This is a genomic window from Phenylobacterium sp. (assembly GCF_041919955.1).
In the GTDB taxonomy this organism is placed as follows: Bacteria; Pseudomonadota; Alphaproteobacteria; order Caulobacterales; family Caulobacteraceae; genus Phenylobacterium.
In genome coordinates, this window is the sequence record NZ_JAYRSU010000019.1 from 1 (window position 1) to 97,623 (window position 97,623).

Genomic DNA, 97,623 nt, shown 5'->3' on the forward strand with positions numbered 1-97,623 from the left:
AGAAGTACGGCAAGGCCAAGGCCCGCCGCAGCTTCCAGTTCTCGAAGCGCTAACCGCGCGCGAGCACTCGCGTTTGGGAAGGGCGCTTCGGGCAACCGAGGCGCCCTTTCTTTTTGTCCGATCCGCCCCGCGGAGGGAGTTCAGCAGATGGCCCATACAGTCTTCATCGACGGCGAAGCCGGTACGACCGGACTTCAGATCCGCCAGCGGCTGGAAGGCCGCCGCGACCTCGAGATCGTCTCCATCGATCCCGCGCGCCGCAAGGACGCCGACGCCCGCGCCGAACTGCTGAACGGCGTGGACGCGGTGATCCTGTGCCTGCCCGACGATGCGGCCAAGGAAGCGGTGAGCATGGTCACCTCGAACAGCGTCAAGGTGATCGACGCCTCGACCGCATACCGGACCGCCCCGGGCTGGATCTACGGCTTCGCCGAGATGGACCAGCTCCAACGGGCGGCCATCGCCGGCTCGACCAGGGTCAGCAATCCCGGTTGCTATCCGACCGGCTTCATCGGCCTTGTGCGCCCCTTGACCGCCGCCGGCGTGCTGCCGCGGGACTTTCCGGTCACCGTCAACGCCATCTCGGGCTATTCCGGCGGCGGCAAGGGATTGATCGCCGAGTTCGAGGCGCCGGCCCCCGAAGGAACCAACGACGCCTTCCGCACCTACGGCCTGACGCTTGCGCACAAGCATCTCGGCGAGATGCAGACCTATGGCGGCCTCGACCATCCGCCGCTCTTCGCGCCGGCGGTTGGCCGTTACGCGCAGGGCATGATCGTCGAGGTGCCGCTGCAGCTCTGGGCCCTGCCGGGCAAGCCCGAGCCTGAGGACCTGCGCGCGACCCTGGCGGCCGCGTACCAGAGCGAGACCTTCGTCGAGGTCGCCTCGGCCGAGGAGTGCGCCGAGTTTCAGAAGGCCCGGGCCGGGGCGGGCGGCTACAACGCCTCGCTCGATCCCGAGGCCCTGAACGGCAGCAACCGCATGCGGCTTTTCGTGTTCGGCAACGCCGAGCGCGGCCAGGCCCGGCTGGTGGCCCTGCTGGACAATCTGGGCAAGGGCGCCTCGGGCGCGGCGGTGCAGAACCTGAACATCATGCTGGGCCTGCCGGAAGGCGAGGGGCTGTGATCCTGCGGCGGGCGAATCTGGCCGACGCCGGGGAAATCGCCCGCCTGCATCGGCAGGTTATGCGCCTGTCCTTGCACTATCTTCCCGAACTGCACACCGCCGAGGAGGACCGCTGGTTCTTCCGCGAGCGGCTACTGCCCGAGAACGAGACCTGGGTCGCCGAAGCCGGCGGCGCGATCGTCGGCTACGTCGCCTTCAAGCCCGGCTGGATCAGCCACCTCTACATCCACCCCGATCACCAAGGGCGGGGATTGGGAGACCGCCTGCTGACCCAGGCCATGGAGGACGGGACGCCGCGCGAGCTCTGGACCTTCCAGCGTAATGCGCGGGCGCGAGCCTTTTATGAGGCGCGCGGGTTCGTCGCGGTCCGCCTGACGAACGGCGAGGACAACGAAGAGAAGGAACCCGACGTCCTCTACGCCTGGGCCGGCCGGTAGGCTTGCATCCGGACTGCGACAGGAATCGTATCTCGCATATGAGCAAGATCGACCGACGCGCCTTCCTCCTCGGCACCGCCATCGTCGCGCTTCCCGGCGCGACCTTCGCCGCCGCCGATCCATACGCCAACTCGCCATGGCGAAAGCTCAGCGATGCTGACTGGCGCAAGCGGCTGGACATCGCCAGCTACAACGTCCTGCGTAAGGAAGCGACCGAGATGGCGGGCACCAGTCCGCTGAACAAGGAAAAGCGGCGCGGGACCTATGTGTGCCTGGGCTGCGGCCTGCCCCTGTTCAAGTCCGATTGGAAGTATGACAGCGGCACCGGCTGGCCCAGCTTCTACACCGCCATCAAGGGCGCGCTGGGCAAGAAGACCGACTACCTGATCGGCGTCCCCCGCACCGAGTATCACTGCGCCCAGTGCCTGGGGCATCAGGGGCACGTCTTCCCCGACGGGCCGCGTCCGACGGGCCTGCGCTACTGCAACAACGGTGATGCGCTGAAGTTCGTGCCGGCCTAACCTTGGCCGATGGCCACCATCTATTTCCTGACCCACCCGGAGGTCGTGATCGACCCTGCGGTCCCGATCCCGCGATGGCCATTGTCGGAACTCGGCCGCCGCCGGATGGCGCGCTTCCTCGAAGCGCCGGCGCTGGCCGACCTCGTGGCCGTCTATTCGAGCGACGAGCAGAAGGCGCTGGATGGAGCGGAGATGGCGGCCGATGTCCTGGGCGTAACTTATGGCGTCGATCCGGAGTTGGGCGAGAACGACCGGTCAGCGACGGGATACCTGCCGCCAGTCGAGTTCTGGCCGCTGGTCGAGCTCTTCTTCGCCCGGCCGGATGAGAATGTGCGGGGCTGGGAGAGCGCACGCGCGGCCCAGGCCCGGATCGTGCGCGCCTTCAACCGTGCGGCGGAGCAGGCGCCGCCGGGCGACCTGTTGATCGTCTCGCACGGCGGCGTAGGGCGTCTGCTCGCCGCGCATCTTGCCGGAGTCGAGATCGGCCAGGAGGACCGTCCGGCCCATCCGGGCGGGGGGTGCTGGCTGGAGATCGACCGGGAACGGCGGGCGATCACGCGGACCTGGCAGGCGATCGCCGACGACTAGGGGTTCCTCAGGGCCGCCAGCACGTGATCTACGCCGCGCAGGACGGCGTCGGAGTGAGCGAGGCCCAACAAGGTGGTGTGCGTCGCCGCCGGATCGTTCTCATAATAGCCGGCGCGCGAATTGCGTTCGGGGGCGCGGCGAGCCTCGTCCCAGCCGGGAAAACGGCGTGGATCACCAGCGGTGATGACCGCCACCGGCCATTTCGGGTCAAGGGCGACGGCACGGGCCTGGAGCGCGCCCTCCGGCCAAACCAGGACCTCGGCCGCCGCAGTGCGCGCATGGCGGCCAGAAACGAAGGCATGGCGCTTTTCAGCCCGCCCTTGTGGGGGCAGTCCGATGCGGTCGCCCACGTAGTAAGCGACCTTGGTAAGCCCGAGCGTCCCTGCGACCGCGGTGGCGCGGGCGACGTTGCGCACCCGCTGCAGAAAGGTCTGCGCCGCCGGCGCGTCGGCCATTTCCGGCGTCGTGGCGTCCAGCAGCACGAGACCGGCGACCTGTCCCGGATGGTCGCCCGCGTAAAGGCGAACATGCTGGCCGGCCATGGAATGCCCCATGAAGACGAACGGCCCGCGCTCGCCCGACGCCGCGATCAGCTTCTCCAGGTCGGCGGCGATGGCGGCGCTGTCGCGCGGAGCCGGCCCCGGATCGGAAAAGCCCATCCCCGCGCGATCATAAGCGCACGAGCGCAAGCCCCGTTCGGCCAGGCGCTGCTGGAGGGCGGCGAAGTCGGCGGCGAGCCCCCAGGCGCCGGCCTCCATCCAGATCACCGGCTGGTCGGACCGCGGGCCATGGCAGACGAGCCGCAGGTCGCGGCCGCCGATATCGACGAAGCGGCCGCTGGGCTCGAACTGTCCGGCTAGCGCGACCAGTGCGAGGCCGCCGCCGATCCAGGCGGCGAGCAGGACGGCGAGACTGAGCGCGATAATCTTCAGCATGTTTCCCCGACGCCCCCGCTTAGGAGAGGCGGGCGCGTCGGGGACCACGCTAGCGCTTGGCGCGGCGACGGCCTAGGCCGGCCGGCGGAAAACGAAGCGGGAGCTAGGCGGCTAGGATTTCACCTTCACGTAGGAGCCAGGTGCGTCCTCGATGGGCGGATACTTGCCCTTGGCCGGATCGCGGGCGGGAACCAGCTTGCCGGACTTTTCCCGCAGCCATTCGGCCCAGTGCGGCCACCAGGAGCCGGGCGCCTCGGTCGCCCCGGCCGCCCACTCCTCAAGGCTGCCGGGCAGGGCGGGGTTGGTCCAATGCTGGTACTTCTTGGCCACCGGAGCGTTGATCACGCCGGCGATATGACCTGAGCCCGCCATGGTGAAGGTGACCGGCCCGCCGAACAACTGCGCGCCGCGATAGACCGACCTGGCCGGGGCGATGTGATCCTCCTTCGAGGACTGCACATAGACCGGGGTCTTCACGTTCTTGAGGTCGAGCTTGACGTTGTCGAGCACGAGCTCGCCCTTGGAGAGCGCGTTGTCGCCATAGAACTTGCGCAGATAGAACAGGTGCAGCGCCTTGGGCATACGCGTCTGGTCGGAATTCCAGAACAGCAGGTCGAAGGGCTTGGGTTCCTTGCCCATCAGGTAGTTGTTGACGAAGAACGACCAGATCAGGTCGTTGGCGCGAAGCGAATTGAACGTCTCGGCCATGGCCTGGCCCGAGAGCACGCCGCCGGCGGCGTCCATCTGCTTTTCGAGATCGTTCAGCCAGTCCTCGTTGGTGAACAGCAGCAGGTCGCCGGCCTCGGCGAAGTCCTGCTGGGCCGCGAAGAACGTCGCCGAGGAGATGCGCTGGTCGTTCTTGGCGGCCATGTGCGCCAGTGTCGACGAGAGCAGGGTGCCGCCGATGCAGTAGCCGACCGTGTTGATCCGATCGACCCCGGCCTGGGCCATGGCGACGTCCGTCGCCTCGTAGATGCCCTGGCGCATGTAGTCTTCGAAGGTCTTCGCCGCGAGTTCGGTGCTGGGATTGACCCACGAGGCGACGAAGACCGTGAAGCCCTGGCCGGTCAACCAGCGGATCATCGAATTCTCAGGCCGCAGATCGAGGATGTAGAACTTGTTGATCCAGGGCGGGAAGATCAGCAGCGGGATCTCGTGCACCTGCTCGGTCGTCGGATCGAACTGCAGCAGCTGCAGTATCTCGTTCTGGAAGATCACCTTGCCCGGCGCGGTGGCGACGTTCTCGCCGATCTTGAACATCTGATAGTCGGTCTGGCTGATCGCCAGTTGACCGCCGCCACGGGCCAGGTCCTCGGCGAAGTTCTCCATACCCTTGACGATGGATTCGCCGCGGCTTTGCATCGCCTCGCGCAGGGCCGCCGGGTTGGAAGCCAGGAAGTTCGACGGCGAGAAGGCGTCGGTGAGCATCTTCATGAAGAACTCGACCCGGCGCTTGGTCATCGGGTCGACGCCCTCGACGTCGGACACCAGACCGTTCAGCCAGTTCGAGGTCAGCAGGTAGGACTGCTTGATGACGTCGAAAACCGGATTCTCGACCCAATCGGGATCGTTAAACCGCTTGTCGCCGCGCTCGGGCGTGACGACCGGCTCGACGGCTTCGCCCCCGGCGCGACGCGCCGAACGCTGCCACAGGTCCAGATAACGCTGGAAGAGGTCGGCCTGGGCGCGGACCAGCCGGTCCGGCTGCGAGACCAGGCGCCCCATCACGTCGGTGAGCGCGGGAGCGACATGGAAGGGGTCGGCCTGCAGCCCGGCTGGGCGCTCCGCCTGGCGCAAGGCGGCCTCGGCGATCGCGCCCTGGGCGGTCAGCGCCGCGCGCGCAAGATTCGACGAGAGCTTCTCGATCATGTCGCGCTGATCCGAGGTGAGCTGTTCCAGCGGCTCGGGCCTGGCCGCGGCGGGCGGCGGTTCAGCGGGCGTTTCGGGAGGCGGGACGGTCTTTTCGACCTTGGCGGCGACCTTCTCGGCCTTTTCCGCCGCCTTGGACTTCTTCTTCCCCTTGGGCTTGGTCGGCGCCGCTGCCTGGTCGCTCATGCCCATTTTCCTCCCGCACTTAAAGTTGCTTGGGGCTCGGAGCGCCGACGCTCTTTCGCCCGAAGCGATCATGGCATAAGACCGGCAAGGAAATGAACGCGTCGCTTCGACTTTTCGCAAAACTGTCAGCCGGCCGCGCCCGCGGGGGCGTCGCGGCCTGTGTCGCGCTGGGCGCGCTGCTGGGCGGATGCGCCGGCAACCCGTTCGCCGAGGCGCCGATCGATCCGGCCTCGCCGGTGGCCGAGGACGTCTCGCGCATGGTCAAGGCTTCGCGCCAGGATCCGACCTTCGCGTCGATCCCGCCCGTCCCGAAGGAAGAGCGCAAGCTCGCCGACTGGGGCAAGGCGGCCGACCAGCTCGAGATCGCGGGCGCCAAGCTCGATCGCGAAACCGCGCCGAACACCTGGACCCTGACCGGCACTGAGGGCTTTGCCGCGCGCGCTCGCTCGCAGGCCGGTCCGGACCTCGACACCAGCACGTCGACGACGACGGCCAGCGAGGCGTTCGCCAAGGAGCTGCGGGAGCGAGCTACACCGCCTCCGTCGCCCAGGTAATGCGGCAGGCGGGGGCAGAAATCACCTTGAACCTGCTTGGCTGACCCCGTCGCGGGGGCTATCCATGCGCGACTTCAGCTCCCCATCGCCGCGGCGTCGCGGCCAGAGCTCAACATGACTCCCGAATTCCACCGTATCCGCCGGCTGCCGCCCTACGTCTTCGAAGAAGTCAATCGCATCAAGGCGCGGCTGCGCGCGGAAGGCGTCGACATCATCGACTTCGGCATGGGCAATCCCGACATGCCGACGCCCAAGCACATCGTCGACAAGATGATCGAGACGGCCCGAGACCCCAAGGCGGGCCGCTATTCCGCCTCCAAGGGCATTCCTGGCCTGCGCAAGGCCATGGCCGGCTACTACAAGAAGCGCTTCGGCGTCGACCTGAACCCGGACACCGAGGTCATCGCGACGCTGGGCTCCAAGGAAGGCTTCGCCAATCTGGCCCAGGCGCTGACCGCGCCGGGCGACGTGGTCATCTGCCCGAACCCGGCCTACCCGATCCACGCCTACGGCTTCATCATGGCCGGCGGGGTGATCCGCCACGTGCCGGCGCCTTCGCCAGAAGAGTACCTGGCCGGCATCAGCCGGGCCGTGAAGCACTCGGCCCCGCCGCCCAGCGTGCTGATCCTGTCCTACCCGTCGAACCCGACGGCGCAATGGGTCGATCTCGACTTCTACAAGGAGGCGGTCGCCCTGGCGAAGAAGCACGAGATGCTCGTGCTGTCCGACATCGCCTATTCGGAGATCTACTTCGAGGACAACCCGCCGCCGTCGATCCTGCAGGTCGAGGGCGCAAAGGATATCGCGGTCGAGGTCAACTCGCTGTCCAAGACCTACGCCATGGCGGGCTGGCGCGTCGGGATGGTGGTGGGCAATGCGCGGATGTGCGCGGCGCTGGCGCGGGTTAAGTCGTATCTCGACTATGGCGCCTACACCCCCATCCAGGTCGCCGCGGCTGCGGCGCTGAACGGGCCGCAGGACTGCGTCGACGAGATCCGCGCGATCTATAAGAGTCGCCGCGACACCCTGGTTTCGTCCATGCAGCGCGCCGGCTGGGACATTCCAGCGCCGCCGGCCTCGATGTTCGCCTGGGCGCCGCTGCCGGAACAGTTCAAGGAAGCCGGCTCGATGCTGTTCGCCAAGCTGCTGATCGAGGAGGCCGGAGTCGCGGTCGCCCCGGGCGTGGCGTTCGGCGAGTACGGAGAAGGCTACGTGCGCATCGGCCTGGTGGAGAACGAGCACCGGATCCGGCAGGCGGCGCGCAACATGAAGAAGTTTCTGGCCAACGCCGAGGACATCCTCGGCCGGGCCCACAACACCATGGCGGCGCAATGAGTAAGACTGAGTGGCGCGTCGGCGTCGCGGGCCTGGGCACGGTCGGCGGCGGCCTGCTGAATTTCCTGTCGGACCGGGCGGGCTTCGCGCCCGCCGGAGGGCAGGCCGTCGTGACGGGCGTCTCGGCCCGCTCGCGCTCCCGGCCGCGTCCGTTCGATATCTCGAATCTGCCCTGGTATGACGACCCGGTCGAACTGGCCAAGTCGCCCGACGTCGACATCTTCGTCGAGCTGATAGGCGGCTCCGACGGCCCCGCCAAGGCGGCCGTCGAGGCGGCGCTGAACGCCGGCAAGCCGGTCGTGACCGCCAACAAGGCGCTGATCGCCGAGCACGGGGCCGAACTCGCCGCCCTGGCCGAATCCAAGGGCGTGCCGCTGCTGTTCGAGGCCGCGGTCATGGGCGGCACCCCGGCGGTGAAGATGCTGCGCGAGGCGATGGTCGGCGACGACGTGAAGTCGGTGGCCGGCATCCTCAACGGCACCTGCAACTACATCCTGTCGGAAATGGACGCCGGCGGCCGCTCGTTCGCCGACGTGCTGTCGGAAGCCCAGCGGCTGGGCTACGCCGAGGCCGACCCCACCATGGATGTCGGCGGCTTCGACGCCGCCCACAAGATCTCGATCCTGGCGGCGCTGGCCTTCGGCTGCGCGCCGAACTACGCCGCCGCCGAGATCGAGGGCATCGACCAGGTCGCCCTGCTGGACATCCAGCTGGCCAAGGACCTCGGCTACAAGATCAAGCTGATCGCCTCGGCCAACCGCTCGGACGAGGGTGTGCTGGTGCGCGTGCATCCGACCCTGGTCGCCCAGAAGCATCCGCTGGCCCAGGCAGGCGGCGCGCTCAACGCGCTCTATATCGAGGGCACCCGGATCGGGACGATCTTCATCCAGGGGCCGGGCGCCGGCTCGGGGCCGACCGCTGCGGCGGTCGCCGCCGACATCGCCGACGTGATGACCAACGCCAAGCGGCCGGTGTTCCAGGCCCCGGCCGGCACGCTGAAGCCCTTCACGCCGGTCGATCCGGCCAAGAGCGTCAGCCGCGCCTACCTGCGTTTCATGGTCAAGGACGAGCCGGGGGTCATCGCCGCCGTGTCGGAGACCCTGGCCGAGGCCGGCGTCTCCATCGAGAGCTTCCTGCAGAAGCCGGTCGAGAACGCCGACGGCGTGCCGATCGTGCTGACCACCCATGCCGTGTCCGAGGCCGTGCTGACGGCGGCGATCGACCGCATCGCCAACCTTTCGGCGGTGCTGGAAAGACCGCGCCTCTTGCGGATCGCCCGCATATAAGAATCCAACGATAATCTGCGCCCTTCACGGCGCTGGGAGAGACAGATGAGTTCGGAAGTTCTGGATCGCGGGCTGGTCCTCGACTCGGTCCGTGTGACGGAGATCGCCGCCATCGCTGCTTGGAAGCTGGTGGGACGCGGCGACGAGAAGGCCGCCGACCAGGCGGCGGTCGACGCCATGCGCACCGCGCTGAACGACCTCGACATCGACGGCGAGATCGTCATCGGCGAGGGCGAGCGCGACGAGGCGCCGATGCTCTACATCGGGGAGAAGGTCGGCACCGGGAAGGGCCCGGCGATCGACATCGCCCTCGATCCGCTGGAAGGCACGACGCTGACCGCCAAGGCCATGGCCAACGCCCTGGCCGTGATGGCCTGGGCGCCCAAGGGCAGCCTGCTGAACGCGCCCGACACCTACATGGACAAGATCGCCTGCGGGCCGGGCTATCCGGCCGGCGTGATCGACCTCGACAAGTCGCCGGCCGACAACGTCAAGGCCCTGGCCGAAGCCAAGGGCGTCGATCCGGAAGAGATCACCGTCTGCGTGCTGGACCGTCCGCGCCATGCCGAGATCATCGCCTCGGTGCGCTCGGTCGGCGCGCGGGTCTATCTGATCACCGACGGCGACGTGGCCGGGGTGATCAACACCTCTGACCCGACGACCGGCGTCGACCTCTATATCGGCCAGGGCGGCGCGCCCGAGGGCGTGCTGGCCTGCGCGGCCCTGAAGTGCGTCGGCGGCCAGTTCCAGGGCCGTCTGGTGTTCCGCAACGCTGACGAAAAGGCGCGGGCGGCCCGGGTGGGGATCACCGACTTCGACAAGAAATACGACCTGCATGAAATGGTGCGCGCCGACGCGATCTTCGCAGCCACAGGCGTCACCAACGGCGCCCTGCTGGACGGCGTGGCCTATGAGGACGGCTTCGTCCACACCCACACGCTGGTCATGAACTCCTCGACCCGCACCGTGCGCGAAGTGCGGATGAAGCGGCCGGTCTAGAGCGTGACAGCTTCAAGTGGAAGCCGGTTGAAGCGTCCGTCACGCTCTATGCGTAAGAAGGTAGACCCTTTTTGCCCGGTTCAGGTGAAGCCACCTGAACCGGAAAGGGTCTAGGATCGTGCCCGACAGGGCGGCCGCCGCCGGCTACCTGGGAGTCGCCCGATCGCTGACCGGACGCGCCTGGCGCGAGCGGCCGGCCGATCCCGAGACCGTGCGCCGCCATCAGCTCGCGCTGGGGCTCTCGGAGCCGCTGGCGCGGGCGCTGGCCTCGCGCGGCGTCGCGGCCGACGGCGGCGAGACCTATCTCAATCCGACGCTGAAGGCGCAGTTTCCCGATCCGTCGAGCTTCCTCGACATGGACCTGGCCGCGCGGGTGCTGATCGACGCCCTGTTGGCCGACCGGCCGATGACGGTCTTCGCCGACTACGACGTCGACGGGGCGTCCAGCGCCGCCCAGCTGGTGCGCTGGTTCCGACTGATGGGCAAGGAACTGCCCATCTACGTTCCGGACCGGATGACCGAGGGCTATGGCCCGTCGCCGGCCGCCTTCCGCAAGATCCGCGACTCCGGCGTCGAACTGGTGGTCACGGTCGACTGCGGCGCGGCGGCCTACGAGGCCCTGGCCTGCGCCAAGGAAATCGGCCTGGAGGTCGTGGTCATCGACCACCACCTGATGCGCGACCAGATCCCGGACGTCGCGGCCCTGGTGAACCCGAACCGGCCCGGCTGCACGTCGGGGCAGGGCGTGCTGGCGGCTGCAGGGGTCGCCTTCGTGCTGCTGGCGGCCCTGAATCGCGAGGCGCGGGGCAGGGGACTGTTCGAAGGTCGCGCCGAGCCCGACCTGCGCCAGTGGCTGGATCTGGCCGCCCTGGGGGCGATCTGCGACGTCACCCAGCTGGTGGGCTTCAATCGAGCCCTGACCGCTCAGGGCCTGAAAGTGATGTCGGCCTGGCGCAATCCGGGCCTGAAGGCTCTGCTGGAGGTCGCCAAGGGCTCGGGACCGGCCAGTGTGTTCCACGCCGGCTTCATCCTGGGGCCGCGGATCAACGCCGGAGGGCGGATCGGCAGGTCCGACCTCGGCGCGCGCCTGCTGTCGACCGACGATCCCGAGGAGGCCGCGGTCCTGGCCGCCGAACTCGACGCGCTCAACGCCTCGCGCAAGGAGGTCGAGAAGGAGATCCTCGAAGAGGCGATCCGGATCATCGACCGCGAGAGCAACCAGGCCGACGCGCCGCTGGCCCTGGTCGCCGCCGACGATTGGCACCCCGGGGTGATCGGCATCGTCGCCAGCCGCCTGCGCGAGCGCTATCGCAAGCCGACCCTGGTCATCGGGATCGACCGGGCGGCCAATGTCGGCAAGGGCTCGGGCCGCTCGCAACCGGGCGTAAACCTGGGCCGGGCAGTGCAGGCGGCCTTCGAGGAAGGGCTGCTGCTGGCCGGGGGCGGCCACGCCATGGCTGCGGGCCTCTCCGTGCGGCCCGAAATGATTCCAGACCTGCGGGCCTTCCTGAACGAACGCATCGCCGCGGAGGCCGAGGCGGCCGCCGCTGAGGATGCGCTGGACATCGATGCGCTGGTCACCGCGGGCGGGGCCGACAGGGGGCTCTACAGCGCCTTCCAGAGGCTCGCTCCGTTCGGCCCGGGCAATCCCGAGCCGATGTTCGCCGCGGCCAACGTGCGGATCGAGCGACCGATGGCCCTGCGCGGCGGGCATGTTCGCGTCACCTTGACAGACGGCTCGGGGGGACGCCTGAAGGCCGTCGCCTGGCGTGCGGAGGACACTGAGCTGGGCAAGGCGTTGCTCGGCGGCGCATCAGCGCTGCACGTGGCCGGCAAGCTCAAGCCCGACGACTGGCAGGGGCGCGAAAGCGTCGAACTGGAGATCGAGGACGTCGCCGATCCCCGCCGGGTTGGCTGAGCGCGGCTTGACCGCCCCGCCGCGAGGTCTGCAACCTGCGGTCATGACAACGGCGCAGAGCGATGGGGCCGAAAGATGGGCCAGGGGGCATGTCGTGCCCATCCGCCACGTCCAGGACGGCGTGGTGCGCTTCTGCGAGGCCGTCGGGCGGGCGGCGGAATCGTCACCTTCGATCGCTCGCTCGATATCGTGATCGACCCAGACCGCCGCTGGCGCTGGAAGGACGAGGACCACTTCGAACACATCCAACGGTTCGGCTGGATCAGCGCGCAGCACGCCGCCGAATTGCGCTCCGTCGGGCTGGAGGTGATCGCGGACGTCGAGGCCGGACGCCCGCCGTTCGACGACGCCTGGATCGACTTTGCGCCGGACCTGGCTTGGCCCAGCCCCGAACTGCCCGATGATTGGAGCCGCGCGCCGGACTGAAATCCAAGCGCCACCACGGTTTTTCGGGCTCGCATAACGACGTGCTGAAAAAGGTTCGTGCAAGGCGCTTGCGCACCCCCGGAATCGCCTTTATAGACCCCGCTCTCGCCGACGCGGTCCCTTCGTCTATCGGTTAGGACGCCAGGTTTTCAACCTGGAGAGAGGGGTTCGACTCCCCTAGGGACTGCCATCGCGAGCCTCTCCAAAACAATGCAAACGCGTGAAACACGACCCTCGCGTGCGCGGGTTGCAAAATGCCCCATTGACGGCACTGGCAAGACAAGAACAGTGTTATAGTTGGCCATTATCCGAAAGGATCGGGGGGAGACCGGGCCAGAGGGGCAGATGTCTGGTTACGAATACGAGGGAGTAGGTCCACACGAAGAATCCGTGCGGATCAGCGGGCGTGTGAAGTGGTTCGACGCCGGCAAAGGGTATGGTTTCGTCGTTCCTGACGACCCCAATCAAACGGGGCTCAAGGACGTTTTGCTTCACGTGACAAGTTTACGGAACTCCGGGCGCGAAAGCGCGCTGGAAGGCGCCGTGATCGTCTGTGACGTGATCCGGCGTCCGAAGGGGTGGCAGGTGTCCGAGGTGCTGGAGGTGGACGAAAGCGCCGCTCCGCCGCCCTCCGATCGCCGACGCCACGACGACCATGGGCGACGCGATGGTTTCGACCGCGGCGGAGGCGGATTCCGCCAGGCCGCGCGCCGACCGCTCGCGCCCCGCGGACCTTTGGAACGCGCCAAGGTGAAGTGGTTCAATCGCGCCAAGGGCTACGGTTTCGTGGTCCGCGACGGCGAGAGCGGCGACATCTTCGTGCACATCGAGACGCTGAGACGGTCGGGGATCGAGGATCTCCAGCCCGGCGACGACGTCATGGTGCGGTTCGCAGAAGGGCCCAAGGGTCTGGTGGTCGCAGAGATCGAGTCCGTGGGTCTGGCCTGAGCCGATGGCCGCGGGCGGATAAGCCCGCGATTTCGAAAAGAGCTCTCGTCAAACGGCGGAGCGCGATATGCATCGCGCTCTGTGACCCACAGCCTCGGAGCGTTCCGGTGCAATCCAAACTGTGGCCGCGTCGCGGCCTGAGCGTGCTCGCAGGCGCACTGGCCTTGCTGGCCGCCTGCGCGCAGCAGCCTTCGGCCCAACCTGCGCGGGAGCCGCCCCCGCCTGCCGTCGCTCAGCCTGGCCCCAAAAGCGCCAGTGGCGCGGTAGGGGAGGCGCCTGCGGGCTTCGAGGCGCTGGAAGCGGTGACCCAACAGGGCCGCACCCGATTCTTCGTCGAGATCGCCGACAACGACGCCGAGCGGGAAAAGGGCCTGATGTTCCGCAAGGTTGTCCCGCCGGATCGCGGCATGCTGTTCGACTTCAAGACGCCGCGCGAGGTGGCGTTCTGGATGAAGAACACCCTGATCCCGCTGGACATCATCTATATCCAGGCCGACGGCACCGTGCTGTCGATCGCACGCAACACCACGCCGCTCTCCGAAGCTCCGATCCCGTCGGGCGGTCCGGTCGTCGGCGTGCTGGAGCTGGCGGGCGGCCGGGCGGCCGAGATCGGCCTGCTGCCCGGCGACAAGATCGAGCATCGGATCTTCAAGCGTGGCTGACCCCGACGCCGTTCCCGAACCGCCGCCCGGCTTCGTGCCCTCCGGCAGCCGCGGCCCGTTCTCAAGTCACAACGGCCCCTATTTCCACAGAGCCGAGATGGGCGAGACGACGGAGCAGGCCTTCTTCGCCCTGCCGCGGCACGCCAACGGCCTGGGCCTGGTCCATGGCGGCATGCTGACCGCGTTCCTGGACGGGCTGATGGGCGCGGCCGTCTATCGCTCAGTGCGACAGACGGCGGTGACGATCCACCTCTCAGTCGATTTCCTGCACATGGCGCGGGTCGGCGAGTGGGTAATGGGCGAGGCGAAGGTCACCCGGGCGACGCGCGACGTCGCCTTCGTGGAGGCCCGGGCTCACGTAGCGGGGACCGACGTCGTGCGTGGCTCGGGCGTCTTCAAGCTGATGCGTCGGCACGGCTAAGCCGGGCCGCGAGGCTTTGTGCAATTGCGGGAAAGGCCAAAGCCTTATATCCCCCCCGCGCACCGGCGCCTTTCGGGGTGTAGCGCAGTCTGGTAGCGCATCTGCTTTGGGAGCAGAGGGTCGCAGGTTCAAATCCTGCCGCCCCGACCAGCGCCGGTTAGAATCTATTGAGGGTCCGCATGCTCGCGCGCATCTATCGTCCGGCCAAGAACGCCATGCAGTCCGGCAAGGCCAAGACCAAGGATTGGGTGCTCGAGTTCGAGCCCGCCTCCGCCCGCCGTTCGGATCCGCTGATGGGCTGGACGCTGACCAACGACATGAACGGCCAGATCCGCCTGTCCTTCGAGACCAGCGACGAGGCGGTCGCCTACGCCCAGGCCCACGGCATCGCGTTCCAGATCACCGAGCCGAAGACCCCCAAGCGCATCATCAAGGCCTATGCGGACAACTTCGCCTATGGCCGCAAACAGCCCTGGACCCACTAGAGGCCCATCGCGGGCGCCCATAGCTCAACCGGACCGCCTTCTGAGCGGACGTTGCGCCGAGCCGCTCGCCGTGTCCGCATTAGACTTTCTAGAGACTGCGCCGCTAGACTCCGGTCACCGTGTGGTCACCAAGCGCCCATAGCTCAACCGGATAGAGCATCCGCCTTCTAAGCGGACGGTTGCAGGTTCGAGTCCTGCTGGGCGCGCCAATTTGGGAGCAGTACGTAGAGGTCTAGCGCCCGGAGCACGCCATGGCCGGGCTGGCCCCTTGAGTTCCCCAGGACGAGGCCCGAAGGTTGCGGCTCAGTATCCGTGCAGGGGGAACCGCCCAATGAACCGCTTAAAGACCTCCGCCGCCGTCCTGGCGGCGTTTTCCGTCCTGGCCGCCGGGCCGGCCAGCGCCGCCGGGCTCTCGACGCAGGAGAAGAAGCTGGTCGCAGCGGCTGGGGCCGAGGAGGCGCGCTCCCTGGCGCTGCTGGAGACGCTGGTCAACATCAACAGCGGCACACTCAACGTCGCGGGCGTGCAGGACGTCGGCAAGCGACTGCAGACCGAGTTCAGGGGCCTCGGATTCGACGTCCGCTGGGTCCCGATGAACGAGATCGGCCGCGCCGGCCACCTGGTCGCCGTTCACAAGGGCTCGGGCAAGGGCAAGCGGATGCTGTTGATCGGACACATGGACACGGTGTTCGAGCCCTCGAGCCCGTTCCAGAAGTATGTTGTCCGCGGCGACATCGCCGAGGGGCCGGGCGTCAACGACATGAAAGGCGGCCTGGTCATCATGATCGGCGCGCTACGGGCGATGAAGGCCGCCGGAACCCTGAAGGACGCCGACATTACCGTCGTGCTGACCGGCGACGAGGAGCGGGCCGGGCGACCATTGACCACGTCTCGCGCGGACCTGATCAACGCCGCCAAGGCCAGCGATCTGGCGCTGGAGTTCGAGGGCCTGGCGCAGGAGAACGGCAAGGACATGGCCTCGATCGCCCGGCGCTCCTCGACCGACTGGACGCTCAAGGTCACAGCCAAGTCGGGCCATTCGTCGGGGATCTTCAGCGATGCGGCCGGCTATGGCGCGGCCTACGAACTGGCCCGCATCGTCGACGCCTTCCGCCGCGAGGCGCGCGAGGTCAACGCGACCTTCAATGTCGGCTACATGGCCGCCGGAACGACCGCCGCGGCGAACGAGACCGACACCGGCGCGGCCGCGACCGGGAAGACCAACATCATTCCGGCGCAGGCCGTGGCGCGAGGCGACCTGCGGACGCTCTCCAACGCCCAGACCGAGAGCATCCGCGCCAAGATGGCGGCGATCGTCAGCCAGCCCCTGGGCGGGGCCAAGGCCGAGATCAGTTTCCAGGACGGCTATCCGGCCATGGCGCCCAGCGCCGGCTCGCGCGCGCTGCTCGCCAAGCTGAACGAGGTGAACCGCGACCTTGGTCTGGCGACCATGCCGGAACTGGATCCGCTGAAGCGCGGCGCCGGCGACATCGGCTTCGTCGGCGACCTGCTGCCGGGCCTCATCGGCTTTGGCGCCGCGGGCGAGGGCGCCCATGCGCCGGGCGAGACCATGGAGCTGAAGAGCCTGGACCGCCAGACCAAGCGGGCGGCTTTGTTCATGAGCCGGATGGCGCGGCCCTAAGCCAGGGCCGCGGCGTACGCGTCGAGGCCCTTTCGCAGGTCGGCCACCAGGTCGGCCTCCGCCTCGAGCCCGATGTGCAGGCGCATGAGCGGGCCTCCATAGGCCGGCGCGAACTTGCGTTTGCCGAGTTGTGGGTCGCTGACGATCGCCAGGCTTTCGAAGCCGCCCCAAGAGAAGCCGAGCCCGAACAGCGTAAGGGCGTCGAGGAAGGCGTCGGCGGCCTGGGCGGATCCGGGACGCAGGACGAACCCGAAGAGGCCGCAGGCGCCGCTATAGTCGCGCTTCCAGAGCTCGTGGTCCTGCGAGCCGGGCAGGGCAGGGTGGATGACCTGCGCCACCTCGGGCTGCCGCTGCAGCCAGGCGGCGATGCGCAAGGCCGCCTCGCCCTGCTGCTTGAGGCGAGCTGGCAGCGTGCGCAGGCCGCGAAGCATCTGGTAGGCGTCCTCGGCCGAGACCGCCCAGCCGAGATTGTGGACGCCGTCGGCAAGCGCGTGCACGAGCGCCGGATCGCGCGCGGCGGCTGAACCCATGAAGACGTCGGAATGGCCGCCGACATACTTGGTCAGGGCCTGGACGCTGATGTCCACGCCATGCTCCAGCGGCTTGAAGAGGTAGCCGGCGCCCCAGGTGTTGTCGGTTAGGGTCAGGACGCCCCGCGGGCGGGCCAACGCCGCCACGGCGGCGACGTCCTGCATCTCGAAGGTCAGAGAGCCCGGGGATTCCATCGCGATGAGCCGCGTGGCTGGCGTCGCCTGGGCCAGCAGATCTTCCGGCGACAGGCGTGGATCGAAGTAGGTCACGCCGACGCCGTAGCGCTTCAGGACGTTGTCGCAGAACCGGCGGGTCGGCTTGTAGGCGTTGTCGGCGACCAGCACCTCGTCCCCGGCCTTGAGTACGGCCAGCATCGCGCCGGTCACCGCGGCCAGACCTGAGGGATAGAGGCTGACGCCTTGCGCGCCCTCCATCTCGGCGAGAGCGCACTTCAGCGCCTCGTGCGCCGCCAGGCCGGCGCGGCCGTAGGTCAGGTAGGCGTCATCGTCGTATAGCGCGGCCGCATTGGGCAGCAGGACGGTCGAGCCCTTTTGGATCGGCGGGCCGACCGTCTTGACGAGATCGCAGGGCTTGGAGCCGGCGCGAATGAGACGGGTTTCTTCTGCCATGCGGGTTGACGGGCCGGAGCGAACTTGAACCATGATCGGCCCGCACTTAGAGCCTCGCCAGCTACGCAATCAAGGAGGGCGGCCAAATCTCCGGGCCCAGTATTTCTACGCGAACGATCAGCGGTCTGGCCGCAGCGCTGGCTCTGGCCGCCTGCAGCAAGCCCGAGCCGCCGCCAGCGCCGCCGCCGCCCAAGGTCGAGGCGCCCGCCGCCGCGACGACCTACACGCCCAAACCGAGCCCCACCCTCGCGGCTGTCCGCAAGCGCGGCTGGCTGGCCTGCGGGGTGAATCCCGGCTTGGCGGGCTTCGCCTTCGCAGACGATCGCGGCGCCTGGCGCGGCTTCGACGTCGACATCTGCAGGGCCGTCGCGGCCGCCACGCTGGGCGACGCGAACGCGGTGCGCTTCACCCCGCTGACCGCTACAGACCGCTTCACCGCCCTGCGGGCCGGCAAGATCGATGTGTTGTCGCGCAACACGTCCTGGACCCTGGCGCGGGACGCGGGCGAGGGGATCGACTTCACGGCCATCACTTATTTCGACGGCGAAGGCTTCCTGGCGCCCAAGGCCCTCGCACTGACCAGCGCCGACGAGCTGAACGGGGCGCGAATCTGCGTCCAGGGCGGCACCGCGAGCGAGACCAACCTGGCCGACTACTTCAAGGCGCGGGGCCTGAAGTATCAGCCCGTCGTGGTCAAGACCGAGGCCGAGGCCCGGGCGCTCTACCAGAACGACGGTTGCGACGCCTTCACGGCCGACGTCTCGGCGCTGGCGTCCTCACGCTCGGTGATGAACACGCCCAACGCCCACGTGATCCTGCCGACGGTGATCTCCAAGGAGCCGCAGTCGCCCGCCGTGCGCCAGGACGATCCGGTCTGGACCGACATCGTGCGATGGACGATCTATTCGCTGATCCTGGCCGAGGAGCTCGGCGTCAGCTCGAAGACGGCGGCGGACCTCCAGAAGAACTCACCAGATCCGCGCGTGCGACGGCTGCTGGGAGCGGACGGCGATTTCGGTGCGCCGCTGGGGTTGAAGGCCGACTTCGGCTATCAGGCCATCGCCCAGGTCGGCGCCTATGACGAGATCTTCGATCGCAACGTCGGCAAGGGTTCGGCCCTGAAGCTTGAGCGCGGTCACAACGCGTTGTGGAACGCTGCTCAGCCGGGCCTGCTCTACGCTCCGCCGATCCGCTAGGGCCCAGTGACGATGGGCGTGTCCGGCAGGCCGCCCCATTCGGTCCAGGAGCCGTCATAGACCGCCGTGCGGTCCAGGCCGAGCCGCGCCAGGGCGAGCGCCAGGACCGAGGCGGTGACGCCCGACCCGCAGGTCGTGACGATCGGCGTGCCGAGATCGACGCCGGCCCCCTTGAACACCGCCTTCAGTTCGTCGGCCGGACGCAGCGTGCCGTCCTGCGCCACGACCTGCTCCCAGGGCAGGCTGGCGGCGCCGGGCATATGCCCGGACCGCAGCCCGGCCCGAGGCTCGGGCGCCTCGCCGGTGAAGCGGGCGGCCGAGCGGGCGTCGACCATCCGCGCCGAACCGTCGTCAAGGATGGCGCGCACCTCGGCGGCGTTGCGCACCAGGCCGGGATCGAAGGCCGGGGCGACCTCGACCGCGCGAGGATAGACTTCGCCGGCCTCGACCGGGCGGCCCTCGGCCATCCATTTGCGCAAACCCCCATCCAGGACATAGACGCGAGCGTAGCCCATGGCCCGCAGAGTCCACCACACGCGAGCGGCCGAGCGGATGCCGTGCGTGTCGTAGATCACGATGTCCACGTCGCGCGGCAGGCCCAGCTCGCCGGCAGCTTTCGCGAACGCCTCGGAGGTCGGCAGCATGTGCGGCAGGTCGCTGGCGCGGTCTGCGATAGCGTCGATGTCGAAGAACACCGCGCCCGGGATATGGACCTGCAGGTATTCCTCGCGGCCGTCGCGGGCCTCGGCCGGCATGTGCCAGCTGCCGTCGACCACACGGACGTCGGGCGTGCGCAGGCGATCGGCCAGCCAGGCTGTAGAGACGACGGGATCCATGCTCAGAGCCACTTCGGGATGGGGAAGCCACGCTCCTTCAGGAACGCAGGGTTGAAGATCTTGCTCTGGTAGCGCGAACCCTGGTCGCAGAGCACGGTCACGATGGTGTGGCCCGGGCCCATGTCCTTGGCCATGCGGATCGCGCCGGCGACGTTGATGCCGGTGGAGCCGCCCATGACCAGGCCCTCGTGCTCGACCATGTCGAAGATGACGTTCAGCATCTCGACGTCGTCGATGCGGTAGGGATGGTCGATGGTCAGGCCTTCCAGATTGGCGGTGATGCGGCCCTGGCCGATACCTTCACTGATCGACGCGCCCTCGGACTTCAGCTCGCCGTCGGCGTACCAGGAATAGAGCGCCGCGCCGTGCGGGTCGGCCAGCCCGATCCTGATGTCGGGATTGCGCGCGCGCAGGCCCTGGGCGACGCCAGCGAGCGTGCCGCCCGATCCGACCGCGCAGATGAAGCCGTCGACCTTGCCGCCGGTCTGCTCCCAGATTTCGGGGGCCGTGGTCTCGATATGAGCCTGGCGGTTGGCGACGTTGTCGAACTGGTTGGCCCAGATCGCGCCGGCCGGCTCCTTGGCGTTCAGCTCCTCGGCCAGGCGGCCGGAATAGCGGACGTAATTATCGGGATTGGAGTAGGGGACCGCATCGACTTCGACCAGCTCGGCGCCGAGCAGCCGGATGGCGTCCTTCTTCTCCTGGCTCTGGGTCCGCGGAATGACGATGGTGGTCCGGTACCCGCTGGCGGCTCCGACCATGGCCAGGCCGATGCCGGTGTTGCCAGCCGTGCCCTCGACGATACGACCGCCGGGCCGCAGCACGCCGCGCCGTTCGGCGTCGCGCACGATGTAGAGCGCCGCACGGTCCTTGACCGATGCGCCGGGGTTCATGAACTCGGCCTTGCCGTAGATGTCGCATCCCGTAGCCTCGCTGGCGCGGCGCAGGCGGATGAGGGGCGTGTTTCCGATCGCGTCCAGGACGCTGCTTGCAACGGTCATGGCCGACTACTTAAGCCGGGCGGCAGGCGCAGAACAGGGGGCAAACCCCTCAGCTTTCGTCGAACCGGCCTAAGCTGTTCTGGGGCCTAGGCCCGCGCGAGGCTGAGCTGCACCACGTTGGTCCGCTCGGTGCGGAAGCCGGCCTCGCAATAGCTGAGATAGAAGCGCCAGAGCTTGCGGAACCGCTCGTCGAAGCCGAGCTGGGCGATCTCGTCCCAGGCGCTTTCGAAGCGCTTGCCCCATTCGGCCAGTGTGTCGGCGTAGTCCTGGCCGAAGCGGACGACGCCCGTCCAGGGCAGGCCCGCAGCCTTGGTCACCGCCTGCAGCTTCGCCTCCGACGGCAGCATGCCGCCCGGGAAGATGTACTTCTGTATGAAGTCCGCCCGGCGACGATAGGCGTCGAATATCTCGTCGCGGATGGTGATGATCTGCAGCCCGGCGCGGCCGCCAGGCGCCAGCACGTCGCGGATCTTGCCGAAATAGGTTGGCCAGTAGCGCTCGCCCACGGCCTCGAACATCTCGATGGAAGCCACACGATCGAAGCGTCCTTCGACGTCGCGGTAGTCGACCATCCGGATCTCGGCCTTTTCGTTGAGGCCCTGGTCGAACAGCCGCTTGCGGGCGAAATCGAACTGCTCCTTGGAGATGGTGATGCCGGTGACCTTGGCCCCGACCTCTGTCGCCGCAAACTCGGCGAAGCCGCCCCAGCCGCAGCCGATCTCCAGCACGGACTGGCCGCGCTTCAGGTCCATGCCTTCGGCGAGGCTGCGGTATTTGGCCGTCTGGGCGCGGTCGAGCGGCTGGCCCGGCCGCTCGTAGCGGGCGGAGGAATAGGTCATGGTCCGGTCGAGCCAGCGCGAATAGAAGGCGTTGCCCAAGTCATAGTGGGCATGGATGTTCTTGCGCGAACCCTTACGAGTGTTGGCGTTGAGGCTGTGGCCGATGAAATTCACCGCCCGCATCACCGGATTTCCGAGGAACAACCTGGCGAGCCGGTCGAAGTTCAGGCTCATCGCAGAAAGCACCGCCGAAAGGTCGGGCGTATCCCACTCGCCGGCCATGTAGCCCTCGGCGAAGCCTATGTCGCCGGCGGCCAGCACCCGGCGCATGAACCGGAAGTCGTGGACGATGATCCGGGCATCGAAGCCGGGTTCGGTTCCCTTGATCCGCAGTTCGCGGCCGGATGGCGTGATGAAGGTGAGTGTTCCCTGACGCCAGTTCAGCGCCAGCAATCGGGCTGCGAACCGGAAGGCGGCCGGCGCCCCGTCGAGGGCGGGCAGCTTCCCGAACGCGCGAGGTGAAGCGGCGATCGCCGCCAACGATGGTTCATGCGCCAGGCTCATGGTCGCAACCCTCGATTTTTCACAAGCGTAACACTGCATTTGGGATTGAGGCGAATCAACACCAGTACGCGGCGGCGCGCCGATCGGTTTTGGGGGTTCACGTTTTCGCGCTTGTGAAGCTGACCAGCGCGCGCCACTTAGGCCCCAGCGGCGCAGCGCGCCGATCAGCAAAGCCGGGATTGTCATGACCGTACTGACGCTTAACCGCTGGAACCTGTCGATCGGGGACGGCCAGCCGCTGGTGGTGATCGCAGGGCTCAACGTGATCGAGGACCTCGACCTGGCCCTTGAGACCGGCCGGCGGCTGAAGGCGGTGACGGCGGAGCTAGGCCTGCCCTACGTGTTCAAGGCCAGCTTCGACAAGGCCAACCGATCCTCGGTCAAGAGCTATCGCGGGCCGGGCCTCAAGGAAGGCCTGAAGATCCTGGCCGAAGTGAAGGCGCAGTTGAACGTGCCCATCTGCACCGACCTGCATGAGGTCGAGCAGGCCGAGCCGGTGGCTGCCGTCGCCGACATCACCCAGATTCCCGCCTTCCTCTGCCGACAGACCGACCTGGTGGTCGCGACCGCCAAGGCGACGGGCGCGGCGGGGGGACTGATGCACGTGAAAAAGGCCCAGTTCCTGGCCCCCTGGGACTGCAAGAACATCCTCAATAAGATCAAGGAGGTGTCCGACGTCGGCGTCGTGCTTTGCGAACGTGGCAGCTCCTTCGGCTATAACAATCTGGTGGTCGACATGCTCGGCATCCCTGAGATGAAGAAGCTGGGGGCGCCTGTGACCATTGACGCGACCCATGCCGTGCAGTTGCCCGGCGCGGACCCGCGCACAGGCGGCGCCTCGACCGGCGGGCGCAGAGACGGCGTGGCGATGATCGCGAAGGCCGCTGTGGCGGTCGGCGCCAACGGCGTCTTCCTCGAATTCCATCCCGAGCCGGACAAGGCGCTGTGCGACGGGCCGAGCTGCTTGCCGCTCGACGGCGCGCGCGACCTGCTGGCGGGCCTCAAAGCCATCCATGCAGCCGTGCAGTAAACGGCGTAGGCTCTGACCCATGGACTTGGCCGCGCTTCAAAAGATCCTCACCGCGCTCTCCGGCGCCCGCATCGTCTGCGTCGGCGACCTGATGGTCGACCGGTTCGTTTATGGCGAGGTGACCCGCGTCTCGCCCGAGGCGCCGATCCCGGTGCTGGCGCGCAAGCGGGAACTGGTGATGTTGGGCGCGGCCGGCAACGTGGCGCGCAACGCCGCGGCCCTCGGCGGCGATGTCTGCCTGGTCGGCATGATCGGGGGCGACGCCGAGGGCCTGGAGGCCCTGCGGCTGATGAAAGCCGAGGACGGGGTCGAGGGTTTCGTCGTCACGGACCAGACCCGCCCCACGACCCTGAAGACCCGCTTCGTGTCCGGCGGCCAGCAGCTGCTGCGCGTCGACATGGAGACCAGCGGCCCGGCGACCGGCGACGTCGAACAGCGGTTGGTCCGCACCGTGCGCGACGTGGCCAAGGGCGCGGGCGTGATCCTGCTGTCAGACTACGGCAAGGGCGTCGTCACCCCGGCGGTGATCGAGGCATGCCGCGCGTCCGGTGCGCTGATGATCGTGGATTCCAAGGCCCGCAGCTTCGCACGCTACGGCGCCGTCGACATCGTCAAGCCGAACGCGGCCGAACTGGCCCATGCCACCGACATGCCGACTCAGAGCGACGCCGAGGTCGAGGCCGCCCTGGCGCACGCCCTGACGCTGTGCGAGGCCAAGGCGATCCTGGTGACTCGCGCGGCCAAAGGCATATCGCTCGCCGTGCGCGGCGAACCCGTCCGTCATTTCCCTGGAGCGCCGCGCGAGGTGTTCGACGCCTCGGGGGCGGGTGACACGACCCTGGCCGCGCTGGGCGTCGCCCTGGCTGGCAAGGTCGCCGTCGCCGACGCCATCGCGTTCGCGATGCTCGCCTCGGGCGTTGCGGTCGGAAAGGCGGGCACCGCGGTCGTGACGCCTGAAGAACTGATAGAGGCCTCGATCACCGCGCACATGGCGCCGGCGGAGGCCAAGGTCGCCACGCCCCAACGTATGGTCGACGAGATCGCCCGCTGGCGCGCCAAGGGCCTGAAGGTCGGCTTCACCAACGGCTGCTTCGATATCCTGCACCGAGGTCACGTCGCCTATCTGGCCCAGGCGCGGGCCTGGTGCGACCGGCTGATCGTCGGTGTCAATTCCGACCGTTCTGTGCGCGCGCTGAAAGGCGAGGGGCGTCCGGTCAACGACCTGGAGAGCCGCGCGATGGTGCTGGCCGGCCTGGGCTCGGTGGACCTAGTGGCGCCGTTCGACGAGGACACTCCCATGGCGCTGATCGGGGCCGCGCGCCCCGACGTGCTGATAAAGGGCGCCGACTACACGGAAAGCGAGGTCGTCGGCGGCGAGTTCGTGAAATCTTATGGGGGCGAGGTCAGGCTGGCCCAGCTCGTGGACGGCTATTCCACGACCGCGGCCATTGCTCGGATGCAGGAGAAGGCATGAGCCGTCGCATCATCTTCGTCACCGGCGGAGCCGGCTTCATCGGCTCCAACATCGTGGCCAAGCTGGCCGAGGATCCGGCGCTGGACGTCGTGGTCTGCGACCGGCTGCGGGAGGCCGAGCTCGGCAAATGGCGCAACATCGCCAAGCATCCGATCGGCGACTTCGTGGCGCCCGAAGCGATGTTCGACTGGCTGGAAAAGCGTTGGCGGGACGTCGAGCTCGTCGTGCACATGGGCGCGGTCTCATCCACGACCGAGCCGGACGCCGACAAGATCATCCATTCGAACTTCACCTTGTCACGCGACCTGTTCCGCTGGTGCGCCGATCGTCAGCGGCGCTTCGTCTATGCCTCGTCGGCCGCGACCTACGGCGACGCCACAGACTTCCAGGACCGCGACGACCTGGAGTCGCTTGCAGCTCTAAGGCCGCTGAACACGTATGGCTGGTCCAAGTCGCTGTTCGACCTTTTCGCCGCCCGCCAAGCCGCACGCGACTACGCGCCGCCGCAATGGGTCGGGCTCAAGTTCTTCAACGTTTACGGGCCGAACGAAGAACATAAGCACTCGATGAAGTCGGTCATTTCCCAGATCTGGCCGAAGGTCCGCGACGGCCACGCCGTGCAGCTTTTCAAGTCCTATCGCGAGGGCGTGCCGGATGGGGGGCAGACACGCGATTTCGTCTATGTGCGCGACGTCGCCGACGTGATCGCCTGGCTGGCCAACAACGAGCAGGTCAACGGGGTCTACAACCTCGGCTCGGGTACGGCGCGGACCTTCGAGGACCTGGCCCGGGCGGTGTTCGCCGCAGCCGGCCGGACCCCGGAGATCGAATATACGCCCATGCCCCCGGCCATCCGCGACAAGTACCAGTACTTCACCCAGGCGCACATGGAACGGCTGCAGCATGCAGGCTACAATCAGCCCATGACCAGCCTCGAGGACGGCGTGAGCGACTACGTGAAGCGCTATCTTTCTCAGCCAGACCCCTACCGCTAGGCGCGCATGGCCGAGCGTCCGCGGGGCTTCAAGCGTCTGGTCGCGGCGGTCGCGGTGATGATCGCCGCGATCCTTGTGGCCGGCGCCTATGTCTGGCGCGACGACATCCTGCGCACCCGGCTGGACCCCAAGGAGCCGTTCCAGACCTACGACCCGCCGCCCGCGCCCGACTATGCGCAGCGCGCGTCCTGGGCGCTGATGCCGGGGGCGCCGGAGGCGCCGACGGCCGCCGAACCGCCCGCCGACGTGTTCTTCGTCGGGCCGACCACCTTCGACGGCGGCCGCCACTGGAACGCTCCGATCGACGATCCCCAGGCCGACCGGCTGTTCCGCCGGGTGATGGCGCCCAACTACGCCGGGCCGTTCGTGCGTGTGGGGCGCATCTTCGCGCCACGCTACCGCCAAGCCAGCCTCTACACGATGATGACACTGCGCGAGGACGCCAAGGAGGCGCGCCGCTTTGCGTATTCCGACGTCGCCGCCGCATTCCGCTACTATCTGGCTCATTACAACCAGGGCCGGCCCGTCGTCGTAGTCGGGGTGGAGCAGGGCGGCACGCTCGCCGCCCGCTTGCTGGCCGAGGAGACGGCGCGTGACCCGGCGCTGAAGGAGCAGATCGCGGCCGCCTATCTGATCCAGACCGTAGTGCCGGCCAGCACGCCCCCGCTGCCGCCGTGCCTGGCGCCGCGGCAGAGCGGGTGCCTGGCAGCCTGGGCCCAGGTCTACGAGGGTGATCCCGAACGCGCTCAGGCGCTGCTCGACCGCTCGCTGGTCTGGGGACCGGGCGCGCAGCTCGAGAACCTGCAGGGGCGCACGCCGATCTGCTTCAACCCGTTGTTCGGCGGCGTAGTGGACGGCGAGGCGCCCGCGCGCCTGAACCAAGGCGCAACCAACGCCACCGGCCTGGAATGGGGCGCGCGGCCGGCGTTCCTGACTCGCCAGGTCGGGGCCAGATGCGAGAACGGGCTGCTGCGCGTGACCCGACCGCAATCTGCCTCGCTTAAGCCGTCGGGGTCGTGGACGGACCGGCGGCGGATGCCGCCCTATAATCTCTTCTACGCCGACCTCGAGGCCGACGCCGCCGGACGCGTCGAAGGCTTGCTGGCCAGGCCCTAGCGGCTCATCGTGGTGCAAAAGGGAGATGCGCCATGGACAACCGCCAGATCGTCCTCGAGAGCCTGCCGCAGGGCAAGCTGAGCCCCGATCATTTCCGGTTGCAGACCGCGCCCAGGCCACAGCCGGAGGACGGCCAGGTGCTGGTGCGCACCCGCTACATCTCGTTGGACGCCGCAAACCGGGCATGGATGCAGGGCGCCACCTATCGTTCGGCCCTGCAGGCGGGCGACGTCATGGCCGGCGGCGCGGTCGCCGAGGTGGTCGAGAGCCGGGCCGAAGGCCTGAAACCCGGCGACCTGGTCTTTGCCGACACCGGTTGGCAAGACTATGCGGCGGTGAAGGCCGCGGGACTGTCGAAGCTTCCCGATCTGCAGCCCCTGACCCATCTGATCAGTGTCTATGGCGTGGCGGGCCTGACAGCCTATTTCGGCCTGATCGAGTGCGGCCGCCCGCAGGCGGGAGAGACGGTCGTGGTCTCGGCCGCCGCCGGCTCGGTCGGATCCATCGCCGGCCAGATCGCCCGGCTGAAGGGCTGTCGCGTAGTCGGGATCGCCGGCGGGGCCGAGAAGTGCGACTGGCTGAAGAGCGAACTCGGCTTCGACGAGGCGGTCGACTACAAGGCCGGCGACGTCCGCCGCGCCCTGCGCGCGGCCTGCCCCCAGGGGATCGACGTCTACTTCGACAACGTGGGCGGCGAGATCTTCGAGGCGGCATTGTTCGGCATGAACAACTTCGGCCGCATCGCCTGCTGCGGCGCGGTCTCGCAGTATGACGGCGCCGCCCCGTCCCACGGCCCGCGCGGCGTGCCGGGCCTCATCGTCACCAAGCGGCTCGGCGTCCGCGGTTTCATCGTGTCGGACTTCTACGACCGCACCGACATCGCCCTGGCCGAGCTCAGGGGCTGGGTCGAAAGCGGCGCTTTGAAGGTGCAGGAGGACGTGATCGAGGGCCTTGAGAACACGCCCGCCGCCTTGGTCGGCCTTCTGGCCGGCGAGAACCGCGGCAAGCGGATGGTGAAGGTCGTCTAACCAGCGTCCTTGAGCGGCGAAGCGGGGCGCCAATCGAACAGCTCCTGCAACACACGCAGCGCCTTGCCACGCTCGGAGACGAACTCGGGATCGCGCTGCATGATCAGACGCGCGTCGTCGCCAGCCGCCGCGATCAGGTCGCGGTGGGCGATGGGATCGGCGAAGACATAAGCCGGAAAGCCCGACTGGCGCAGGCCGAGCGCGTCGCCGCCGCCGCGCAGCTCCAAGTCGGTCTCGGCGATCAGGAAGCCGTCGTCGGTCTTGCGCAGGATATCGAGCCGTTTCTGGGCGCTTTCCGACAACGGCGGATCGTAGAGCAGCAGGCAAGCGCTCTCGCGCGAGCCCCGCCCGACACGTCCGCGCAACTGATGCAGTTGGGCCAGGCCGAAGCGCTCGGCCTGTTCGATCACCATGATGGTCGCGTTGGGGACGTTGACGCCCACCTCGACCACGGTCGTGGCGACCAGCACGCCGATCTTGCCATCGGCGAAGTCGGCCATCACCGCGTCCTTCTCGGCTCCGGTCATCTTGCCGTGGACCAGACCGACACTGGGGCCGATCCGCTGGCGCAGCTCCTCGGCGCGCTTCTCGGCGGCCTTCAGGTCGACCAGCTCTGACTCCGAGACCAGCGGACAGATCCAGAAAGCCTGCGCGCCCTGAGCCACGACCTGGTGCAGGCGCGCCTCGACTTCTTCCAGCCGGTTCATCGGCACCGCCCGGGTGGCGACCGGCGTGCGGCCGGGGGGCTTCTCGTCGATACGCGAGACGTCGAGATCGCCGTAAACGGTCAGTTCCAGGGTTCGCGGGATCGGGGTCGCCGACATGGCGATCAGGTGCACGGCCTCACCCTTGGACTGCAGGCGCTGGCGCTCGGCCACGCCGAAGCGGTGCTGCTCGTCGATCACCGCCAGTTGCAGGTTCTGAAAAGCGACGTCGTCCTGGAAGAGAGCGTGGGTCCCGACCGCCACCTTGACTGCCCCCGAGGCCAGGGCCCGCAGCTTTTCGGCGCGGCCTGCGCCCTTGTCGCGCCCGGTCAGCAGGATGGCGGGCACGCCGTGTTCGGAGAGCGGGCCGGAGATGGTCTCGAAGTGCTGGCGCGCGAGGATCTCGGTTGGCGCCATCAGGGCGCTCTGCGCGCCGCCTGCCGCGACGTCGGCCATGGCCAGCATGGCCACGACCGTCTTGCCTGATCCGACGTCGCCCTGGATCAGGCGGCTCATCTTCTCGCCGGCCGCGAGGTCGCGGCGCACGTCGGTCAACGCCCTGTGTTGGGCGCCGGTGAGCTTGAAGGGCAGGTCGGCTTGGATCTTCGGCGCGATATCGCCGGCGGCGATGGCCGGGGCCGGCGCGGCCCGTCGGTCGGCCTTGCGCTGGGCCATGGCCAGTTGATGCGCCAGCAGTTCGTCGAACGCCAGCCGCCGGGCGTGGCGCGTCTGCGGCGACAGGTCGGCCTCGCCTTCGGGGGCGTGCATCTGAGCCAAGGCCTCACGCCAGCTCGGAAAGCCCTCGCGCGCCAGCCAGGCGGCGTCCTGCCATTCGGGCAGATCCGGTGTTCGCGCCAGGGCTTCGAGGGCGAACTTGCGCACTGTGCGGGGCGGCAGGCCCGCCGTCGCCGGATAGACCGCCTCGAAGGCCGGAATTTCAGCTGCGCGTTCCGGCGGCAGCAGATAGTCGGGGTGGGCGATCTGCAGGTTCAGGCCGAACCGCTCGACCTTGCCGCTGACCACTCGGCGCGATCCGACCGGATGCTTGGCCTCCAGGTCGCCCCCGAAACGGCCGAAGAAGACAAGGGTCAGTATCCCGGTGTCGTCGTGCGCCTCGATGCGCCAGGGCTGCTGGGGCGCGCGGGGGCGCTTGTAGGCGTCGATCTGCACCTCGAAGACCTGGACTGCGCCCTCAAGGGCCGCGACGACGCTGGTGCGGTCGCGGCGGATGACCGAGTGCGGGCGCAGGAACGCCACGTCGCGCACGATCGGCCCGGCCAGCTTTTCCAACAACGGCGCCACGCGCGCGCCGACCCCCTTCAGCGAGGTGATGGGCGCATAGAGCGGGAAAAGAATCTCGGGCCGCATAGGGGGAACATAGCGCGACCGTGGACAGCCTGCGGCGCCCATGATGAAGTTCGACAAACACCCTGGGGGGAATCGGGATGCGTAGTGCGCTTTTGACGGCGGCGTGCGTTGTCTGGCTGGCCGGCTGCAGCCAGTCGTCCGGAGAGGCCGAGACCGAAGCCAAGGCGCCCGTCGCGCCGCCGGCCGTCGCCGCCGATCCGACATTCACGGGGATGACGCGGCCGAAGGGCGACGCCCAGTTCGGCTATTACCTTCCGACAACCGAGGTGAAGGTCGGCAACTATCGCCTCGACAACCTGCATATCGCCGGCCAGCAGGGCTTCAACGACTGGGAGAGCGGCCAGCGGACCAAGACCTATGCGCCGGTCATGCTGGAGTTCGTCGACGTCACCAGCCCGGCGCGCAAGAACGCGCTCGGCAACGTGGTCTACTCGGTGAAGCTGAAGGTCCTGCCGACCGCCTATCTCGTGACGGACGAGCGTGTGCGCATGGTCGGCAGCCACCCGAAGCTCGGCGAGGTCCGCATCGACGCCAACATCGACGCCGCGGCCCTGCGCAAGAGCAAGGCGACCAAGGGCAAGGACGGAGCGGTCGTCGTCACCGGCCCTCTCCAGGTCGGTGACACGCCGTTCAGCTCGGTGTCCTTCAAATGGCTGGGCGGCGACTGGGGATAGACCCTGGCGCGGGCGGCCGGGGCGGCCTATATCGGCCGCTCCTCATGAGCATCGACGATACACGACTGAAGCGACTGAAGTTCCGGGCATGGCACCGGGGCTTCCGGGAAGCCGACCTCATCCTGGGGCCGTTCGCCGACACGCACGCCGCCAATCTGAGCGCCGAACAGCTCGACGCCTTCGAGGCGCTGCTGGAGCAGCCCGACCAGGACCTCTACGAGTGGATCGTCGAGCGCACGCCGACGCCGCCCGAGCTCGACGGCGAAATCATGGGCATGATCAAGCAGTTCCGCTTCGAAGCCTTCGAGGCGCGGGGAGGGCCGCATGGCGGCTGACGGTTTCCGCGCCCCCTCGGCGGCGGAGACCCGGCGTATCGCCCAGGATCCGGGCCGGTTGGACCTGGTCGGCGCTCCCGAGGGCTTCGACGCCCTGGTCATGGCCGATATCGTCAAGGCCCGCGGAGGGCTCTCGGTCTTCGTAGCGCGCGACGCCTCGCGCCTATCGGCCTTCATCGACGCCTTCGCGTTCTTCGCCTCCAGCGTCGAGATCGTTCGCTTCCCCGCCTGGGACTGTCTTCCCTATGACCGCATCGGCCCGTCGGCAGGCGCCGCGGCCGAACGGATGACCGCCTTGGCCAGGCTGGCCAAGGGCTTCGACGCCAAGAAGCCCGCCTTGCTGGTCACCACGGTCCCGGCGCTGATCCAGCGCGTGCCGCCACGATCGGCCGTCGAGGGCGCGGCCTATTCGGCCACCGTCGGCAATGTTGTCGAGATTGCTGACCTCGAACGCTACTTCGCGATCAACGGCTATCAGCGGGCCTCGACCGTGTCCGAACGGGGCGAGTTCGCGATCCGGGGCGGGGTGATCGACGTCTACCCGCCCAACGCCGACGAGCCGGTGCGGCTCGACCTGTTCGGCGACACACTGGAATCCATCCGCGCCTTCGATCCCGAAACCCAGCGTTCGACCAAGCAGCTCAAGGACATCTCCCTGCTGCCGGTCAGCGAGGCTCTGCTCGACAAGGACGCGGTCTCGCGCTTCCGCCGCGGCTATGTGGAGGCGTTCGGCGCGCCCGGGGGCGATCCGCTCTACGACACGGTCAGCGAAGGCGGTCGCCGCGCCGGGATGGAGCACTGGCTGCCGCTGTTCTATCCGGAGATGGCGAGCCTGCTCGACTATCTGCCGAATGACGCCCTGATCGCCCTGGACCATCTGGCCGACGCGGCCCGCGACGAGCGGCTCTCGATGATCGAGGACGCCTACGACGCCCGTGCGCAGGCCGATCGCAAGGTTCACTACCGCCCGCTCGAGCCGAGCCGGCTCTACATGGACGCCGACGAGTACCGCCAGGCGCTGGCTGTGCGCCCGACCCGGCGCTTCTCAGCCTTTCAGGAAGTCGAAGGCGACACCGTCATCGACATGGGCGCGCGCCAAGGGCGTACCTTCACCGCCGAGCGCCAGCAGGACTCGGTGAACCTGTTCGAGGCCACCGCCGATCACGCCCGCCGGCTGGTCGGGGAGGGCAAGCGCGTCCTCTTCGCGTCGTGGTCCGACGGTTCGTCAGACCGTTTGGGCGCTATGCTGGCCGATCACGGTCTGAAGAACATCTCGCTCGCGCCCTATTGGGACGCCGCCCGCTCGGCCGATCCTAAGATTTTCCAGCGGGTCGTCCTCCCGCTGGAGTCGGGCTTCGAGACCGAGAAGCTGGCGGTAATCTCCGAGACCGACATCCTGGGCGATCGTCTGGCCCGGCCGCGCCGCCGGCGGCGCGCGACGAACTTCCTGGCCGAAGCCTCCTCGCTGACGCCCGGCGACCTGGTCGTCCATATCGACCACGGCATCGGCCGCTACGAGGGCCTCAAGACCCTCGACGTCGCAGGCGCGCCCCACGACTGCCTGGAACTGCAGTACGGCGGCGAGGCCAAGCTCTACCTTCCGGTCGAGAACATCGACCTCCTGACCCGTTACGGCAGCGACGGCGAGGGCGTGCAACTCGACCGCCTGGGCGGCGCGGCCTGGCAGGCCCGCAAGGCCAAGGCCAAGGAACGCCTGCGTGAGATGGCCATCGGCCTCATCCGCATCGCGGCCGAGCGCGCGACCAAGGACACCGACGCCATCGTGCCGCCCAGCGGCGTGTTCGACGAGTTCTGCGCCCGCTTCCCCTACGAAGAGACCGAGGACCAGCTCAACGCCATCGGCGACGTGTTGGAGGACCTCGGCGCCGGCAAGCCGATGGACCGCCTGATCTGTGGCGACGTTGGCTTCGGCAAGACCGAGGTGGCGTTGCGCGCCGCCTTCGTCGTGGCGATGAGCGGCCAGCAGGTCGCTGTGGTGGCGCCGACCACCCTGCTGGCGCGCCAGCACTACAAGACCTTCTCCGAGCGGTTCCAGGGATGGCCGGTCAAGGTCCGCCGCCTGTCGCGTCTTGTCCCGGCCAAGGAAGCTTCCGAAACTCGCACCGCGCTCGCCAACGGCGAGGTCGAGATCATCGTCGGCACCCATGCGGTTCTGTCCAAGCAGGTCAGCTTCAAGAACCTGGGCCTCGTGATCGTCGACGAGGAGCAGCACTTCGGCGTCAAGCACAAGGAGAAGCTCAAGGAGCTTCGCGCCGATGTGCACATGCTGACCCTGACCGCCACGCCGATCCCTCGGACGCTGCAGATGTCGCTGTCGGGCATCCGCGAGATGTCGATCATCGCCACGCCGCCGGTCGACCGTCTGGCGGTGCGCACCTACATCACGCCCTTCGACCCGGTCGTCATCCGCGAGGCTCTGCTGCGCGAGAAATATCGCGGCGGCCAGGCCTACTACGTCGCCCCGCGCATCAGCGACCTGCCGGACCTCCAGAAGTTCCTGCGCGAGCAGGTGCCCGAGGTGAAGTTCGTGGTCGGCCATGGCCAAATGGCGCCGACCCAGCTCGAGGAGGTGATGAGCGCCTTCTACGAGGGGCAATACGATGTGCTGCTGTCGACCACTATCGTCGAGAGCGGCCTCGACATCCCGACCGCCAACACCATGGTCCTGCACCGCGCCGACATGTTCGGCCTGGCCCAAATGTATCAATTGCGCGGCCGCGTCGGCCGGGCCAAGGCGCGCGCCTACGCCTATCTGACCACACCCGCCGAGAAGCAGATCACGCTGTCGGCCGAGCGGCGGTTGAAGGTGCTGCAGTCGCTCGACAACCTCGGCGCTGGCTTCCAGCTCGCCAGCCACGACCTCGACCAGCGCGGCGGCGGCAACCTGCTGGGCGAGGAACAGTCGGGCCATATCCGCGAGATCGGGGTGGAGCTTTACCAGCAGATGCTGGAAGACGCCGTCAACGAGCTCAAGGAGCTGGCAGGCAAGGGCGAGGCCGCCGATCGCGGCTGGTCTCCGCAGATCAACACCGGCGCGGCCGTGCTGATCCCCGACGACTACGTGCCCGACCTCAATGTGCGCCTGTCGCTTTATCGCCGCCTGTCCGATGCCGAGAAGGCCGGCGACCGCGAAGCCCTGGCCGCCGAGATGATCGACCGCTTCGGCCCGCTGCCGCCGGAGGCCGGACAACTGCTCAAGGTCGTCGCGATCAAGGGCCTGTGCCGCGAAGCGAACGTCGCCAAGATCGACGTCGGCCCGAAGGGCGCGGTCGTCACCTTCCGGGGCGATGAGTTCAAGAACCCGATGGGCCTGGTCGGCTTCGTCCAAAAGAACCAGGTCGCCTGGAAAATCCGCCCCGACCACAAGGTCGTCGTAAAGGGCGAGTGGGAAACGCCGGAACAGCGCCTGGCCGCCGCCGAAGGCATCCTGACCGAACTGGCGAAGCTAGCAGCCTAGCCGCGGCGGGCGGCTGCAAGCATCCGCCTGGCGCGCAGCCACATCTCCAGCCGCTGGGCGCAGACCAGGCCTACAGCGAACAGCAGGAAGGCCTCGGAGATCTCGGTCGGCTGAACGTGCATCGCCCCTGCATGGGCGCCAGCGAAGTCGCGCAGGCCGTAGCGAACCGCAAACAAACCGGCCAGCAGCAGGACGCCGAGTGGAGAGACCTTGCTGGTCAGGGCGTGGGTCTGGGGATCGACGGTGATGGTCGTCGTCCGGCCTCGCCACCAACCCGCCGCGACGCCAAGCGCCAGGGCTGCGAGGCCGATCGCGATCATGCCAGGGCGTGGCGGCGGCAACCGCGAGAGCATCATGCCGAAGGCCAGCAGGACCAGCGCCGGCATGATCCACATGCGCTCGACTCGCAGCGTCCGTGTCCTCAGCCCTCTCAGCAGGATCAGTCCCAGCACGACCAGCGGGACCAAATAGGTCCAAGCGCCGCCCGGCGGGTCGGGCGGCATCAGCTCGCCTTCTGCTGCGCGCCGGCGGCGGCTTCTTCCAGGGCCTTGCCGACCTGGTCGGGGGATCCGACCTCGGCGACGCCGATATCGAAGTCGACCACGAAGGGCGGTTGTCCATCGCCAGCTTCGAAGGCGGTGCAGCCGATGACTGCGGCGATACGTTCGCCAGCGGCGCGGGCGGCGGCCTTGCCGGTGGCGGGCAGGGCGAGGGCGAAGACCTCCTGGCTCAGCCGGGCGGCGGTGTCCTCGACGCGCACCAAGCGACCGATCATCGAGCCAATCTGCGGAATAGCGCGGTCCAGCCAGCCGCCGGAGCGGGCCGCGGCGACGTCGGCGCGCTCGGCGACCTTGAGTACGCAGACCGACAAGGGGCGCCCGCGCACGCGCGACGCTTGAGCCAGCCGCCCGACATGGCGCGCAAAGAGGTCGCGGGTGAAGAGACCCGTCGCCGCGTCCATCAGACCCGAGGTCCGCGCCTTTTCCAGGGCCTTGCGGATGGCGGTCTGACGCCGATAGCTGCGCGCCAGTTCGAGCACACGCCGCGCCGTCTCGGTCTCCGGCGTCTCGGGAGAGGCCACGTCGGAAACGCCGCGGTGATAGGCCTCCGACATGGTCACATAGCTCTCCTGCCGCATGTAGAGCAGTGCAGGCGTATGATAGAGCCGGGTGTTGCGGCGCATCCCCGCGGCGATGGACAGCGCTTCCTGGCTCGTGTCGCCGGCCCACAGCACCACGGCGTCGAACGGCCGCTCGTGCAGATAGTCGAAGGCCGTATACGCGGTGAAGGCGCCCACCACTTCCGCGCCCGACCGGGTCAGGGCGTTGGAAAGGGCCAGGAACTGCGGCGCAGGTTCCCCGATCGCCAGGACATGGAACGGCGCTGAGTCCGGCTCGGGCATGTCCAGACGCCTGCCGCGATCGGCGAAAGTCTCCAGCCGCAGCTCGAACTCTTCCTCGGCTACGGCGGTTCGAACCAGGGTTTCCAGCCGCATGACCATTTGCGCCGGGTGCGCCGGCGCCGCCAGCGTGAGGTCGAAATCATAGGTATCGAGCTCAGGCCCGGGATCGCCGATGGCGATCACCGGCAGCCTCCGCGGGGCGCAGGCGTTCTTCAGCCGGCGGGACATGGTCAGCGCCTCGTGTCCTCCGCTCGCAAGGTCGACAATCGCCGCTTCGACGCCGAGATCGGCCAGGGCCGCCGTCGCCGCATAGGGGCCGCGCGCCGTCACTGTGCGCCAGCCGAGCCGGTCCAGCCCCTCGGCCAACGGGCCAGCCACCGCGTCGTCCCTCGCTACGATCAAGACTCGCGCCTGGACGCCCGCCGTCATTCGCTTAAACCCTGGCCTCTTACGCCCGTCCCGCGGGGTGAAGCGGGAATCGAAGCGCAACAGGACTATACAGCCGACAGGCGAATGACACAGCGACGGCGCGTCGCGGGACTGTGGAGGGAAACGGGAATGGAAACGGGTGTTCTGAGCGGCCAGGTCGCGGTGATTACAGGCGCTTCGGGCGGGCTGGGCGCGCATTTCGCGCGCGTCCTGGCCAAGGCTGGCGCTAGCGTCGCCCTGACCGCGCGCCGCCTGGACATGGTCGAGGCCGTCGCCGGCGAGATCGCCGGAGCCGGCGGCCGCGCGATGGCGCTCAAGCTGGACGTCGCCGACGCCCAGGCCATCGGCCCGGCCTTCGACGAGATCGAGGCCGGCCTCGGCCCGATTTCCATCCTGGTCAACAACGCCGGCGTCGGCGGCGAGGGGCTGGCGCTGGATTTGACTGTCGAGGACTGGGACCGGACCTTCGACGTGAACGTGCGCGGCGTGTTTTTCAGCGCCCAGCAGGCGGCCAAACGCATGATCGCGTCGGGCGTCGCCGAGGCTGGCGCCGCGCGCATCGTCAACATTGCGTCGATCGCCTCGCACACCGTGTTGCCGGGCCTATCGGCCTACTGCGCCTCCAAGGCCTCGGTCGCCATGCTGACCAAGAGCCTGGCGCGCGAGTGGGCTCGGCGGGGAATCGCGGTCAACGCTATCTGCCCGGGCTACATCGAGACCGACATCAATTCGGACTGGTTCAAGACCGAGGGCGGACTGAAACAGATGAAGGGCTTCCCCCGTCGTCGCCTGATGGGCGCCGAGGACCTCGACGCTTCGCTGCTGATGCTTTGCGGGCCGGCCACGCGGGCCATCACGGGCACGGTGATCACCATCGATGACGGCCAGTCTCTGCCAGGCGGCGGCTGATATTGGCTGACGGCGCGTCAGCGCTCCTAGGGTCGTTCGAACACAGAGGGAGTAGACGAATGGGCCAGGGACCGCTGAGCGGGCTGAAGGTCGTGGAGTTCGCGGGGATCGGGCCTGGCCCGTTTTGCGGCATGCTGCTGTCCGACCTGGGCGCGGACGTCGTGCGCATCGACCGCAAGGGGCAGGGCCGGGCCTCGCCGGCCGACATCACCTCGCGCGGGCGCCGGTCGGTCGGCCTGGACCTCAAGAACCCAGCCGCCATCGAGACCTGCCTGAAGCTGATGGAAGGCGCCGACGCGGTGTTTGAGGGCTTCCGTCCGGGCGTGATGGAGCGCCTTGGCCTTGGCCCCGACGTCGCACTCGCCCGTAATCCGAAGCTGGTCTACGGCCGGATGACCGGATGGGGACAGTTCGGTCCCTACGCCAACGCCGCCGGCCACGACATGAACTACATCGCCATCACCGGCGCGCTGCACGCCATCGGCACAGGCGACAAGCCCGTGCCGCCCTTGAACCTGGTCGGCGACTTCGGGGGCGGGGCGCTCTATCTGGCTTTCGGCCTGCTGGCGGGGGTGATCAACGCTCGCGAAACCGGCAAGGGGCAGGTCATCGATTGCGCCATGAGCGATGGCGCGGCCTCGCTTATGGCGATGTTCTACGGCTTCAAGGCCGGCGGCATCTGGAAGGAGCAGCGGCGCTCGAACCTGCTCGACGGCGGCGCTCACTTCTACGACACCTACCAGTGTTCCGACGGCAAGTGGGTCTCGATCGGCTCGATCGAGCCGCAGTTCTACGCCTTGCTGCTGGAAAAGACTGGCATCAACGACCCGGATTTCTCGGCCCAGATGGACCGCGGGCGCTGGGACTCGCTGCGCGAGAAGCTGGCCCACGTCATCGCGCAGAAGACGCAGGACGAGTGGACGCAGATCATGGGCGCCACCGACGTCTGTTTCGCACCCGTCCTCGACCTCGACGAAGCGCCCAAGCATCCGCACAACGCTGCGCGCCAGACCTTCTTGGACGTGGAAGGCGTGATCCAGCCTGCGCCAGCGCCCCGCTTCTCAGCGACGCCCGGCGCCATCCAGGGCCCGCCGCCGGCCATCGGCGCCCATGATCGCCAGGCGCTGGGCGACTGGGGCTTCTCGACCGCCGAGATCGACGCCCTCCAGTCGGCCGGTGCGTTGGCCGGCTAAGAAAAAGGCCCCGGGCGCGAGCCCGGGGCCGATCTCTTCGACGATCTCGCTGGCCTATTTGGCCGGAGCGGCCATGGCCGGCAGATCGGTCGCAGCCTTCTTCTGGGCTTCGTGATCTTCCGGGCCCAACGGGATCAGCCCGCGCTGCTGCAGGTAGCCGCCCTTGCCGGTGGCCGCGTCGGACACGAAGGCGCTGACGAATTCGCGCAAGCCCGGCGTCACGCCGATATTGGCCTTCTTCACATAGATGTAGAGCGAACGCGACACCGGATAGGAGCCGTTCGAGATGGTCTCGAAGGTCGGGGCGACGCCGTCGACGGTGGCGGCCTTCACGCTGTCCAGGTTGTTTTCGAGGAACGAGTAGCCGAACACGCCGATCGCGTTCGGAGTCTTGGTCAGGGTCTGGACGATGGCGTTGTCGTTCTCGCCCGCATCGACCCAGGCGCCGTCGCTGCGGATCGTGTGGGCCTTGGCCTTGAAGCCGTCCTCATCCTTACCGTGGAGGGCGTCGAGCGCGGGGATCTTGCGGGCTCCCTTTTCCATCGCCAGTTCACTGAACGCATCGCGCGTGCCCGAGGTGGGCGGCGGGCCGTAGACCAGGATCGCCTGGGCGGGCAGGGCGGCGTCGACGTCCTTCCAGCTTTTGGCGGTGTTCTTCTCGAAAGCGGCGCCCTTCGGCAGTTCGGCGGCCAGGCCGCGATAAACCTGGTCGAGCTTGAAATTGTAGGTCGGGCCAGTTTTGGCGTTAGCGATCACGATGCCGTCATAACCGATCTTGATCTCGACGATGTCGGTCACGCCCTTGGCGGCGCAGGCCTCGAACTCCGATTTCTTCATCGGGCGCGAGGCGTTAGCGATGTCGGGATAGGCCGCGCCCGTGCCGCTGCAGAACAGCTTGAAGCCGCCGCCGGTGCCCAGGCTTTCGACCTTGGCCGGGCGGCCGCCGGTCGTCTTGGCGACGTTTTCGGCCACGCGAGTCGAGAACGGGAAGACCGTGGAGGAGCCGGCGGCCCAGACCTGGTCACGCCCGCTGGCGCTCGGGCCTGCGGCCTTTTCGGCGCCGCCCTTGTTGGCTTGCTGGCCGCAGGCGCTGAGCGCGACGGCGGCGATGGCGAGATAGGCGTAGGGTTTCATGAGACGGCTCCGGAACCTTGGGGTGAGGTGCCGCTAACATCGTTGTTTGACACTTATGTGAAGGTTGGGTGACGCCTTTCGCAGGTGAACGCCGTCTACGAACAATGTTCAGCGGGGGTTCAGGCGTCCGGACCGAAAGTGCGCACAGGCCGGTCGTCGCAATCTCCCGTCCCTCGACGCGGCGGCCGGTCCGATGGCCTGACACGCCCATCGGCGGCGCGCCGGTTCGCCGGCGCGCCGTTCGCGTGCGGGGCGATCGCGGGGTTGCGCTGCCGCTTCTCCTTGATCACCTTCCGCGCCATGTCGCTTCGACAGAGAATCCAAGACCTGCGAGAGGTCGACTGGGACCCCACCCATTGGGCCCGCCTTGCCCTGGTGATCATGGGCCGCGCTCTGCGCCGCCTGTGGGGGCGCGACGTCATGCTCTATGTCGGCGGGGTCTCGTTCTTCGCCATGCTGGCGGTATTCCCGGGCCTGGCGATCGGTATCGGCGTCTACAGCCTGCTGGCCGACGCGAACGAGGTCGCCCACCAGGCGGAGGCCATGGCCAGGCTGCTGCCGGCCGGAGCGCAGAGTCTTTTCCAGGCCGAGCTCGAACGGTTGGCCCAGGCCCCGTTCCAGGCCGTCTCGACCCAGAGCGGCGTGGCTTTAGTGGTCGGCGGCTATGCGGCGCATCGCGGCTTCAAGGCTCTGCTGGCGGGACTCTCCTTCATTCACGACGAGGATGCGCCGCGCGGGTTCCTGGGCTTCAACATCATGGCGCTGGTCGTGCTGATCGCCGCGTTCGTGATGCTGGCCTTCTTCTCGGCGATCTTCTTCTATTTCCGCTTCATGGCCGCCGCGTTTGGCCTCAAGCCGCTCGCGGGCGTCTCGTGGCTCTACAGCGAGTGGACCTGGGCCAGCTTCGGGCTGACAGTGGCGATGAGCCTGATCTATCGCTTCGCAATGTCCAGCAAGCCGGTGGCCTGGATACCTTCCATATTGGGCGGGGCGTCGGCCGCGGTCCTGTGTCTGTTCGTCTCTTGGGCCAGCGCCTTCTATGTCGAGCAGATCGCCCATCTCGGCGCGACGTACGGCTCCGTGGCGACGGTCGTGGTCTTCCTGATCTGGCTCTCCTGGAGCGTCAACGCCGTCTTCTTCGGGGGCGCGTTCGCCACCGAGATCGAGTTGGTCGTCGAGGAACGCCGCGGCCACCTGCCGCTGGGGATCGACCCTAAGCTGGCTTCCCGATCAGAAAACTGAGGCCGTCGGGCGTCTCGACGCTCTCCAGCACCGCAAAGCCGCCGCCGGCTGCAAAGTGCGGCACGTCGATCCGCGCCAGGGGATCGTCGGCCAGCAGCCGCACCTTCGCGCCGGCCGGCGCGGTCTCCAGGGCCTTGCGCAGGCGCAGGGTCGGCACCGGACAGCGATGTCCGCGAGCGTCGACGAGGATTTCCGATCCGTCCATGCGCGCCGACTTACAGTCACAAGGGCTTGAACCCAAGCCCTCAGCTTTTGCAATCGGGGCCTGTTCGCCCTAGCCCAGTGAAGGATGGCGGAAACCTTCACGACGAACGTTCCGGCTAGGCTCGATCGCCTGCCCTGGAGCCGTTTTCACTGGATGGTGGTGATCGCGCTGGGCGTCACCTGGATCCTCGACGGACTTGAAGTCACCCTGGTCGGATCGCTGTCTCCTGCGATCGCCGGCGGGCTTGGCCTCTCAAGCACCCAGATCGGCCTGAGCGGCAGCGCCTACATCCTCGGCGCCGTACTGGGGGCGTTGGTCTTCGGGCGGCTCACCGACACATTTGGACGTCGGCGTCTCTTCACCGTAACCGTGGGCGTGTATCTCGCCGCCACCATCCTCACCGGCTTCTCTTGGGACTTCTGGTCGTTCCTGCTGTTCCGGTTCCTGACCGGGGCCGGGATCGGCGGCGAGTACGGAGCGGTGAACTCGGCCATCCAGGAACTCATTCCCGCCCGCCGGCGCGGCTATACGGACTTGGCCATCAACGGCAGCTTCTGGGTTGGCGCGGCGCTGGGCGCAATGGGTTCGCTGATCGTGCTCGATCCGCAGATTATCGACCAGGCATGGGGCTGGCGGCTGGCCTTCATCATCGGCGGAACCCTGGCGCTGATCGTCATCTACATCCGCCGCTACATACCCGAGAGCCCGCGCTGGCTGATGACCCATGGTCATCCACAAGAGGCCGAGGCGGTTGTCGCGGCCATCGAAGCGGACATCGAGCGGCGCGGGACCAAGCTCAGCGCCGTCGAGACTCTGCCGAGCCTGCGCCTGCGGCCGATGAGGACTTCGTGGCTCGATATCGCGCGCTCGCTGGTCGTACGCCATCCGAAGCGGACAGTGCTCGGCGTCGTGCTGATGGCGACGCAGGCGTTCTGCTACAACGCGATCTTCTTCACCTACGCCCTGGTTCTGACCAGGTTCTACGGCGTAGCCCCGGCCTCGGTCGGGTGGTTCATCCTGCCGTTTGCGGCGGGCAATTTCCTCGGCCCTCTTCTGCTTGGCCACTTCTTCGACTCGATCGGGCGTAAGCCGATGATCGCCCTGACCTATGGGTTGTCGGGGGCGCTGCTCTGCCTGACCGGCTGGGCCTTCGCCGAGAACATGCTGTCGGCGGTCTGGCAGACCGTGGCCTGGACGGTGATCTTCTTCTTCGCCTCGGCCGGCGCCAGCGCCGCCTATCTGACGGTCGGCGAGTCCTTCCCGCTGGAGACGCGGGCGGTGACCATCTCCCTGTTCTACGCCTTCGGGACGCTGCTGGGCGGGGTAGGGGGGCCGGCCTTGTTCGGCGCGCTCATCGAGACCGGCGAGCGCCACCAGATACTCTGGGGCTACCTTCTGGGCGGCGGCTTGATGCTGCTGGCCGCGGTCGTGGAGCTGTTCCTCGGCGTCGCTGCGGAGCGAAAGCCGCTGGAGGAGGTCACCCCGCCGCTGTCGATCATCGACGACGTTCCCTAGGCCCGATCCCGCCGACCTGGCGCCAAGTTCACATCGCCGCCGGGCGCGAGCGCGTCTGCACCTGGTTTACCGAGCCTAGTGCGGGGGCATTGATCTCGCAGGCCGGGCGACTGCAGGGACGGCGCCGCGACCTCGGCAACTATCTGGAATTACGCGTAAACCTCGCCGAAATACCTGACATGCAAGATGCCGAGATCATCGGATCGGGGCGCCATGCAGTCTCTCTCGCGCAGGTTTCAAGTCAGTCTGGGCGTCATGTCCACGCTCGTGACCCTGCTGGCCGCGATCGGGGCCTTCATGGTGTTTCAGCGTGAGCTGTTCAATCGCCAGATCGCCTTCCTCGGCGACTATGTGGCCGAGCGCAGCACCAATGCGGACAAGCGGTTTTCCAACCTGGAGAACCTGCACAAATCCGCCGCGGTCGAGCTTGAGCGCCGCCTGCATCACCTGCGCCCTCAGGACGTCGATCGGCTGACCGACCGCTACTACCCGTTGCGGCCCGACGGCACGCGCCGCAGCCGGCCGGAGGACTTTGATGGCCGCCTGACCCCGACAGGGGAATACACCTACGGCATGGGCGCTTTCATCTCACGGGCGGCGGCGACGCCGCCGGCCGAGAAGGCCGTGCTGGTGGCGGCCTACGAGATCGTCTCGGACTTCGGCCAGGCGGCGCACGGCGAGTATGACAACTTCTACTTCTTCACCCCCGCGACACGGCTGGTGATGTTCGGGCCCGACCGTCCCGACCGCTTGATGTTCTACCGCCACGACGCGCCGGCCGACCTCGACTTCTCCAAGGAGGAGATGGCCAGTCTCACGACGCCGCAGAACGACCCCCAGCGCGCCACCCGCTGCACCAATCTCCAGCGCCTGATCCAGGACACCAAGGGCGAGCGGCTCGCCACCGCCTGCCTGACGCCGGCCTATGTGAACGGCCGCTATGTCGGCGCCTTCGGCTCGTCCATCGAGCTGACCGGATTCTTCTTGGACGCCATCCGCAACACCCTGCCGGGCGCATCCAACCTGGTCGTCACCGCCAAGGGCGAACTGATCGCCTTTCCGGGCTTCGAGACCCCGGGGCGCGCATCGGAGAACACCGTGGCCGCGTACGAGAAGCGTCTCGGGCTCAAGGCGCTGATCAAGGCGATCCAGGCCGACGGCCGGCCGCATGGGGTGATCGAGAACCGGGCCCGCAACGAGATCGTCGCCTATGGCCGGCTGGCGGGGCCGGACTGGTACCTGCTGCTGACCTATCCGAAGGCCGCCGTCACCATGTCGGCCGTGCGTTCGGCGTCCTGGGTCCTGGCGTTGGGCCTGCTGGCTTCGACCGCGCAGTTGCTCCTGGTCGTCAGCTTGGCCCGGCGCACGATCGTCCAGCCGCTGCGCCAGCTGGCCGCCTCCTGCGAGCCCGAGGCTTTCGGCGCGGAGGATCGCGCCGACGTCAGCGTGATCGAGGCCCGCAACGACGAAATCGGCGTCCTGGCCAAGGCGCTGCGCAACGAGCGCGACAAGGTCGATCAGGTCATGTCCTCGCTCGAGGATCGGGTGCACGAGCGCACCGCCGAGCTGGAACGCGCCAATGCCGAGAAGTCGCGCTTCCTGGCCAATATGAGCCACGAACTGCGCACGCCCCTCAACGGCGTGATCGCCATTTCCGAGACCCTCTCGGCCGAGCAGACCTCGCCCAAGAGCCGCGAGCTGGCCGAGCTGATCGTCTCTTCGGGACGTCTGCTCGAGCAGGTCCTGACCGACATCCTCGACTTCTCGAAGATCGAGGCCGGCGAAATCGCTCTGACCGCCGAGCCGTTCGCCATGCGCAGCATCGTCGGCCGCATCGCCGAACTGCATCGCGCCGCAGCCGAATCCAAGGGCCTGCGCCTGGAGTGGAGCATCGATCCGCAGGCCGACGCCCATTTCGTGGGCGACGCCGTGCGATTGACTCAGGTGCTGTCGAACCTGCTCTCCAACGCCGTGAAGTTCACGGAAGCCGGCACAGTTGCGCTGCGTGTGGATCGCGACGGCGAAACACTGCGATTCCGCGTGGCCGACACCGGCATAGGCTTCGACGACGAGGTGAAGGCGCGGCTGTTCCGGCGTTTCGAACAGGCCGACGACTCGATCCGTCGCCGCTTCGGCGGCACGGGTCTCGGCTTGGCCATCAGCCGCTCCCTGGTCGAGCTGATGGGGGGAACGATCGACGTCGCCTCGCGCCCAGGCGTGGGTTCCACCTTCGTCGTGGCCGTACGGTTGCCCGAGGCGGACGGAGCCCTGATCGACCCCACGCCCTGTCCGACCGAGACGTTCGATATCGCCGGCCGTCGCATCCTGCTGGCCGAGGATCATCCGACCAACCAGAAAGTCGTGCAGCTGATCCTGCAGTCGGTCGGGGTCGAGCCGGTGATCGTCGAGAACGGCGCGCAGGCGCTGCACGCCCTGAAGGCCGAGCGCTTCGACGTGGTGCTGATGGATATGCAGATGCCAGAGTTGGACGGACTGTCGGCGACCAGCGAGCTGCGCGAGTTCGAGGCGGTCGAGGGCCTGGCGCGCACGCCGGTGATCATGCTGACCGCCAACGCCCTGGACGAGCATGTTCGCGCCAGCAGCCAGGCCGGCGCCGATCTGCACCTCTCGAAGCCGATCCGCGCGGCAGCGCTCATCGAAGCCATTGTGATTGCAATAAGCGGCGCGGAGGAAGACCCCGCCGGGCAGCGCGCCGCCGCGGGCTGACGCAGCCGCCCGTGGTCGTTAAAAGGGCCTGCGCGGCGATGTGGAGCGGCCCATGACCACCCTCGAGCAGCTTGAAGCGATCTACGGCTTTCCGGGGGAGACCTCGACGGTCAAGGAAGCCCCGCGCATCACGCCGAAGTACCAAGCGCTGATTGAGGCTTCACCATTCGTCGCCCTTGCCACCGCCGGACCTGAAGGGCTGGACTGCTCGCCGCGAGGAGACGCCGGGTGCGCGGTGCGCATCGCCGACGCGCGCACCGTTCTTATGCCTGATCGACGCGGCAACAACCGCTGCGACTCGCTGCGCAACATCATCCGCGACGCGCGGGTCGGACTGCTGTTCCTGATCCCCGGCTCGGGCACCACCCTGCGGCTGAACGGGCGAGCGCACTTGTCGGTCGAGCCTGAGCTGCTGGCGTCCTTTGCGGTCAACGGACAGGCGCCGCGCTCGGTCATCGTGATCGAGGTCGACACGGTCTATTTTCAATGCGCGCGAGCCATCGTCCGCTCGGAATTGTGGAATCCCGAACGCCACGTCGATCCGGCGACCCTGCCGACGCCAGGCGACATCCTCGCCGAGATGAGCGAGGCCTCGGTCGATGGCCGGGTCTATGACGAGGAGTGGCCCGAGCGCGCCGCGCGCACCATGTGGTGAAGATCAGCCGCCGAAGACCTGTTCGGCGCTTTCCCTAGGCAGGATGCGGAACTCGCCGGCCGCGAGATCGTCCGGCAGCACCAGCCCGCCGATGCGCTCGCGGTGCAGGTCCAGGACGTGGTTGCCGACCGCCGCGAACATCCGGCGGACCTGGTGATAGCGGCCCTCCTCGATGATCAGCCGCGCCCTGCGCGCGTCCAGCGGCTCCAGCACCGCCGGAAGGAGGGGCTTGTCCTCCCCTTCCAGCATCATGGCCCCGGAGGCGAAAATCTCGCCTTCGCCGCCGTCGAGCGGTCGATCCAGCGCCGCGACATACGCCTTGGCCACATGCCGCCGCGGCGAGATCACCCGATGCAGATAATCGCCGTCGTCGGTGATCAGCAACAGGCCCGAGGTATCCTTGTCCAGGCGGCCGACGCTCGATAGCGCCGGATCGCGCACGCGCCAGCGCGGCGGCAGCAGGTCATAGATGCGCCGGCCCGCCTCCTTGTGCGAGCAGACCACCCCGACCGGTTTGTGCATCATGATCACGACCGGCGGCGGCGGATCGACCGGCTTGCCCATCACCGTCATGCGGGCCGGCAGGTCCGGGCCGATGGCGATGCGGGCGCCCGCATCGGTCAGGGCGACGCCGTCCAGCAGCACCTGACGGGCGGCGACCAGGCCGTGCATCTCCTTGCGGCTGCCATAGCCGAGATTTCCGAGCAGCCGGTCCAGCCGCATGGTCGGGGCCTTGCTCATCGGCGCGCCTCGAAAACCTTGTAGCCCCCGGTGTCGGCCACCGGCGCGACCCGCTTGAAAGCCTCCGCCAGAACCGCTTCATAGGGCAGGTGTCTGTTGGCCGTGAGCCAGAGCGCCCCACCGGGCTTGAGCGCCTTGGCGGCGGCGCGGATAAAGGCCTGACCGAGCGCACGGTCCTCCTGGCCGCCGTCATGGAACGGCGGGTTCATGACCACGAAGTCCAGGCCGCTCAGTCCTTCCGCGGCCCGGCGGACATCCGCCCATTCGAAGCTCGCGCGCGTATCAACGACATTGCGGCGTGCGCAATCCAGCGCGCGACGGTCGAGCTCGATAAGGGTCAGACCCGTCACCGCCGAAGAGGTCAGGACCTTCCGCGAGAGCCAGCCGATCCCCGCGCCGAAGTCCGCGCCTTGGCCAGCCAGAGCCGGCAGATGGCCCAGCAGAAGGTCGCTGCCGGGATCGAGTCGATCCCAGCTGAACACGCCAGGCTGCGACCACAGGCCGATTGGCAGGATGCGCGGCGCGCCGTCCGCGATGGCCTCGTCGACACCGGTCAGCGCCGAGGGCCGCTCCACCTCACAGATGCGGTGATGACGTCGGGAGGTTTCTGCAACCTCGCAGCCGAAACCCGCCAGCACCTTCCTCAACCGCAGACCACCCTTGTCCTTCGGCGCGGCCGCCGTCAGCAGCCCGCCAGGCTTCAGCGCACGCAGCGCCTGCGCCAGCACATAGCGCGCCTCGACAGCGCCGGGCGGAACCAGCAGCGCGACCTCGTCCAGCGAACGATCGGCCAGCGCGGCGAGATCGTCGGAGCCGGGAAGGAGTGGGGAAAGCTGGCGCGCGCCCGACGGCGGCGCAATCACGTCGGCTGGTGGGATTCCATAGACGGCGGCGGGCAATGACAAGATCCGACGGAGATTCGTTACGAACGCTATGTGTAGGCGATCATGCGGCCCAGCGCCGCAACCAACAGCCATAGCCCTACAGAGACGATCGCCATCGACCGCCCCGCCAGCGGCGGCGCGGCGTCCCATGTCGGCAGCCGGCCTCGCCAGATGGCGCGAAACACGAACGCATTGGCCAGCGCGACACCGATGAGAACGAGCTTGGTCAGGAAGACCTTTGACCCGATCAGAGGGCCTGCATCGGCCGCGAAGAGGACCAGTCCGCTCGCCCCCAGCAAAACCAGGCCTGCCACCGCCAGCGGCGTCAGAGCCCGCGAGAACGCCTCCAGCGGAATGCTGCGCCAAGCGCCCGCCAACCTCAGATCGACAATGCCGATGCCGCCGATAAGCAGGATCAGGCCCAGCAGGTGCAGGAGATTGGCGCCCGGATAGGCGACCGATGATCCCCGCGCCCAGACCCCCAAAGGCGAGGCTTCGAGTACCTGGGCGAAGTCCGCAATGGTCGACAAGCTCAGCGCCGCAGCTCGACCACGGCGCCGTTCAGCCTGACGCGCTCGATCCGCATTTCCGCAGTCCCATCCTTACGAGGATAGCCCTCCAACGTCACGGGCTTCCCCGTTGAGAGCATGGCCTTGGAGAGACCGCGGGCTTCCATCCTGGCGATCGGCGCCAGCACCACGTCCCACACCTTGCCCTGGTAGCGAACCTTGGCGCCGCCGTGAGGATTGCTCCAGCTCACATCGCTCAGCGGCGCCGTCACCTTGACCAGTTGGGCGGCGTCATAGGCGCCCCACCCGTGGTGGGCCAGCGCCACGGCGGGCGCAGACAACGCGGCCACCGCCGCAAACGGAACCAGGTATCGACGCATCATGTCCTCCGCTTGCCCCCTAAACTGGAAGCTGAGGGCCGTTCGACCGGAGCGCAAGCCCGCCGCTACCGGTCACGCAAGTTGTGTTGGCTGGCGAAATTCCCGTCGCGCTCGTGCTGGACACGGCCTTCGTACACTCCCTTGCCGCTGCACGACGAACCGCTCGCCGAGGCCCAACCGCCAAGGCTGCGCTTGCCGTTTGTCTCGCAATGGGCCAAGTCGTCGCCCTGTTCCCGTCGCCGTCGCCCGTTTCGCACCACATTCCTGTGGAACTGGACGACGTTTCGTTGCGGAATCACCGCCGTCCGACCGAGGGACGTTCGAGGAGTTTTGAGAGCATGGCAGTTTCCCCCCTCAACGGGACGTCGGTCACCCAGTTGAAGCCGCGGATCGTCGTGTTCGGGGTGGGCGGCGCCGGCGTCAACGCCGTCAACAACATGATCGAGTCGGGCCTGGAAGGCGTCGACTTCGTCGTGGCCAACACCGACGCGCAGCAGCTGTCGCTGTCCCTGGCCAGCCAGCGTATTCAGCTCGGCGTGCAGGTGACGCAGGGCCTTGGGGCGGGCGCCAATCCGAATGCGGGCCTGAGCGCGGCCGAGGAATCGGCCGAGGACATCATCCGCTATCTCGACGGCGCGGACATGGTGTTCATCACCGCCGGCATGGGCGGCGGCACCGGCACGGGCGCTGCGCCCTTCGTGGCCCGCTGCGCCCGCGAGCGCGGGATCCTGACCGTGGCGGTCGTCTCCAAGCCGTTCCGCTTCGAGGGCCGCCACCGCATGCGCCTGGCCGAGGCCGGGTTGGAGCAGCTCCAGCACTTCGTGGACACCTCGATCATTGTCCCGAACCAGAACCTGTTCCGCGTCGCGACCGAGCAGACCACCTTCGCCGAAGCCTTCGGCATGGCCGACCAGGTGCTGCATTCGGGCGTGCGCTCGATCACCGACCTCATGGTGCTGCCGGGTCTGATCAACCTCGACTTCGCCGACGTGCTGAGCGTGATGGGCGGCATGGGCGCGGCGATGATGGGCACCGGCGAGGCCAGCGGCGAGGGCCGCTCGGCCGCGGCCGCGCACAACGCCATTCAGAACCCGCTGCTGGATGAGACCTCGCTGGCCGGCGCGAAGGCGGTGCTGATCAATGTCACCGGCGGGACCGACATGACCCTGCTGGAGGTGGACGAAGCCGCCAACGTCATCTCGGACCAGGCCGATCCCGACGCCAACATCATTTTCGGGGCGGCTTTCGATCCGACGCTTGAGGGCAAGCTGCGGGTGTCCGTGGTCGCCACCGGCATGAACTCCGTCGCCGCGCCGTCCAGCGGCGACACCCTTCAGTCGCGCGGCATCGAGCCGCCGGCTCCGACCCCGCCGACGCATCCGCAGCAACCCCAGCGCCGCTTCTGGTAGGCGGCTACTCCACGGGCCTGCGCAGGTAGGAGTCCAGGTCGAGCTCACCCTCCCACTTGGCGACCGTGACCGCGGCCGATAGGTCGCTGGTGGCGTTGGTGATGGTGCGCGTCATGTCCAGCAGCCGATCGAACGGCAGGATGAAGCCGACGACCAACGCCGTCTGCTCGGCCCCGATCCCAATCACCTGCAGGACCGCGGCAAGCATGAACAGCGACGCTGAAGGCACCGGCGCGGTGCCGAGCGCGACGAGGGTCGTGGCCAGGACCAGCATCACGTACTGAGCCGCGTGCAGCTCGACGCCGAACGCCTGAGCCGAGAGCACCGCCAGCAAGGCCACGTAGAGCGCGGTTCCGTCCATGCTGAGCGTCACCCCCAGGGGCAGGGCGGTCGAGGTCACCGCATGGCCCACGCCCAGGTTCCGTTCCGCCACGCGCATCGCCACCGGCAGGGTCGCGGCGCTAGACGAGGTCGAGAACGCGATCGCCACCACATCGGTTATGTCGCGGAAGAAAGGCAAGACTGGCAGGCGCGCCACCAGTCGCACCAGACCGCCGTGGACCAGCAGGGTCTGGACCGCGCAGCCAGCCGCGACCGCCGCGGCCAGCTTCAGGACGTGGACATAAGCGCCGGGACCAGTCGTTCCCATCACCCAGGCGACCAGGGCGAAGACGCCGAACGGCGCGACCTCCATGATGAAGCGGACGATCTGCAGCATGACGTCGGCGCCGATCTGGAAGAGCCGGGCGAGCGGCTCGCTGCGTGGGGCGAGCGTCAGCACGCCCAGGCCCACCAGGATCCCGAAGAAGATCACCGACTGGATCTGCCCCTCAGCCAGGGCGGCGATCGGATTAGTGGGAATGATGCCGATCAGGTGCTCGGCCAGGCTCGGCGGCGCCTTGGCCGCGGCGATCGGTTCGGCGCCGGCCATGCTCATCCCGACGCCGGGCTGGAAGACCACGCCCATCAGCAGGCCGACGCTGACGGCGACGACCGTGAGGGCGAGATAGAGCGCCAGGGTCTTGACCCCGATGGAGCCGAGCCGGCGCGGATCGCCCATCGAGGCGATGCCTGAGACGATCGACAGGAAGACCAGCGGAGCGACCACCATCCGGATCAGACGGATGAAGACGTCGCCCATCCACTTGAGGCCGACGGCGGCCTCGCCCAGCAGCAGCCCGGCCACGGTCCCGAGCGCCAGGGCGACCAGGATCCGCTTCCAGAGGACGACGTCGAACCAGTAGCGCGCCAGGAAGGGCCGTCTCGCCACCGCCTGGGTCTGCTCGCTCGCCATGGCGCGCTCCGTCCGATGCCTCGCTGTCGGACGATAGGCGCCAGAATCAGGCGCTTGCTAGTGAGTCGGAACGCTTGCGGCCTTGGGGCGACGCAGGCCCCGCGCCAGGGTCAGCGAGCCGCCGACGAGCAGAGCCGCCGCAGAGACGAAATAGGGGCAGTCGATCTGGCCGGGCGACCCACAGATGACGCCCAGATTGGCCACGCCCCGGGCCGCCAGCCAGGCGAGTTCGGCGCACACCGCCGAGCCGACCAGCATGGCCGCGCCGGCGGCGGTGATCAGGTCCGATTTCAGTTGGCTCATCGCGCATCTCCAAGGTGTGCGACACCTGACCGCGCCGGTCGCGGCGGCGCCTTGACCGAAATCAATGCCCGGGAGCCCCCTCGCGAGCCATCTGGCCCCAACGCTGTCACCACGACTCGCTTGGGGGACCATGACTATCTCGCCAGCCAAAGAGGGCAGGGCGCCGCTCGATGCGGTCCTGCTCTTCGTCACGACGGGCGTACTCGCCCTCGGGGCGTTGCTCGCCACGGCCTTCACGGCCGATCCGCTGTTCCGGCTCCAGGGCTGGATCTTCGTCGCCGCCGCCGTGCTGGCGCTGTCGGCCCTGACCCTGCTGATCAATTCCGACCGCCTGCGCTCGCCGCAGGATCAATATGCGGACGGCGTGGTCCGAGCCGGGGTGATCGCCACCATGTTCTGGGCCATCGCCGGTCTCAGCGCCGGGGTGCTGATCGCCGCCCAGCTCTCATGGCCGACGATCTTCTATTTCCCGGAGGCCGGCTGGCTGAACTTTGGTCGCCTGCGCCCGCTGCACACCTCGGCGGTGATCTTCGCTTTCGGCGGCAACGCCCTGATCGCCACGTCCTTCTATGTCGTCCAGCGCACCTGTCGCGCCCGGCTGGCCGGGGGTGCGTGGCCGTGGTTCGTGTTCTGGGGCTACCAGCTCTTCATCGTGCTGGCCGCCGTCGGCTACCTCGCCGGCATCACCCAGAGCCGGGAGTACGCTGAACCCGAATGGGTGGTGGACCTGTGGCTGACCATCGTCTGGGTCGCCTATCTGCTGGTGTTCCTGGGCACGCTCTGGAAGCGCAAGGAACCCCACATCTATGTGGCCAACTGGTTCTACCTGGCCTTCATCGTCACCATCGCCCTGCTGCACATCGTCAACAACCTGGCCGTCCCCGTCGGGGGACTGAACCATCGCAGCTATTCGCTGTTCGCCGGGGTCCAGGACGCCCTGCTGCAGTGGTGGTACGGTCATAATGCGGTCGGCTTCTTCCTGACCGCCGGCTTCCTGGCCATGATGTATTACTTCGTGCCCAAGCGCGCGGAGCGTCCGGTCTATTCGTACCGCCTCAGCATCGTCCACTTCTGGTCGCTGATCTTCATCTACATCTGGGCAGGTCCGCACCACCTGCACTACACGGCCCTGCCGCAGTGGGCCCAGACCCTGGGCATGACCTTCTCGATCATGCTGTGGATGCCGTCCTGGGGCGGCATGATCAACGGCCTGATGACCCTGTCGGGCGCCTGGGACAAGCTGCGCACCGATCCTGTGATCCGGATGATGGCGGTCTCCATCGCCTTCTACGGCATGGCGACCTTCGAAGGCCCGCTGATGTCGATCCGCGAGGTCAACGCGCTTTCCCACTACACCGACTGGACCATCGGCCACGTGCACTCCGGCGCCCTCGGCTGGGTCGGTTTCATCTCGTTCGGCGCGGTCTACTGCCTGGTTCCCTGGCTGTGGAAGAAGGAGCGGCTCTATTCGCTGCGCCTGGCCGAATGGCACTTCTGGATCGCGACCCTCGGCATCCTGCTCTACATCTGCGCGATGTGGGTCTCCGGGATCATGGAAGGCCTGATGTGGCGCGAATACACGCCCCAAGGCTTCCTCGCGAACTCCTTCGTCGAGACGGTCGCCGCCAAGCACATCGAGAACGTCATCCGCACGATCGGGGGCCTCATGTTCCTCGCTGGCGCGGTGATCATGTCCTACAACCTGTGGCGCACGATCCGCATGCCCAGCACGGCGCCCAGCGCCCAGTCGCTGGCCGGTCCCGCCCCCGCGCTCGTCGCGGCCGAGTAAGGCGAGGCCAGATTCATGTGGAAGCATCACACCAAGCTCGAGAAGCACTCCTTGCCGCTGGTCATCGCGATCCTGATCGTGGTGTCCATCGGAGGCATCATCGAGATCGCGCCGCTCTTCTGGCTCGAGAGCACCGTCGAGAAGGTCGAGGGCGTTCGCCCCTACACCCCGCTCGAACTGGCCGGACGCGACATCTACATCCGCGAGGGCTGCTACACCTGCCACTCGCAGATGGTCCGGCCGCTGCGTGACGAGGTCGAGCGCTACGGACACTACAGCCTCGCGGCCGAGAGCATGTACGACCACCCGTTCCAGTGGGGCTCCAAACGGACCGGTCCTGATCTGGCGCGGGTCGGCGGCAAGTATTCTGACGCCTGGCACAAAGACCACCTGATCGACCCGCGCTCGGTCGTGCCGGAGTCGGTGATGCCGCCCTACGCCTTCCTGGCCGAGAAGGCGCTCGACTACGGCGACATCAAGGACAAGATCCGCGCCATGACCCGGGTGGGCGTACCCTATACCCAGGACATGATCGACAACGCCAAGGAGGACCTGGAGACCCAGGCCGATCCCTTTGCGTCCCCGACCAAGTTCCAGGCTCGCTACGGCGCCAAGGCGCTCAAGCGCGACTTCGACGGCGATCCCGAGAAGATCACCGAGATGGACGCCCTGGTCGCCTATCTCCAGATGCTCGGCACGCTCGTCGACTTCTCGACCTATCAGGCCCAGGCCCCGGAGAACCGCCGATGAGCGAGCTCTCCTACGAAACCGTGGCGCGGTTCGCCCAGCAGGGCGGGCTGATCTACTTCGGCGCGATCTTCCTCGCCGGCGTCGCCTACGCCCTTTGGCCGCGCAACCGCGAGGCGTTCAAGCGCCTCGCCCACCTCCCGCTGAATGATCATGAGGACCGACCCGATGGCCAACCGTGAGACTGACGAGGTCAGCGGCGTCGAGACTACGGGCCACGAGTGGGACGGCATCCGCGAACTGGACAATCCGCTGCCGCGCTGGTGGCTCTACACCTTTTGGGCCGGTATCGCTGTCGCGGCCGTCTATTGGGTGCTGATGCCGGCCTGGCCCGGGATCAACAGTTACACTCGCGGCGTGCTTGGCCAGTCCGACCGCGCTGACGTCGCCGTGGCCTTGAAGGACCTTCAGACCGTGCGCGGCGCCCAGGCCGCCAAGCTGAAGACCGCCACGCTGCAGCAGATCGAGACCGATCCGGAGTTGCAGGCCTACGCCCAGGCCGTCGGCCAGTCGGTGTTCGGCGACAACTGCGCGACCTGCCACGGCGCGGGCGGCGTCGGCGCCAAGGGCTACGCCAACCTGCGCGACGACGTCTGGCTGTGGGGCGGAAGCCTGGACGAGATCCACCGCACCATCGAGGTGGGAATCCGGTCCGACCACCCGCAGACGCGTATGTCGCAGATGCCGGCCTTCGGCCGCGACCAGATGCTGACGCCGGCGCAGGTCAGCGACCTGACCGAATATGTCGTAGCGCTGTCCGGCCGCCAGGCCAACGTCGCGGCCGTGCGCCGCGCCGCGCCGATCTACCAGCAGCAATGCGTCGCCTGTCACGGGCCGACCGGAACCGGCGACAAGGCGCAGGGCGCTCCGAACCTGACCGACCAGGAATGGCTGTACGGGTCCTCGCGCGCCGACATCCAGGGCCAGATCTGGAACGGTCGCGGAGGCGTCATGCCCAGTTGGAAGGCCCGGTTCGATCCTGAGACCATCAAGGCTCTGGCCGTCTACATCCACTCCAACGCCGGGGGTCAGTAGCCCCGATGACAGTCGTCATAGACAGGACCCGCGCATCTGCCCCCAAGCACGGCGCAGGTCCGGTCTCGGCCGCCGCTCGGGCCCGCAAGAGCGCGGATCCGGGCGGCGGTCTCTACAAGCCGCGCGCGCCGATCTATCCGAAGCTGGTCCACGGGCGCTGGCGTGCGATCAAGTGGGCGGTGATGATCGTCACCCTGGCGATCTACTACATCACCCCATGGATCCGCTGGGACCGACCCGGAAGCCTGCCGGACCAGGCGGTGCTGGTCGATTTCGCCGGGCGCCGCTTCTACTTCTTCGACATCCAGCTCTGGCCGCAGGAGGTGCACTTCATCACCGGACTGCTGGTGCTGGGCGCATTGGCCCTGTTCCTGGTGACGGCGCTGTTCGGCCGGCTATGGTGCGGCTATACCTGCCCGCAGACGGTCTGGACCGACCTTTTTATCTACGTCGAGCGCCTGTTCGAGGGCGACCGCAATGCGCGTATGCGCCTGGACGCCGCGCCTTGGTCGTTCGACAAGGCCTGGCGCAAGATCGGCAAGCACGCGACCTGGCTCGGCATCGCCTTTGCGACCGGCGGCGCGTGGATCTTCTACTTCCACGACGCGCCCAAGCTGCTGCACGACTTCTGGACCCTGCAGGGGCCGGCGACGGGTTACGTATTCTGCGCCCTGCTGACCTTCACGACCTATGTCTTCGCCGGCACCATGCGCGAGCAGGTCTGCATCTACATGTGCCCCTGGCCGCGGATCCAGGGTGCGATGCTCGACAACAATTCCCTCCAGGTCACCTATCGCTATGACCGGGGCGAGCCGCGCGGCGCGCACAAGAAGGCGCAAACCTGGGAGGGCAGGGGCGACTGCGTCGATTGTCATCAGTGCGTGACCGCCTGCCCGATGGGCATCGACATCCGCAACGGCCCGCAACTCGAATGCATCAACTGTGGGCTCTGCATCGACGCCTGCGATGAAATCATGCTGAAGGTCGATCGGCCCAAGGGGCTGATCGCCTATGACACCGACGCCGCTGTAGAGGCGCGAGCCGCCAAGCAGCCGGCGGTCTATCGCCTGGTGCGCTCGCGGACGGTCTTTTATGCGATCGCCTTCGTCATGGTCTCGGCCCTTATGGTCTGGGGCCTGGCCACGCGACCGGCCCTCGACCTGCACGTGCTGCGCGACCGCAACCCGGTGTTCGTGCGCCTGCACGACGGGGCGGTGCGTAACGGCTATACCCTGAAGATCGCCAACCGCACCTTCTATCCCCAGACCTACCAGGTCCGGTTCGAGGGGCCGTCCGGCGCGCGGTTGAAGACCCCGGGCCTGACCCCGGTCGGCGACACCGTCGCCGTGGACGTGCCCGCCAATGAGGTTCGTTCGGTGCGGATCTTCGCGACCCTGCCGCCGAACGCCGTCAGCGCGCCCAATCTGCCTGCCGCCTTCGTCGTCCAAGCCCCCAAGGGCGAGCAGGCGCGGGCCAAGACCACCTTCCTGTCTGGAGCTGCGAACGCCCAATGACAACGAACGTCGCATCCTCGTTCCGCATCACCGGCTGGCACGTATTGTTCGCGGTGGTCGCCTTCTTCGGCGTCGTCATCGCGGTCGACGCCACCTTCCTGGTCGCCGCCTATCGCAGTCATCCGGGTCAAGTCTCGGTCACGCCCTACGAGGATGGCTTGGCCTATAACCGCGACGTAGCGCGTCACCGCGCCCAACTCGCCTTGGGCTGGAGCGCCACCGCTGCGCAGGCTCCTGGCGGTGTTGCGGTTCAGGTCGCGGACCCTGCAGGGCGGCCGGTGAGGGGCCTCGTCCTGACCGGCCTGCTGCGCCGCCCGGCCACCGAGGCCGGCGAGATCCCTCTGACGTTCGCAGAGACCGCGCCCGGCAGCTACTTCGCGCCGGCCCGCCCGACGACGGGAGCCTGGGACCTCGAAGCCAACGCCAAGAACAAACCCTTCAAGGCGGAGCGCCGACTGACATGGCCATGACCTCTCCCGCCGCCGCGCGTCAGGACTTCTCGGCATTCCTCCGCCCGGCCCAGGACGGCGGCCGTTCCATCGACCTGCTGGTGAAGGGCGCCCGCTGCGCGGCCTGCCTTTCCAAGATCGAGCGAGAGGTCAGGGCGCTGCCGGCGGTCGCTGGCGCCCGCCTGAACCTGACCAGCGGCAAGCTCACCGTCGACTTCGACCCCGGCGCCGGTGACCCAAGTCTGGTGCTGGAGCGGCTGGAAAGGCTCGGCTATCCGGCCACGCCCTATGATCCCGGCAAGGCCGCCAAAGTGCGTGACGCGGAGGGCCGCCGCCTGACGCTGGCGCTCGGGGTCGCCGCCTTCGGGGCTGGCAACGCCATGATGTTCTCGGTGCCGCTTTGGGCCGGCCTGTTCGGCCAGGAGTTGGGCCCGGCCACCCGCACCCTGATGATGTGGCTCAGCGCCGTCATAGGCGCGCCGTGCGCGATCTATGCCGGCATGCCGTTCTTCGAGTCGGCTTGGCGCTCCCTGCGCTCGGGCCGCGCCAATATGGACGTGCCGATTTCCATCGGCGTGATCCTGACCCTGGCGATCAGCTTCGTCGAAACAGTCCTCCGCGGCCGCGACGCCTATTTCGACGCGGCCGTCTCACTGCTTTTCCTGTTGCTGATCGGGCGTTGGCTCGACCATCGCCTGCGGGCGAGCGCGCGCAGCGCCGCCGCCGATCTGCTGGCGCTGCAGGCCCCCTCTGCCGCAATCGTCGATGAAAACGGCGCTGAACGGCGGGTGCCGCTGGCCGAGGTGAGCGCCGGCGACGTGCTCATCGTTCGCCCCGGCGAGCGGATTCCGGTCGACGGCGTGGTGGCGGCCGGGGTCAGCGAACTCGACAGGTCATTGCTGACCGGTGAGACCGCGCCTGTGCGGATCGGGGCCGGCGAAGCCTGCCAGGCCGGCGCGCTCAACCTCGCCGGAGCGATCCGCGTCCGCGCCACGGCCCGGTCGGAGGACTCGACCGTCGCGGCCATCGCCCGCCTGGTCGAAGCGGGCGCTCAATCGCGCTCGCGCTATGTGCGCCTCGCCGACAAGGCCGCGGCGCTTTACGTCCCGGTCGTCCACACGGCGGCCGCGCTCACCTTCGCAGGCGGCTGGGCGCTGGGCCTTGGCCCGCGTGAGGCGTTGCTGCGGGCGGTGGCGGTGCTCATCATCACTTGCCCCTGCGCGCTGGGGTTGGCCGTACCCGCCGTGCAGGTCACCGCCTCTGCGCGTCTGTTCCGCCGCGGCGTACTGGTGAAGTCGGGCGCTGCGCTCGAGCGCCTGGCAGAGGTCGATCACGTCATCTTCGACAAGACCGGCGTCCTGACCGAGGGGCGGCCCGAGCTGGTCGATCCGGTTCCGGCCGCGGTAGCCATGGCCGCTCCGCTGGCCCGCGCCTCATCACATCCGTTGGCCAAGGCCTTGGCCGCCGCCCATGCCGGCCCGACGTCGCTCGCCGACGACGTGCACGAAGTCCCGGGTCAGGGCGTCGAGGGGTTGATCGGCGGCCGCATGGCGCGCCTCGGCCGAGCCGGCTTCGTCGGCGTCAAGGACGCCCACGTCAGCGAGACTGAGCTCTGGTTCGGCGTCGAGGGCGGGACGAAGATCCGTTTCGTCTTCGCTGATCGCCTGCGCCCAGACGCCGCCGATGTCGTGAGCGCGCTGAAGGCGAGGGGGCTTTCAATCGAAATCCTCTCCGGCGATGTCGCTCCCGCCGTAGCGAACGCCGCCCGAGCGGTCGGCATAGCTGACTGGCGCGCCGGCCTGACGCCGGCCGAGAAGGCTGGCGCCGTACGTGAGCGCACCGACGAAGGTCGCAAGGTGCTGATGGTCGGCGACGGCCTCAACGACGCCGCCGCCCTGGCGGGAGCCCACGCGGCCATGGCGCCGGGCACGGCGCTCGACGCCAGCCAGAACGCCGCCGACCTGGTATTCTCAGGCGAGGGGCTGATCGCCGTCGTCCAAGCGCTCGACGTCGCCCGTTCGGCCCGCGGCCGCGCGCTTGAGAACTTCAGTTTCGCCGCACTTTACAACCTCATCGCTGCGCCCGCAGCGATGATCGGCCTGGTCAATCCATTCGTAGCCGCCCTGGCCATGTCGGGATCCTCGCTGGCGGTGACGCTCAACGCCCTCCGAACGGGGGCGGGGAGGGGCAGATGAACATCCTGATCTTCCTCGCGCCGGCCTCCGTCGCAATCGCCCTGGTCGGCCTCGGCGCCTTCTGGTGGACCCTGCGAAACGGCCAGTACGACGACCCGCTGGGCGACGCCTCGCGCATCCTGGTCGACGACGAGGGGCCGCTCGGCGGTTGATCGATGTCACGGCGGACCGACGGGCGCCTTGCGACAGTGGCCCAGCCAAAGGGAACCCGCCGTGACCGCAACTCTCCTCGAAAAGCCGCGCCCGTCATACGAACTCGTGTCGCGTCATGATGGGCGCGCGCCGCGCTACACCAGCTATCCGACCGCCGTGCAGTTCACGCCGACTGTGGACGCCCGGACATACAAAGGTTGGCTGAACGCCCTACCGGCCGGCGAACCGGTATCGCTGTACGCCCACATCCCGTTCTGCGCGCGGCTCTGCTGGTACTGCGGCTGCAACACCCGGGCGGTCAATCGCCACGACCCGGTCGAGGCCTATGTCGGCAAGCTGGTCGAGGAAATCAGGCTCGTTTCGCGCGAGCTGCCGGGGCCGATACCCGCCTCGGCGATCCATCTCGGCGGCGGGACGCCAAACATGCTGGCTCCGCGGGATATGGACCGCCTATTCGGCGCGCTGGGTCGCGCCTTCGCCCTGACGCCCGACGCCGAACTCGCCGCCGAGCTCGATCCGCCGCTGCTGACCCGCGAATGGGTGGCGGCGGCAGCTGGACACGGCCTGAAACGCGCCAGCCTGGGCGTCCAGAACCTAGCGCCCGAGGTCCAGGCCGCTGTGGATCGCCGTGAATCCATCGCCGAGGTAGCCCGCTGCATGGACTGGCTGCGCGAGGCGGGCGTCGCCTCGATCAATCTCGACCTGATGTACGGCCTTCCCCACCAGACGACGGGCAACACCCTGGCGACCATCGAGGCGATCATCCCGCTGCGGCCGGAGCGCATCGCCCTGTTCGGCTACGCCCATGTCCCATGGATGAAGGCGCACCAGAAGCTGATCGACGAGGCGGCGTTGCCGGGCGCGCCCGCTCGGCTCGACCAGAGCGAGGCGGCGGCCGAACGGCTTATCGAGGTCGGCTATGTGCGGATTGGTCTCGATCACTTCGCCCTGCCGGGCGACGAGCTCTCGGTGGCGCTCGCCGAGCGGCGGCTGCGGCGCAACTTCCAGGGCTATACGACCGACGCCGCCCGGACCCTTATCGGCTTCGGCGCCTCGGCCATCGGCAGCTTTCCGCAAGGCTACGTCCAGAACCTGACGAAAGAACTCGATTGGCGCGACGCCGTCGAGTGCGGCGAGCTACCGATCGCACGGGGCGTGACGCTCACCGCCGATGATAGATTCCGCGGCGAGATCATCGAGCGCCTGATGTGCGATCTCGCCGTCGACCTCGCCGCTGTCTGCAAGACCCACGAGCGCGATCCCGCCGAACTGAACGCCGAGATCGCGAGCCTCGCGGCCTTCGAGCAAGACGGGCTGCTGCATCGCGATGGGCCGCGCCTGTCCGTCACCGAGCCCGGCAGGCTGGTCGTCCGCGCCATCGCAGCGGCCTTTGACGCCTATTTCAAGCCCGAAGAAGGTCGCCATTCGCGTACCCTCTGAGGAGCTTCAGTTCACCCGACGCTCGCGCCCGGCCCAGTAGGGTTCGCGCAGCTCCCGCCGAAGGATCTTGCCCGAGGCGTTGCGAGGCAGGGCGGCGATGAAGTCGATGCTCTTAGGCGCTTTGAAGCCTGCTATGCGTGCCCGGGCGAAGGCGATGATGTCTTCGGCGTCGGGACTCGCGCCCGGCTTGAGCGCGACGATCGCCTTCACCGCTTCCCCCCACTTGTCGTCTGGCACGCCGATCACCGCGACTTCGGCTACCGCGGGATGGCCGTAGACGGCGCTTTCGACCTCGGCCGGATAGATGTTCTCGGCTCCGGAGATGATCATGTCCTTCACCCGGTCGTGGATGAAGAGATAGCCATCCGCGTCGAGATATCCGGCATCGCCGGTCCGCAGCCAGCCGTCCGGGCCGACCGTCGCCGCGGTCGCCTGCGGCAGTCGCCAGTAGCCTGCCATGTTGGAGACCGAGCGGATCGCCACCTCTCCAACCGCGCCGGTCGGGACGGATGCTCCGGCCTCGTCGACCACCTTGATCTCAACGCCCGGCATCGGCAGCCCCGCAGCCCGCATCCGGGCGTTGCCGGCCGGATCATGGTCCTCGGGTGGCAGGTAGACGATGGTGCCGCAGGTCTCGGTCATGCCGTACTGCTGGCAGAAGCCGCAGCCGAACACCTCCATGCACTCGCGCAGCAGATCCAGCGGGATCGGACTGGCTCCGTAGAGGATGTACTTCAGACGCGAATAGTCCACCTGCCGCGCGTTCGGCTGGCGCACGACGATCTGCAGCGCCGCCGGGACCATGAACATCTTGGAGATGCGGTCTCGTTCGATGTAGTCCAGCACGCGGAAGGGATCGAACTCGCGAGCCACGACGCCCTTAGCCCCGTTGACCAGGCCCACAATGCCCCAGCCGGTGCCGCCGATATGGCCGACCGGCATAGCCACCAGACTGACATCATCAGGTCCCCACTCGTTCCAGGCCATCCTGGCTTCCAACGCGCGCCGGCGCCCGCCCAGGATGTTGAGATGGGTCAGCATCGCGCCCTTCGGGCGCCCTGTGGTTCCGGAGGTGTAGAGCTGCACCGCCACGTCGGTCTCGGCGATCTCCGCCGGTGGATCGGTGTCGTCCTCGGCGTCCCGCCAAGCCTCGTAGGTCGGCCAGCCATGCTCGCCGACCTCCATGGCGACGATGGCGACGTCGGGAATGTCCGGGCCGATCTGCAGAGCGCAGTCGATGACCTCCGGCCCCACGAACAGCATCTTGGCCTGAGCGTCGGACACGACATAGGCGACCTCGGACGGCGCCAGGCGCCAGCCGATCGGCGCCATCACCGCCCCGATTTTGGCCGCTCCGAAGAGCAGCTCGAAATAGTGATCGCTGTTCTTCCCGAGATAGGCGACGCGATCGCCCTTGCCGACGCCATTGGCAAGCAGCGCGCGGGCGGCCTGATTGGTGCGCCGATCGAGGTCGCCATAGGTCGTTTCACGGCCCTCGAAGGCCAAGGCGACGGCGTCCGGCCGCTGGCGGGCATGATAGCGCGCAACCTCGCCCAAGGTGCGTATCGCCTCGAAGTCGATGGTTGCGGCGCTCATGGCGTCTCCCTCAAAGGCCTAGCACCAGCCGGGCCATGATATCCCGCTGGATCTCGTTCGATCCGCCGTAGATCGAGGCGGCGCGGTCGTTCAGGTAGCGGGGCATGGCGGTCAGCACCGCTTCCGGCCCGACCGCGGCCTGGTTCGACCCCGCAACGCGGGCGAGCGGCTGGTCGACCGCGCCATAGGCGCCGGCGACCTCGACCAGAAGTTCGTCGACCAGCTGCATCGCCTCGCCGCCCTGGGTTTTCAGCATGGAGGAGGCTGGGCCGGGATTTTTCCCGGCCGATAGGGCGGCCAGGACGCGATGCTCCGACATCTCGATGGCCTGGACCATGACCTCGGCCTCCGCCAGCCGCCGCCGGAAAGCCCCGTCGCTCACCAAACCACCAGCCTCGGCGGCGGCACGGGTCCGCTCTAGCAACGCCTTCAATCCGGGCGCAGAGCCGCCGCCGCGCTCGAACTCGAGCAGGTGCTTGGCCACGGTCCAGCCCTGGTTCTCCTCACCGACGCGGCCGCTGACCGGCACGCGGACATCCTCGAAGAAAACCTCGTTGACCTCGTGCTCGCCGGCCAGGGTGATGATCGGGCGCACCCTCACGCCCGGCGCCTCCATATCCAGGAGCAGAAAAGTGATGCCGGCCTGGGGTTTGCCGCTCGCATCCGTACGCGCCAGGCAGAACATTCGGTTGGCCCAGTGGGCATGTGTCGTCCACAGCTTCGAGCCATTTAGCACGTAGTGGTCGCCGTCTCGCACCGCGCGCAGCTTAAGCGAGGCTAGGTCGGACCCGGCGCCGGGCTCCGAATACCCCTGGCACCAATAGTCCTCGCCCGAGAGAATGCGCGGCAGGTAGTACGCCTTCTGCTCGACCGTGCCGAAGCCCATGATCACCGGCCCGACCATGCGCAGACCCATGGGCGCCAGGCTTGGCGCGCCGGCCCGCGCGCATTCGGCTGCGAAGATGTGCCGCTGCATTTCGTTCCAGCCTGGGCCGCCATACTGCTTGGGCCAGCTCGGCGCGGCCCAGCCGCGGGCGTGCAGCAGCCTCTGCCAGGGCAGGCTGTAGCGCTTATCCATGAAGACGCTGGTGGCGCGCCGCCCGGCCTCGCGCAGCTCGGGTGTCAGGGACTGGTCGAGGAAGGCCCGGACCTCATCACGGAATGCCAGCTCCTCGTCGGAAAGATCGAGGTTCACGCCGCCGCCACCGCATCTTGCAGTTGTCGCCCCGTAAGGCTGTACAAGTCGCCTCCGCGTCGCGTCCGTGCGATCGCCGCCTGTCTCATCACGCCTCCCGCGCCGTCTTGCTGCGGCGATGGAGCGATGGTTGCGCAGGTCGGCGGCCGGCGACAAGCTGACGGAAACAATAGGCGCCGCAAGGGGAGGCGAGAGCGTGGCAGCCAGCGAAGGGGAGCGCGCCGAACTGGAGTTCATCCAGCGCCTCGCCGAGGAGGTCGCCGCGCGCGGGCGCGAGATCGCGCTGCCCTACATCGCCATCAGCGCCGACATCGGCGACCCCGAGCCGATGCGGGACGCCCAAGGCCGCCCGTTCGCCGAAACCCTGTTCCGCTGGGTCGATCCGAACCTGCAGTACTGGAAGGACCGCGGCTTCGCCCTGCGCTCGGCCTTCGTGTTCGCCTGTCGCTACACCGCCGAGCCGTTCTTCCTGCACGACGGCAAGTTCGGCACCTGGCGGCGCTCGCCCCAGCTCGAGCGCATCGAGGTCGTGCAGGCGACCGACCATGTCGAGGTCGGCACCGCCATCATCGCCCCGGCGCATCTCCCGGGCGGCGTGATCGGCGCGATCGTCTGGGCCTCGCCCGAGGTCTTCGACATCCGTCCCGTCTTCCAGGCCCAGGCGGCGGAGCTGTCGGCGCTCTCCCTGCGGCTACTGGCGGCCTATAACGAGCATGGCGTACGCCCGGACGGCCTGGTGCGGCTGACCCGGCGCGAGATCCAGTGCCTGAAATGGGCCGCGCACGGAAAGACCGATTCGGAGATCGCCGAGATCGTGCGGATCTCCATGCCGACTGTGCGCTTCCATATGCGCAACGCCGCCGACAAGCTGGGCGTCATCGGCCGCCCGCAAGCCGTCCACCGCGCCGCGGTGCTCGGCTACATCGGCGAACGGCGGCAGGCAGGACGCGCCTGAGTACGTGGCGGATGGGGTGGAAGACCAATCGATTTGAAATCGTTAGACTATTTTGGTATTCTGAACCTCCTAGACAACTACCTATACAACTCATGCCGTGGTGGCCCGCACTGAGCGCCTGACATGATCAGGAGCCTCAGATGTCCAAGAATCTTTTCGCCCGCGTCACCGACGCCATCACCGGCAAGCTGACTTCCGACGTCATCCGCCGTCGCGTCGAACACGCCAGCGCCGCCCTCGCGGAGGCCGAACGCAGTTGGCGTCTCGCCGCCGTCGCGGCTGAGGCCGGCGGTCCGCCCGAGGACGAAGCTAGGGCCGAGGAACACCTCGCGTCCTGCCGCCGCGAACTGGAACGCCTCAACGCTGTGTTGGCTGAGGTTGAGGCTCAGGAGGCGCAGGAAGTCGCGGCGGCCCGGCTCAAGCAGGAAGCCGCAGAAGACGCCAAGTTGGCCAAGGCTTCTACCGAATGGGCGAGGACCGCAGCCGCCCTAGCTGAAGCGCTGAGCGCCTATGCCGATGCATATGGCCAGTTCGTCCGCTCGTCGGCGCACATGAGCCTCCTGGCCCGAACCAATCCGCGCGCTCGACAAGACCTTTCCACCCAGAACGTCGATGCCCTGGTCGGCACGGAACTCGCGCGCCTGTCCTCAGATACGATCCCGCCCGGTGCTGACCGTTGGGCCGCGTCTGCCCTCAATCCTCGCGAGATCGTGCCGCTCGTCGGCCACGTGAGCGAGATGGCCAATGCCATCAAGGAAGGCCTGCGCCATGGGAGCTAATCGCCAGACGATGCAGGCCTATCGCGACATGCTCGTTGGCTTTGGGGATGGAGAGCCTGACGAGGTTGCGACTGCCGAGTTGGCAAAGGCTAGGAGCGCCCTCCGGGCAATCACCCGACAGCTCGACGTACTCGCCGACCACCTCGGGCGAGCGGAGAGAGCGATAAGCAAGGCGGCTGGCCGATGAGCGGGCTCTCTTCGTCGCGGCTGCACCCATTCGCCAAAAGACCGGGGGTGGGGTGGGGGTGGGGGCCAGATTGCGGGCGTATAGGTGCTAGCCATGCCCCTCGCTCGCACGCGGACCGACGTAAAAATCCGGGCGGCGGCCGTGAGAAATCCGAGGTCGCGAAATGACGGCCAACCTTCCGACATATGTAGCGGAAAGCGAGATGCATCTCGGGCCGGCCATGCGGGCGCTCAGCCCGATGATGCGCCAGTTCGTGCTCGCGCTGATCCAGACAGGGTGCTCGAACGCCAAGGCCGCCGAGCTAGCCGGCTATCAGGGCGGCCCGAACACCTGGAAGGCGATGGGCTGGAAACTGGCCCACGACGCCCGCGTACAGGCCGCGCTGCACGAAGAGGCTCAGAAGCTCATTCGCTCGACGGCGGTCATGGCCATCGGCGTCATCACAGGTATTGCGCAGGACCCACAGGTCGATCCGAAGGCCCGGCTCAAGGCGGCCACCGAACTGCTGAACCGCTCCGGCCTGCACCCCACCACTGAGCACAAACTCACGGTGGAGAGGGTGCGCGATGACGCCTCGCTGGTCGCGGAAATCAAGGTGATGGCGCGGGAGCTTGGCCTCGATCCGGTCTCGCTTCTCGGGGCTGCGGCCATCGACGCTGAATTCGAGGTCGTGACGCCAGCCGACGAATGGACCGTGGGGCCTGATGAGACTGACGATGGTTAGGCAGATCGCTCACCCCCTTCGCACACCGGCCCAGCGGGCCACTTACAAGGCCATGATGGCGCTTCTGGATCAGGTCGAGACCACCCGAACCCGCCAACGCGTGCTCGGGCTCATCGGCGACTACGTCCAGCTCTGCGCCCGCCGCGCTCGCGACATCCTGGAAGCCCGCCTGCGCGACCCCACCACCTCACAGGAGGAGCGCGGAGACATCGCGCGAATTCTGGCCACCCACCCCGCGCCCAGGAGGGCCGACAATGACTGACCTTAGCAACGCCCCCACTGACCCCGCCGCAGCGCCCGAGTTGGACGCCGGCCAAGTCGCTTCCATGCGCGAGCAATGGGCGTCTCTCGGCTTCGACGTGGCGGCCTTCGACGCGGCCCTGACGGGAGCGCCCGAGCCCAGCACGACGGCAGCTCCGGATGGCGAGATCGACATTCTATCGCCGCTCAAGACGCCCTCCTTGACCGAGGGGCAGGCTCTGGAGATGGCCGAAGCCCTTCTCAAGGCCGGCGTACCGGAGGCAGAGGTTGAGGCGGCGCTGCGGGCTGACGGCTTCTCGCCGCCCGAGATCGACACGCGAACCGACGATGAGAAGGAGTTTGATCGCGCCTTCGCTCCGGCCGCGCCGAGCACCTACCGTATCGAGTATATCGGCCGCATTCCGGCGGACACCGACCCGCGCGTCCTGGCCCAGTTCAACGCCGAGGCCACAGGTTGGCTTTCGGAGATCGGCTTTCCCGAACAGATCGGACCGGCGGTCATCGAACGGGCCTTGGACGCCAGCGCCCGGCTTCAGAGCATGGCCGGGCCAGAGAAGGAACTTTGGATACGCGAGCAATGGGCGGATTTCGACCGCATGGCCGGCTCGCCGGAGCGGGCTGAAGAGTTGCGCGCCCAGGCGTCCGCCGCGTTGGCCAGGGCAGGGAAGGGCTTCACGTCCTCGCTATGGAACGCCGGGGCGCTGCATGACGCCGGCATCCTCATGCATCTGGCCCACCAGGGCGACAGGCTCGCCATCAGGGGATTGCGATAGGGCCTTGGTACAGCCCGAATTCGTGACTAGGGTAAGATTCTAGAGGGATACAGGGCTAGATATGCGGTCTCCGACGCGCGCGCGGGTTGTTTACGAGAGAAACCCGCTGGCCGAGGTCATTTTTCAGATTCGATATCCGATCAATCTGGCCATCGAACGCGACCTCCCGACGAACTTTCAAAAGGCGCTCATCGATAGCTACCCGCTCCTGGACGTTAAGCGAGGCGTCCAACTCCAATTAAAAGTTGCTGGGGCCATCGATGATCAGCCTTTCGAGCCGCGCCCCTCACGGGTCTACGATTTTACTGATATCGAGCGCACGTCTCGCGTGTCGCTGTCCTGCGACTCACTCTCATTCTCTACGACCAAATACAAGGATTGGGATCATTTCAGAAACGCGCTGGGTGAAATCCTGGCCGCCTTTTTCTCGAATTACGATCAATCGCTATTTACCCGCGTCGGCCTTCGGTACGTTAACGCCATCAAACCAGCAGAGCTGGGGCTAAGCACGGAGAACCCGGCTGAAATCATGAATCCGGAGCTGGTTGCTCCGCTAACCGGCTTCACCGAGCGCGTGTTCGAACACCAAGCGCTCACCATCATCGAAATCCCAGATGGCAAGATTTCGGTTCGCATGGCGTTAACCAAAGATGAGCAGGGCGAGTCCTACATCTTTGACACTGACGCCTTCCATGATGAAATGTTTCAGGCAAACCCAGATGATGTCCTTGCGCGCCTCGAACAATACCACCTCCAGCACAGCGACCTCTTCCGCTGGGCAATTGGCGACGCCGTTCATGCTGCATTGGGGCCAACATAAGGAAGACCTAAGCAGCCTACACTCTGGGCCTCGCCTAGAGTATTTGGCGTATAGTGCGCTATCATACCCTGGAACCGGGGATAACACCTCATACTCCCTGGTAGATAGCGACGCGATTCTGTCGATAGAGATGTACACGCCTATTATGGTGCGCGCGGTGCAAGGCGTTCTGGCGCTTTGGGGGCGTGAAAGGGAAGAAGTAGGTGGCCATATTCGCTTGGCACGCCCGCCAGTCCGACACGTCAAGACGCTCGACCTCAGTTGGATTTCACTGGCTCAAAGCGGGCCAGAAAGCAGTACCATTGATAAAATGGAACGCGTCATCGATGGCATAAGCGCCGTTTTGCGGGCGGATCAACTGGACATAATAGATGGTGCGTATAGTCAAGTTGACGTAACCGAAATGAGCCTTGAAATGCTCATGATTTTCCTACGCATCCCATACGTTCGTCGCGCGGAATTGCCGAGCTGGAAGTCTTTCCTTGAGAAGGTTCGCGCAGAAGGAAAGCGCAGGGGCGTGAAAGATAAGAATTTCCTCAAGGGCCTAATTTAGAAGGATGATTCTAAAGGGGCCGGGAAAGAATCCATTCGATGGCGTAGATATCGCGGGAGTCGCGATCCGCCGGTTTGATGAAGATTTCTACCATTGCGGACTTCTATACAAAGTCGGCGACGAACCTGCGACGCTACTACATCTCTCAGACAACTATAAGCTGCTGAACGAGCCCCCCAGTGATAGCTACACTTGGGCTGATATCGAGCTTCACGAGGCCGATAAGAAATTGTTGGCCGTGCTCGCTAGGCGGATATCCGAGAAGCAGATGCCGTATGGATTTGACCATGCAGGCATCTCGTTCGATGAGATTTCTGGCGACTTAAATTTGCCGGTCGGCAAGGGACTGACTTGCGCGACACTGATAATGTTCCTTTTGGAAACCAAAGGTTTCACGCTGCTCAGGGTCGCCGAATGGCCGGCCAATGCGAACCTCACATGGCAGTGGAAGATGCTTGAGCATCTGAAATCAATATCCCCACAACACGCGGCGGAAGTTGCCAAAGACGTGGGTGCCCGCCGCTTCACTCCTACCGAGGTGGTCGGAGCCGCGACCCTGAGGAAGTGGCCCGTAGGGTGGGAAGATTCTAGGAAGGTGGCGAAGAGGATAGCCAAAGAAGTGTCTAAACTCACCGCTGCGGCCTAGCTGAAGGTCTAGGCGAGGGGCGCGGCTTCAAAGTCATGCTTGCGGACTGGCCCGAACGGAAAGCCTATGCTCTGTTCATCCCCGCTACCGGGGAGGGGACGTTGGCTAAGGAAAATCGGTTCTGGCGCGGCAAGATCGAAACGCGAGAACACGCGGAACGGGTCGTTCGTCTGGCCGCGGGTGCATTTGGCGTCGTGACCGGCCTGATCGCCCTGTCGCTCATCAATGGGATCGACATCGGAACGATCATCTTGCTGATGATCTTTGGCGGCCTGTCACTCAGCCTTCATCGCGGCCAAAACGTATGGGCGGCGCGCGGCCTCATTGCGATCTGCGGCCTGGGACTGGCGCTAACCGCGACCGTGGTCGCTCTGAGCATTCAGGACACCCTGGAGAGCGCTCTGTATGCGGTCATGCTGTTCGTCGCGCTCGTGTGGGGTCTTGGCGTGGCTGCTGCGATGCGCGCCCACAGCGCTACCCTGTTCCTGAGGTCTCAACGCCGCGCGCGAGGGGCCGCCGCTATCGAGCCTGCCCAGTAGGGCAACGTCTCGCCGGAGACCGCGTGTCACGCTGGTGAGACGGGCGGGGGCCAAAAGTTCGAAGGCCGATTGCGCGCTATAGGCACGCACGTGTGGTTACTCGAAAAAATCTCACTGTCGCGCCTGGACCATGCCGGGAAGACGGGAAGGCCCCCTATAGGGGGGGCTCTTCCCTTCCCAACCCCGGTAATTGGCGGCCGGGAAGATTGCGGGAAGATCGGGGAAGAGGGGGTCGCGAGAACCCTTATTTCAAAAGGGTTTCGAGGGAAGATATTGGGAAGACCTTGGCTGATTGAGGGACGTCTACTGGCCAATTTCAAGGCAGGCCTTTAGGCAAGCAATCTTCCCGCGATCTTCCCGCTATTCCTCGTCGTCGCCGTCGTCATAGAGGTCGCCGATGCAGGGCACCTGCCACATGAGAGGCTTCAAGGCCTCCCCTCGGTGATCGCGGACGACATAGCTAGCCAGAACCCCCGGCGCACCTGTCTTGCTATTGGGACGGGCCAAGAACTGTAGACGCTTCGTCTCGTTCAAAATCAGCCTGTCGAGTTCCTCTTCAGATTGGCGCTTCTCTGGAGGAACAAGCGTTGCAGCCAATACGCGGGTGGAAACGGGCTCATCAAATTCCTTCAACGCCTCATAGACCTCCCGCCGATCCTGGCTGACCTCTTCGCGGTGTACCGCGCGATAGTCGCTTTCGGAGATACGCCGGGCGACGGGGACACCGTTGGCCGCCCGCTCGATCCGAAAGTAGACACTGAAACCCTCTGGCCCGTCCCGCATCTTACGGACATGCAGACGGGCGGTGCCGGCGAGCTTGTCCGTCGTGATCTCCCACACGAAGTCGACGTTGCCGACAAACGCTGACGACCCCCGTGGCCCCTTGCTGGCGTCCTTACCGCTGTGTGCGACGAAAATGACGGCGGCGTTGAAGGCCGAGTGGAGCCGGCCCGCCGGGCCGTTGCCCGTGAGCAGGGAGCCAGTGGATGCTGCATTCTCATCTGCGCCGGGCAGGGCAGTGGCTAGCGTGTCAATGACGACGATGTCAGGGTTGAAGTCTCGCTGTGCCTCAATCAGCGCTTCTATGTCTGCCCGATCAGTAAGGTTCGGAACGCGCGGGATCGTCCTGTATCGTCCACGAAGGTCTTTGGGCGTGATGCCGTGCGCGTCGCATTGGGCGGGAACCCGCATCTTTCCGAGCCCGTATGAACCTTCGCCGGCCAGGACGGCGACGCGCGCGCCGCGGCCCTGGATCGCATCCATGAGCAAGGCCAGCACGACGGTCGTCTTACCGGCCCCGCTTTGGCCATAAGCGACGCCAGTACAACCGCCTGGGAATTTCGGCAGCACACCGTCATCATCCCAGAATTCCGGTTCGGGCTGGTCGGCGTCCTCGTCAGGTTCTCGGCCGCGGAAGCTTGCAACGCGCGTGTTCCACTCGGCGTCGCCGGCATAGGGGTTCGGTCGAGCCGCCTCGTCATCATCTTCGACTAGCTTGTCGAGGGCGAAGCCGAAGGTTTCGGAGGACGGCTCGACCGCCCATGCGCCAGCGTCGTTTTGAGCGTAGCTGGCCGCATTGTTGACCTTGGTCTGAAGCTCGGCTTCATCCCAAGGCGGCTCGCACCGGTCGTTCCAGTGTTCGAGCATGATTTCGAGGGTCTTCTCGGGCGACAGACCCAGGCTCAAGAGGTCGCAGGCCAGAACGTAGGCGGTCTTGTCGCCCATCGCCCCCTCGACAGAGGGAGCCGCGCTCTTGGCGAAGGCGGTCGCACGTCCAATGCTGGACGGCGTGTCCAATTCGACGGCGCTCTCAACCTTGACCGCCTTGTGCCGGCGGGCCGCCTCTAGTCGTTCAGCGACCCACGCGGGTAGGGGAGCCGGCGCAGCGTTACACTCGACCCGATAGGCCCCGTCCGCAGTCCGGGAAGGAGGAACCAGAACGTAGGAACCGCCGCCGCGGGTGTCGACATGGTCTCCGAGCAACGATTGGGAGGGCGGTAGGTCGCCTCGAAAGTAGAGATGGAGCCCGCCCCGTGGCGTTCGGACGGTGTAGGTTTCAGGCGCGTTCCCATACTCAAGCTCCAGGTTTGCCCAGGCCGCCAGTCCCGGCTCGCCATCGGGGTCGATGACCGCCAGCCCGGCTTTCTGCGGCTGGAAAGCGACGTTGTACTCAGGGTTCTCTTCCCACCACAGGTTGATCTGAGCGGGGTCAGCCGACGCGTCATGAAATCCGTTCGGGGTCGCCGGTTCCTTGCTCAACGGCTTGCACGGGAAGACTGGAATACCGCGCTCCGCATAGGCCAGCGCTTCCTCGTGAAGGGCCGAGCGACTTTGCGTTTCGGGTGAATTTCCGCTATAAGACATTTCGATATCTGTTTGTTTCTTCTGGCCCTCGTCCTCCAAGCGGGGGCCTTCTGTTTATGAGATGGACGGCACGGTCGGGATCACCGACACGTGGTCGCTGATGAGCCTCAGAGCCTTTCCCGTGTGCCGACGCTCGCCGATGCGGATCACGCGAGCAAAGGTCGGGCTTCGCCCCTCAAGGACGACGTCGGCGTTCTCCAAAAGAACTGCACGCTGCGCGCCGTCTTCGGGCACGTAGACCAAGGTCGCCCGACTGCCTGACGTCCCGCCGGAAGGAGCCGCGTAGACGAGGGCCAATTGATCGGGTGGCGGCTTCACGCCCGCTTCGGCCGGCGGGTTGAACGCCAGTTCGATCTGCGGCCCCAGGATGGCCGCCAGCCCCCGGCAGAAGTCCGGGTTGCCAGTGGCGACCACCCAATCTGTGGGGTTCACGACACCGGGGACGATAGTCCCGTCAGCAACGCTCACGACCGGACTTCCTTAAGGGGGAGGGCGTTCGCCCAGCGATCCGCTTCGCTGCGCAGGATCAGGGTGCGGCTGCCGGCCTTGTGGGCCTTGAGCCGTCCGCTGGCGAGTTCGCTGTAAACGAACGTCCGGCCGACATTGTAGAGCTTGGCGAAGCCGGCGACCGTCAGCGCCCCGATGGGCGGCGGGCCGGCATTGTCGTTGTCGAGAGTGCTAGTAGTCACGAGGGGATACCTTCTGTTCGCTCGCTGTCATCGCGAGCCGCAGGCATCCTCTCGTGGCTATCAAACTGAAAACAGGACACGAATTCCGGCGGAATTAATGTCCCCTAGTAGTGGTCCTCGTCTTCGAACGGATCGTACTCCTCCAGCCAGCTCTCATCTTCGTTCGGCTCGCGCCCAAGAATGATCTCCCCCAAGAGCTTCATGCCCTGGATGCGCTCGTCATCGTTTCCGACGAGGCGGCGGACCCGTTTCTCCAGATACTCGGACTCCTCCCATTCGCTTGCATGCTCGCGCGCAAACCTAGCCGGATTGACTGAGGGGTTTCGCCCTTGCTCTTCTCGATAGGCAGCGAGCAGGCGGTCATTCTCTTCGGCCGTAGCCGCTGACTTGGGCCGGCCGCGACGCTTGGTCTGGACCGCCTCTTCAAACGCCTCAATCGCCACGTCGCGCCCGAAGTGCGTTTCTAGATCGTCGAACAGCACAGTTGCCGCCTTGATCGCCGTGTGCCGCTCTTGGCCGGAGCGTGCAAACTGCACATTGATCGGCTCATTCTCGCTCATGCCGCACCTACCGCTTGGAGCTGCGCCACGTTCTGGCCCTGGCGGCCAGCGCAATAGGCGTCCCACGCATCCATGAGGGGCCTGCGTCGGTCGAGTAGATCGCCGCGGAAGTAAGCGGCTTCGGTCCCGTCGCTCACGGCATGGGCCAGAGCGCGCTCGGCAAGCTCGCTAGAGAAGTTCGTCTCGGCAGAAACCCAGTCGCGGAAGGTTGAGCGGAAGCCATGCGCCGTGATGTCGTCGCGTTTCATGCGCCTCAGGAGCATCAGGAAGGCCATGTTCGACAGCGGCTTGCCCGGCTTGGCTCCAGGGAAGACATACCCCCTGGCCTCCGCATCGTCGGGCCGCAGCGCCGACAGGATCGCGAGCGCGCCCTCCGACAGGGGAACGCGGTGCTCACGCCCGGCCTTCATGCGATCCGCCGGGATCGTCCAGCACTTGGCGTCGAGGTCGATCTCGCCCCAGGTCGCGCCCAAGACCTCACCTGAGCGCGCGGCGGTCAGGATCGCGAATTCCAAGGCGCGCGCCCCCATACCGTCCATCGCCCGGAGCTTCGCCAAGAAGTCGGCAATGTCCTTGAAGGGCAGGGCGGGATGGTGCTCCACGGCTCGGACCTTCCGCCGCGCCGGCAGGGCCAGTTTCAGGTTGCCACGCCACGCCGCCGGGTTGTCACCTTCGCGAAGCCTCCGAACTTTCGCGTAGTCCAGGACCGCCTCGATACGCCCCCGAACCCGGCTGGCGGTCTCCGGCTTCGCCTCCCACAGCGTGCTCGTGGCGGCCTTGCCCGTTCCCTTCACCTCTTGGCGCAGCACCTTCAGAACTGTGTCGGCGTCGATATCAGCGACGATGCTGTCGCCGATGATCGGGTATGCGTAGGTCTTCAGCGTGGCCGTCCATTGAGCGCTGTGCTTGGCGTTCTTCCATTGGACGCGGTTGGCCTTCACGTACTCGTCGGCGACCGCCTTGAATGTCACGGCGCGGGCCGCGGCTTGTAGCCGGGCGCGCTTCTCGGCGTCTCGGACGGCTAGCGGGTCCTGGCCGTGCGCCCTTAGGTGCCGCGCATCGCCGGCACGCTTCCGCGCCTCCTTCAGGCTGATGGTGGGGTAGGAACCAAGACCCATGACGCGGGCCTTGCCCTCGAACATGTAGCGGTAGACCCAACTCGCTGAGCCGCCTTCGTCAGGCTTGGCCCGCCGATGATCGACAACCAGATAGAGGCCTGCGCCGTCGTGCCGCGACCTGATTTTGCCCGCGGTGCCGGGGGGTGGCGTCTTTGCAAAGGACTCGGCGTCAACAGCCGTCAATTGAGATACGGGGCGAGCCATGGCCGCGCCTCCTATTCAAATTCCTATACAACAAATGGTGCGACTTCAGGCGGATGTCAACGGACGCCTCCGGGCGGCAACGGAAGCGATACACCAGGATACCGTTTGATTTATTAAGGATTTTTGGAAGCCTGCGGACGGTCACGGACGTCGGCGAACAGGCACGGTGGCGGATGGGGTGGGATTCGAACCCACGGTAGGCTTTCACCTACGGCGGTTTTCAAGACCGCTGCCTCGCCCTTGGCAGGGCTTGAGAAGAGCCGCCAAGTGCCTGATTTTTCGGTCATCTAAGTTCGTGCTTGGTCGATTGAGTCCGTTCAGGTTCCCCGAGGTTCGTCCCAAAGCGTCCCAGCGGGCGGCCTGTGCGGTCATGGTTTGTGCCAAGTGCGCGTTCCGCGTCAGCCTGATACAAAAAAGATATAACGCTCCAAAGTTCATCGAGGTTAATGTGAATACATAACCTGATATGGACCTATTTCCGTGAGTGACTTTCTGAATACTGAACAGCTTTCGGGGGAATTCCCCGCTCTCTTCACCGTTTCCATGTTGAAGAAAAGCCGAATGAAATACTCCACTATTTCTGGCCCACCTTCCTTCAACATCGGGAAAAAAGTGATCTACTATAGACCCGACGTTCTTGACTGGATTTCCAGCCAAAAGACGAACGCTAACAAATCGGCATCGCCCGTGCAGGCGCGACGCGCCGGGCCGGGGCGCCCTTCGAAGGCAGTCGAGATCGAGCGGAGGGCTTCCGCAGCCTGAGCTAAATATCGGGTGCGCTACAGCGAGATCATCAGTGAGTACGGTGGCCTGAGTCCCGAACGAAAAGTTCGGGCAAGAGGTGACATCGCGGCGGCCCATGCCAAACAGGCTGAGGCCAGCCGTCGCTATCAGGACGCGCTCCGGTCGGCAGATCAACGGTTGAAGTCCACACGGCAAAATGCCGATGCAGCGCAATCGAAGAAGCAGCAGGCCGCGCAACGCTACCAAAATGATCTCAAGGCGGCCAACGAGCGGATCGCTCGCGCGAGCCGTTCACTCGCTCAAAGCGAGTAGCAACCGACTGGCCTAACTGCGGGCGATAAGTAGCCCGAGATGACATATTTCAACGACACAAAGAAACGGCAGCTTGAAATAGTCGAAAGACTCTTGCGCCTTCTTCCATTCAATTCGCCGTTGCGTCGAAAGATCGACTGCTGCGAAACTGATAGCCTTGGTTATTACTACACCTGTCGCCAACCCGCCTGCTATCGTTGCCGCCAGCGATATATTCGTCGGCAGTCCCGCGCTGCCATCGACCGGTTCGGTCGGTGTGCAAAGTCCGATCTGGCGTTCTTCACGGTCGTACTTGGGGGCGCCGAGCATCCCGAGGAAATCGGCGACCTGATCGCACGCGCGCGCTCGACGCTCCGCAATGTCTTCACCAAGCATCGGGCTCAGCGAAAACGTTGGGCGGACGTTGAACTTGTGGGGTGGTTTGAAATCGACGCGCTGGGCGCGGACGACGCGCCACTGCTGGGACAAGAACGGGCAGACCTAATTTCCGATCTCGGAATTCGTCTGGTCGATGACCGCCCCACATACATTCCAACGATCCATGGAATCGTCGGTCTGAACGGTCTCGACCATCAACAGTTTCGGGACGCGCTTGCGGAGAAATGGCCTGCGGCGCGACAAGTCGATGTCCGTCCGTTTTACGATCATGCCTCCAAGGACAAGAGCATCTCCTGCATCGTCCGGTACGCCCTAAAACGGACATGCACCAGTTTCCTCAAAGGCATTGATGTGGCGTGGCCGGACTCATGGCTCATTGAATTCGAGACGTGGCAGTTTCATCATTCCAGAAGTTTTCAATCAATGAAAGTATCAGTCGGAAGAAAGAAGCCGGTTAGTCATCGAATATCGTTCGAGATAACTAATACTGAGTTAGACGAATTAGAACCTATGCCATTCACATGCTAATTTAAGAGATTTCCTACTATGTATAACTGCCGCTTGCTTCATGAATTCGTGAATCGAATTCGCGCTACTGAACTTGTAAAGCGGGTTGTACAGCGAACGAAAATTCCGATTTCCACTCACGTTGTCGTGCCGTTCGACTTTGACAACCCGGCGGACGTGATCGCGTACCAATCCGCGAAGCTGAAATGCGCTCGCCAATTTTCAGGGGCGTTCGTCTGGCGTGCTGATGTTGCTGAAGGCATGGCGACATTCGGCTTCACCCGTTTCACCGACGCGGTTCTGTTCGCAATGGCGATGCCAACTGCCACGCTGCGGGCCGCGTAAGCCCGCCAGAGGGGGTGAGTGCGGGCGGGTGCGGGCCTCTACCCCTCCATGCCACGGTGGCCGCCAGCCGCCTTCTGAGCCGCTACGGAGGGCGTTTCCGCCGAACCTTCTTCTCGACATGGTGCCGTCTATGCGTCCATCGTATCAAAGATGGCCGCGCGTCCTCGGCGGTGGCTACCGTAGCTGAAGGTGAGCAGGCGATGACGACGAAATTGCCCGAGGTCTCAACAGACAAGAAAGACCTATTCGCGGCGTATGCTCGCTTCGAACATTCGCTCAAGGAAATTGGATTTCTTCACGGACATGATGGCGGCAGAGCCAAGCCCGATTGGCTGAAATTTTCCCGCGAGAAGGAACTCGCCCATATTTTCGATGATCTATCTGAAGACGCGGACGTAGCCGATCTGATTAGCGATCCTCCATGCGTCCAGATGGTTCGAAATGGGGCTGTGAGTTGGGACCAAATACTGCCCATCCCGATCTCGTCATCGCATGATCTATTTCGTTCAGTCAAAATTGTCAGAGACAATCTTTTTCATGGCGGTAAGTCCGGCGAGAATCCAAGAGACGATGCCTTGTGCAGAGCAGCCACCAAGGTGCTTCTTGCCTGCTTGGAAAGGCGAGCCGACGTGAAGGCGATGTTCAACGGCGAATATTAGCAGTGGGCAATTCACGCCGCCTTCCGTCCCGGCTCTCGATCCTGTGGGCCGCAGGCGCCGACTTGTGGATCAAGCGGGACCATGGTCGTGTCTGCCAACGATGGAGAGGCGAATGAATTGGAGCAACGGATTCAAACGGCTTGCCGTCGTCGCCCTCATCGGGTGGTGGGCATTCTGTGCGGTTTGGTTCCTTAGTGCCCGGAAGGCTTCGCAGGCCGGTATGGCCGAGTTCTGGAATCAATCCGGCTACTCAGCAGAGCCCGTCCGCACATCGATCCACGCCTCTACGTCAGCGGGGTACGCGCTGGTCGCGGCGGTCGCGGTGCCGGTGATTGTCTTCGTTGTCGTGCTTGTGGCCAAATGGGTAAGCAAGGGATTCAAGGAGCCAGCCGCCGGGTCCAAGTAGGATTCCGATGTTTGGATGCAGGGGTGCCGATGTTCAGGCGGTGGATCATGGCCGGTGTGTGCGTGGGTGGCGCGATATTAGTCGCGGAGCCTGCCAAGGCCGAGAGCTTCCGGCTGGTGAGCGGAAGTTCATCCGCGCTGCTGGTAGCCGATATGGATAGCGTTCGCCGCGTCGGCGGCGTGGTCAGTTTCAGCACTGTGATGTTTTCGCGGCGCGTCGAGTACTTCAACGCACGTCCTTCGTGGGCAACTCAAACCGCCAATGAGATCGACTGCCGAACTAATCAGCGGCGGGAGGGTCGCGCGCGCTATCTGGCTGAAGGCGGCGTTCTGATTTCCAGCGAGACGGTGACGGGGGGATGGCAGTCGATTCCGCCCAGAAGCACCGGCATGGCGATCCGCGACCTCGTTTGCGAAGGCCGCATCACAGAGAACAACATCGAATTCGGTGATAGTTTCGGCAGGGCAGAGGAAATGGCTCGGCGGGTTTTGGGCCACTGACCTAACGAGATTGTATGGTGGCGGCGCATCCGTTCGCCGCCCCACTTTCAGGCCTCATCTGGTCTGGCGCGCTTCTTTGGTTTGAGCTTCACGCAGCCGCACCTTCTTCGCCTTCTCTTCCGGGGTTCTGTTCATGTAGCGGGCAAGGGACGAGAGCGTCTTGTGGCCGCTCGTTTGCTGAAGCTCGATCAGGTTGTCGTGGTAGTCCGCGAGGGCCGTGAGCGCGACGTGGCGCAAGTCATGGAAGGTCAGGCGTTTCACGCCCAGATGCTCTTCAGCCCACTTGGCGGCATCGGCGTATGCCTGCTGCACCTGCCATTCGGTGAAGCCTCCGTCCGCACTGAGCTTGTCAGGATCGCCGAACACCCACCCGTCCAGTCGCCTCGGAAGGCTGCGTCGCATTTCTGCGATCACGGCGGCCCCAGCGGTGGTCAGGATCACGTCGCGGGATGTACCGTTCTTGGTATCCGGCAGGTGAGCGTGTGTGTCGTGGATATGATTCCAATTTAAGCGCCGAATCTCGCCCTGCCTCATGCCGGTGGCGAGCGCGAGTTTCACGACGAACGGGAGCCACTGCGGGCCGCGTTCGCAAGCTTCAATCAGGAGCCCTTGATCACCTTCGCTCATGACAGCGAACCGGGCAGGACGGGGGCTTGGCCGCGCCACACCTCGGCAGGGGTTGTCGATGTTGTAGTCCCACTCGCGGGCTTTCCCGAACACGGCGGACAGCAGATTGACGGCGTTGCTGATGGTCGTCGGCGCCTTGCCTTCGGCCTTACGGGCGGCGATCCATGAGGCGATGTCGGACGGGCTGATCCCCGCGATGGAGCATGGCGCGAGATCGCTTTGCATCCATGCACGAAGCCGGTTGGCTTCCTGACGACTGCCCTTCTTGGTCGGGGTGACTTCATCCATATAGCGTTGGAGAAGGTCACGAAGATTCATGCGCTTCTCTTTCGTCCGATCAACGTAGTCATGCGCGACGATCTTGCCGAGTTGAACAGCGCGCCACGCTTGAGCCGCCTTCAGGGTCTCAAACGTCCGCGACGGACTCGCGCCGTTGCGCCGGATTTTGACTTGGAATTGGTGAGGCCCGCGTTTGTAGATTCCGGGGGCAACTTTTTGGGTTTTCGACATGCGTCTTCTCTAAGTTCAGAAGACCAATGTCCCACATTGTCCCTAAAAAGGCGATAAAAACCGCTGTCTATTCTTGAGATTGGCGGGTGGAGTGGGATTCGAACCCACGGAAGGCTATGAACCTTCGCCGGTTTTCAAGACCGGTACCTTAAACCTCTCGGTCATCCACCCGAATGGGTCGCTCATTATTGGGACAGTATTCTACGGTTTTCAAGACCGCTGCCTTAAACCACTCGGCCACCCATCCGGAAGCGGACGGCTATAGCAAAGCGGGGCGCGTGGCTCCAGCGGCGAGACAGCCTTAATGAAAAGCGCCGTTTCGTTAACCCTGATGCAAGGCATGGCGGCCACCATCGACGCACGCTGGGGAGCGTAGATTGAAGGAGGAGAGCGGCGATGATCCGCATCCGTTCGTGCGCGCCCGCTCGCGCTCTCGCCATGGTCCTGCTGGGCGGCGTGTCGCTGGCCGCCTGCGCCACGCCCCAGCCGCGCTTCGCCGCGAAGCATCCGGTCGAAGGGCCGACCCCCGGGCAGATGCCGAACGGCGCTGGCGGCCGCTACAAGCTCGGCGCCCCCTACGAAGTCGGCGGCGTCTGGTACGCCCCGAAGGACGAGCCAAGCTATGACCAGGAAGGCACGGCCACCTGGTACGGTACGGGCTATCATCTCAAGACCACGGCGAACGGCGAGGTTTTCGACCAGTTCGCGCTGTCGGCGGCGCATACGACCCTGCCGCTGCCGTCGATCGTCGAGGTGACCAATCTCGAGAACGGCCGCACGGCCCAGGTGCGCGTGAACGATCGCGGTCCCTTCAAGGGCGGTGCGATCATCGACGTCTCCCAGGCCGCGGCGCGCCAGCTCGGCTTCGAGCAGCAGGGTCAGGCGCGCGTGCGGGTGCGCTATGTCGGCCCGGCGCCGTTGGGCGCCCCTGACGCCGGCCTGCGCTATTCGGCCTACACCCCAAGTCCGACGCCGGGAGCCCAACCTCCAGGCGCGCCGAGTTCCTATGTCGGCTTGCCACCGGCGGCTGCAGGCCCCGGCCCGGTCGCGAGCGAGCCGCTGGCCCCCATCCCAGCGGCGTCGCCTTCCACGATGACGCCCGTCGCCGCTCCGCCCACTCCCCCGGCTGGACGTAACCTCTATCGGGTGCAGGCCGGCGCCTTCGCAGATCCCGCCAACGCCCAGAAGGTCATCGCCCAACTGGGCGGCTCAGTTGCAGCCACGATCGAACCGTTCCAACGCTCGGACGGCATGACCCTCTACCGCGTGATGGTTCAGGGAACGGCCGACGAGGGCGAGGCCTGGGCCCTGCGCGACCGCGTCGCCTCTTACGGCCTGCCCGAGGCGCGCGTCGTGCGCCCCGGCGCCTGAGGCTCATCGGCAGGTTCCGCAAGGACGGCTGGACAAACCGGCCGAAGCCGCCATTTTGGCCGGCGTGACGCGAGGGCGGTTCATTACATTCGAAGGCGGCGAGGGCGCCGGGAAGTCGACGCAGGTCCGCCGACTGGTCGCCCATCTGCGCGACCTCGGCCTCGATGTGGTCGCAACCCGCGAACCCGGCGGTTCACCAGGGGCTGAAGCCATTCGCGACCTCGTCCTGAAGGGCGAGGCCGACCGCTGGAGCCCAGCGACCGAGACCTTGCTGATGTACGGGGCGCGGCGCGACCACATCGAGCGGACCATCCTGCCGGCTCTGGCGCGCGGCGCCTGGGTGGTCTGCGACCGCTTCGCCGATTCGACTCGCGCCTATCAGGGGGGGGCGGGCGGCGTGGACCCGGCATTCATCGCCGCGCTGGAGACGCACGTCCTGGCCGACGTACGGCCGGACCTCACCCTGGTCTTCGATTTGCCGGTGGACGTGGGCCTTGCCCGCGCGGAGGCCTTCGCCGCCAGCGCAGGTCACGCCGAGACCCGCTTCGAGTCCAAAGGGCTGGCGTTCCACGAGCGACTTCGCGCCGCCTTTCTAGCGATCGCCGCTTCCGAGCCCTCTCGCTGCGCTGTCGTCGACGCAGCCCAGAGCATCGAGGCGGTCGAGTTTCAAGTCAGAGAAGCGGTGAGCGCCCGCTTGGCTCCCGGTGGCTGACGCACCGATCCATCCCCGCGAAGTCTTCGGCCTTCGCGGCCACGAGGCGGCCGAAACCGCTTTCGAGGAGGCGCGCACGCGCGGCCGGCTGCACCACGCCTGGCTGCTGACCGGCCCCGAAGGGGTGGGGAAGGCGACATTCGCCTATCGGGCCGCCCGTCGCCTGCTGGGCGCGCCGGCCAATCCAGCCTTCGGGGTTCTCGGCGCCTCGCCGGACCATCCGGTCAGCCGCCAGATCACCGCCCGCTCCCATCCCGACCTACTGACGCTCGAGCGCATCGGCGAGGATGGCAAGCCGCGCAAGGCTATCCCCGTAGATGAAGCCCGCAAGCTCTCGGACTTCTTCGCCAAGTCGCCGGCGGCCGCGCCGCATCGCGTCGCGATCATCGACGCGGCCGACGACCTCAACGTGAATGCGGCCAACGCCGTTCTGAAGACGCTGGAGGAGCCGCCGCCGCGCGGGGTCATCCTGCTGATCTCGCATTCTCCGGGCGGTCTGCTGCCAACGATACGCTCGCGCTGCCGGCGGCTGGCCTTCCAGCCGCTGGCCGAGGAGTCGGTCACCGCGTTCGTCGAACAGCATGCCTCGGTTAACGCCGAGGACGCCATCCGCCTGGCCCGCATGTCGAAGGGCGCACCAGGCAAAGCCCTGTCGCTGGCCGCCGCCGGCGCTGTCACCATGGACGATGCGGCGAAGGAAATCCTGATGGGCCTGCCGACCTTGGATGAAGGTCTGGCCCTATCGCTGGCAGACCGCTTCCGTGGCGGCGAGGGCCAGGCGCAGTTCAACCTGCTGTTCGAGCGTTTGGCCGAACGCGTCCACGCCCACGCCATGCGGCTGGCGGCCGAAGGCTACGGCGGCCTTGATCGCTGGGCCGCGGCGTGGGAGACGCTGCAGCGCCTGCCGCGCGAGGTCGAGGCTGTAAATCTCGACCGGGCGGACGCCTTCTTCACCGCACTTACCGACCTTCGCGCCGCCGCGCGCGCCTGAGCCGCTTTCCAGTCCATGCTGATCGACAGCCACGTCAACCTGCACGCCCCTCAGTTCGACGCCGACCGCGACGAGGTGATCGCCCGGGCCCGCGCCGCCGGGATCGGGCTGATGATCAACATCAGCGACAAGGTCTCGGGCTTTGCTGCGGTGCGCGCCCTGGCCGACCATCCGGACATCTGGTGCACCGTCGGCACCCATCCCCACGAGGCCAAGGAGAACCCCGATCTCTCCGCGGCCGACCTGCTGGCCTACACGGCCGATCCGCGCGTGGTCGGGATCGGCGAGACAGGCCTCGACTTTCATTACGATCTCAGCCCGCGCGACATCCAGGCGAAGGTCTTCCGCCAGCACGTTGTTGCAGCGAGAGAAAGCGGTCTTCCGCTTGTCGTGCACACGCGCCAGGCCGACGACCTCATGGGCCAGATCCTCGAGGAGGAATATGCCGCCGGGCCGTTCAAGATCCTGATGCACTGCTACACCTCGGGCGCGGACTTGGCGGCGCGCGCCGCGGCGCTGGGCGCCTGGTTCTCAGTGTCGGGCATCGCGACCTTCAAGGCCGCCGAGGACGTCCGCGCCCTGATCCGGGACATGCCGGACGAGCGCATCATCGTCGAAACCGACTGTCCCTATCTGGCGCCCGTTCCACATCGTGGGCGGCGCAACGAGCCAGCCTTCCTGCCCGACGTGCTCGCCAAGCTGGCTGAGTTGCGCGGCTGGTCTAAGGCTGAAGCGGAGCAGCGAACCGAGGACGCCTTCTTCTCGCTCTTCGACCGGATCCCGCGGCCATGACCGGCACGCTGGAGTTCACCATCCTCGGCTGCGGTTCGTCGGGCGGCGTTCCCCGGGCCGATGGCGACTGGGGCGCATGCGATCCGACCAATCCGAAGAACCGCCGGCGCAGATGCTCGCTGCTGGTCCGCCGTCGCGGGGCGGAGCCCGAACAGGAAACGACGCTCATCGTCGACACCTCGCCCGACCTCGTCTCGCAGACCTCCGATGCGGGCGCGCGCCGCCTCGACGCGGTGCTGCTGACCCACGACCACGCCGACCAGACGCATGGGCTGGACGACATCCGCGCCTTCTTCATCCGCCAGCAGGCGCGCATCCCCTGCCATATGGACGTCGCGACCGCCGCAACAATGGCCCAGAGGTTCGGCTACGCCTTCAAGGGCGAGGGGGGCTATCCAGCGATTGGCGACATGACCTTGCTGCCGGAACATGGCGTGCGGTGGGCGGTGGAGGGCCCTTCGGGCGCCATTCCCGTCTGCACGTTCGAGCAAGACCACGGAAGTGTTAAATCTATCGGGTATCGATTTGGAAATACTGCCTATTCCAGCGATGTTGTGAATCTCGATGAGGCGGCGTTCGAGGCGCTGGCCGATCTCGACGTCTGGATCGTCGACGCGCTGCGCTGGCGGCCGCACCCGACCCATGCGCACGTCGAGCGCGCCCTCGAATGGATCGCCCGGCTGCGCCCACGCCGCGCGATTCTCACCAACATGCATGTCGACCTCGATTTCGACGAACTGGCCTCCAAGCTCCCGCCAGGTGTCGAGCCGGCCTATGACGGCCTGCGGTTTGAACTTGAACTTGGCAGTGAATTTCCGTGACGACAGAACCGCTTAAGCTAGGCTTCTTGGCCTCCCGAAACGGGTCGAGCATGCGCGCCGTGATCGAAGCGACCGAACGAGGCGCGCTGGCGGCCCGGCCGCTGCTGGCGGTCAGCAACAACCGCAGCGCCAGCGCCCTTGAGTTCGCTGACGCTCACGGCGTCGCGACACTGGTGATCGCCACTCAGGCCGACCCGGACGCCGCCGACGCCCGCTTGTGCGCCGCCATGAAGGAGGCCGGCGTCGAGCTGATCGTGCTTTCGGGCTATCTCCGCCGGCTCGGCCCGCTCACCCTCGGCGCCTATCGCAACCGCATCCTGAACATCCACCCCGGCCTGCTGCCGACCTTCGGCGGCGAGGGCATGTACGGCCGCCGGGTGCACGAGGCGGTGATCGCCGCCGGCGCCTCCGAAAGCGGCGCGACGATCCACGCCGTGGACGACATCTACGACCACGGCCCGGTGATTGCGCGACGCACCGTGCCGGTGCTGCCGGGCGACACGCCCGACAGCCTGGAAGCGCGTGTCACCGCCATGGAGCCGGGCTTCTTCGTAGAGACCCTGCAGGCCATCGCCGAGGGCCGCCAGCCGCTGCCTGCCTAAGCGTCGTCACGGCCCATGGCCCGAGCCAACGCCGGGCGCGCCGTGGCGCGGACCAGATAGTCGTCGAATTCGGGATAGTCGGGCAGAAGCTCGCGCGCGAACAGCATCGGGCTGGTGAACAGGATGTCCGCCGCCGAGAAGTTGTCGCCCAGCAGCCAGGGCGAGGCGCGAAGCGTGTCGCGCAGATGATTGGCCAGGATGTCGTAGGTCTGCCTGTCGCCTTCATCGCTCGCCGTACGTCCCTTCCAATGATTGGTCACCGACGGTTCCAGCACGCCGGCGTAGTACGCGAGCCACGAGAGGTACGCGCCGCGCTTGGCGTCGCCGACCAGCGGCCCGAGGCCGACTTGGGGAAACTTGTCGGTGAGGTAGAGGGCGATCGCCGCGGATTCGTAGATCAGCGCATCGCCATCGAGCAGCGCGGGCACCTGGCCATGCGGGTGGGGATTGCGCGGATCGCGCGCGCCGCTTCCCGCCATCTCGCCGCCGGCCCGCTTGATATCGACCTTCATCACCTCATAGGGCGCACCGAGTTCCTCCAGCAGCCAGATGAAGCGGGTCGAGCGCGACTTGGGCGCGTGAACCAGGGTGAGCATGCGAGCCTCCGTTGATGAGACGGGAACATAACAGGAACTTGCGACGGTTCAACCGCGTCTAGCGAGGGATGGCGGCCACCGGTTCGCTGTCGAGACGCTTGACTATCTTCACCCGGCTGAAGTCTTCGGCTGTCCGCCGCTCGAAGCCGAAACTCTTGGCCGTGGCCAGCATGGGGGCGTTCTCGCGCGCAACGTCCCCCCATACCTCGCGCAGTCCGCTGGCGGCGGCGTAGCCGAGGATTTCGCCCAGCATCAATCGGCCGAGCCCGTGATGCTGGCGGTCCGTCCGCACCATCAGAGCGAACTCGGCCGTCTCGCCCTGCGGGTCGCCGGCTATGCGCGAAACCGCCAGGATTTTGCCGGCGCCATCCTCGGCCACCAACGCCATCTCGCGGTCGTAGTCGATCTGGGAAAGCCGCTCGGCCCACCCCGGGGGCAGGGTGCGGAAGCCCGATCGGAAGCGCAGGCGCACGTCCTCGGCGCTACTGGCCTCGACGAGTTCGGCCAGGGCCGGACCGTCCTGTGGTCGCACGGCGCGGATCACGATCGGCTCGCCGTCGATGCTGGCTTCTTTACGCAACCGCTCAGGGTAGGGAAGGATCGCCATCCGCGGCGCCTTGGCGCCCACCGGCGCCAGCGACATGCGCGCGTCCAGCGCCAAGACGCCGCTTGCGTCCGCCAGCAGCGGGTTCACGTCCAGTTCGGCGATCTCGGGATGCTCGACCGCGATCTGCGAGACGCGGGTCAACACGTCAATAATGGCGTCGATGTCCGCGGGCGGGTGATCGCGGTAGCCCCGCAGCATACGCCAGATCCGGGTGCGCTCGATCATGTCTCGACCGAGCACGTCGTCCAGCGGCGGCAACCCGATCACGCGGTCGGCGATGATCTCGACCCCGACCCCGCCGGCGCCGAAGGTCACAACCGGGCCGAACAGCGGATCGCGGGCAAAGCCGACCAACAGTTCCTGAGCGAGGGGCCGGTGGACCAACGGCTCGATCACCACCCCCGAAAGCCGCGCATCCGGCTTGGTCTTGGCGATCCGGGTCAGCATCGCCCGCGCCTCGTGCTCAGTCTCTTCGGCGCCTTCGAGGCCAAGCACGACGCCGCCGATGTCGGACTTGTGGGTAATGTCGGGGGAGAGAATCTTCAGCGCCACGGCTCCGCCGATCTCCGCCGCGGCAGCGCCCGCCGCTTCCGGGGTCGCGGCCTGGCGGCTTTCCAGCACCGGTACGCCATAGGCGCGCAGGATCGCACGGGTCTCCGGGTCGGTGAGGCGGGCCCGGCCGTCGGCGCGGGCGGCGTCGATTACAGCACTCACGGCCGCCCGATCCGGTTCGCCCGGCAGGCCTGAGGGGGTACGGATCAGGGCGTCCTGGGCCTTGCGATGGTTGACCAGGTGCATGAAGGCCCGGACGGCCTCGTCCGGCGTCTCGTGCGCCGGCACACCAGCCGCGGCAAGCTTGAGCCGTCCCTCCGCGACAGCGGTCTGGCCGAGCCACGCGCTGAGCACCGGGCGGTGATAGCGCTTCTCCTTCAGAATCTGCACGACTGCTTCGGCCGCCGCCGTGCTGCCCTCGACGGCCGTGGGGCAGTTCATCACCAGCACCGCGTCGGCGCCCGGGTCTTCCAGCATGATGTCGAGCGCCCGGCCGTACAGCGGCGCGCGCGCGTCGCCCAGGATATCGACCGGATTGGCGCGCGACCAATGATCAGGCGCGATTGCGTCCAGCTTTTCCAGGGTCTCTGGCGAGAGTTCAGCAAGGCGGCCGTCGCGGCTTTCCAGAGCATCGGCGGCCATCACCCCGGCCCCGCCGCCGTTGGTGAGGATGGCGAGGCGATCGCCGTAGACACGCAGGCCTGCGCCCAGAGTCGATACGGCGTCGAACAGTTCGCGCAGGCCGCCGACCCGGAGCATGCCGGCGCGTCGGAAGGCCGCCTCATAGACGAGATCCGAGCCGGCGAGGGCGCCGGAATGGGAGAAGGCGGCCTTCGCGCCGGCCGCGCCGCGCCCGGCTTTGACCACGACCACCGGCTTGGTGCGCGCGGCGATGCGGCCGGCGGTCATGAACTTGCGCGCGTCGGTGATGCTCTCGACATAGAGCAGGATGCCGCGTGTCTCCTGATCGAGCGCCAGATAGTCGAGCAGGTCGCCGAAATCGATGTCGGCCACGTCGCCGATGGTGAGGACATGCGAGAAGCCGACGCCCCGGGCATGGGCCCAATCGATGGCCGCGGCGGCCACGGCGCCCGACTGCGACACCAGCGCCAGGCCGCCCGTAGCCGGGGTGAAGTGCGCGAAACTGGCGTTGATGCCCAGTCGCGGCGACATGAAGCCCAGGCAGTTGGGCCCCAGGATGCGCATCAGGCCGGGCTTGGACGCATCCAGCATCGCCTGGCGCTGGACCGCATCGACCCCCGCGCTGATCACGATGGCGGCGCGGCATCCGAACTCCGCCGCCTCTCGCACCAGCCCTGGCACAGTGGCGGCAGGGGTAGCGATGACCGCGAGGTCCGGCGTCAGCGGCAGGTCGGACACCGAGCGGTAGGCGATGGCCGAGCGAACGGCGCTGGCGGTCAGCGACACCGGCAGGACCGGGCCCGCAAACCCGCTCTCCAGCAGGTTGCGCGACAGCACCTGGCCGACAGAGCCCGGTCGGTTGCTCGCCCCGATCAGGGCGATGGCGTTGGGATGGAAGAGCGCGTCGAGATTTCGGGTCGTCATGGCTCGCAGCTCCGCCGTGGCAGGGCGCCGAGGCGCCCGCCCGAAAGAACAATGCGTTCGCGGGCGCGGATCAAGCCGCCTCCTGCGCCCTGTCCACGTTTTCGGAACCCCGTGCGCCGGCTCGATGCATCAGCCGGCGGCCATGCCTTCGAGCAAATGGCGGTTTCGGACCCGGAACTGCCTGTATGTCGGGAACTCGACGATCTTGGCGCTCTGCAGCTGGGTGATCATGCGCGACACCGTTTCGATGGTCAGGCCCAGGTAATCGGCCATGTCCTGGCGGCCGACGGCAAGATCCACAAGGTCGTCGTCAGCCTTGGCTTCAAGGCCGAGCAGGAAGCTGGCGACGCGTTCGCGGGCGTTCTTGCGGACCAGCAGCGCCAGATGCTCGCGTGCGCTCTCGAGGTCGCGCAAGGTGGCTTCCCACACCAGGGTCTGCAGTTCCTTTTCCAGGCCCGCGGCCAGGAAGGCTTCGCGGCTCAGCACCAGGACGACACAGTTGCTCAGGGCTTCGGCAGCCATCTCGTGGCGGTCGTCCTGTTCGACGCCGAAAATCTCGCCCGCATGATAGAAGGCGCCGATCGGCCGGCGTCCGTCGGCCATGAAGCGCGAGGTCCGAACCACGCCGCTGACCACACGATAGATGCGATCGGCTGTCTCGCCCTGGCCATAGATTTCCTCGTCCTTCGCGAACGCCATCGGCACGCCGATGCGCGACAGCAGGTCCTGGCCGTCGAATGGAGCGGGGCGGGGCGGCTTGGCGTCGTGGAACCAGTCGGTAAGGGTCATGCGAACCTCCTGCATGCCCTTTGCGTACGCGTCGGCCGGACGGCGCGAAATTTGGGAAGGCCACTTAAGGGGTTCTACCTAGGCCGCGCCGCGCATCATCCGCTTCAGGTCGAAGACCGGGAAATCTGGGCGATATTCGCCCTTCAGAACTGCGGCCATATAGCGGCCCGCGTTACGCAGATACTCCTGGTCGCTAAGGGCAGCCTGCTCGAAGGCGTCCAGAGCTGGGCGCGCGGCCTCCCCCAGGGCGGTGAGAGCGTTCAACGCCTGCAGCCGCACCTGCCAGGACTGATGCACGCCCGCCAGATCGGCTAGTACGGCGACCGATTCGGGCGCGGCGCCGAGATGTGCGCTCGCCTCGGCGGCGACGACACGCACTTGTGGAGCGGCGTCCTCTCGCATCATCCGCTTCAGAGCCTCAGCGCCGGACGTCGCCTGCGGCCCGAGGACCAGGTGCCCGGCCGCGGCCCAGTAGCGGACGACCGGATCGATGTCGATGAGCGCCTTGCCCAGCGCGGGCAGGTTCGAAGCCTCGCCCGACGCAGCCGCGCCGGCCAGCCCCATGATTCGCGCCAGCGGATAGGCGGCCTTGTCTCGGCTGGCCTGATAGCCCTCGATCGCCATGCCTTCCGGGATGAAGCCGTTGTCGACGACCGCCAGCATGTGACGGTCGAGGGCCGCGCGGAGCCTGCCGAGCGGGCCCCAAGCGGCGGGATCGTCGGCCAGGTTGCGCACTTGGTCGCGGTCGGCGGCCAGATCGTACAGCTCCTCGAACGGCTTGCGCTGGAAGAAGCGGCTCTGGGCCGGCGTGAGTTCGCCGGCACGATAAGCTCGCTCCCAGTCCTGGTAGCCGCGCGCCAGCCATTCGAACGCGCCATGCATGCCCCAGGGCCGGTGCGGCATGTAGTTGCGAATGTAGCGCCAGCGCCCGTCGGTCACCGTCCGGACGAAGTCGTAGCGCTCGTCCATCCGGTTGCGCATCCCGAAGGCGTACGGAGCCGGCGGGCGGACACGACGCCCGGCCAGGGCGCGGCCCTGCATCTGCGGGGGCGCAGCCAGGCCGGCCAGCGACAGCACAGTGGGCGGCAGGTCGATCAGGCTGGCCGGCGCCTCCACTTTGGTCCCAGGCGCATGGCGGCTCAGATGGGCCCATTTCGGCGGGTAATAGGCGACCAGGGCGCAACGCAGGCCTTCGTCGTAGCAGTAGCGCTTGCTGCGCGGCAGCGAGCCGCCGTTGTCGGAGTAGTAGAAGACGATGGTGTCGTCGGCCAGGCCGTCGGCGACCAGCTCGGCTAGCCGTTCGGCCAGTTGGCCGTCCATCTTCTCCATCAGATTGTAGTAGCTGGCGATGTCGCCGCGGACCGCCGGGGTGTCGGGCAAATAGGCTGGCACGCGCACCTGCTCGGGCCGGACGCTGCCTTCGGTCGGCTTCAGAAACAACCGCGACTCGTGCGTGGTCTCGTAGTTGAACACCGCCATGAACGGTTTGCCGGCCGGGCGGCCGCGCCAGTGCGCCTTCGCGCCGGACGCGTCCCAGATCGCCGCCGGGTCAACATCGCTGTTGTAATCGGTCTTAGCGTTGTTCGAGCAGTAGTAGCCGGCCGCCCGCAGCAGTTCGGGATAGGTCGCAAAGCCGCGGGGCAGGGCGGCCAGTGCCCGCATGTGTTCAGCCGGCGCACAGCTCTCCGGATAGACGCCTGTCAGAATGCCGAACCGCGAGGGCGCGCAGACCGGCGCGGTCGAATAGGCGTTGCGATAGAGCACTCCGCGGGCGGCCAGATCGTCGATGGTCGGCGTACGGGCCAGGGTATCGCCATAGGCGCCGATGAACGGGTTGTTGTCCTCGCTCACCAGCCACAGAATGTTCGGCCGCTCCTCGCCCGCCTGGGCCGATCCGGCTGCAGTGGCCAGGGCCGCGGCGACCGCGCTGCGTCTCGTCATGCCCGTCATGGTTCCTTGCCTCCTGCCGCGCGGGATTGTCTAGGTCGCCTTAGCGCGTCCGCCTAGTTGGCGGGGGAAGCGGCCAGCGCCTTGGCGTAGGACTCGAACCGGACGGAGCCTTTGTCGCGATCGTAGAGGATGAAGGCCGGACCGCGCGGCTCCACAGTCTCCTTGGGCAACAGAGCCCGCATCCGGGCGACGACCGAGGCGTACTTCGCTTCCCCCGCCAGGTTCCGCAGCTCCCCAGGATCGGCGACCATGTCGTAGAGCGAGGCGCCTAGGCGGCCGCCTTCCCACTCGGTGTAGCGCCAGCGGTCAGTCCTCACCGTGCGACCGCCCTGAACCTGGGAATAGGCCGGCCGCGTCCACTTGGCGTTGCGGGGCGACGCCAGCAGGGGCCTTAGGCTCACCCCCTCCACGTCTGACCGCGGCGGCAAGCCGGCCAAGTCGACGAGGGTCGGATAGAGGTCGAGCAGTTCGACGGGCTTGGGAGAGGCCGCGCCGTTCCCGCGTGCGCCCGGCGCGCTGACGATCAGGGGGGTGCGCACGGACGCCTCCCACAGGGCGTTCTTCTGCCACTGGCCGTGCTCGCCCAACATGTATCCGTGGTCGCTCATGAAGACGACGATGGTGTTGTCCTTCAGACCCAGCCGGTCCAGCGCGTCCAGCACCTGGCCGACCTGGGCGTCCATGAAGGTCGTCGAGGCGTAGTACGCCTGCATAATCTTGCGCCGCTCGGCTTCCGGCGCGCCGTAGTTCGCCGGCCACATGTTCGAGGTCACCAGCGGCCTGACCGGCGCAGTCTCAGGCGGCTGGTCCTCCAGGCGGATCTGCTCGGGCGGATAAAGATCGAAATAGGCCTTCGGCGCGACGTCCGGCACATGCGGACGATAGAAGCCGGCCGCGATGAAGAACGGCCCGTCCTTTGCCCTTTCGAGCATCTTGACGGTTTCGGCGGCGATGATGCCGTCGGTCTGCTCGGCGTCCTTGCCCTCGTCGTCCAGATAGGCCCAGGCGGCGCCGAACGGGATCCCCGGGGTCATGTTCTTAAGGCGGCCGGCCAGTTCGGCCTCCTTGTCGCGCCCGCGCGGGTTCACGACCTGTGTCCAGGAACGCGTGTCATCAGGGCCGCTGGTCCCAATGTCGTTCGGCACGCCCTGGTGAAAGATCTTCCCGACCCGGCCGGCGAAGTATCCCTGCTGCCGGAAGTACTGGGGCAGGGTGACCGCATCTGGCAGGGCGGCGCGGAAATCGGTCTTCAGGTCGAAGACCCGCGTGGCGTTCGGCCGCCGGCTGGTCAGGAATGAGGCGCGGCTTTGCGCGCACTGTGGGAACTGGGTGTAGGCGCGTTCGAACAGCACGCCCTCGCGCGCCAGTCGGTCGAGATTGGGCGTCTTCACCTGCGGAAAGCCGTAGCCGCCGAACCGCGCGCCCAGGTCGTCGCTCATGATGAGCAGGACGTTCATCGGCTTGGCCGTGACGGCCGCCGACGCCCCCTTCGCAGGGGCTGGGGCGGCCGCCGCGGGCGCCTGCACGCCAAACGAAATGGCGGCCGTCAGGGCGAGCAGTGAGGTCTTGGCTAGGCGGAAGGCTGGCGACATTTGGCTCCCCGATGGTCCACTCAAGGTTCGCTCCCGAGCGCTTGACAACGATTACATGATCGTCGGATAGACAACGTTGTCAAGAATGATCGCAGCGACGCAAGCCGTCAGCCAGCGCATCACAACCTCGGAGGGGAAGCGCAGTGACCAAGGATCTTTCGTACCAATTTGCACGCGGTCGAATGGCTGCATTGATGGCCGGAGCCGCGCTCTGCGCCATGGCCGGCCCGGCCGCCGCTCAGTCGGTCGAGGCCGGCGCGGAGGTCGAGGAAGTGCTGGTGACCGCCCAGAAGCGCACCGAGCGACTCATCGACGTTCCCGTCGCGGTGACGGCGGTCAGCGGCGACAGCCTGGCGGCGAAGAACATCGCCGACACGGCTTCGCTGGTGCGAGCGGCTCCGTCGCTGACCTTCCAAGCGGGGGCGACGCCATCCAACACTTCGTTCCGCATCCGAGGCATCGGGACTTCGCTTTTCGGCCAAGGCGTCGAACCCTCTGTGTCGCTGGTCATCGACGGCGTGGTTATGGCTCGGCCTGCACAGAGCCTGACGGACTTCGCCGACCTGGAGCGGGTCGAAGTGCTGCGCGGGCCGCAAGGGACGCTATTCGGCAAGAACGCCACTGCCGGCGTGGTCCAGCTCGTCACCGCGCGGCCGCGTCACGAACTCGGCGGCAGCGTGGAGGCGACCGCGGCCTCGCACGAGGAATACCGCATCAAGGGCAGTATCACCGGCCCCATCACCGACAACCTCGCTGGGCGCCTGTCGGCCTACTACAACAACGTCGGCGGCTATATCGACAACGTCCGCACGGGCGTCGACGAGGGCGGGTTCGAAAGCTTCGGCCTGCGCGGAAAGCTGGAATGGACGCCGACCGACAAGCTCGACCTGCTGCTGACTGGCGACTATCGGATGTTCATCGGCACCATCGGGCGGCCGGTGATGATCTCGACGCCGAACCCGGTCATGACCCAACTGATTGGGCCGATCGTCGCCTCGTCCAGCAACCGATCCATCGGGACCGATGTCGAGACACTATCGAAGTCCAACCAGGCCCTGGCCTCGCTGGAGGCCAACTACGACCTCGGCTGGGGAACCCTGACCTCGCTGACCGCCTACCAGCACTATCGCGAGCACGGCCAGATCGACGTCGACGGCCTCTACACGCCGCGGCCGATCTATCTCGGCTCGCAGCCCAGCAACGGCAATTCCCGCTTCAGCGTGAATGACGGTCCGATCGAGATCGCCAATTTCAGCCAGGAGCTGCGGATCGCCAACAATCCGGGCCAGCGGCTGTCCTATGTGGCCGGGCTCTACTACTCGGACGTCCTGATCCATCGCGGCTTCAAGCGGGCGATCGAGACCTGCGCGGGCGCCGGCCTGGTCCTGGGCCAACCCTGCGCGACCTACGTGACCCGCTCAGGCTTTCACAGCGCCAAGCTGAAGAGCCAGCACATCTCGGCCTTCGGCCAGGCCGAGTTCGAGCTGGTCGAGAACCTGAAGCTGATCGCCGGCGCGCGGGTTCAGCGCGAGGAGGTCAGCGTGCTCGGCAATCGCACCGGCCAGCCCCTGTCGCCCGGCGACCTGCCGCTGGCGGGGCCGACCGGAACCTATTCGGTGGGCCTGCGCACGGCGGACGACACCGCCGTGACCGGCAAGCTGGGCCTGCAGTACAAGTTCAGCCCCGATATCCAAGGCTACGCGACCTATTCGCGTGGCTACAAGGGGCTAGGCCTGGGCACCGAGCTGACCGAGGATTTCGTGCGCGATCCGCCGGTGATGCCCGAGCACGTCGACGCCTACGAAGTGGGGCTGAAGGGCCGGATCCCGCAAGCCGCGCTCAGCTTCGGCTTGGCTGTCTACTACGCGAAGTACACCGACCTCCAGATCCAGGCGAACCGTTCGGACTCGACCACGGGCGTCATCCAGTACGTGCAGACCAACGCCGGTTCGTCGACGACCAAGGGCTTCGAGTTGGAAGGCGACTGGCGGCCGCATCAGAACTTCTCCCTGTCGGGCTCGCTCACCTATACGGACGCGACAATCGACGTCGACGGCCTCAACTGCCCGCTGCAGTTCCAGGCCAACGCGCCGACCCTGACCAGCGGCTTTCCGACCAACGCCTGCTATCGCGCACGCACCACCAACGGCGCCGGCGCGGTCGTGACCTCCGGGCCGATCCAGGACATCCGCGGCGGCTCGTTGCCGGCCACGCCGAAATGGCGGCTCAGCCTGTCGCCGCGCTATGAGCAGGAACTGGGCGCAAGCGGCTGGTCGGGCTTCGTCCAGATGGACCTGACCTATCAGACCAAGCAGCAGTTCGCGGTCGAGCAGGATCCGCTGCTGGTCCAGAAGGCCTACACCATGGTCAATCTGAGCGCCGGTGTCCGTCATCCAGAGCGCGGCCTGACGGCGAGCGTGTTCGTGCGCAACCTATTGGACGAGACCTACTTCAGCGGCATGTCTCACGCCTCGACGCTCGCGAGTCCACAGTTCCCCAACGAGGTGCAGGCCTACATCCCACGCGACGCCGACCGACTCTACGGCGTGACGCTGGGCGCGAAGTTCTAGAGTTTACCCCCGACTGGCGGGCTTCCTTCGGGACGCCCGCCGATTTTCTAGCCGCGGACCACGCAGCGGAAGCCGATGTGGCCGGTGGAGCTGTCGATCGCCTGCGGATGGCGTGCGGCCGGCCGATAGCGGCGGCAATAGGATTCCGCGCACAGGTGTGACCCGCCCTTGATCACCCTGCGGGGGATGACGACCTGGGGCGTGGCCGGATCGTAGCTGGCTTCCATCGCGCCGCCCTTAGGGTTCGACGGCGCGCAGCAGGGGCTCGCAGGCGCCAGGGCCTGGGCGTCGGCGTACCAGTCGCAGGTCCACTCCCAGACATTGCCGACCATGTCGACCAGGCCATAGCCGTTGGCCGGGAATGCGCCGACCGGCGAGGTCCGCTCCCAGCCGTCCAGGGCCAGGTTCTGCCAGGGGAACTCGCCCTGCCAATAGTTGGCCATCATCGTCCCGCCCGGCGCCAGCTCCCCGCCCCAGGCATAGTCGTCGTCCCCGCCGCCGCGGGCGGCGAACTCCCACTCAGCTTCGGTCGGCAGGGCCTTGCCGGCCCAGGCGGCGTAGGCCGCGGCGTCTTCGTAGGCGACATGAACGACCGGATGGTCGTCGAGCGCCATCGGACCGGGCTTGCCCAGCGGCCTGCGCCAGTAAGCCCCGAACTTGAACTCCCACCACTGGCTCGGATCGCCCAGCCAGACAGGCCGGTCGGTCATGCGGAAGACCAGCGAGCCGGCGCGGGCCATCTCGGGCGGCATGCCGGGATAGTCCTTCGGATCCGGCGCGATCTCGGCCAGCGTCTTGTGGCCGGTGGCCCGCACGAAGGCTGCGAACTGGCGGTTCGTCACCGGCGTCTCGTCGATCCAGAACGGATCGACCCGGACCCGGCGGGCAGGGCTCTCCTCTGGATAGAACCGGTCCGAGCCCATGAGGAACTCACCGCCGTCCAGGCGGCGCATACCGCGAAAATTCTCAGCCATGGCGCGGTCCGGTCGAGCCACGCTCAATGATCTCGAAGTCGAGGACGACATGGCGGCGGGCTTCGTCCTCTTCGGGCTCCAGCAGGAGATCCACGGCCGTCGAGGCCATGTCGCGCAAGGGCCGCCGCACCGTCGTCAACTCCGGCCAGACCAGGCGCGCATAGGGCATGTCGTCGAAGCCGGCGACCGAGAGGTCCTCTGGAACGCGCAGGCCCAGGCGCGCGGCGGCGACCATGACGCCCAGGGCCATGCCATCATTGGCCGCAAAGATCGCGGTCGGCGGCACAGCGCCGCTCAGGAGCTGGCGCGCGCCAGCTTCGCCGCTGCGGAAGGTGAAGTCGCCTTCGGCCTCGAGTTCGGGACGCAGGGGCAGGCCGGCCTTTTCGAGCGCGGTGCGATAACCGATGCGCCGATAGGCCGAGGCGCGGCGATCCCCGCCCGAGATGAAGCCGATATCGCGATGGCCCAGCGCAATCAGACGTTCGGTCATCCGCTCTCCGGCCAGCTTGTCGTCGAGCCCGACGCTGGAGGCGAAGAGATCGCCGCCGTCCGGCGAGATCAGCGCATAACGCAGTCCGCGTTCGCGTAGCGCCTCGAGTAGGGGAGGGTGGAAGGACAGCGGCGGCAGCACCACCACGCCGTCGACGCGGGAATTGTGCAGGCGGTTGGCGACCTCGGTCTCCGAGCCGGCGACGACCTCCTCGACGATGAGCTGGTAGCCGACCTCCCGGCAACGGCGGATGGCGCCGGTCTGGGCGCGGGCGAAATTGTCGAGCCCGCCGCCGCCGAACACCATGGCCATCAGGTAGGAGCGCTTGCTGGCCAGTTGCCGCGCCGAGATGTTGGGCGCGTAGTTCAACATCGCCATCGCCTTGTGCACGGCCTCGCGGCGTTCGGGCGTGACGCTGGCCTCGTTGTTGACCACGCGCGCGACGGTCTTGAAGGAGACGCCCGCCAGCTTGGCGACTTCCTTGATCGTCGGCCGGCGCGCAGGCGGCGAGGCGCGGCTGATGGTTTTCTCGTCGGCTCCCATGACCTGTTGATTATGCGAGGTTTCGGTCCTTGCACAGGCCATGTCGTTGCTGCAGGCGTTCACGCAATGAGCCGTGAGGCGATCGCGCGGATGTTGACAACGTTGTCATTACGCCAACATATCCCGCAGACATCTTAACGCATCGCTGCAGAGGAACTGCACATGTCCCGGCTCTCGACCTTCGCCTGCGCTGCGTTCGCCGCCCTGGCGCTTCCGGCTCAGGCCGCGACGCCGGCGCCGAGCCCTAAGCCGCGGAACATCGTGTTCATCCTGGTCGACGACCTGCGGTTCGACGCCATGGGCTTCCTCACGCCCGGCCTGAAGACGCCGAACATCGACACCCTGGCCAAGAACGGGGTCTACTTCCCGAACGCGGTCGTCACCTCATCGCTCTGCTCGCCCAGCCGGGCGACGATCCTGACCGGCCAGACCGCCCGCAATCACCATGTGGTCGACAACAACAACTCGTCCGAGGCCGGGCTGATCTTTTTCCCGAAATATCTTCAGGAAGCCGGCTACCAGACGGCGTTCTTCGGCAAGTGGCACATGGGCTCGGCCTCCGACGGGCCGCGTCCGGGCTTCGACCACTGGGTCAGCTTCAAGGGGCAGGGGACCTATTTCCCGACCGACGGCCTGACGCCGCAAGAGGTCGCAGCCGGCCGGACCCAGACGCTCAATGTCGACGGCAAGGTCGTACCACTGACCTGATGTCCTTCCTGTAGCGGCCACACCCCCGGTGCGGTTGTTTGCTCTGCGCCAGGACAGCTGGCGCGAACCGAACAGGAGAGGATCGTGGATAGGGACATCATCTTTGTAGGCTTGGACG

Annotated in this window: 95 protein-coding genes, 4 tRNA genes and 1 pseudogene; 67 read left to right on the plus strand and 33 right to left on the minus strand. The window is 66.8% G+C overall.

Annotated elements, in window-relative coordinates:
* The first annotated feature begins 147 nt into the window (after nt 1–147).
* The 4 genes from argC to ACE3T2_RS15415 are packed head-to-tail and all read left to right on the plus strand — an operon-like array spanning nt 148 to nt 2,671.
* The gene (gene argC / locus ACE3T2_RS15400; RefSeq protein ID WP_374658872.1) at nt 148–1,125 is read left to right on the plus strand and encodes an N-acetyl-gamma-glutamyl-phosphate reductase; all 978 of its coding nucleotides are present in this window, start codon (nt 148–150) and stop codon (nt 1,123–1,125) included.
* Nucleotides 1,122–1,562 (plus strand): N-acetyltransferase family protein, encoded by a 441-nt coding sequence (locus ACE3T2_RS15405; protein ID WP_374658874.1) that lies wholly within the window; start codon nt 1,122–1,124, stop codon nt 1,560–1,562. Before argC ends, ACE3T2_RS15405 begins: the two co-directional genes overlap by 4 nt.
* Before the next feature lie 38 nt (nt 1,563–1,600).
* Entirely contained in the window at nt 1,601–2,083 is a 483-nt protein-coding gene (gene msrB / locus ACE3T2_RS15410) for a peptide-methionine (R)-S-oxide reductase MsrB (RefSeq protein ID WP_374658876.1), read from the plus strand.
* A gap of 9 nt (nt 2,084–2,092) precedes the next feature.
* Nucleotides 2,093–2,671 (plus strand): histidine phosphatase family protein, encoded by a 579-nt coding sequence (locus ACE3T2_RS15415; protein WP_374658878.1) that lies wholly within the window; start codon nt 2,093–2,095, stop codon nt 2,669–2,671.
* On the opposite strand, the gene ACE3T2_RS15420 is transcribed toward ACE3T2_RS15415, so the two are convergent.
* Together ACE3T2_RS15420 and phaC are read right to left on the minus strand one after the other, a co-directional pair.
* Nucleotides 2,668–3,606 (minus strand): alpha/beta fold hydrolase, encoded by a 939-nt coding sequence (locus ACE3T2_RS15420; RefSeq protein ID WP_374658880.1) that lies wholly within the window; start codon nt 3,604–3,606, stop codon nt 2,668–2,670. The two genes, ACE3T2_RS15415 and ACE3T2_RS15420, sit on opposite strands and share 4 nt — an antisense overlap.
* A 111-nt stretch (nt 3,607–3,717) precedes the next feature.
* Nucleotides 3,718–5,661, minus strand: a complete 1,944-nt coding sequence (gene phaC, locus ACE3T2_RS15425; RefSeq protein ID WP_374658882.1) for a class I poly(R)-hydroxyalkanoic acid synthase — start codon at nt 5,659–5,661, stop codon at nt 3,718–3,720.
* Between the two features lie 92 nt (nt 5,662–5,753).
* Between phaC and ACE3T2_RS15430 the strand changes: the two genes are divergently transcribed.
* From ACE3T2_RS15430 to ACE3T2_RS15495, 14 genes are all read left to right on the plus strand, one after another.
* The gene (locus ACE3T2_RS15430) at nt 5,754–6,215 is read left to right on the plus strand and encodes a hypothetical protein (protein WP_374658884.1); all 462 of its coding nucleotides are present in this window, start codon (nt 5,754–5,756) and stop codon (nt 6,213–6,215) included.
* A 114-nt stretch (nt 6,216–6,329) separates the two neighbouring features.
* Nucleotides 6,330–7,550, plus strand: a complete 1,221-nt coding sequence (locus ACE3T2_RS15435; RefSeq protein ID WP_374658886.1) for an LL-diaminopimelate aminotransferase — start codon at nt 6,330–6,332, stop codon at nt 7,548–7,550.
* Complete coding sequence (locus tag ACE3T2_RS15440) at nt 7,547–8,836, plus strand: homoserine dehydrogenase (RefSeq protein ID WP_374658888.1); 1,290 nt, start codon at nt 7,547–7,549, stop codon at nt 8,834–8,836. Before ACE3T2_RS15435 ends, ACE3T2_RS15440 begins: the two co-directional genes overlap by 4 nt.
* A gap of 45 nt (nt 8,837–8,881) precedes the next feature.
* Nucleotides 8,882–9,835, plus strand: coding sequence for a class II fructose-bisphosphatase (glpX, locus tag ACE3T2_RS15445; protein WP_374658890.1), 954 nt, complete (start codon nt 8,882–8,884; stop codon nt 9,833–9,835).
* Nucleotides 9,836–9,953: 118 nt separating this feature from the next.
* The gene (gene recJ / locus ACE3T2_RS15450) at nt 9,954–11,753 is read left to right on the plus strand and encodes a single-stranded-DNA-specific exonuclease RecJ (protein ID WP_374658892.1); all 1,800 of its coding nucleotides are present in this window, start codon (nt 9,954–9,956) and stop codon (nt 11,751–11,753) included.
* 189 nt (nt 11,754–11,942) lie between these two features.
* Nucleotides 11,943–12,179 carry a hypothetical protein gene (locus tag ACE3T2_RS15455; protein ID WP_374658894.1) on the plus strand — a complete coding sequence of 79 codons (237 nt, stop codon included), beginning with the start codon at nt 11,943–11,945 and terminating at the stop codon, nt 12,177–12,179.
* A gap of 115 nt (nt 12,180–12,294) precedes the next feature.
* Nucleotides 12,295–12,369: transfer RNA gene (locus tag ACE3T2_RS15460), tRNA-Glu, on the plus strand.
* Between the two features lie 155 nt (nt 12,370–12,524).
* Entirely contained in the window at nt 12,525–13,127 is a 603-nt protein-coding gene (locus ACE3T2_RS15465) for a cold-shock protein (protein ID WP_374658896.1), read from the plus strand.
* A 107-nt stretch (nt 13,128–13,234) separates the two neighbouring features.
* Nucleotides 13,235–13,789 (plus strand): DUF192 domain-containing protein, encoded by a 555-nt coding sequence (locus ACE3T2_RS15470; RefSeq protein ID WP_374658898.1) that lies wholly within the window; start codon nt 13,235–13,237, stop codon nt 13,787–13,789.
* A complete protein-coding gene (locus tag ACE3T2_RS15475) occupies nt 13,782–14,210 on the plus strand; it encodes a PaaI family thioesterase (RefSeq protein ID WP_374658900.1) in 429 nt (142 codons plus the stop codon). Before ACE3T2_RS15470 ends, ACE3T2_RS15475 begins: the two co-directional genes overlap by 8 nt.
* A 73-nt stretch (nt 14,211–14,283) precedes the next feature.
* Nucleotides 14,284–14,360, plus strand: a tRNA-Pro gene (locus ACE3T2_RS15480).
* Nucleotides 14,361–14,389: 29 nt separating this feature from the next.
* Nucleotides 14,390–14,695, plus strand: a complete 306-nt coding sequence (locus tag ACE3T2_RS15485; RefSeq protein ID WP_374658902.1) for an ETC complex I subunit — start codon at nt 14,390–14,392, stop codon at nt 14,693–14,695.
* Between the two features lie 132 nt (nt 14,696–14,827).
* Nucleotides 14,828–14,904 (plus strand) — tRNA-Arg (locus ACE3T2_RS15490).
* A 122-nt stretch (nt 14,905–15,026) separates the two neighbouring features.
* Entirely contained in the window at nt 15,027–16,337 is a 1,311-nt protein-coding gene (locus ACE3T2_RS15495; protein ID WP_374658904.1) for a M20/M25/M40 family metallo-hydrolase, read from the plus strand.
* Here the strand turns inward: ACE3T2_RS15495 and metC are convergent.
* Nucleotides 16,334–17,497: a cystathionine beta-lyase gene (gene metC / locus ACE3T2_RS15500; RefSeq protein WP_374658906.1), complete on the minus strand. Its 1,164-nt coding sequence runs from the start codon at nt 17,495–17,497 to the stop codon at nt 16,334–16,336. The genes ACE3T2_RS15495 and metC overlap by 4 nt on opposite strands.
* A 143-nt stretch (nt 17,498–17,640) precedes the next feature.
* Between metC and ACE3T2_RS15505 the strand changes: the two genes are divergently transcribed.
* Nucleotides 17,641–18,693 carry an amino acid ABC transporter substrate-binding protein gene (locus ACE3T2_RS15505; protein ID WP_374659054.1) on the plus strand — a complete coding sequence of 351 codons (1,053 nt, stop codon included), beginning with the start codon at nt 17,641–17,643 and terminating at the stop codon, nt 18,691–18,693.
* Here the strand turns inward: ACE3T2_RS15505 and sseA are convergent.
* The 3 genes from sseA to ACE3T2_RS15520 all read right to left on the minus strand — a co-directional run bounded on the left by sseA (nt 18,690) and on the right by ACE3T2_RS15520 (nt 21,873).
* Nucleotides 18,690–19,529, minus strand: coding sequence for a 3-mercaptopyruvate sulfurtransferase (gene sseA / locus ACE3T2_RS15510; RefSeq protein WP_374658908.1), 840 nt, complete (start codon nt 19,527–19,529; stop codon nt 18,690–18,692). The genes ACE3T2_RS15505 and sseA overlap by 4 nt on opposite strands.
* 2 nt (nt 19,530–19,531) lie before the next feature.
* Nucleotides 19,532–20,530 carry a cysteine synthase A gene (locus ACE3T2_RS15515; protein ID WP_374658910.1) on the minus strand — a complete coding sequence of 333 codons (999 nt, stop codon included), beginning with the start codon at nt 20,528–20,530 and terminating at the stop codon, nt 19,532–19,534.
* Between the two features lie 86 nt (nt 20,531–20,616).
* Nucleotides 20,617–21,873, minus strand: a complete 1,257-nt coding sequence (locus ACE3T2_RS15520) for a class I SAM-dependent methyltransferase (protein ID WP_374658912.1) — start codon at nt 21,871–21,873, stop codon at nt 20,617–20,619.
* A 184-nt stretch (nt 21,874–22,057) separates the two neighbouring features.
* On the opposite strand from ACE3T2_RS15520, the gene kdsA reads away from it, so the two are divergent.
* Genes kdsA through ACE3T2_RS15545 form a run of 5 tightly spaced genes read left to right on the plus strand, consistent with a single transcriptional unit; the run spans nt 22,058 to nt 27,516 of the window.
* The gene (gene kdsA, locus ACE3T2_RS15525; protein WP_374658914.1) at nt 22,058–22,903 is read left to right on the plus strand and encodes a 3-deoxy-8-phosphooctulonate synthase; all 846 of its coding nucleotides are present in this window, start codon (nt 22,058–22,060) and stop codon (nt 22,901–22,903) included.
* Nucleotides 22,904–22,922: 19 nt separating this feature from the next.
* Nucleotides 22,923–24,377 carry a D-glycero-beta-D-manno-heptose 1-phosphate adenylyltransferase gene (gene rfaE2, locus ACE3T2_RS15530; RefSeq protein ID WP_374658916.1) on the plus strand — a complete coding sequence of 485 codons (1,455 nt, stop codon included), beginning with the start codon at nt 22,923–22,925 and terminating at the stop codon, nt 24,375–24,377.
* Complete coding sequence (gene rfaD / locus ACE3T2_RS15535; protein ID WP_374658918.1) at nt 24,374–25,372, plus strand: ADP-glyceromanno-heptose 6-epimerase; 999 nt, start codon at nt 24,374–24,376, stop codon at nt 25,370–25,372. The genes rfaE2 and rfaD overlap by 4 nt, the downstream gene beginning before the upstream one ends.
* A 6-nt stretch (nt 25,373–25,378) precedes the next feature.
* Complete coding sequence (locus tag ACE3T2_RS15540) at nt 25,379–26,488, plus strand: DUF3089 domain-containing protein (protein WP_374658920.1); 1,110 nt, start codon at nt 25,379–25,381, stop codon at nt 26,486–26,488.
* Between the two features lie 32 nt (nt 26,489–26,520).
* On the plus strand, nt 26,521–27,516 hold the full coding sequence (locus tag ACE3T2_RS15545; RefSeq protein ID WP_374658922.1) for an NADP-dependent oxidoreductase: 996 nt from the start codon (nt 26,521–26,523) through the stop codon (nt 27,514–27,516).
* Here ACE3T2_RS15545 and recG read toward each other — a convergent pair.
* Nucleotides 27,513–29,588, minus strand: coding sequence for an ATP-dependent DNA helicase RecG (gene recG, locus ACE3T2_RS15550; protein WP_374658924.1), 2,076 nt, complete (start codon nt 29,586–29,588; stop codon nt 27,513–27,515). The genes ACE3T2_RS15545 and recG overlap by 4 nt on opposite strands.
* Nucleotides 29,589–29,665: 77 nt before the next feature.
* Here recG and ACE3T2_RS15555 point away from each other — a divergent pair, with 77 nt between their 5' ends.
* The 3 genes from ACE3T2_RS15555 to mfd are packed head-to-tail and all read left to right on the plus strand — an operon-like array spanning nt 29,666 to nt 34,075.
* On the plus strand, nt 29,666–30,262 hold the full coding sequence (locus ACE3T2_RS15555; RefSeq protein WP_374658926.1) for a hypothetical protein: 597 nt from the start codon (nt 29,666–29,668) through the stop codon (nt 30,260–30,262).
* A 44-nt stretch (nt 30,263–30,306) separates the two neighbouring features.
* A complete protein-coding gene (locus ACE3T2_RS15560) occupies nt 30,307–30,597 on the plus strand; it encodes a succinate dehydrogenase assembly factor 2 (RefSeq protein WP_374658928.1) in 291 nt (96 codons plus the stop codon).
* A complete protein-coding gene (gene mfd / locus ACE3T2_RS15565; RefSeq protein ID WP_374658930.1) occupies nt 30,587–34,075 on the plus strand; it encodes a transcription-repair coupling factor in 3,489 nt (1,162 codons plus the stop codon). Before ACE3T2_RS15560 ends, mfd begins: the two co-directional genes overlap by 11 nt.
* Here the strand turns inward: mfd and ACE3T2_RS15570 are convergent.
* Both ACE3T2_RS15570 and ACE3T2_RS15575 read right to left on the minus strand, forming a co-directional pair.
* Entirely contained in the window at nt 34,072–34,578 is a 507-nt protein-coding gene (locus ACE3T2_RS15570; protein ID WP_374658932.1) for a DUF1453 domain-containing protein, read from the minus strand. The two genes, mfd and ACE3T2_RS15570, sit on opposite strands and share 4 nt — an antisense overlap.
* Nucleotides 34,578–35,906, minus strand: coding sequence for a diguanylate cyclase domain-containing protein (locus ACE3T2_RS15575; RefSeq protein ID WP_374658934.1), 1,329 nt, complete (start codon nt 35,904–35,906; stop codon nt 34,578–34,580). The genes ACE3T2_RS15570 and ACE3T2_RS15575 overlap by 1 nt, the downstream gene beginning before the upstream one ends.
* A 129-nt stretch (nt 35,907–36,035) precedes the next feature.
* Here ACE3T2_RS15575 and ACE3T2_RS15580 point away from each other — a divergent pair, with 129 nt between their 5' ends.
* Nucleotides 36,036–36,815, plus strand: a complete 780-nt coding sequence (locus tag ACE3T2_RS15580; protein ID WP_374658936.1) for an SDR family NAD(P)-dependent oxidoreductase — start codon at nt 36,036–36,038, stop codon at nt 36,813–36,815.
* Nucleotides 36,816–36,874: 59 nt separating this feature from the next.
* Nucleotides 36,875–38,008, plus strand: coding sequence for a CaiB/BaiF CoA transferase family protein (locus ACE3T2_RS15585; RefSeq protein WP_374658938.1), 1,134 nt, complete (start codon nt 36,875–36,877; stop codon nt 38,006–38,008).
* A 54-nt stretch (nt 38,009–38,062) separates the two neighbouring features.
* Here the strand turns inward: ACE3T2_RS15585 and ACE3T2_RS15590 are convergent, their stop codons facing one another.
* On the minus strand, nt 38,063–39,142 hold the full coding sequence (locus tag ACE3T2_RS15590) for a substrate-binding domain-containing protein (protein ID WP_374658940.1): 1,080 nt from the start codon (nt 39,140–39,142) through the stop codon (nt 38,063–38,065).
* Between the two features lie 300 nt (nt 39,143–39,442).
* Here ACE3T2_RS15590 and ACE3T2_RS15595 point away from each other — a divergent pair, with 300 nt between their 5' ends.
* The gene (locus ACE3T2_RS15595; protein ID WP_374658942.1) at nt 39,443–40,384 is read left to right on the plus strand and encodes a YihY/virulence factor BrkB family protein; all 942 of its coding nucleotides are present in this window, start codon (nt 39,443–39,445) and stop codon (nt 40,382–40,384) included.
* On the opposite strand, the gene ACE3T2_RS15600 is transcribed toward ACE3T2_RS15595, so the two are convergent.
* Nucleotides 40,356–40,589 carry a sulfurtransferase TusA family protein gene (locus ACE3T2_RS15600; protein ID WP_374658944.1) on the minus strand — a complete coding sequence of 78 codons (234 nt, stop codon included), beginning with the start codon at nt 40,587–40,589 and terminating at the stop codon, nt 40,356–40,358. The two genes, ACE3T2_RS15595 and ACE3T2_RS15600, sit on opposite strands and share 29 nt — an antisense overlap.
* 84 nt (nt 40,590–40,673) lie before the next feature.
* Here ACE3T2_RS15600 and ACE3T2_RS15605 point away from each other — a divergent pair, with 84 nt between their 5' ends.
* The 3 genes from ACE3T2_RS15605 to ACE3T2_RS15615 all read left to right on the plus strand — a co-directional run bounded on the left by ACE3T2_RS15605 (nt 40,674) and on the right by ACE3T2_RS15615 (nt 45,486).
* Nucleotides 40,674–42,104 (plus strand): MFS transporter, encoded by a 1,431-nt coding sequence (locus ACE3T2_RS15605; protein ID WP_374658946.1) that lies wholly within the window; start codon nt 40,674–40,676, stop codon nt 42,102–42,104.
* Between the two features lie 255 nt (nt 42,105–42,359).
* Nucleotides 42,360–44,831, plus strand: a complete 2,472-nt coding sequence (locus ACE3T2_RS15610) for an ATP-binding protein (protein ID WP_374658948.1) — start codon at nt 42,360–42,362, stop codon at nt 44,829–44,831.
* Between the two features lie 52 nt (nt 44,832–44,883).
* Complete coding sequence (locus tag ACE3T2_RS15615) at nt 44,884–45,486, plus strand: pyridoxamine 5'-phosphate oxidase family protein (protein WP_374658950.1); 603 nt, start codon at nt 44,884–44,886, stop codon at nt 45,484–45,486.
* A gap of 3 nt (nt 45,487–45,489) precedes the next feature.
* On the opposite strand, the gene ACE3T2_RS15620 is transcribed toward ACE3T2_RS15615, so the two are convergent.
* The 4 genes from ACE3T2_RS15620 to ACE3T2_RS15635 are packed head-to-tail and all read right to left on the minus strand — an operon-like array spanning nt 45,490 to nt 48,003.
* A complete protein-coding gene (locus ACE3T2_RS15620; RefSeq protein WP_374658952.1) occupies nt 45,490–46,227 on the minus strand; it encodes a 16S rRNA pseudouridine(516) synthase in 738 nt (245 codons plus the stop codon).
* Nucleotides 46,224–47,135 carry a methyltransferase gene (locus ACE3T2_RS15625; protein ID WP_374659056.1) on the minus strand — a complete coding sequence of 304 codons (912 nt, stop codon included), beginning with the start codon at nt 47,133–47,135 and terminating at the stop codon, nt 46,224–46,226. The genes ACE3T2_RS15620 and ACE3T2_RS15625 overlap by 4 nt, the downstream gene beginning before the upstream one ends.
* Before the next feature lie 23 nt (nt 47,136–47,158).
* Entirely contained in the window at nt 47,159–47,641 is a 483-nt protein-coding gene (locus tag ACE3T2_RS15630) for a hypothetical protein (protein WP_374658954.1), read from the minus strand.
* 2 nt (nt 47,642–47,643) lie between these two features.
* Entirely contained in the window at nt 47,644–48,003 is a 360-nt protein-coding gene (locus ACE3T2_RS15635) for a DUF6152 family protein (protein WP_374658956.1), read from the minus strand.
* A gap of 335 nt (nt 48,004–48,338) precedes the next feature.
* Here ACE3T2_RS15635 and ftsZ point away from each other — a divergent pair.
* Nucleotides 48,339–49,301 (plus strand): annotated as a pseudogene (gene ftsZ / locus ACE3T2_RS15640) (cell division protein FtsZ); the annotation flags it as partial.
* A gap of 112 nt (nt 49,302–49,413) precedes the next feature.
* On the opposite strand, the gene ACE3T2_RS15645 reads toward ftsZ, so the two are convergent.
* Together ACE3T2_RS15645 and ACE3T2_RS15650 are read right to left on the minus strand one after the other, a co-directional pair.
* The gene (locus tag ACE3T2_RS15645; protein ID WP_374658958.1) at nt 49,414–50,703 is read right to left on the minus strand and encodes a dicarboxylate/amino acid:cation symporter; all 1,290 of its coding nucleotides are present in this window, start codon (nt 50,701–50,703) and stop codon (nt 49,414–49,416) included.
* Between the two features lie 57 nt (nt 50,704–50,760).
* Nucleotides 50,761–51,006 carry a hypothetical protein gene (locus ACE3T2_RS15650; RefSeq protein ID WP_374658960.1) on the minus strand — a complete coding sequence of 82 codons (246 nt, stop codon included), beginning with the start codon at nt 51,004–51,006 and terminating at the stop codon, nt 50,761–50,763.
* 130 nt (nt 51,007–51,136) lie between these two features.
* On the opposite strand from ACE3T2_RS15650, the gene ccoN reads away from it, so the two are divergent.
* The 9 genes from ccoN to hemN all read left to right on the plus strand — a co-directional run bounded on the left by ccoN (nt 51,137) and on the right by hemN (nt 60,328).
* On the plus strand, nt 51,137–52,795 hold the full coding sequence (gene ccoN / locus ACE3T2_RS15655; protein WP_374658962.1) for a cytochrome-c oxidase, cbb3-type subunit I: 1,659 nt from the start codon (nt 51,137–51,139) through the stop codon (nt 52,793–52,795).
* A gap of 15 nt (nt 52,796–52,810) precedes the next feature.
* Nucleotides 52,811–53,545, plus strand: a complete 735-nt coding sequence (gene ccoO / locus ACE3T2_RS15660; RefSeq protein WP_374658964.1) for a cytochrome-c oxidase, cbb3-type subunit II — start codon at nt 52,811–52,813, stop codon at nt 53,543–53,545.
* On the plus strand, nt 53,542–53,724 hold the full coding sequence (locus ACE3T2_RS15665; RefSeq protein ID WP_374658966.1) for a cbb3-type cytochrome c oxidase subunit 3: 183 nt from the start codon (nt 53,542–53,544) through the stop codon (nt 53,722–53,724). The genes ccoO and ACE3T2_RS15665 overlap by 4 nt, the downstream gene beginning before the upstream one ends.
* On the plus strand, nt 53,711–54,577 hold the full coding sequence (gene ccoP, locus ACE3T2_RS15670) for a cytochrome-c oxidase, cbb3-type subunit III (protein WP_374658968.1): 867 nt from the start codon (nt 53,711–53,713) through the stop codon (nt 54,575–54,577). Before ACE3T2_RS15665 ends, ccoP begins: the two co-directional genes overlap by 14 nt.
* Nucleotides 54,578–54,582: 5 nt before the next feature.
* Nucleotides 54,583–56,091, plus strand: coding sequence for a cytochrome c oxidase accessory protein CcoG (ccoG, locus tag ACE3T2_RS15675; protein WP_374658970.1), 1,509 nt, complete (start codon nt 54,583–54,585; stop codon nt 56,089–56,091).
* Nucleotides 56,088–56,561 carry a FixH family protein gene (locus tag ACE3T2_RS15680; protein ID WP_374658972.1) on the plus strand — a complete coding sequence of 158 codons (474 nt, stop codon included), beginning with the start codon at nt 56,088–56,090 and terminating at the stop codon, nt 56,559–56,561. The genes ccoG and ACE3T2_RS15680 overlap by 4 nt, the downstream gene beginning before the upstream one ends.
* Nucleotides 56,558–58,735, plus strand: coding sequence for a heavy metal translocating P-type ATPase (locus ACE3T2_RS15685; RefSeq protein ID WP_374659058.1), 2,178 nt, complete (start codon nt 56,558–56,560; stop codon nt 58,733–58,735). Before ACE3T2_RS15680 ends, ACE3T2_RS15685 begins: the two co-directional genes overlap by 4 nt.
* Nucleotides 58,732–58,887 carry a cbb3-type cytochrome oxidase assembly protein CcoS gene (ccoS, locus tag ACE3T2_RS15690; protein WP_374658974.1) on the plus strand — a complete coding sequence of 52 codons (156 nt, stop codon included), beginning with the start codon at nt 58,732–58,734 and terminating at the stop codon, nt 58,885–58,887. The genes ACE3T2_RS15685 and ccoS overlap by 4 nt, the downstream gene beginning before the upstream one ends.
* Before the next feature lie 61 nt (nt 58,888–58,948).
* Nucleotides 58,949–60,328: an oxygen-independent coproporphyrinogen III oxidase gene (gene hemN, locus ACE3T2_RS15695; protein ID WP_374658976.1), complete on the plus strand. Its 1,380-nt coding sequence runs from the start codon at nt 58,949–58,951 to the stop codon at nt 60,326–60,328.
* Nucleotides 60,329–60,334: 6 nt separating this feature from the next.
* Here the strand turns inward: hemN and ACE3T2_RS15700 are convergent, their stop codons facing one another.
* Both ACE3T2_RS15700 and ACE3T2_RS15705 read right to left on the minus strand, forming a co-directional pair.
* Nucleotides 60,335–61,924 (minus strand): fatty acid--CoA ligase, encoded by a 1,590-nt coding sequence (locus ACE3T2_RS15700; RefSeq protein WP_374658978.1) that lies wholly within the window; start codon nt 61,922–61,924, stop codon nt 60,335–60,337.
* A gap of 10 nt (nt 61,925–61,934) precedes the next feature.
* Complete coding sequence (locus ACE3T2_RS15705) at nt 61,935–63,119, minus strand: acyl-CoA dehydrogenase family protein (protein ID WP_374658980.1); 1,185 nt, start codon at nt 63,117–63,119, stop codon at nt 61,935–61,937.
* A 196-nt stretch (nt 63,120–63,315) separates the two neighbouring features.
* Here ACE3T2_RS15705 and ACE3T2_RS15710 point away from each other — a divergent pair, with 196 nt between their 5' ends.
* From ACE3T2_RS15710 to ACE3T2_RS15750, 9 genes are all read left to right on the plus strand, one after another.
* Nucleotides 63,316–64,074 carry a LuxR C-terminal-related transcriptional regulator gene (locus tag ACE3T2_RS15710; protein WP_374658982.1) on the plus strand — a complete coding sequence of 253 codons (759 nt, stop codon included), beginning with the start codon at nt 63,316–63,318 and terminating at the stop codon, nt 64,072–64,074.
* Between the two features lie 140 nt (nt 64,075–64,214).
* Entirely contained in the window at nt 64,215–64,853 is a 639-nt protein-coding gene (locus ACE3T2_RS15715) for a hypothetical protein (protein WP_374658984.1), read from the plus strand.
* Between the two features lie 350 nt (nt 64,854–65,203).
* Nucleotides 65,204–65,764 (plus strand): hypothetical protein, encoded by a 561-nt coding sequence (locus ACE3T2_RS15720; RefSeq protein WP_374658986.1) that lies wholly within the window; start codon nt 65,204–65,206, stop codon nt 65,762–65,764.
* Nucleotides 65,765–65,816: 52 nt separating this feature from the next.
* On the plus strand, nt 65,817–66,026 hold the full coding sequence (locus ACE3T2_RS15725; RefSeq protein ID WP_374658988.1) for a hypothetical protein: 210 nt from the start codon (nt 65,817–65,819) through the stop codon (nt 66,024–66,026).
* Nucleotides 66,019–66,798, plus strand: coding sequence for a hypothetical protein (locus ACE3T2_RS15730; protein WP_374658990.1), 780 nt, complete (start codon nt 66,019–66,021; stop codon nt 66,796–66,798). Before ACE3T2_RS15725 ends, ACE3T2_RS15730 begins: the two co-directional genes overlap by 8 nt.
* 61 nt (nt 66,799–66,859) lie before the next feature.
* Entirely contained in the window at nt 66,860–67,618 is a 759-nt protein-coding gene (locus ACE3T2_RS15735) for a TIGR04255 family protein (protein WP_374658992.1), read from the plus strand.
* 130 nt (nt 67,619–67,748) lie between these two features.
* Nucleotides 67,749–68,171 (plus strand): hypothetical protein, encoded by a 423-nt coding sequence (locus tag ACE3T2_RS15740; RefSeq protein WP_374658994.1) that lies wholly within the window; start codon nt 67,749–67,751, stop codon nt 68,169–68,171.
* 4 nt (nt 68,172–68,175) lie between these two features.
* Nucleotides 68,176–68,817: a hypothetical protein gene (locus ACE3T2_RS15745; RefSeq protein WP_374658996.1), complete on the plus strand. Its 642-nt coding sequence runs from the start codon at nt 68,176–68,178 to the stop codon at nt 68,815–68,817.
* Between the two features lie 101 nt (nt 68,818–68,918).
* Nucleotides 68,919–69,356, plus strand: coding sequence for a hypothetical protein (locus tag ACE3T2_RS15750; protein ID WP_374658998.1), 438 nt, complete (start codon nt 68,919–68,921; stop codon nt 69,354–69,356).
* Between the two features lie 360 nt (nt 69,357–69,716).
* Here ACE3T2_RS15750 and ACE3T2_RS15755 read toward each other — a convergent pair whose 3' ends face one another.
* The 5 genes from ACE3T2_RS15755 to ACE3T2_RS15775 form a co-directional block, all read right to left on the minus strand.
* Complete coding sequence (locus ACE3T2_RS15755) at nt 69,717–71,759, minus strand: bifunctional DNA primase/polymerase (RefSeq protein ID WP_374659000.1); 2,043 nt, start codon at nt 71,757–71,759, stop codon at nt 69,717–69,719.
* A gap of 15 nt (nt 71,760–71,774) precedes the next feature.
* Nucleotides 71,775–72,188 (minus strand): hypothetical protein, encoded by a 414-nt coding sequence (locus ACE3T2_RS15760; protein WP_374659002.1) that lies wholly within the window; start codon nt 72,186–72,188, stop codon nt 71,775–71,777.
* On the minus strand, nt 72,185–72,409 hold the full coding sequence (locus ACE3T2_RS15765; RefSeq protein ID WP_374659004.1) for a helix-turn-helix domain-containing protein: 225 nt from the start codon (nt 72,407–72,409) through the stop codon (nt 72,185–72,187). The genes ACE3T2_RS15760 and ACE3T2_RS15765 overlap by 4 nt, the downstream gene beginning before the upstream one ends.
* 104 nt (nt 72,410–72,513) lie before the next feature.
* The gene (locus ACE3T2_RS15770; protein WP_374659006.1) at nt 72,514–72,969 is read right to left on the minus strand and encodes a hypothetical protein; all 456 of its coding nucleotides are present in this window, start codon (nt 72,967–72,969) and stop codon (nt 72,514–72,516) included.
* Complete coding sequence (locus ACE3T2_RS15775; protein WP_374659008.1) at nt 72,966–74,291, minus strand: tyrosine-type recombinase/integrase; 1,326 nt, start codon at nt 74,289–74,291, stop codon at nt 72,966–72,968. The genes ACE3T2_RS15770 and ACE3T2_RS15775 overlap by 4 nt, the downstream gene beginning before the upstream one ends.
* 480 nt (nt 74,292–74,771) lie before the next feature.
* Here ACE3T2_RS15775 and ACE3T2_RS15780 point away from each other — a divergent pair, with 480 nt between their 5' ends.
* The 7 genes from ACE3T2_RS15780 (at nt 74,772) to ACE3T2_RS15810 (ending at nt 78,142) form a co-directional block, all read left to right on the plus strand.
* On the plus strand, nt 74,772–75,053 hold the full coding sequence (locus tag ACE3T2_RS15780; RefSeq protein WP_374659010.1) for a hypothetical protein: 282 nt from the start codon (nt 74,772–74,774) through the stop codon (nt 75,051–75,053).
* Between the two features lie 12 nt (nt 75,054–75,065).
* On the plus strand, nt 75,066–75,347 hold the full coding sequence (locus ACE3T2_RS15785) for a hypothetical protein (protein ID WP_374659012.1): 282 nt from the start codon (nt 75,066–75,068) through the stop codon (nt 75,345–75,347).
* 39 nt (nt 75,348–75,386) lie between these two features.
* Nucleotides 75,387–76,253 (plus strand): hypothetical protein, encoded by an 867-nt coding sequence (locus ACE3T2_RS15790; protein ID WP_374659014.1) that lies wholly within the window; start codon nt 75,387–75,389, stop codon nt 76,251–76,253.
* Between the two features lie 33 nt (nt 76,254–76,286).
* On the plus strand, nt 76,287–76,577 hold the full coding sequence (locus ACE3T2_RS15795) for a hypothetical protein (protein WP_374659016.1): 291 nt from the start codon (nt 76,287–76,289) through the stop codon (nt 76,575–76,577).
* A 56-nt stretch (nt 76,578–76,633) separates the two neighbouring features.
* On the plus strand, nt 76,634–77,236 hold the full coding sequence (locus tag ACE3T2_RS15800; protein ID WP_374659018.1) for a hypothetical protein: 603 nt from the start codon (nt 76,634–76,636) through the stop codon (nt 77,234–77,236).
* A 112-nt stretch (nt 77,237–77,348) separates the two neighbouring features.
* Nucleotides 77,349–77,642, plus strand: coding sequence for a hypothetical protein (locus ACE3T2_RS15805; RefSeq protein WP_374659020.1), 294 nt, complete (start codon nt 77,349–77,351; stop codon nt 77,640–77,642).
* A 47-nt stretch (nt 77,643–77,689) separates the two neighbouring features.
* A complete protein-coding gene (locus ACE3T2_RS15810; RefSeq protein WP_374659022.1) occupies nt 77,690–78,142 on the plus strand; it encodes a surface-adhesin E family protein in 453 nt (150 codons plus the stop codon).
* Nucleotides 78,143–78,196: 54 nt separating this feature from the next.
* Here ACE3T2_RS15810 and ACE3T2_RS15815 read toward each other — a convergent pair whose 3' ends face one another.
* Nucleotides 78,197–79,279: a tyrosine-type recombinase/integrase gene (locus ACE3T2_RS15815; protein ID WP_374659024.1), complete on the minus strand. Its 1,083-nt coding sequence runs from the start codon at nt 79,277–79,279 to the stop codon at nt 78,197–78,199.
* A gap of 80 nt (nt 79,280–79,359) precedes the next feature.
* Nucleotides 79,360–79,450 (minus strand) — tRNA-Ser (locus ACE3T2_RS15820).
* Between the two features lie 225 nt (nt 79,451–79,675).
* On the opposite strand from ACE3T2_RS15820, the gene ACE3T2_RS15825 reads away from it, so the two are divergent.
* The 6 genes from ACE3T2_RS15825 (at nt 79,676) to ACE3T2_RS15850 (ending at nt 84,568) form a co-directional block, all read left to right on the plus strand.
* Nucleotides 79,676–80,650, plus strand: coding sequence for a septal ring lytic transglycosylase RlpA family protein (locus ACE3T2_RS15825; protein ID WP_374659026.1), 975 nt, complete (start codon nt 79,676–79,678; stop codon nt 80,648–80,650).
* A 64-nt stretch (nt 80,651–80,714) separates the two neighbouring features.
* The gene (gene tmk / locus ACE3T2_RS15830) at nt 80,715–81,362 is read left to right on the plus strand and encodes a dTMP kinase (protein WP_374659060.1); all 648 of its coding nucleotides are present in this window, start codon (nt 80,715–80,717) and stop codon (nt 81,360–81,362) included.
* Nucleotides 81,355–82,353, plus strand: coding sequence for a DNA polymerase III subunit delta' (locus ACE3T2_RS15835; RefSeq protein WP_374659028.1), 999 nt, complete (start codon nt 81,355–81,357; stop codon nt 82,351–82,353). The genes tmk and ACE3T2_RS15835 overlap by 8 nt, the downstream gene beginning before the upstream one ends.
* A 15-nt stretch (nt 82,354–82,368) precedes the next feature.
* Nucleotides 82,369–83,145, plus strand: coding sequence for a TatD family hydrolase (locus ACE3T2_RS15840; protein WP_374659030.1), 777 nt, complete (start codon nt 82,369–82,371; stop codon nt 83,143–83,145).
* Nucleotides 83,142–83,966 (plus strand): MBL fold metallo-hydrolase, encoded by an 825-nt coding sequence (locus ACE3T2_RS15845; RefSeq protein WP_374659032.1) that lies wholly within the window; start codon nt 83,142–83,144, stop codon nt 83,964–83,966. The genes ACE3T2_RS15840 and ACE3T2_RS15845 overlap by 4 nt, the downstream gene beginning before the upstream one ends.
* The gene (locus ACE3T2_RS15850; protein ID WP_374659034.1) at nt 83,963–84,568 is read left to right on the plus strand and encodes a phosphoribosylglycinamide formyltransferase; all 606 of its coding nucleotides are present in this window, start codon (nt 83,963–83,965) and stop codon (nt 84,566–84,568) included. The genes ACE3T2_RS15845 and ACE3T2_RS15850 overlap by 4 nt, the downstream gene beginning before the upstream one ends.
* Here ACE3T2_RS15850 and ACE3T2_RS15855 read toward each other — a convergent pair.
* The 5 genes from ACE3T2_RS15855 to ACE3T2_RS15875 form a co-directional block, all read right to left on the minus strand.
* Complete coding sequence (locus tag ACE3T2_RS15855) at nt 84,565–85,164, minus strand: glutathione S-transferase family protein (RefSeq protein ID WP_374659036.1); 600 nt, start codon at nt 85,162–85,164, stop codon at nt 84,565–84,567. The genes ACE3T2_RS15850 and ACE3T2_RS15855 overlap by 4 nt on opposite strands.
* Nucleotides 85,165–85,222: 58 nt before the next feature.
* Nucleotides 85,223–87,889 carry a GNAT family N-acetyltransferase gene (locus tag ACE3T2_RS15860; protein ID WP_374659038.1) on the minus strand — a complete coding sequence of 889 codons (2,667 nt, stop codon included), beginning with the start codon at nt 87,887–87,889 and terminating at the stop codon, nt 85,223–85,225.
* Between the two features lie 129 nt (nt 87,890–88,018).
* Entirely contained in the window at nt 88,019–88,678 is a 660-nt protein-coding gene (locus tag ACE3T2_RS15865; protein ID WP_374659040.1) for a helix-turn-helix domain-containing protein, read from the minus strand.
* 78 nt (nt 88,679–88,756) lie between these two features.
* The gene (locus ACE3T2_RS15870) at nt 88,757–90,619 is read right to left on the minus strand and encodes a sulfatase-like hydrolase/transferase (protein ID WP_374659042.1); all 1,863 of its coding nucleotides are present in this window, start codon (nt 90,617–90,619) and stop codon (nt 88,757–88,759) included.
* A 62-nt stretch (nt 90,620–90,681) separates the two neighbouring features.
* Entirely contained in the window at nt 90,682–92,220 is a 1,539-nt protein-coding gene (locus tag ACE3T2_RS15875; RefSeq protein WP_374659044.1) for a sulfatase, read from the minus strand.
* A 194-nt stretch (nt 92,221–92,414) separates the two neighbouring features.
* Here ACE3T2_RS15875 and ACE3T2_RS15880 point away from each other — a divergent pair, with 194 nt between their 5' ends.
* Nucleotides 92,415–94,790 carry a TonB-dependent receptor gene (locus ACE3T2_RS15880; RefSeq protein WP_374659046.1) on the plus strand — a complete coding sequence of 792 codons (2,376 nt, stop codon included), beginning with the start codon at nt 92,415–92,417 and terminating at the stop codon, nt 94,788–94,790.
* Nucleotides 94,791–94,837: 47 nt separating this feature from the next.
* Here ACE3T2_RS15880 and ACE3T2_RS15885 read toward each other — a convergent pair whose 3' ends face one another.
* Both ACE3T2_RS15885 and ACE3T2_RS15890 read right to left on the minus strand, forming a co-directional pair.
* Nucleotides 94,838–95,764, minus strand: coding sequence for a formylglycine-generating enzyme family protein (locus ACE3T2_RS15885; RefSeq protein ID WP_374659048.1), 927 nt, complete (start codon nt 95,762–95,764; stop codon nt 94,838–94,840).
* Nucleotides 95,757–96,797, minus strand: a complete 1,041-nt coding sequence (locus tag ACE3T2_RS15890) for a LacI family DNA-binding transcriptional regulator (RefSeq protein ID WP_374659050.1) — start codon at nt 96,795–96,797, stop codon at nt 95,757–95,759. Before ACE3T2_RS15890 ends, ACE3T2_RS15885 begins: the two co-directional genes overlap by 8 nt.
* A gap of 162 nt (nt 96,798–96,959) precedes the next feature.
* Between ACE3T2_RS15890 and ACE3T2_RS15895 the strand changes: the two genes are divergently transcribed.
* Nucleotides 96,960–97,505: a sulfatase-like hydrolase/transferase gene (locus tag ACE3T2_RS15895; protein WP_374659052.1), complete on the plus strand. Its 546-nt coding sequence runs from the start codon at nt 96,960–96,962 to the stop codon at nt 97,503–97,505.
* The last annotated feature ends 118 nt before the right edge of the window (nt 97,506–97,623 follow it).

What these genes read in the sequence shown, in the direction of transcription:
- argC (WP_374658872.1), top strand. Translation starts at nt 148, where the DNA reads ATGGCCCATACAGTCTTCATCGACGGCGAAGCCGGTACGACCGGACTT.
- msrB (WP_374658876.1), top strand. Translation starts at nt 1,601, where the DNA reads ATGAGCAAGATCGACCGACGCGCCTTCCTCCTCGGCACCGCCATCGTC.
- ACE3T2_RS15415 (WP_374658878.1), top strand. Translation starts at nt 2,093, where the DNA reads ATGGCCACCATCTATTTCCTGACCCACCCGGAGGTCGTGATCGACCCT.
- ACE3T2_RS15420 (WP_374658880.1), bottom strand. Translation starts at nt 3,606, where the DNA reads ATGCTGAAGATTATCGCGCTCAGTCTCGCCGTCCTGCTCGCCGCCTGG.
- phaC (WP_374658882.1), bottom strand. Translation starts at nt 5,661, where the DNA reads ATGAGCGACCAGGCAGCGGCGCCGACCAAGCCCAAGGGGAAGAAGAAG.
- ACE3T2_RS15430 (WP_374658884.1), top strand. Translation starts at nt 5,754, where the DNA reads ATGAACGCGTCGCTTCGACTTTTCGCAAAACTGTCAGCCGGCCGCGCC.
- ACE3T2_RS15435 (WP_374658886.1), top strand. Translation starts at nt 6,330, where the DNA reads ATGACTCCCGAATTCCACCGTATCCGCCGGCTGCCGCCCTACGTCTTC.
- ACE3T2_RS15440 (WP_374658888.1), top strand. Translation starts at nt 7,547, where the DNA reads ATGAGTAAGACTGAGTGGCGCGTCGGCGTCGCGGGCCTGGGCACGGTC.
- glpX (WP_374658890.1), top strand. Translation starts at nt 8,882, where the DNA reads ATGAGTTCGGAAGTTCTGGATCGCGGGCTGGTCCTCGACTCGGTCCGT.
- ACE3T2_RS15465 (WP_374658896.1), top strand. Translation starts at nt 12,525, where the DNA reads ATGTCTGGTTACGAATACGAGGGAGTAGGTCCACACGAAGAATCCGTG.
- ACE3T2_RS15485 (WP_374658902.1), top strand. Translation starts at nt 14,390, where the DNA reads ATGCTCGCGCGCATCTATCGTCCGGCCAAGAACGCCATGCAGTCCGGC.
- ACE3T2_RS15495 (WP_374658904.1), top strand. Translation starts at nt 15,027, where the DNA reads ATGAACCGCTTAAAGACCTCCGCCGCCGTCCTGGCGGCGTTTTCCGTC.
- metC (WP_374658906.1), bottom strand. Translation starts at nt 17,497, where the DNA reads ATGGCAGAAGAAACCCGTCTCATTCGCGCCGGCTCCAAGCCCTGCGAT.
- sseA (WP_374658908.1), bottom strand. Translation starts at nt 19,529, where the DNA reads ATGGATCCCGTCGTCTCTACAGCCTGGCTGGCCGATCGCCTGCGCACG.
- ACE3T2_RS15515 (WP_374658910.1), bottom strand. Translation starts at nt 20,530, where the DNA reads ATGACCGTTGCAAGCAGCGTCCTGGACGCGATCGGAAACACGCCCCTC.
- ACE3T2_RS15520 (WP_374658912.1), bottom strand. Translation starts at nt 21,873, where the DNA reads ATGAGCCTGGCGCATGAACCATCGTTGGCGGCGATCGCCGCTTCACCT.
- kdsA (WP_374658914.1), top strand. Translation starts at nt 22,058, where the DNA reads ATGACCGTACTGACGCTTAACCGCTGGAACCTGTCGATCGGGGACGGC.
- rfaE2 (WP_374658916.1), top strand. Translation starts at nt 22,923, where the DNA reads ATGGACTTGGCCGCGCTTCAAAAGATCCTCACCGCGCTCTCCGGCGCC.
- rfaD (WP_374658918.1), top strand. Translation starts at nt 24,374, where the DNA reads ATGAGCCGTCGCATCATCTTCGTCACCGGCGGAGCCGGCTTCATCGGC.
- ACE3T2_RS15540 (WP_374658920.1), top strand. Translation starts at nt 25,379, where the DNA reads ATGGCCGAGCGTCCGCGGGGCTTCAAGCGTCTGGTCGCGGCGGTCGCG.
- ACE3T2_RS15545 (WP_374658922.1), top strand. Translation starts at nt 26,521, where the DNA reads ATGGACAACCGCCAGATCGTCCTCGAGAGCCTGCCGCAGGGCAAGCTG.
- recG (WP_374658924.1), bottom strand. Translation starts at nt 29,588, where the DNA reads ATGCGGCCCGAGATTCTTTTCCCGCTCTATGCGCCCATCACCTCGCTG.
- ACE3T2_RS15555 (WP_374658926.1), top strand. Translation starts at nt 29,666, where the DNA reads ATGCGTAGTGCGCTTTTGACGGCGGCGTGCGTTGTCTGGCTGGCCGGC.
- ACE3T2_RS15560 (WP_374658928.1), top strand. Translation starts at nt 30,307, where the DNA reads ATGAGCATCGACGATACACGACTGAAGCGACTGAAGTTCCGGGCATGG.
- mfd (WP_374658930.1), top strand. Translation starts at nt 30,587, where the DNA reads ATGGCGGCTGACGGTTTCCGCGCCCCCTCGGCGGCGGAGACCCGGCGT.
- ACE3T2_RS15570 (WP_374658932.1), bottom strand. Translation starts at nt 34,578, where the DNA reads ATGCCGCCCGACCCGCCGGGCGGCGCTTGGACCTATTTGGTCCCGCTG.
- ACE3T2_RS15575 (WP_374658934.1), bottom strand. Translation starts at nt 35,906, where the DNA reads ATGACGGCGGGCGTCCAGGCGCGAGTCTTGATCGTAGCGAGGGACGAC.
- ACE3T2_RS15580 (WP_374658936.1), top strand. Translation starts at nt 36,036, where the DNA reads ATGGAAACGGGTGTTCTGAGCGGCCAGGTCGCGGTGATTACAGGCGCT.
- ACE3T2_RS15585 (WP_374658938.1), top strand. Translation starts at nt 36,875, where the DNA reads ATGGGCCAGGGACCGCTGAGCGGGCTGAAGGTCGTGGAGTTCGCGGGG.
- ACE3T2_RS15590 (WP_374658940.1), bottom strand. Translation starts at nt 39,142, where the DNA reads ATGAAACCCTACGCCTATCTCGCCATCGCCGCCGTCGCGCTCAGCGCC.
- ACE3T2_RS15595 (WP_374658942.1), top strand. Translation starts at nt 39,443, where the DNA reads ATGTCGCTTCGACAGAGAATCCAAGACCTGCGAGAGGTCGACTGGGAC.
- ACE3T2_RS15600 (WP_374658944.1), bottom strand. Translation starts at nt 40,589, where the DNA reads ATGGACGGATCGGAAATCCTCGTCGACGCTCGCGGACATCGCTGTCCG.
- ACE3T2_RS15605 (WP_374658946.1), top strand. Translation starts at nt 40,674, where the DNA reads ATGGCGGAAACCTTCACGACGAACGTTCCGGCTAGGCTCGATCGCCTG.
- ACE3T2_RS15610 (WP_374658948.1), top strand. Translation starts at nt 42,360, where the DNA reads ATGTCCACGCTCGTGACCCTGCTGGCCGCGATCGGGGCCTTCATGGTG.
- ACE3T2_RS15615 (WP_374658950.1), top strand. Translation starts at nt 44,884, where the DNA reads ATGACCACCCTCGAGCAGCTTGAAGCGATCTACGGCTTTCCGGGGGAG.
- ACE3T2_RS15620 (WP_374658952.1), bottom strand. Translation starts at nt 46,227, where the DNA reads ATGAGCAAGGCCCCGACCATGCGGCTGGACCGGCTGCTCGGAAATCTC.
- ACE3T2_RS15635 (WP_374658956.1), bottom strand. Translation starts at nt 48,003, where the DNA reads ATGATGCGTCGATACCTGGTTCCGTTTGCGGCGGTGGCCGCGTTGTCT.
- ACE3T2_RS15645 (WP_374658958.1), bottom strand. Translation starts at nt 50,703, where the DNA reads ATGGCGAGCGAGCAGACCCAGGCGGTGGCGAGACGGCCCTTCCTGGCG.
- ACE3T2_RS15650 (WP_374658960.1), bottom strand. Translation starts at nt 51,006, where the DNA reads ATGAGCCAACTGAAATCGGACCTGATCACCGCCGCCGGCGCGGCCATG.
- ccoN (WP_374658962.1), top strand. Translation starts at nt 51,137, where the DNA reads ATGACTATCTCGCCAGCCAAAGAGGGCAGGGCGCCGCTCGATGCGGTC.
- ccoO (WP_374658964.1), top strand. Translation starts at nt 52,811, where the DNA reads ATGTGGAAGCATCACACCAAGCTCGAGAAGCACTCCTTGCCGCTGGTC.
- ACE3T2_RS15665 (WP_374658966.1), top strand. Translation starts at nt 53,542, where the DNA reads ATGAGCGAGCTCTCCTACGAAACCGTGGCGCGGTTCGCCCAGCAGGGC.
- ccoP (WP_374658968.1), top strand. Translation starts at nt 53,711, where the DNA reads ATGGCCAACCGTGAGACTGACGAGGTCAGCGGCGTCGAGACTACGGGC.
- ccoG (WP_374658970.1), top strand. Translation starts at nt 54,583, where the DNA reads ATGACAGTCGTCATAGACAGGACCCGCGCATCTGCCCCCAAGCACGGC.
- ACE3T2_RS15680 (WP_374658972.1), top strand. Translation starts at nt 56,088, where the DNA reads ATGACAACGAACGTCGCATCCTCGTTCCGCATCACCGGCTGGCACGTA.
- ACE3T2_RS15685 (WP_374659058.1), top strand. Translation starts at nt 56,558, where the DNA reads ATGACCTCTCCCGCCGCCGCGCGTCAGGACTTCTCGGCATTCCTCCGC.
- ccoS (WP_374658974.1), top strand. Translation starts at nt 58,732, where the DNA reads ATGAACATCCTGATCTTCCTCGCGCCGGCCTCCGTCGCAATCGCCCTG.
- ACE3T2_RS15700 (WP_374658978.1), bottom strand. Translation starts at nt 61,924, where the DNA reads ATGAGCGCCGCAACCATCGACTTCGAGGCGATACGCACCTTGGGCGAG.
- ACE3T2_RS15715 (WP_374658984.1), top strand. Translation starts at nt 64,215, where the DNA reads ATGTCCAAGAATCTTTTCGCCCGCGTCACCGACGCCATCACCGGCAAG.
- ACE3T2_RS15720 (WP_374658986.1), top strand. Translation starts at nt 65,204, where the DNA reads ATGACGGCCAACCTTCCGACATATGTAGCGGAAAGCGAGATGCATCTC.
- ACE3T2_RS15725 (WP_374658988.1), top strand. Translation starts at nt 65,817, where the DNA reads ATGATGGCGCTTCTGGATCAGGTCGAGACCACCCGAACCCGCCAACGC.
- ACE3T2_RS15730 (WP_374658990.1), top strand. Translation starts at nt 66,019, where the DNA reads ATGACTGACCTTAGCAACGCCCCCACTGACCCCGCCGCAGCGCCCGAG.
- ACE3T2_RS15735 (WP_374658992.1), top strand. Translation starts at nt 66,860, where the DNA reads ATGCGGTCTCCGACGCGCGCGCGGGTTGTTTACGAGAGAAACCCGCTG.
- ACE3T2_RS15740 (WP_374658994.1), top strand. Translation starts at nt 67,749, where the DNA reads ATGTACACGCCTATTATGGTGCGCGCGGTGCAAGGCGTTCTGGCGCTT.
- ACE3T2_RS15745 (WP_374658996.1), top strand. Translation starts at nt 68,176, where the DNA reads ATGATTCTAAAGGGGCCGGGAAAGAATCCATTCGATGGCGTAGATATC.
- ACE3T2_RS15770 (WP_374659006.1), bottom strand. Translation starts at nt 72,969, where the DNA reads ATGAGCGAGAATGAGCCGATCAATGTGCAGTTTGCACGCTCCGGCCAA.
- ACE3T2_RS15775 (WP_374659008.1), bottom strand. Translation starts at nt 74,291, where the DNA reads ATGGCTCGCCCCGTATCTCAATTGACGGCTGTTGACGCCGAGTCCTTT.
- ACE3T2_RS15790 (WP_374659014.1), top strand. Translation starts at nt 75,387, where the DNA reads ATGACATATTTCAACGACACAAAGAAACGGCAGCTTGAAATAGTCGAA.
- ACE3T2_RS15805 (WP_374659020.1), top strand. Translation starts at nt 77,349, where the DNA reads ATGAATTGGAGCAACGGATTCAAACGGCTTGCCGTCGTCGCCCTCATC.
- ACE3T2_RS15810 (WP_374659022.1), top strand. Translation starts at nt 77,690, where the DNA reads ATGGCCGGTGTGTGCGTGGGTGGCGCGATATTAGTCGCGGAGCCTGCC.
- ACE3T2_RS15815 (WP_374659024.1), bottom strand. Translation starts at nt 79,279, where the DNA reads ATGTCGAAAACCCAAAAAGTTGCCCCCGGAATCTACAAACGCGGGCCT.
- ACE3T2_RS15825 (WP_374659026.1), top strand. Translation starts at nt 79,676, where the DNA reads ATGATCCGCATCCGTTCGTGCGCGCCCGCTCGCGCTCTCGCCATGGTC.
- ACE3T2_RS15840 (WP_374659030.1), top strand. Translation starts at nt 82,369, where the DNA reads ATGCTGATCGACAGCCACGTCAACCTGCACGCCCCTCAGTTCGACGCC.
- ACE3T2_RS15845 (WP_374659032.1), top strand. Translation starts at nt 83,142, where the DNA reads ATGACCGGCACGCTGGAGTTCACCATCCTCGGCTGCGGTTCGTCGGGC.
- ACE3T2_RS15855 (WP_374659036.1), bottom strand. Translation starts at nt 85,164, where the DNA reads ATGCTCACCCTGGTTCACGCGCCCAAGTCGCGCTCGACCCGCTTCATC.
- ACE3T2_RS15860 (WP_374659038.1), bottom strand. Translation starts at nt 87,889, where the DNA reads ATGACGACCCGAAATCTCGACGCGCTCTTCCATCCCAACGCCATCGCC.
- ACE3T2_RS15865 (WP_374659040.1), bottom strand. Translation starts at nt 88,678, where the DNA reads ATGACCCTTACCGACTGGTTCCACGACGCCAAGCCGCCCCGCCCCGCT.
- ACE3T2_RS15870 (WP_374659042.1), bottom strand. Translation starts at nt 90,619, where the DNA reads ATGACGAGACGCAGCGCGGTCGCCGCGGCCCTGGCCACTGCAGCCGGA.
- ACE3T2_RS15875 (WP_374659044.1), bottom strand. Translation starts at nt 92,220, where the DNA reads ATGTCGCCAGCCTTCCGCCTAGCCAAGACCTCACTGCTCGCCCTGACG.
- ACE3T2_RS15880 (WP_374659046.1), top strand. Translation starts at nt 92,415, where the DNA reads ATGGCCGGAGCCGCGCTCTGCGCCATGGCCGGCCCGGCCGCCGCTCAG.
- ACE3T2_RS15885 (WP_374659048.1), bottom strand. Translation starts at nt 95,764, where the DNA reads ATGGCTGAGAATTTTCGCGGTATGCGCCGCCTGGACGGCGGTGAGTTC.
- ACE3T2_RS15890 (WP_374659050.1), bottom strand. Translation starts at nt 96,797, where the DNA reads ATGGGAGCCGACGAGAAAACCATCAGCCGCGCCTCGCCGCCTGCGCGC.
- ACE3T2_RS15895 (WP_374659052.1), top strand. Translation starts at nt 96,960, where the DNA reads ATGTCCCGGCTCTCGACCTTCGCCTGCGCTGCGTTCGCCGCCCTGGCG.